This window comes from Campylobacter jejuni, from assembly GCF_049221745.1.
Classification (GTDB): Bacteria; Campylobacterota; Campylobacteria; order Campylobacterales; family Campylobacteraceae; genus Campylobacter_D; species Campylobacter_D jejuni_E.
The window spans coordinates 1-115,343 of the sequence record NZ_JBMJAO010000004.1 but is presented as its reverse complement, the minus strand read 5'-3'; the positions used below and the strand labels follow the sequence as shown (position 1 = coordinate 115,343).

Annotated in this window: 109 protein-coding genes, 6 tRNA genes, 1 other RNA gene, 6 pseudogenes and 1 riboswitch (1 of these 123 running past the window's edge); of the genes and pseudogenes, 94 read left to right on the top strand and 28 right to left on the bottom strand. The window is 30.9% G+C overall.

Annotated features, from left to right (window positions below):
- Positions 1 to 644 carry the 5' portion of a phospho-N-acetylmuramoyl-pentapeptide-transferase gene (gene mraY / locus ACOTU8_RS04855; protein ID WP_422342022.1) on the bottom strand. The gene continues 418 nt to the left of window position 1, outside the view, so 644 of the gene's 1,062 nt are visible here — the first part of the coding sequence; its start codon is at positions 642 to 644; its stop codon lies off the left edge, out of view.
- 79 nt (positions 645 to 723) lie between these two features.
- On the opposite strand from mraY, the gene gpmI reads away from it, so the two are divergent.
- From gpmI to sdhE, 7 genes and pseudogenes are all read left to right on the top strand, one after another.
- On the top strand, positions 724 to 2,202 hold the full coding sequence (gene gpmI / locus ACOTU8_RS04850; protein WP_422342021.1) for a 2,3-bisphosphoglycerate-independent phosphoglycerate mutase: 1,479 nt from the start codon (positions 724 to 726) through the stop codon (positions 2,200 to 2,202).
- Positions 2,186 to 2,283, top strand: a pseudogene (locus ACOTU8_RS04845) (3-ketoacyl-ACP reductase). Before gpmI ends, ACOTU8_RS04845 begins: the two are co-directional and overlap by 17 nt.
- Positions 2,273 to 3,016 (top strand): 3-oxoacyl-ACP reductase FabG, encoded by a 744-nt coding sequence (gene fabG / locus ACOTU8_RS04840; RefSeq protein WP_002870134.1) that lies wholly within the window; start codon positions 2,273 to 2,275, stop codon positions 3,014 to 3,016. The pseudogene ACOTU8_RS04845 and the gene fabG overlap by 11 nt, the downstream one beginning before the upstream one ends.
- 6 nt (positions 3,017 to 3,022) lie before the next feature.
- Positions 3,023 to 3,433: a pyridoxamine 5'-phosphate oxidase family protein gene (locus tag ACOTU8_RS04835; RefSeq protein ID WP_422342020.1), complete on the top strand. Its 411-nt coding sequence runs from the start codon at positions 3,023 to 3,025 to the stop codon at positions 3,431 to 3,433.
- Positions 3,434 to 3,769: 336 nt separating this feature from the next.
- Positions 3,770 to 5,605, top strand: a complete 1,836-nt coding sequence (gene sdhA / locus ACOTU8_RS04830; RefSeq protein WP_422342019.1) for an 8-methylmenaquinol:fumarate reductase flavoprotein subunit — start codon at positions 3,770 to 3,772, stop codon at positions 5,603 to 5,605.
- Entirely contained in the window at positions 5,602 to 6,567 is a 966-nt protein-coding gene (gene sdhB, locus ACOTU8_RS04825) for an 8-methylmenaquinol:fumarate reductase iron-sulfur subunit (protein WP_422342018.1), read from the top strand. The genes sdhA and sdhB overlap by 4 nt, the downstream gene beginning before the upstream one ends.
- 3 nt (positions 6,568 to 6,570) lie before the next feature.
- Positions 6,571 to 7,428, top strand: a complete 858-nt coding sequence (sdhE, locus tag ACOTU8_RS04820) for an 8-methylmenaquinol:fumarate reductase membrane anchor subunit (RefSeq protein WP_422342017.1) — start codon at positions 6,571 to 6,573, stop codon at positions 7,426 to 7,428.
- Positions 7,429 to 7,449: 21 nt separating this feature from the next.
- On the opposite strand, the gene tenA is transcribed toward sdhE, so the two are convergent.
- The gene (gene tenA / locus ACOTU8_RS04815; RefSeq protein WP_422342016.1) at positions 7,450 to 8,118 is read right to left on the bottom strand and encodes a thiaminase II; all 669 of its coding nucleotides are present in this window, start codon (positions 8,116 to 8,118) and stop codon (positions 7,450 to 7,452) included.
- A gap of 109 nt (positions 8,119 to 8,227) precedes the next feature.
- On the opposite strand from tenA, the gene acpP reads away from it, so the two are divergent.
- From acpP to ACOTU8_RS04790, 5 genes are all read left to right on the top strand, one after another.
- Positions 8,228 to 8,461, top strand: a complete 234-nt coding sequence (gene acpP, locus ACOTU8_RS04810) for an acyl carrier protein (RefSeq protein ID WP_002854831.1) — start codon at positions 8,228 to 8,230, stop codon at positions 8,459 to 8,461.
- A 25-nt stretch (positions 8,462 to 8,486) separates the two neighbouring features.
- Positions 8,487 to 9,701, top strand: coding sequence for a beta-ketoacyl-ACP synthase II (fabF, locus tag ACOTU8_RS04805; RefSeq protein WP_422342015.1), 1,215 nt, complete (start codon positions 8,487 to 8,489; stop codon positions 9,699 to 9,701).
- 1 nt (position 9,702) lies between these two features.
- Complete coding sequence (gene accA / locus ACOTU8_RS04800) at positions 9,703 to 10,641, top strand: acetyl-CoA carboxylase carboxyltransferase subunit alpha (RefSeq protein WP_422342014.1); 939 nt, start codon at positions 9,703 to 9,705, stop codon at positions 10,639 to 10,641.
- Positions 10,642 to 10,776: 135 nt separating this feature from the next.
- Positions 10,777 to 12,849 carry a TonB-dependent receptor domain-containing protein gene (locus tag ACOTU8_RS04795; protein ID WP_422342013.1) on the top strand — a complete coding sequence of 691 codons (2,073 nt, stop codon included), beginning with the start codon at positions 10,777 to 10,779 and terminating at the stop codon, positions 12,847 to 12,849.
- 81 nt (positions 12,850 to 12,930) lie between these two features.
- The gene (locus tag ACOTU8_RS04790) at positions 12,931 to 13,527 is read left to right on the top strand and encodes an NUDIX domain-containing protein (RefSeq protein WP_422342012.1); all 597 of its coding nucleotides are present in this window, start codon (positions 12,931 to 12,933) and stop codon (positions 13,525 to 13,527) included.
- Positions 13,528 to 13,558: 31 nt separating this feature from the next.
- Here the strand turns inward: ACOTU8_RS04790 and ACOTU8_RS04785 are convergent, their stop codons facing one another.
- The 4 genes and pseudogenes from ACOTU8_RS04785 to rpmB form a co-directional block, all read right to left on the bottom strand.
- Positions 13,559 to 13,993, bottom strand: a complete 435-nt coding sequence (locus ACOTU8_RS04785) for a CZB domain-containing protein (protein WP_422342024.1) — start codon at positions 13,991 to 13,993, stop codon at positions 13,559 to 13,561.
- A 3-nt stretch (positions 13,994 to 13,996) separates the two neighbouring features.
- Positions 13,997 to 14,245 (bottom strand): annotated as a pseudogene (locus ACOTU8_RS04780) (methyl-accepting chemotaxis protein); the annotation flags it as partial.
- A gap of 420 nt (positions 14,246 to 14,665) precedes the next feature.
- Positions 14,666 to 14,881, bottom strand: coding sequence for a YdcH family protein (locus ACOTU8_RS04775; RefSeq protein ID WP_002855201.1), 216 nt, complete (start codon positions 14,879 to 14,881; stop codon positions 14,666 to 14,668).
- A 185-nt stretch (positions 14,882 to 15,066) separates the two neighbouring features.
- Positions 15,067 to 15,261 (bottom strand): 50S ribosomal protein L28, encoded by a 195-nt coding sequence (gene rpmB / locus ACOTU8_RS04770; RefSeq protein ID WP_002854974.1) that lies wholly within the window; start codon positions 15,259 to 15,261, stop codon positions 15,067 to 15,069.
- Positions 15,262 to 15,400: 139 nt separating this feature from the next.
- Here rpmB and rpe point away from each other — a divergent pair, with 139 nt between their 5' ends.
- From rpe to thiC, 3 genes are all read left to right on the top strand, one after another.
- Positions 15,401 to 16,048: a ribulose-phosphate 3-epimerase gene (gene rpe / locus ACOTU8_RS04765; RefSeq protein ID WP_422342011.1), complete on the top strand. Its 648-nt coding sequence runs from the start codon at positions 15,401 to 15,403 to the stop codon at positions 16,046 to 16,048.
- Positions 16,045 to 16,806 (top strand): 3'-5' exonuclease, encoded by a 762-nt coding sequence (gene dnaQ, locus ACOTU8_RS04760; RefSeq protein WP_422342010.1) that lies wholly within the window; start codon positions 16,045 to 16,047, stop codon positions 16,804 to 16,806. The genes rpe and dnaQ overlap by 4 nt, the downstream gene beginning before the upstream one ends.
- Before the next feature lie 21 nt (positions 16,807 to 16,827).
- A riboswitch (TPP riboswitch) is annotated at positions 16,828 to 16,932 on the top strand.
- 56 nt (positions 16,933 to 16,988) lie between these two features.
- Positions 16,989 to 18,281 (top strand): phosphomethylpyrimidine synthase ThiC, encoded by a 1,293-nt coding sequence (gene thiC, locus ACOTU8_RS04755; protein WP_422342009.1) that lies wholly within the window; start codon positions 16,989 to 16,991, stop codon positions 18,279 to 18,281.
- Here the strand turns inward: thiC and ACOTU8_RS04750 are convergent.
- From ACOTU8_RS04750 to ACOTU8_RS04725, 6 genes are read right to left on the bottom strand one after another with little or no spacing between them, the layout of a single operon-like run.
- On the bottom strand, positions 18,273 to 18,791 hold the full coding sequence (locus ACOTU8_RS04750) for a hypothetical protein (protein ID WP_422342008.1): 519 nt from the start codon (positions 18,789 to 18,791) through the stop codon (positions 18,273 to 18,275). The genes thiC and ACOTU8_RS04750 overlap by 9 nt on opposite strands.
- Positions 18,781 to 19,308 carry a hypothetical protein gene (locus tag ACOTU8_RS04745; protein ID WP_422342007.1) on the bottom strand — a complete coding sequence of 176 codons (528 nt, stop codon included), beginning with the start codon at positions 19,306 to 19,308 and terminating at the stop codon, positions 18,781 to 18,783. Before ACOTU8_RS04745 ends, ACOTU8_RS04750 begins: the two co-directional genes overlap by 11 nt.
- Positions 19,305 to 20,264, bottom strand: coding sequence for a clan AA aspartic protease (locus tag ACOTU8_RS04740; RefSeq protein ID WP_422342006.1), 960 nt, complete (start codon positions 20,262 to 20,264; stop codon positions 19,305 to 19,307). Before ACOTU8_RS04740 ends, ACOTU8_RS04745 begins: the two co-directional genes overlap by 4 nt.
- A gap of 1 nt (position 20,265) precedes the next feature.
- Positions 20,266 to 20,895: a lysophospholipid acyltransferase family protein gene (locus ACOTU8_RS04735; RefSeq protein ID WP_422342005.1), complete on the bottom strand. Its 630-nt coding sequence runs from the start codon at positions 20,893 to 20,895 to the stop codon at positions 20,266 to 20,268.
- Positions 20,879 to 22,180, bottom strand: coding sequence for a tRNA (N6-isopentenyl adenosine(37)-C2)-methylthiotransferase MiaB (gene miaB, locus ACOTU8_RS04730; protein ID WP_422342004.1), 1,302 nt, complete (start codon positions 22,178 to 22,180; stop codon positions 20,879 to 20,881). The genes ACOTU8_RS04735 and miaB overlap by 17 nt, the downstream gene beginning before the upstream one ends.
- A complete protein-coding gene (locus ACOTU8_RS04725) occupies positions 22,177 to 22,419 on the bottom strand; it encodes an HP0268 family nuclease (RefSeq protein WP_002851103.1) in 243 nt (80 codons plus the stop codon). Before ACOTU8_RS04725 ends, miaB begins: the two co-directional genes overlap by 4 nt.
- A 127-nt stretch (positions 22,420 to 22,546) precedes the next feature.
- Here ACOTU8_RS04725 and nusA point away from each other — a divergent pair, with 127 nt between their 5' ends.
- The gene (gene nusA, locus ACOTU8_RS04720) at positions 22,547 to 23,635 is read left to right on the top strand and encodes a transcription termination factor NusA (RefSeq protein ID WP_422342003.1); all 1,089 of its coding nucleotides are present in this window, start codon (positions 22,547 to 22,549) and stop codon (positions 23,633 to 23,635) included.
- 15 nt (positions 23,636 to 23,650) lie between these two features.
- Here nusA and ACOTU8_RS04715 read toward each other — a convergent pair whose 3' ends face one another.
- Positions 23,651 to 24,838 (bottom strand): MFS transporter, encoded by a 1,188-nt coding sequence (locus ACOTU8_RS04715; RefSeq protein ID WP_422342002.1) that lies wholly within the window; start codon positions 24,836 to 24,838, stop codon positions 23,651 to 23,653.
- Positions 24,839 to 24,912: 74 nt separating this feature from the next.
- Between ACOTU8_RS04715 and ACOTU8_RS04710 the strand changes: the two genes are divergently transcribed.
- Genes ACOTU8_RS04710 through recG form a run of 3 tightly spaced genes read left to right on the top strand, consistent with a single transcriptional unit; the run spans position 24,913 to position 28,992 of the window.
- The gene (locus ACOTU8_RS04710) at positions 24,913 to 25,959 is read left to right on the top strand and encodes a dehypoxanthine futalosine cyclase (protein ID WP_422342001.1); all 1,047 of its coding nucleotides are present in this window, start codon (positions 24,913 to 24,915) and stop codon (positions 25,957 to 25,959) included.
- Positions 25,959 to 27,179 (top strand): M16 family metallopeptidase, encoded by a 1,221-nt coding sequence (locus ACOTU8_RS04705; protein ID WP_422342000.1) that lies wholly within the window; start codon positions 25,959 to 25,961, stop codon positions 27,177 to 27,179. Before ACOTU8_RS04710 ends, ACOTU8_RS04705 begins: the two co-directional genes overlap by 1 nt.
- Positions 27,169 to 28,992 (top strand): ATP-dependent DNA helicase RecG, encoded by a 1,824-nt coding sequence (gene recG / locus ACOTU8_RS04700; protein WP_422341999.1) that lies wholly within the window; start codon positions 27,169 to 27,171, stop codon positions 28,990 to 28,992. Before ACOTU8_RS04705 ends, recG begins: the two co-directional genes overlap by 11 nt.
- Here recG and ctb read toward each other — a convergent pair.
- Positions 28,989 to 29,372 carry a truncated hemoglobin Ctb gene (gene ctb / locus ACOTU8_RS04695; RefSeq protein ID WP_422341998.1) on the bottom strand — a complete coding sequence of 128 codons (384 nt, stop codon included), beginning with the start codon at positions 29,370 to 29,372 and terminating at the stop codon, positions 28,989 to 28,991. The two genes, recG and ctb, sit on opposite strands and share 4 nt — an antisense overlap.
- Positions 29,373 to 29,466: 94 nt before the next feature.
- Between ctb and nssR the strand changes: the two genes are divergently transcribed.
- The 30 genes and pseudogenes from nssR (at position 29,467) to mnmH (ending at position 54,073) form a co-directional block, all read left to right on the top strand.
- Entirely contained in the window at positions 29,467 to 30,063 is a 597-nt protein-coding gene (gene nssR, locus ACOTU8_RS04690) for a nitrosative stress-sensitive transcriptional regulator NssR (RefSeq protein ID WP_422341997.1), read from the top strand.
- Between the two features lie 15 nt (positions 30,064 to 30,078).
- Positions 30,079 to 30,780: an amino acid ABC transporter permease gene (locus tag ACOTU8_RS04685; protein WP_422341996.1), complete on the top strand. Its 702-nt coding sequence runs from the start codon at positions 30,079 to 30,081 to the stop codon at positions 30,778 to 30,780.
- Positions 30,773 to 31,429: an amino acid ABC transporter permease gene (locus tag ACOTU8_RS04680; RefSeq protein WP_422341995.1), complete on the top strand. Its 657-nt coding sequence runs from the start codon at positions 30,773 to 30,775 to the stop codon at positions 31,427 to 31,429. The genes ACOTU8_RS04685 and ACOTU8_RS04680 overlap by 8 nt, the downstream gene beginning before the upstream one ends.
- Before the next feature lies 1 nt (position 31,430).
- Positions 31,431 to 32,191: pseudogene (locus ACOTU8_RS04675) on the top strand (amino acid ABC transporter ATP-binding protein).
- Positions 32,192 to 32,282: 91 nt separating this feature from the next.
- Positions 32,283 to 32,358, top strand: a tRNA-Thr gene (locus tag ACOTU8_RS04670).
- Between the two features lie 49 nt (positions 32,359 to 32,407).
- Positions 32,408 to 32,493, top strand: a tRNA-Tyr gene (locus ACOTU8_RS04665).
- 6 nt (positions 32,494 to 32,499) lie between these two features.
- A tRNA-Gly gene (locus tag ACOTU8_RS04660) sits at positions 32,500 to 32,576 on the top strand.
- A 104-nt stretch (positions 32,577 to 32,680) separates the two neighbouring features.
- Positions 32,681 to 32,755 (top strand) — tRNA-Thr (locus ACOTU8_RS04655).
- Between the two features lie 69 nt (positions 32,756 to 32,824).
- Positions 32,825 to 34,024, top strand: a complete 1,200-nt coding sequence (tuf, locus tag ACOTU8_RS04650; RefSeq protein WP_002855271.1) for an elongation factor Tu — start codon at positions 32,825 to 32,827, stop codon at positions 34,022 to 34,024.
- A gap of 52 nt (positions 34,025 to 34,076) precedes the next feature.
- Positions 34,077 to 34,235 (top strand): 50S ribosomal protein L33, encoded by a 159-nt coding sequence (gene rpmG, locus ACOTU8_RS04645; RefSeq protein ID WP_002793551.1) that lies wholly within the window; start codon positions 34,077 to 34,079, stop codon positions 34,233 to 34,235.
- A 12-nt stretch (positions 34,236 to 34,247) separates the two neighbouring features.
- Positions 34,248 to 34,323 (top strand) — tRNA-Trp (locus ACOTU8_RS04640).
- Positions 34,324 to 34,341: 18 nt separating this feature from the next.
- On the top strand, positions 34,342 to 34,521 hold the full coding sequence (secE, locus tag ACOTU8_RS04635) for a preprotein translocase subunit SecE (protein WP_422341994.1): 180 nt from the start codon (positions 34,342 to 34,344) through the stop codon (positions 34,519 to 34,521).
- A 9-nt stretch (positions 34,522 to 34,530) separates the two neighbouring features.
- Positions 34,531 to 35,064: a transcription termination/antitermination protein NusG gene (gene nusG / locus ACOTU8_RS04630; RefSeq protein WP_002851098.1), complete on the top strand. Its 534-nt coding sequence runs from the start codon at positions 34,531 to 34,533 to the stop codon at positions 35,062 to 35,064.
- Positions 35,065 to 35,088: 24 nt separating this feature from the next.
- Positions 35,089 to 35,514: a 50S ribosomal protein L11 gene (rplK, locus tag ACOTU8_RS04625; protein WP_422341993.1), complete on the top strand. Its 426-nt coding sequence runs from the start codon at positions 35,089 to 35,091 to the stop codon at positions 35,512 to 35,514.
- Positions 35,515 to 35,568: 54 nt separating this feature from the next.
- The gene (gene rplA, locus ACOTU8_RS04620; protein WP_186985621.1) at positions 35,569 to 36,270 is read left to right on the top strand and encodes a 50S ribosomal protein L1; all 702 of its coding nucleotides are present in this window, start codon (positions 35,569 to 35,571) and stop codon (positions 36,268 to 36,270) included.
- A gap of 151 nt (positions 36,271 to 36,421) precedes the next feature.
- Complete coding sequence (gene rplJ, locus ACOTU8_RS04615; RefSeq protein WP_422341992.1) at positions 36,422 to 36,901, top strand: 50S ribosomal protein L10; 480 nt, start codon at positions 36,422 to 36,424, stop codon at positions 36,899 to 36,901.
- A gap of 20 nt (positions 36,902 to 36,921) precedes the next feature.
- Complete coding sequence (gene rplL, locus ACOTU8_RS04610) at positions 36,922 to 37,299, top strand: 50S ribosomal protein L7/L12 (protein ID WP_422341991.1); 378 nt, start codon at positions 36,922 to 36,924, stop codon at positions 37,297 to 37,299.
- A 108-nt stretch (positions 37,300 to 37,407) separates the two neighbouring features.
- On the top strand, positions 37,408 to 41,544 hold the full coding sequence (gene rpoB / locus ACOTU8_RS04605; RefSeq protein ID WP_422341990.1) for a DNA-directed RNA polymerase subunit beta: 4,137 nt from the start codon (positions 37,408 to 37,410) through the stop codon (positions 41,542 to 41,544).
- Positions 41,537 to 46,090, top strand: a complete 4,554-nt coding sequence (gene rpoC / locus ACOTU8_RS04600; protein ID WP_422341989.1) for a DNA-directed RNA polymerase subunit beta' — start codon at positions 41,537 to 41,539, stop codon at positions 46,088 to 46,090. The genes rpoB and rpoC overlap by 8 nt, the downstream gene beginning before the upstream one ends.
- A gap of 121 nt (positions 46,091 to 46,211) precedes the next feature.
- Positions 46,212 to 46,598: a 30S ribosomal protein S12 gene (rpsL, locus tag ACOTU8_RS04595; RefSeq protein ID WP_240694338.1), complete on the top strand. Its 387-nt coding sequence runs from the start codon at positions 46,212 to 46,214 to the stop codon at positions 46,596 to 46,598.
- Between the two features lie 69 nt (positions 46,599 to 46,667).
- Positions 46,668 to 47,138 carry a 30S ribosomal protein S7 gene (gene rpsG / locus ACOTU8_RS04590; protein WP_002779471.1) on the top strand — a complete coding sequence of 157 codons (471 nt, stop codon included), beginning with the start codon at positions 46,668 to 46,670 and terminating at the stop codon, positions 47,136 to 47,138.
- A gap of 12 nt (positions 47,139 to 47,150) precedes the next feature.
- Positions 47,151 to 49,226, top strand: a complete 2,076-nt coding sequence (fusA, locus tag ACOTU8_RS04585) for an elongation factor G (protein WP_422341988.1) — start codon at positions 47,151 to 47,153, stop codon at positions 49,224 to 49,226.
- A 28-nt stretch (positions 49,227 to 49,254) separates the two neighbouring features.
- Positions 49,255 to 49,331 (top strand) — tRNA-Arg (locus ACOTU8_RS04580).
- Positions 49,332 to 49,347: 16 nt separating this feature from the next.
- On the top strand, positions 49,348 to 49,494 hold the full coding sequence (locus tag ACOTU8_RS04575; RefSeq protein WP_422341987.1) for a hypothetical protein: 147 nt from the start codon (positions 49,348 to 49,350) through the stop codon (positions 49,492 to 49,494).
- Between the two features lie 7 nt (positions 49,495 to 49,501).
- Positions 49,502 to 50,203: a tRNA1(Val) (adenine(37)-N6)-methyltransferase gene (locus ACOTU8_RS04570; protein WP_422341986.1), complete on the top strand. Its 702-nt coding sequence runs from the start codon at positions 49,502 to 49,504 to the stop codon at positions 50,201 to 50,203.
- Complete coding sequence (locus ACOTU8_RS04565) at positions 50,193 to 50,567, top strand: YkgJ family cysteine cluster protein (protein ID WP_422341985.1); 375 nt, start codon at positions 50,193 to 50,195, stop codon at positions 50,565 to 50,567. Before ACOTU8_RS04570 ends, ACOTU8_RS04565 begins: the two co-directional genes overlap by 11 nt.
- Positions 50,540 to 51,817 (top strand): tetratricopeptide repeat protein, encoded by a 1,278-nt coding sequence (locus ACOTU8_RS04560; RefSeq protein WP_422341984.1) that lies wholly within the window; start codon positions 50,540 to 50,542, stop codon positions 51,815 to 51,817. Before ACOTU8_RS04565 ends, ACOTU8_RS04560 begins: the two co-directional genes overlap by 28 nt.
- Positions 51,814 to 52,590, top strand: a complete 777-nt coding sequence (gene trpC, locus ACOTU8_RS04555; RefSeq protein WP_422341983.1) for an indole-3-glycerol phosphate synthase TrpC — start codon at positions 51,814 to 51,816, stop codon at positions 52,588 to 52,590. Before ACOTU8_RS04560 ends, trpC begins: the two co-directional genes overlap by 4 nt.
- 9 nt (positions 52,591 to 52,599) lie before the next feature.
- On the top strand, positions 52,600 to 53,085 hold the full coding sequence (locus ACOTU8_RS04550) for an HIT family protein (RefSeq protein WP_422341982.1): 486 nt from the start codon (positions 52,600 to 52,602) through the stop codon (positions 53,083 to 53,085).
- Positions 53,075 to 54,073, top strand: coding sequence for a tRNA 2-selenouridine(34) synthase MnmH (gene mnmH / locus ACOTU8_RS04545; protein ID WP_422341981.1), 999 nt, complete (start codon positions 53,075 to 53,077; stop codon positions 54,071 to 54,073). Before ACOTU8_RS04550 ends, mnmH begins: the two co-directional genes overlap by 11 nt.
- Positions 54,074 to 54,311: 238 nt before the next feature.
- Here mnmH and hemH read toward each other — a convergent pair whose 3' ends face one another.
- From hemH to ACOTU8_RS04530, 3 genes are read right to left on the bottom strand one after another with little or no spacing between them, the layout of a single operon-like run.
- Positions 54,312 to 55,229 carry a ferrochelatase gene (gene hemH / locus ACOTU8_RS04540; RefSeq protein WP_422341980.1) on the bottom strand — a complete coding sequence of 306 codons (918 nt, stop codon included), beginning with the start codon at positions 55,227 to 55,229 and terminating at the stop codon, positions 54,312 to 54,314.
- Positions 55,226 to 56,092, bottom strand: coding sequence for a Gfo/Idh/MocA family protein (locus ACOTU8_RS04535; RefSeq protein ID WP_422341979.1), 867 nt, complete (start codon positions 56,090 to 56,092; stop codon positions 55,226 to 55,228). Before ACOTU8_RS04535 ends, hemH begins: the two co-directional genes overlap by 4 nt.
- A 4-nt stretch (positions 56,093 to 56,096) precedes the next feature.
- The gene (locus ACOTU8_RS04530; protein WP_422341978.1) at positions 56,097 to 57,170 is read right to left on the bottom strand and encodes a DegT/DnrJ/EryC1/StrS family aminotransferase; all 1,074 of its coding nucleotides are present in this window, start codon (positions 57,168 to 57,170) and stop codon (positions 56,097 to 56,099) included.
- Between the two features lie 111 nt (positions 57,171 to 57,281).
- Here ACOTU8_RS04530 and alaS point away from each other — a divergent pair, with 111 nt between their 5' ends.
- Genes alaS through pbpA form a run of 3 tightly spaced genes read left to right on the top strand, consistent with a single transcriptional unit; the run spans position 57,282 to position 62,289 of the window.
- Positions 57,282 to 59,810, top strand: a complete 2,529-nt coding sequence (alaS, locus tag ACOTU8_RS04525; RefSeq protein WP_422341977.1) for an alanine--tRNA ligase — start codon at positions 57,282 to 57,284, stop codon at positions 59,808 to 59,810.
- On the top strand, positions 59,810 to 60,361 hold the full coding sequence (gene maf / locus ACOTU8_RS04520) for a septum formation inhibitor Maf (protein WP_422341976.1): 552 nt from the start codon (positions 59,810 to 59,812) through the stop codon (positions 60,359 to 60,361). Before alaS ends, maf begins: the two co-directional genes overlap by 1 nt.
- The gene (gene pbpA, locus ACOTU8_RS04515; RefSeq protein ID WP_422341975.1) at positions 60,358 to 62,289 is read left to right on the top strand and encodes a penicillin-binding protein 1A; all 1,932 of its coding nucleotides are present in this window, start codon (positions 60,358 to 60,360) and stop codon (positions 62,287 to 62,289) included. Before maf ends, pbpA begins: the two co-directional genes overlap by 4 nt.
- A 28-nt stretch (positions 62,290 to 62,317) precedes the next feature.
- On the opposite strand, the gene clpB is transcribed toward pbpA, so the two are convergent.
- Together clpB and ACOTU8_RS04505 are read right to left on the bottom strand one after the other, a co-directional pair.
- Positions 62,318 to 64,891, bottom strand: coding sequence for an ATP-dependent Clp protease ATP-binding subunit (clpB, locus tag ACOTU8_RS04510; RefSeq protein WP_422341974.1), 2,574 nt, complete (start codon positions 64,889 to 64,891; stop codon positions 62,318 to 62,320).
- Between the two features lie 110 nt (positions 64,892 to 65,001).
- Positions 65,002 to 65,292, bottom strand: a complete 291-nt coding sequence (locus ACOTU8_RS04505) for a metal-sensing transcriptional repressor (protein WP_422341973.1) — start codon at positions 65,290 to 65,292, stop codon at positions 65,002 to 65,004.
- Between the two features lie 117 nt (positions 65,293 to 65,409).
- Between ACOTU8_RS04505 and ACOTU8_RS04500 the strand changes: the two genes are divergently transcribed.
- The 11 genes and pseudogenes from ACOTU8_RS04500 to ACOTU8_RS04450 all read left to right on the top strand — a co-directional run bounded on the left by ACOTU8_RS04500 (position 65,410) and on the right by ACOTU8_RS04450 (position 74,729).
- Positions 65,410 to 66,744, top strand: a complete 1,335-nt coding sequence (locus tag ACOTU8_RS04500) for a S41 family peptidase (RefSeq protein ID WP_422341972.1) — start codon at positions 65,410 to 65,412, stop codon at positions 66,742 to 66,744.
- Positions 66,745 to 67,455, top strand: a complete 711-nt coding sequence (gene purC / locus ACOTU8_RS04495; protein ID WP_422341971.1) for a phosphoribosylaminoimidazolesuccinocarboxamide synthase — start codon at positions 66,745 to 66,747, stop codon at positions 67,453 to 67,455. It begins immediately after the preceding gene.
- An 8-nt stretch (positions 67,456 to 67,463) separates the two neighbouring features.
- Positions 67,464 to 67,709: a phosphoribosylformylglycinamidine synthase subunit PurS gene (gene purS, locus ACOTU8_RS04490; RefSeq protein WP_422341970.1), complete on the top strand. Its 246-nt coding sequence runs from the start codon at positions 67,464 to 67,466 to the stop codon at positions 67,707 to 67,709.
- A gap of 1 nt (position 67,710) precedes the next feature.
- Positions 67,711 to 68,383 (top strand): annotated as a pseudogene (gene purQ / locus ACOTU8_RS04485) (phosphoribosylformylglycinamidine synthase I).
- Complete coding sequence (locus ACOTU8_RS04480) at positions 68,355 to 69,551, top strand: hypothetical protein (protein WP_422341969.1); 1,197 nt, start codon at positions 68,355 to 68,357, stop codon at positions 69,549 to 69,551. The pseudogene purQ and the gene ACOTU8_RS04480 overlap by 29 nt, the downstream one beginning before the upstream one ends.
- Complete coding sequence (gene plsC / locus ACOTU8_RS04475; protein ID WP_422341968.1) at positions 69,532 to 70,224, top strand: lysophospholipid acyltransferase family protein; 693 nt, start codon at positions 69,532 to 69,534, stop codon at positions 70,222 to 70,224. The genes ACOTU8_RS04480 and plsC overlap by 20 nt, the downstream gene beginning before the upstream one ends.
- Positions 70,218 to 70,586 (top strand): fluoride efflux transporter CrcB, encoded by a 369-nt coding sequence (gene crcB / locus ACOTU8_RS04470; RefSeq protein ID WP_422341967.1) that lies wholly within the window; start codon positions 70,218 to 70,220, stop codon positions 70,584 to 70,586. Before plsC ends, crcB begins: the two co-directional genes overlap by 7 nt.
- A 72-nt stretch (positions 70,587 to 70,658) precedes the next feature.
- Positions 70,659 to 72,485: a molecular chaperone HtpG gene (htpG, locus tag ACOTU8_RS04465; protein WP_422341966.1), complete on the top strand. Its 1,827-nt coding sequence runs from the start codon at positions 70,659 to 70,661 to the stop codon at positions 72,483 to 72,485.
- Entirely contained in the window at positions 72,482 to 72,799 is a 318-nt protein-coding gene (locus ACOTU8_RS04460; protein ID WP_052803865.1) for a rhodanese-like domain-containing protein, read from the top strand. Before htpG ends, ACOTU8_RS04460 begins: the two co-directional genes overlap by 4 nt.
- Positions 72,799 to 73,233, top strand: coding sequence for a hypothetical protein (locus tag ACOTU8_RS04455; protein WP_002861251.1), 435 nt, complete (start codon positions 72,799 to 72,801; stop codon positions 73,231 to 73,233). Before ACOTU8_RS04460 ends, ACOTU8_RS04455 begins: the two co-directional genes overlap by 1 nt.
- 3 nt (positions 73,234 to 73,236) lie before the next feature.
- A pseudogene (locus ACOTU8_RS04450) lies at positions 73,237 to 74,729 on the top strand (Na/Pi symporter).
- Here ACOTU8_RS04450 and pbpB read toward each other — a convergent pair.
- The 5 genes from pbpB to mltG form a co-directional block, all read right to left on the bottom strand.
- Positions 74,726 to 76,534, bottom strand: a complete 1,809-nt coding sequence (gene pbpB / locus ACOTU8_RS04445) for a peptidoglycan D,D-transpeptidase FtsI family protein (RefSeq protein ID WP_422341965.1) — start codon at positions 76,532 to 76,534, stop codon at positions 74,726 to 74,728. The pseudogene ACOTU8_RS04450 and the gene pbpB sit on opposite strands and share 4 nt — an antisense overlap.
- A 6-nt stretch (positions 76,535 to 76,540) precedes the next feature.
- Entirely contained in the window at positions 76,541 to 76,837 is a 297-nt protein-coding gene (fliE, locus tag ACOTU8_RS04440) for a flagellar hook-basal body complex protein FliE (RefSeq protein WP_002856884.1), read from the bottom strand.
- A gap of 6 nt (positions 76,838 to 76,843) precedes the next feature.
- Positions 76,844 to 77,338 carry a flagellar basal body rod protein FlgC gene (gene flgC, locus ACOTU8_RS04435; protein ID WP_002855235.1) on the bottom strand — a complete coding sequence of 165 codons (495 nt, stop codon included), beginning with the start codon at positions 77,336 to 77,338 and terminating at the stop codon, positions 76,844 to 76,846.
- Positions 77,339 to 77,347: 9 nt separating this feature from the next.
- Positions 77,348 to 77,779 (bottom strand): flagellar basal body rod protein FlgB, encoded by a 432-nt coding sequence (gene flgB, locus ACOTU8_RS04430; protein WP_422341964.1) that lies wholly within the window; start codon positions 77,777 to 77,779, stop codon positions 77,348 to 77,350.
- An 80-nt stretch (positions 77,780 to 77,859) separates the two neighbouring features.
- Positions 77,860 to 78,861 carry an endolytic transglycosylase MltG gene (mltG, locus tag ACOTU8_RS04425; RefSeq protein ID WP_422341963.1) on the bottom strand — a complete coding sequence of 334 codons (1,002 nt, stop codon included), beginning with the start codon at positions 78,859 to 78,861 and terminating at the stop codon, positions 77,860 to 77,862.
- Here mltG and ACOTU8_RS04420 point away from each other — a divergent pair.
- From ACOTU8_RS04420 to ACOTU8_RS04320, 21 genes are all read left to right on the top strand, one after another.
- Entirely contained in the window at positions 78,776 to 81,346 is a 2,571-nt protein-coding gene (locus tag ACOTU8_RS04420) for an AsmA-like C-terminal domain-containing protein (RefSeq protein WP_422341962.1), read from the top strand. The genes mltG and ACOTU8_RS04420 overlap by 86 nt on opposite strands.
- A gap of 116 nt (positions 81,347 to 81,462) precedes the next feature.
- Positions 81,463 to 83,667, top strand: coding sequence for an NADP-dependent isocitrate dehydrogenase (gene icd / locus ACOTU8_RS04415; protein ID WP_422341961.1), 2,205 nt, complete (start codon positions 81,463 to 81,465; stop codon positions 83,665 to 83,667).
- Positions 83,664 to 84,566, top strand: a complete 903-nt coding sequence (gene mdh, locus ACOTU8_RS04410; protein ID WP_422341960.1) for a malate dehydrogenase — start codon at positions 83,664 to 83,666, stop codon at positions 84,564 to 84,566. The genes icd and mdh overlap by 4 nt, the downstream gene beginning before the upstream one ends.
- Positions 84,567 to 85,730, top strand: a complete 1,164-nt coding sequence (sucC, locus tag ACOTU8_RS04405; RefSeq protein WP_422341959.1) for an ADP-forming succinate--CoA ligase subunit beta — start codon at positions 84,567 to 84,569, stop codon at positions 85,728 to 85,730. It begins immediately after the preceding gene.
- A 9-nt stretch (positions 85,731 to 85,739) separates the two neighbouring features.
- Positions 85,740 to 86,609: a succinate--CoA ligase subunit alpha gene (gene sucD / locus ACOTU8_RS04400; protein WP_422341958.1), complete on the top strand. Its 870-nt coding sequence runs from the start codon at positions 85,740 to 85,742 to the stop codon at positions 86,607 to 86,609.
- Between the two features lie 13 nt (positions 86,610 to 86,622).
- On the top strand, positions 86,623 to 86,934 hold the full coding sequence (gene oorD, locus ACOTU8_RS04395; protein ID WP_422341957.1) for a 4Fe-4S dicluster domain-containing protein: 312 nt from the start codon (positions 86,623 to 86,625) through the stop codon (positions 86,932 to 86,934).
- A gap of 9 nt (positions 86,935 to 86,943) precedes the next feature.
- Positions 86,944 to 88,068, top strand: a complete 1,125-nt coding sequence (gene oorA / locus ACOTU8_RS04390) for a 2-oxoglutarate synthase subunit alpha (RefSeq protein WP_422341956.1) — start codon at positions 86,944 to 86,946, stop codon at positions 88,066 to 88,068.
- On the top strand, positions 88,069 to 88,914 hold the full coding sequence (gene oorB / locus ACOTU8_RS04385; RefSeq protein ID WP_422341955.1) for a 2-oxoglutarate ferredoxin oxidoreductase subunit beta: 846 nt from the start codon (positions 88,069 to 88,071) through the stop codon (positions 88,912 to 88,914).
- On the top strand, positions 88,911 to 89,471 hold the full coding sequence (oorC, locus tag ACOTU8_RS04380) for a 2-oxoacid:acceptor oxidoreductase family protein (RefSeq protein WP_422341954.1): 561 nt from the start codon (positions 88,911 to 88,913) through the stop codon (positions 89,469 to 89,471). Before oorB ends, oorC begins: the two co-directional genes overlap by 4 nt.
- 125 nt (positions 89,472 to 89,596) lie before the next feature.
- A complete protein-coding gene (locus ACOTU8_RS04375) occupies positions 89,597 to 89,860 on the top strand; it encodes a DUF2018 family protein (protein ID WP_422341953.1) in 264 nt (87 codons plus the stop codon).
- A 2-nt stretch (positions 89,861 to 89,862) separates the two neighbouring features.
- Complete coding sequence (locus ACOTU8_RS04370) at positions 89,863 to 90,399, top strand: exporting protein (protein ID WP_422341952.1); 537 nt, start codon at positions 89,863 to 89,865, stop codon at positions 90,397 to 90,399.
- A 13-nt stretch (positions 90,400 to 90,412) separates the two neighbouring features.
- Positions 90,413 to 91,306, top strand: a complete 894-nt coding sequence (locus tag ACOTU8_RS04365; protein ID WP_422341951.1) for a hexaprenyl-diphosphate synthase — start codon at positions 90,413 to 90,415, stop codon at positions 91,304 to 91,306.
- On the top strand, positions 91,306 to 92,604 hold the full coding sequence (gene hemA, locus ACOTU8_RS04360; RefSeq protein WP_422341950.1) for a glutamyl-tRNA reductase: 1,299 nt from the start codon (positions 91,306 to 91,308) through the stop codon (positions 92,602 to 92,604). The genes ACOTU8_RS04365 and hemA overlap by 1 nt, the downstream gene beginning before the upstream one ends.
- Complete coding sequence (gene proS / locus ACOTU8_RS04355) at positions 92,588 to 94,297, top strand: proline--tRNA ligase (RefSeq protein ID WP_422341949.1); 1,710 nt, start codon at positions 92,588 to 92,590, stop codon at positions 94,295 to 94,297. Before hemA ends, proS begins: the two co-directional genes overlap by 17 nt.
- Positions 94,294 to 94,683 carry an integral memnbrane protein gene (locus tag ACOTU8_RS04350; protein WP_422341948.1) on the top strand — a complete coding sequence of 130 codons (390 nt, stop codon included), beginning with the start codon at positions 94,294 to 94,296 and terminating at the stop codon, positions 94,681 to 94,683. The genes proS and ACOTU8_RS04350 overlap by 4 nt, the downstream gene beginning before the upstream one ends.
- Positions 94,680 to 95,603: a hydroxymethylbilane synthase gene (gene hemC, locus ACOTU8_RS04345; RefSeq protein WP_422341947.1), complete on the top strand. Its 924-nt coding sequence runs from the start codon at positions 94,680 to 94,682 to the stop codon at positions 95,601 to 95,603. The genes ACOTU8_RS04350 and hemC overlap by 4 nt, the downstream gene beginning before the upstream one ends.
- The gene (gene ubiD, locus ACOTU8_RS04340; RefSeq protein WP_422341946.1) at positions 95,600 to 97,402 is read left to right on the top strand and encodes a menaquinone biosynthesis decarboxylase; all 1,803 of its coding nucleotides are present in this window, start codon (positions 95,600 to 95,602) and stop codon (positions 97,400 to 97,402) included. The genes hemC and ubiD overlap by 4 nt, the downstream gene beginning before the upstream one ends.
- A gap of 156 nt (positions 97,403 to 97,558) precedes the next feature.
- Entirely contained in the window at positions 97,559 to 97,924 is a 366-nt protein-coding gene (flaG, locus tag ACOTU8_RS04335; protein WP_422341945.1) for a FlaG family protein, read from the top strand.
- Between the two features lie 2 nt (positions 97,925 to 97,926).
- Positions 97,927 to 99,948 carry a flagellar filament capping protein FliD gene (gene fliD / locus ACOTU8_RS04330; RefSeq protein ID WP_422341944.1) on the top strand — a complete coding sequence of 674 codons (2,022 nt, stop codon included), beginning with the start codon at positions 97,927 to 97,929 and terminating at the stop codon, positions 99,946 to 99,948.
- A gap of 11 nt (positions 99,949 to 99,959) precedes the next feature.
- Positions 99,960 to 100,346: a flagellar export chaperone FliS gene (gene fliS, locus ACOTU8_RS04325; protein WP_422341943.1), complete on the top strand. Its 387-nt coding sequence runs from the start codon at positions 99,960 to 99,962 to the stop codon at positions 100,344 to 100,346.
- Positions 100,327 to 100,602 (top strand): hypothetical protein, encoded by a 276-nt coding sequence (locus ACOTU8_RS04320; RefSeq protein WP_422341942.1) that lies wholly within the window; start codon positions 100,327 to 100,329, stop codon positions 100,600 to 100,602. The genes fliS and ACOTU8_RS04320 overlap by 20 nt, the downstream gene beginning before the upstream one ends.
- Here ACOTU8_RS04320 and rnpB read toward each other — a convergent pair.
- Positions 100,599 to 100,919, bottom strand: an RNA gene (rnpB, locus tag ACOTU8_RS04315) — RNase P RNA component class A. The two genes, ACOTU8_RS04320 and rnpB, sit on opposite strands and share 4 nt — an antisense overlap.
- Positions 100,920 to 101,032: 113 nt before the next feature.
- Here rnpB and efp point away from each other — a divergent pair.
- The 6 genes from efp to ACOTU8_RS04285 all read left to right on the top strand — a co-directional run bounded on the left by efp (position 101,033) and on the right by ACOTU8_RS04285 (position 106,625).
- Positions 101,033 to 101,602 carry an elongation factor P gene (efp, locus tag ACOTU8_RS04310; protein WP_422341941.1) on the top strand — a complete coding sequence of 190 codons (570 nt, stop codon included), beginning with the start codon at positions 101,033 to 101,035 and terminating at the stop codon, positions 101,600 to 101,602.
- Between the two features lie 159 nt (positions 101,603 to 101,761).
- Positions 101,762 to 102,454: a DUF969 domain-containing protein gene (locus tag ACOTU8_RS04305; protein ID WP_070316880.1), complete on the top strand. Its 693-nt coding sequence runs from the start codon at positions 101,762 to 101,764 to the stop codon at positions 102,452 to 102,454.
- Positions 102,441 to 103,394, top strand: a complete 954-nt coding sequence (locus ACOTU8_RS04300; RefSeq protein WP_422341940.1) for a DUF979 domain-containing protein — start codon at positions 102,441 to 102,443, stop codon at positions 103,392 to 103,394. The genes ACOTU8_RS04305 and ACOTU8_RS04300 overlap by 14 nt, the downstream gene beginning before the upstream one ends.
- A 9-nt stretch (positions 103,395 to 103,403) precedes the next feature.
- Positions 103,404 to 104,408: a DUF2891 domain-containing protein gene (locus tag ACOTU8_RS04295; protein ID WP_422341939.1), complete on the top strand. Its 1,005-nt coding sequence runs from the start codon at positions 103,404 to 103,406 to the stop codon at positions 104,406 to 104,408.
- A gap of 122 nt (positions 104,409 to 104,530) precedes the next feature.
- Entirely contained in the window at positions 104,531 to 105,817 is a 1,287-nt protein-coding gene (locus ACOTU8_RS04290; RefSeq protein ID WP_422341938.1) for an SLC13 family permease, read from the top strand.
- A 10-nt stretch (positions 105,818 to 105,827) separates the two neighbouring features.
- Complete coding sequence (locus ACOTU8_RS04285) at positions 105,828 to 106,625, top strand: amidohydrolase family protein (RefSeq protein WP_422341937.1); 798 nt, start codon at positions 105,828 to 105,830, stop codon at positions 106,623 to 106,625.
- Here ACOTU8_RS04285 and ACOTU8_RS04280 read toward each other — a convergent pair.
- Together ACOTU8_RS04280 and proA are read right to left on the bottom strand one after the other, a co-directional pair.
- Positions 106,622 to 107,707, bottom strand: a complete 1,086-nt coding sequence (locus ACOTU8_RS04280) for an FUSC family protein (RefSeq protein ID WP_422341936.1) — start codon at positions 107,705 to 107,707, stop codon at positions 106,622 to 106,624. The two genes, ACOTU8_RS04285 and ACOTU8_RS04280, sit on opposite strands and share 4 nt — an antisense overlap.
- Positions 107,704 to 108,936 (bottom strand): glutamate-5-semialdehyde dehydrogenase, encoded by a 1,233-nt coding sequence (gene proA, locus ACOTU8_RS04275; RefSeq protein ID WP_422341935.1) that lies wholly within the window; start codon positions 108,934 to 108,936, stop codon positions 107,704 to 107,706. Before proA ends, ACOTU8_RS04280 begins: the two co-directional genes overlap by 4 nt.
- 70 nt (positions 108,937 to 109,006) lie before the next feature.
- On the opposite strand from proA, the gene ACOTU8_RS04270 reads away from it, so the two are divergent.
- Together ACOTU8_RS04270 and ACOTU8_RS04265 are read left to right on the top strand one after the other, a co-directional pair.
- The gene (locus tag ACOTU8_RS04270; protein WP_422341934.1) at positions 109,007 to 109,942 is read left to right on the top strand and encodes an NAD(P)-binding domain-containing protein; all 936 of its coding nucleotides are present in this window, start codon (positions 109,007 to 109,009) and stop codon (positions 109,940 to 109,942) included.
- 211 nt (positions 109,943 to 110,153) lie between these two features.
- A complete protein-coding gene (locus ACOTU8_RS04265) occupies positions 110,154 to 111,482 on the top strand; it encodes an MATE family efflux transporter (protein ID WP_422341933.1) in 1,329 nt (442 codons plus the stop codon).
- Between the two features lie 44 nt (positions 111,483 to 111,526).
- Here ACOTU8_RS04265 and ACOTU8_RS04260 read toward each other — a convergent pair whose 3' ends face one another.
- Entirely contained in the window at positions 111,527 to 112,456 is a 930-nt protein-coding gene (locus tag ACOTU8_RS04260) for a DUF2860 family protein (RefSeq protein ID WP_422341932.1), read from the bottom strand.
- Positions 112,457 to 112,594: 138 nt separating this feature from the next.
- Here ACOTU8_RS04260 and dnaB point away from each other — a divergent pair, with 138 nt between their 5' ends.
- The gene (gene dnaB, locus ACOTU8_RS04255; RefSeq protein WP_422341931.1) at positions 112,595 to 113,971 is read left to right on the top strand and encodes a replicative DNA helicase; all 1,377 of its coding nucleotides are present in this window, start codon (positions 112,595 to 112,597) and stop codon (positions 113,969 to 113,971) included.
- 1,009 nt (positions 113,972 to 114,980) lie between these two features.
- Positions 114,981 to 115,343: pseudogene (locus ACOTU8_RS04250) on the top strand (hypothetical protein); the annotation flags it as partial.

Genomic DNA, 115,343 nt, shown 5'->3' with positions numbered 1-115,343 from the left:
AAATTTCCGCTCAAATATAAGAATATCCCTAAAGTAGATAAAGAAAAAATACTTGGAACTGTAGCTAAGCCATCAAGTCCATCGGTTAAATTTACAGCATTAGAGCTAGAAATTAAAACCAAAATCCAAAAAGCAATGGCAAAAATTTCCATATCAAAAAGAGGGTGTTTGTAAAAAGGTATAAAAAGTTCCGTGCTAAGCTCTGAACTAAAATATAAAGGTAAGATGCAAATAAGTCCAGCGATGATTTGTGCTAAAAGCTTCATTCTTGGACTAAGTCCTGAATGATTATCTTTTTTTAGAACTTTGCCTAGATCATCTATGAGTCCTATCAAACAAAAAAGTATCAAACAAAGTAAAGCATTTATAGCAAAAATATTATCAAATTTGATACAAAATAAACTTGCAATTACTGCAGAACTGATGAAAATAAGCCCACCCATGGTTGGAGTATGACATTTGGTTTTATGAGTTTCTGGGGCGTATTCGTAAATAGGTTGATTAGCATTTTTAGCTTTTGCCCAAGTAATAAATTTAGGCATTAAAAATAAAGACAAACATAAAGCGATAAAAAATGCAAATCCTGCACGCACACTAATATAAGTAAAAAAAGCATAATGACTTAAATCTGAAAGATAATACAAAACCTAGCCTTCTTTTTGGTTTTTAAAAGTTTAATTTTAGTAAAATCTAACCAAAAAAATTCTTATAAAAGAGAGAAAAATGAAGCAAAAATGTGTTTTAATTATCACAGATGGAATAGGATATAATAAAAATAGCAAGTTTAATGCTTTTGAAGCAGCTAGAAAACCAAGTTATGAAAAGCTTTTTAAGGAGGTCCCAAATTCTTTACTAAAAACGAGTGGTTTGGCTGTAGGTTTGCCAGAAGGACAAATGGGAAATAGCGAAGTAGGGCATATGTGTATAGGAAGCGGGCGTATTATTTATCAAAATTTAGTGCGTATTAATAAGGCAATTGAAAACAAGGAGCTTGAAAAAAATGAGAATTTACAAAAACTTTTAGCAAAATGTAAAAGAGTGCATATTATAGGGCTTTATAGCGATGGCGGGGTGCATTCTATGGATACGCATTTTAAAGCCATGCTTGAAATTTGTGCGAAAAATGGCAATGAAGTTTTTGCTCATGCAATCACTGATGGGCGAGATGTAAGTCCAAAAAGTGGCTTAAATTTCATAAAAGATTTAAAAGAATTTTGTGAAAACTTAGGCGTGCATTTTACTACGCTTTGTGGGCGTTTTTATGCTATGGATAGAGATAAGCGTTGGGATAGGGTAAAAGAATATTATGAGTGTTTATTAGGCAAGGCTTATAAGGTGTCAAATTTATTAGAATACCTACAAAGATCTTACGATGAAAACATTACTGATGAGTTTATTAAAGCAGTTCAAATTGAAAATTATCAAGGTATCAAAGAAGAAGATGGTATTATTTTTATCAATTTTAGAAATGATAGAATGAAACAACTTGTTGAAGTATTGAATTCTAAAGATTTTAAAGAGTTTGAACGTGAAAAAGTCTTTGAAAATTTACTTACTATGAGTGTTTATGATGATAAATTTAAATTCCCTGTGCTTTTTGAAAAAGAAAAAATTGAAAATACTTTGGCCCAAGTGATTTCTAAAGCAGGACTGAGTCAGCTTCATACCGCAGAAACCGAAAAATATGCCCATGTAACTTTCTTTTTTAATGGCGGAAAAGAAGAGCTTTTAGAAAATGAAACAAGGGTTTTAATCCCAAGCCCTAAGATAAAAACTTATGATGAAAAACCCCAAATGAGCGCTTTTGAAGTGTGTGATGCAGTGAAAAAAGGCATAGAAAAGGGCGAAGATTTTATAGTGGTAAATTTTGCAAATGGAGATATGGTTGGACATACAGGTGATTTTAATGCTGCTATAAAAGCCGTTGAGGCGGTGGATACTTGTTTGGGTGAAGTTATAGAATGTACAAGAAAACATGATTATGCTTTTATTATTACAAGCGATCATGGAAATTGCGAGGCTATGCAAGATGAAAAGGGAAATTTGCTTACCAATCACACCACTTTTGATGTTTTTGTTTTTGTGCAAGCAAAGGGAGTTTCAAAGATTAAAGCCAATATGGGGCTGAGTAATATAGCTGCAAGCGTGCTTAAAATTTTAGACTTAGAAATTCCAAAAGAAATGAATGAGGCTTTGTTTTAGTTTGTTTGCCTTTTTTATAAGAATTTGTTAAGATTGCAATTTTTAAAATTAAACTTATTAAGGATAGATAATGAAATTTAGTGGAAAAAATGTTTTAATTACCGGAGCAAGTAAGGGAATAGGTGCTTCTATCGCAAAAACTTTGGCAGGTTTTGGGCTTAAAGTTTGGATCAATTATCGTTCAAAACCTGAACTTGCAGATGCTTTAAAAGATGAAATTATTGCAAGTGGCGGTGTTGCTGCTGTGATTAAATTTGATGCAAGCAAAGAAGATGAGTTTGAAAACGGCGTAAAAACTATAGTTGAGAGTGATGGAGAGTTAAGTTATCTTGTAAATAATGCAGGCGTTACAAATGATAAACTTGCTTTAAGAATGAAATTAGAGGACTTTAGTGGCGTTGTAGATACGAATTTAAGCTCAGCTTTTTTAGGTTGTAGAGAAGCTTTAAAAACCATGAGTAAAAAACGCTTTGGTGCTGTTGTAAATATCGCTTCTATTGTCGGAGAAATGGGTAATGCTGGACAAGTAAATTATTCTGCTAGTAAAGGTGGAATGATAGCTATGACTAAATCTTTTGCCAAAGAAGGAGCAAGTAGAAATTTACGCTTTAACTGCGTAACTCCAGGTTTCATAAAAAGCGATATGACTGAAGTTTTAAGCGATGAAATCAAACAAACCTATCAAGATAATATCCCTTTAAAACGCTTTGCAGAGCCTGAAGAAGTGGCTAATTGTGTAGCATTTTTACTTAGTGATTATGCCTCTTATGTGACAGGCGATGTACTTAAGATTAATGGTGGTTTATATATGTAAGGAAAAATGATGGATTTAAAAGAAATAGCACAATTTTTAGATGATAATGCACCGGCATTTTTAGCCACTTTAGGAACTTGTGGAAATCCTAGAGTGCGCCCTATACAAAGTCCATTGCTTGTGGGAGATAAAATTTATTTTTGCACAGCAAATACAAAAGGACTTTTTAAACATATAAAAAATTATAATGGCATTGAATTTTGTTCTTGTGCAAAAGATGGTACTTTTTTAAGACTTAGAGCTAATGCGGTTTTTGAAACAAATTTAGAAGTTAAAAAAATGATGTTTGAAAAATATCCTTATCTTGTAAATCTTTATGAAACTCCGCAAAATCCAAAATTTGAAGTTTTTTATCTTGACCATTTAAGCGCCAGAATGCAATTTATGAATGGAGAATTTAAGCTTTTTAAGGTTTAATGATTTGATAATTTTATTAACTATATATTAATTAAGATAAATATTATCTTAATTAATATTAACTTTTTGTTATTTTTTAAGGTATAATCATTCCGTTTAGTTTGCAAGGAATAGATTATGATATATTGCAAAAATTTTTTAATATTTATTTTATTATATTCATCTATCTTCTTTGATTACTTAGTCTTATGCTTTTTTATATTTGCTAAATTATAAATTTATTTTTAATCCATTTTATATTGAAAGGAGAGTTTATTTTTGGATTTTTGGTATGTGGTTATGTAAGATTGATTTACATTAAAAATTATTATTAATTTTTTAAATAAGGAGAATGATATGGGTGAATTTTCTAGAAGAGATTTTATAAAAACAGCCTGTATTAGTGTAGGAGCTTTAGCTGCAAGTTCAAGTGGAGTTTATGCTTTAGATGATTCATCTAGGATAGATAAAGATCCAAATTTACCTTCTTGTGATGTTTTGGTAATTGGATCAGGTGGAGCAGGTTTGCGTGCTGCGGCCGCAGTGAGAAAAGAAAATCCAAAATTAAGTGTTGTAGTAGCTACAAAGATGATGCCATCGCGTAACGCAACTTGTATGGCAGAGGGTGGAATTAATGGAGTTACTGATTTTTCTAATGGAGATTCCTATAAATTACATGCTTATGATACTATCAAAGGCGGAGCTTACTTGGTAGACCAAGACGCGGCTTTAAAATTTTGTGAATTAGCTGGAAAGGCTATTTTTAATATGGATTTTATAGGAACCTTGTTTTCAAGAAATGAACAAGGTGGAGTAGCTCAGCGTTTAATGGGAGGGGCTTCTAAAAAACGCTGTAACTATTCTGCAGATAAAACAGGTCATATTTTAATGCATTCTTGTTTAGATGATGCTATTAGTAGTGGTGTGAAATTTTTAATAGATCATGAACTTTTGGATATAGGTGTTGTAGATGGAAAATGTGAGGGTGTTGTTTTAAGAGATATACAAAGCGGTGGAATTTATCCTGTATTATGCAAAGCTTTGGTGATTGCTACAGGGGGATATACAAGGATATTTTATAATAGAACTTCAACTCCCTTTATTGCCACAGGAGATGGTGTGGCAGCCGCTCTTAGAGCAGGACTTGGTTTTGAAGATCCTGAGATGATACAATTTCACCCAACAGGAGTTGCAAATGGAGGAACTCTTATTACAGAAGCGGCGCGCGGTGAAGGGGGATATCTTTTAAATAATCGTGGTGAGCGTTTTATGAAAAATTACCATGAAAAAATGGAGCTTGCACCGCGAGATGTGGTTGCGCGTGCTATAGAAACAGAAATTCGCGAAGGTAGAGGTTATGGCGAGGGACTTGGAGCTTATGTTTTGTGCGATGTACGACACTTAGGAAAAGAAAAAATTTTAAAAGATTTACCAAAAATTCGTCACACTGCGATGCTTTTTGAAAATATTGATTTAGTGGATACTCCTGTGTCCATCCGTCCAACGGCGCATTATTCTATGGGTGGAATTGAAGTGGCTAAATTTGAAGATATGAGTACTAAAATTGCTGGAATTTATGTAGGTGGAGAAGCTTCTTGTATTTCTATACATGGAGCTAATAGACTAGGGGGAAATTCTTTAGCCGATGCAGTTGTAACGGGTCATTTAGCAGGCATTGGTGCGACAAATTATGCTAAAGATGCAAGTTTTGGAAAAGGGGCAAAAACTCATGAACTTGCTCAAAAATGGCAGGCTAGATTTAAAGAAATTACAAATAATGGCGGAAATGGTCAAGAAATGTATGAATTGCGAGAAGAGCTAGGAAGTCAAAATTGGGATAATATGGGGATTTTTAGAACTCAAGAAAAACTCGATCTTCTAGCAAAAAATTTAGAAGATATACAAGCAAGATATGAAAAAATTCGTATTCCAAATCCTAATGAAGTGATGAATACTGCTTTTACAGATTATGTAGAGCTTGGTAATTTGATTTTACTTTCTCGCTGTGCTTGTTTAGCAGCTAGAAATAGACTTGAAAGTCGTGGGGCTCATACTAGAGAAGATTATCCAAAGCGAGATGATAAAAATTTCTTAAAACATAGCATTGTAAATTTAGAAAATGATGAATTAAAACTTAGTTATAAAGATGTTGTGGTAACTGAGTTTTCACTTGATGGAAGGAGAGTACAATGAAAATCATCATAGATCGTTTTAATGGCAAGAAAAAATATGAACAAAGTTATGATATTGATGATAAGGATATACAAGGAAAAACTCTACTTTCTCTTTTACTTTTTATCAAAAAAACAAAAGATATTACTTTAAATTTTACGGCCTCTTGTCAATCTGCAATATGTGGGGCTTGTGCAGTGCGTGTGAATGGGCATTCTTATCTTGCTTGTGATACTAAAATGCAAGATTTATTAAAAGAATATGATAATTCTTCAAGTATACGCATTTCTCCACTTGGAAATTTTAGAGTAATTTCTGATTTAATTGTGGATTGGGAGCCTTCTATAGAAAATTTAAGAAAAATTCGTCCTGCTATAGTGGCAAAAAATGAATTTTCAGCGGAAAAGGGCTGCAAACAAAGTCAAGAAGAATTTGATCGTATTAGTAAGCAATGGGATTGTATTTTATGTGGTAGCTGTGCTTCAGAGTGTAATAAATTAGAAGCAGATAGTAGCGATTATATGCAACCTTTTGTTTTTACTCATGCTTGGCACGCAGCGGCAGACTCTCGAGGTAAGGATCCTATGTTGCATGTAAAACCTAGCGTAATGAATGGACTTTGGCTTTGTGTTCATTGTCAAGAGTGTGCTGATCGTTGTCCAAAGGGCATAAGTTCAGTAAATGATATAGCAAATTTAAGAGTGATGGCGATTAAAAAAGGTTTAAATGAAGGCTTAGGGCCTGATCATGCTGAAGCTTTTTATAAAGATTTAGTTGAAGGTTCAGGACGCTTGAATGAAATTTATCTTGCTTTACGTTCTGAGGGTGTTATAGGTTCTATGGGTAAAACAGATATAGCTTTTAAACTTATGCGTGCAGGAAAAATGAATCCTATGCATGTTTTTGGCGAGGATGAAATAGAAGGGCATAAAGATTTGGTTAAAATGATAAAGGCGGCACAAGAAGCTGCTGTTAAGGAGTAAAATATGCAAAAAGAATACGCTTTTTTTCCAGGTTGTGTTTTATCTCAAGCTGCAAAAGAATCTAAAATTTCACTTGAAGCTATTGCACCTATTTTGGGTTGGAAGTTAAATGAAATTAAGGGATGGAGTTGTTGTGGGGCTTCTCAAGCGCAGTGCGTTGATCCTATTGCGACTTTGGTAGCTAATGCAAGAAATATTGCTTTAGCAGAAGAGATGAAAATGTCAATGCTTACAACTTGTAGTACTTGCATGTTAACTTTAACTAAAGCAAAAAATACTCTTGATAAGGGTGCAAAAGAACGCATCAATGCTTTTTTAGCACAATGTGGAATGAAATATCAAGGTTCAACGCCTATTACAAGTTTTTTGTGGGAGCTTTATGAGGATTTGGATAATTTAAAAAGTAAGGTGAAAAAGCCGCTTTCAAATTTAAAAGTAGCTTTATTTTATGGTTGCCATAGTTTAAGACCTGAAGATGCTTTCGGTAAAAAAGAAAGTTCAACCAATCCAAAAAGTTTTGAAAGTGTAGTAGAAGTTTTAGGGGCTAAAATAGTTCCTTTTGAAAAACGCCTTGATTGTTGTGGTTTTCATGCTTCTTATCCTGCAGAAAAATCTGTGAAAAAAATGTCTAGTCAAATTGTTAATAATGCAAGTGAAAATCAAGCTGATTGTGTTGTAACACCTTGTCCACTTTGTCAAATGCAGCTTGATATCTATCAAGAAAGATTTCAAGATTATACTAATTCTAAAGCAAGATTGCCTATTATTCATTTATCACAATTAGTAGGACTTGCTTTAGGACTTTCTAAAGAAATGGTTGGATTAGATTATAATATTATTGATGCAAGTAAAATTGCATAAAAACATGGGCAAAAGCCCATGTTAAAGATTTAATTCCATTCTTAAAGAATGCTCCCAAAAAGCCACTTCTAAGCGTGTTACAGTATGAAAAATTTCGCTGAGTTTTTGGAATTTTTGTGCATTAACACTTGAAGTATAAGAATTAACAAAATCTTCAAATTCTTTAGCTTCATTTTGAAAATTTTCACTTCCATAGGTCAAAATCCATTCCTTGTAAGGATGATCTTTTAAATTTTCATTTTTTAAACGATTTATAATTTCAGCACCTATTTTTGCATAGCCTATAGCGCAAGCACTAAGAGCAACTAACATATCTAAAAAATCTCCATTTTCACTTATACTTAACATATAACGCGAATAGGCTATATTGACTAAACTTTCATCTTTTGTATTGAGTTCATCTGCATTAATGCCAAGAGATAAAATTGCACGGTGAAGTTCCATTTCTCCTTCAACTATATAATTTTGAAATTTCATAGCAAAACGAAGTTCTTTTGCAGTATTTGAGTTAAGCGCTAATCTTGAGTAGCATTTTGCGTAATTAAGCAAATAAATATAATCTTGCTTGAGATAAAAAAGAAAATTTTCTTGCTTTAAGCTTTTATCTTCCAATTTTTTAACAAAATCATGATGTAGATAAGCATCCCAAATTTTTTGATTTTCTTTGATTAAATTAGAGAAAAGCATCATTTTTCCTTTATGTTTTAATATTTTATTTTCAAGTATAATGAAAAACTATAAATATTTTAAGTTTTTTATAGTAAAATACGCTTTATTTTAATTTTTTGAAGGAGAACAAATGGCAACATTTGATGATGTAAAAGCAGTAGTAGTAGAGCAATTAAGTATTGATGCAGATGCAGTTAAAATGGAATCAAAAATTATTGAAGATTTAGGTGCTGATTCTTTAGATGTTGTAGAGCTTATTATGGCTTTAGAAGAAAAATTTGAAGTAGAAATTCCAGATAGTGATGCTGAAAAATTAATTAAAATTGAAGATGTTGTAAATTATATTGACAATCTAAAAAAATAATTTTTTTCTTGCAAGGAGCTTATTCTTGAAAAGAGTTGTAGTTACAGGTATTGGTATGATCAATGCCCTTGGTTTAGATAAAGAAAGTTCATTTAAAGCAATTTGCAATGGAGAAAGCGGAGTAAATAAAATTACTCTTTTTGATGCCACTGACTTTCCTGTTCAAATTGCAGCTGAAGTTAAAAATTTTGATCCATTAGAGGTTGTTGATGGCAAAGAAGTAAAAAAAAATGACCGTTTTATACAACTTGGAATTAAAGCAGCAAGAGAAGCAATGCAGGATGCTGGATTTAGCGAAGAATTAGACAAAGAAGAATTTGGCATTGTTTCGGCTGCTGGTATTGGAGGTTTACCTAACATAGAAAAAAATTCCATTATTTGCTCCGAGCGAGGTCCGCGTAAAATTTCCCCTTTTTTCATACCTTCAGCACTTGTAAATATGCTAGGAGGTTTGATTTCTATAGAGCATGGACTTAAAGGGCCAAATATTTCTTGTGTTACAGCTTGTGCAGCAGGAACTCATGCTATAGGAGAAGCTTATAAAAGTATAGCTTTGGGAAATGCTAAAAAGATGTTAGTCATAGGTGCAGAAGCTGCGATTTGTCCTGTCGGTATAGGTGGTTTTGCTTCAATGAAAGCTTTATCAACCAGAAATGAAGAACCACAACATGCTTCAAGACCATTTGACAAAGAAAGAGATGGTTTTGTCATGGGAGAAGGTGCTGGAGCTTTGGTTTTTGAGGAATATGAAGAGGCTAAAAAACGTGGTGCTACAATTTATGCTGAATTAATTGGATTTGGAGAAAGTGCAGATGCGCATCATATTACTTCACCAACTTTAGATGGGCCTTTAAGAGCTATGAAAAAAGCTTTAAATATGGCAGGGAATCCAAAGGTGGATTATATCAATGCACATGGAACTTCAACTCCTGTAAATGATAAAAATGAAACAGCAGCAATTAAAGAGCTTTTTGGCGATAATATCCCACTTATAAGCTCCACCAAAGGACAAACAGGTCATTGCTTGGGTGCTGCAGGTGCAATTGAAGCAGTTGTTAGCATTATGGCTTTAAGAGATGGAATAGTTCCGCCTACAATAAATCAGTTTATAAAAGATGAAGAATGCGATCTTGATTATGTTCCAAATATATCAAGACAAGTAGATTTAAAAGTGGTAATGAGCAATTCTTTTGGTTTTGGCGGCACAAATGGTTGTGTTATATTTAAAAAAGTAGATTAATATGGCTTCTTATTTAGATTTTGAAAAAAATATTCAGCAAATTGATGAGGATATTATCAATGCTCAGATTAAAGGAGATACTGAAGCTGTATCAATTTTAAAGAAAAATCTTGAAAAAGAAATTTCTAAAACTTATAAAAATTTAAGTGATTTTCAACGTTTGCAATTAGCGCGCCATCCAGATCGCCCTTATGCACTTGATTATATTGAACTTATTTTAAATAACGCTCACGAAATACATGGCGATCGTGCTTTTAGAGATGATCCTGCTATTGTTTGCTTTATGGGTTATTTGGGAGAAAAAAAAATAATTGTAATTGGTGAGCAAAAAGGACGTGGAACAAAAGATAAAATCGCTAGAAATTTTGGGATGCCACATCCTGAAGGATATCGTAAAGCCTTAAGAGTAGCAAGACTTGCAGAGAAATTTCAAATTCCTATTTTATTTTTGATAGATACTCCAGGTGCTTATCCTGGAATAGGTGCTGAAGAAAGAGGGCAAAGTGAAGCTATCGCTAGAAATTTATATGAATTAAGTGATTTGAAAATACCAACCATTGCTATAGTTATCGGAGAAGGCGGTAGTGGCGGGGCGCTAGCTATAGGGGTTGCAGATAGACTTGCAATGATGAAAAATTCTGTTTTTTCAGTAATTTCTCCTGAAGGTTGCGCTGCAATACTTTGGAATGATCCTGCAAAAAGTGAAGCTGCAACCAAGGCTATGAAGGTAACGGCTGATGATTTAAAATCTCAAGGTTTAATTGATGATGTGATAGAAGAACCTACGAATGGTGCACATCGCAATAAAGAAGCTGCAGCAGTAGCTATTGCTGATTATGTAAAAAAATCTCTAAATGAGCTTGAAAAGATTGATGTTCGAGCACTTTCCGCAAATCGTATGCAAAAAATTTTAAAGCTTGGGGCTTATCAAGAAGTTTAAGTTTTTGCTTCACTTTTTAAAATAATTTTTATTATTTATAATTATTATCAAAATTAAGTTGATTAAAAGTATTCTTTTTTTATACTTCAAAAATGATTTTAAATATCAAAATAATTATTTTTTAAAGGAATTAATTTGACTCAAATCAAAAATATAAAATTTAAAAAAAGTTTATTGTGTTTTTTAATCTTATCTGGAGCTTTATTAAAAGCAGAAGAAAAATATCAGCTTAATGATATTGTAGTAAGTGCTAGTGGTTTTGAACAGGATTTAGTTGATGCACCTGCTAGTATTTCTATCATTGCAAAAGAAGATCTTGAAAAAAAGCCAATTAAGGATATAGGGGAAGCTATAGGAGATATTCCAGGTGTAGATGTGACCATGAATAAAACAGGCACTTATGATTTTAGCATACGAGGTTTTGGTAGTTCTTATACTCTAGTTTTAATTGATGGAAAACGTCAAAGTGTTGTAAACGGGTTTTATGATAATGGTTTTGGTGGAAGTGAATCAGGATATCTGCCACCTTTGTCTATGATAGAGCGTATCGAGGTTATACGCGGTCCAGCTTCTACGCTTTATGGTAGTGATGCTGTAGGCGGTGTGATAAATATTATCACTAAGAAAAATCCTGATAAAACTGAAGCAAATATAGAATTTAATACTCTTTTACAACAGCACTCTAATCACTATGGCAATGCTGGGGGATTTAACGCTTATGTAGCAACTCCTTTGATTGAAGATACATTATCAATTTCTGCAAGGTTGAAGTATTATGATAAGGTAGCTTCCGATTTAAAATGGCCTACACCGGTTTGGAATAATAGTCAACAAAGGCCTGATAATTACCAAATTGCTAGTCATAGTCCAGGTGCTTTTACTAGCTTAGGTTTTGGTTCTAGGCTTAATTGGACAGTAGATGATAAAAATAATATATATTTTGATATAGAGCGATATATTAATGAAATTTCAGTGAATTCTACAAGTAGTAGGGCTATTAAAAGTGAAAGACAACTTTTTAAGGATAATATTGTTTTAAATCATGATGGTAACTATGATTTTGGTTCAACTAACTCATATTTACAATATGGTAGTACTAAGGATAAGGAATTACATAGTCAAATTTGGGTAGGAGAAGGTAAGGTTGTTTTACCTTGGAATTTAGGTCAATACGGTAATTTAGTAAATACCTTTGGTGTAAGGATTGATTATGAGATGTTAAAAAATGATCAAGCAAGCGCAGGTAGTCGAATAAGAGGTAAAAATCTTGATCAAACCACGGTTACACTTTATGGGGAAAATGAGTATTTTATAACAGATGATTTGATTTTTACTACAGGTTTGCGTTATATTTATAGCGATTTGTTTGATTCTGAATTTACCCCTAGGGTTTATTTGGTTTATCACTTAAATGATAATATAGTCTTTAAAGGAGGTGTTTCAAAAGGCTATAAAACTCCTGCTGCCAAACAGCTAACAGATGGATATTATAATTATAGCAATAACAATGCTTATTTTGGAAACCCTGACTTAAAACCAGAAGAAAGTATAAATTATGAATTGGGTGTTGATTTTAGGGTATTTGATTTTGCACATTATTCTATTACAGGATTTATTACTGATTTTACAAATCAAATCAGTAGTGAAGATTTAACAGATATGCAAAATGGTATTAATTGTAGCAATGGCACTGTTTGTACTCGTCCTATTAATCTTGGAAAAACACAGACTAAAGGTATAGAATTTGCATTTAATACCAAAACTTACAATGGTTTTAGTCTAAATTCAAGTTATACTTTTATGGATAATCGCTACAAAGATGGTCAAAAAAATTGGTTTGGTGGTGATAGAATAGAAAATTTGCCAAGACATGTAGCAATGTTAAAATTAAACTATGAGCGAGGTAAATTTGGTTCCTATATAAAAACACGAGCAAGACTTGATACTATAGCTAAAGCAAAAGGTGGCGGTAATGGTAGTTTGCCATGGCAAAAATATAAGCCTTTTTATATAGTAGATTTAGGGATAAATTATAAAATTAATAAGCAATCTAGCTTAAGTTTTGTAGTACAAAATCTTTTTGATAAAAATTTCTTTGATCCACAAGTTACTAAATGGGATGGATCTAATCCTGCTGGCTATGCAAATCGTTATCAAGACTATACAGAAGGAAGGAGTTTTTGGCTGAGTTATAAATATGATTTTTAATTTTTTAAGGCTTTAATCACCTTTATATTTTCAAAAAAGCAAAAATAAAGTACAATGTGAAAAATAAATAAAGGTTTTATTATGGCGTTTAAAAATTTAAAAGAACTTTCTTTTGAAAAATCAAATTATATTAAGCCTAAGAGGTTTGCTTATGAAAGTAATGGTAAGTTTTGTACTTGGGATTTTATAGAATCTAAAGATAGTGTTTCAGTGCTTTTGTATCATAAAGAATTAGAAAGTTTTATTTTTGTACGCCAATTTCGCATACCACTTTGGTATCATCAAATGCATGATAAAGATTATGTAAAAGATGATAATATGGGCTATACTATAGAGCTTTGTTCAGGACTTGTAGATAAAAAATTATCTTTAGAGGAAATAGCAAAAGAAGAATGTATAGAAGAACTAGGATATGCTCCTAAAAATTTAGAAAAAATAGGAGATTTCTATACAGGATTTGGTTCAGGTGTAAGCAAGCAAAGCTTTTATTTCGCAGAAGTTAATGAAAAAGATAAAATTTCTTCTGGAGGTGGAGTTGATAATGAAGAGATTGAAGCTGTTTATGTTAAGGTGCAGGATTTTGAAAAAAAATGTAAAAATATGATAAGAGCGCCTTTGCTTGATTTTGCTTATATGTGGTTTTTAAAGGAGAAGTGGGGAAAATTAAAGATTATTTAGGTTAAACCTTAAAAAGGTTCAACCTAGGATTTTAATGATCTGACTCATCAAGCATTTCTTTAAATACATTGAAAAGATCAAGCGATGCATTTTCAGCAACTTTACATTTATTAATTATGCTGTGTTGAGTAATATCTTTGCTAATATCTTCTGTATTTGCCATTATTATGGCACTATTCATATTTTCATGAACTTTTTCATGTGGCTCGTTAATTTTTAAGAAGCTTTTATTTTGCCCAAATCTTTCTTTTCCTGTGCTAGCAAGCCATTTTCCTAGGCGACAAGATGTATGATCAGCTAATTGCTTTCCTGATTTGGAAAAAATTTCTTTATAACCATTTAATTTAAAAGCTATATGATCTAGTTTTGCTAAAGATACGAAAGCTTCTGAAGCGATACCAACTGCATTTGAATTAGTAGAATGCGCTTCATTTACTAAGTGAGTAAATTTTTCGGAAAAACTCATAATATGAGCATTAGAATCTATAGAAATTTTTTCAACTTGCTCACTTTGAATATACATTTCATTTGCATTTTGCTTTAGAAGGTTGATATTCATTTCAACTTCTGTGGTTGCTTTTTGTGTTTTTTCAGCTAGTTTTCTTACCTCATCAGCAACAACAGCAAAACCACGCCCATGTTCACCTGCGCGTGCAGCTTCTATAGCAGCGTTAAGAGCTAAAAGATTGGTTTGATCGGAAACATCTTTAATTAAATTGATTACATTAGTAATTTCATCTACACTTCTATGCAATGTTCCTGCAACATCTCTTGTTTTATTGGCTGATTCTGTAATATCTCCTAAGGAAGCATTGATAGAATTAGCAATATGGTTAAGTTCATCCATTTCAGCAAGAGAAGTTTTAGAATAGCTAGAGATAACTTCTGCTTTATTTACATTTTCTAACATATCGCCTTGAACAATAGTAATATTTTTTAAAATCCCAGTTAATAAAACATTTAAAAGATCTGTTTTAAGTTTAGACTCTAAAGCCGCTTGTTCTAATGATGTAATTTTATTTTTTAATTCTAAATTTTCCGATTGAAATTTTTCAATTTTATGTGTAAGATTTTTATTTTCTTCTTCAAGCTTTTGAAGATCAGAATGGTTTATTTTACTTCCAAACATTGTTTTGCCTTATTTTTTATAATTTGCTAGATATTGGCTAAGTTCATCTTTTACATGAAGCTTTTCTTTTTTTAAAGTTGAAATTTCCATACTGCTAAGAGAAGTTCTACCTTCTTCTGCATCTTTAATCATGTCATCAAGTTCATTATGACGATCAAATAGTTTATCAAAATGAGCATCTTTACCTTTTAGCTCTGACATTAATTCTCTATATTCATGTAGCATAAACTCTCCTTGTATTAGTGAAATTTAAAATTCATTTAATAAGGTATTTTATACTATTAAAAGATATTTTTGGCTTAAAAAAATAATAAAATTAATAATAATTTTTAAATGTGTGTTATATAAGTGATTTATTAAAGTTTATTTTTAAATTGGAAATATTAAAATTGAGGAATAAATCCTCAAAATTATTTAGAATTTTGTTTTTTTAGAGTTCTCAGAGTAGAAGCTGCAATTCTCATTTTTCTCGTGGTGCCATCTTCTAAAGTTACACGAACCGTTCTGAGATTAGGTAAAAAGCGTCTTTTTGTTTTATTGTTAGCATGGCTGACATTATTACCTACCATTGGACCCTTGCCTGTGATTTGACATACTCTTGCCATTTTCTTGTCCTTATGAAAATTTTTAGATGGAGATTTTATCAAAATTAAGCTTAAAATATTCCATAATTTATAGTTTTTTTAATATATAAGTCGATAAAATATTATTTATCACGTTTATATATAGTTTAAGGTTTTGATCATGTATGTAGCTCCAAGTTTATTGTCTGCAAATTTTTTGAAATTAGAAGAAGAAGTTAAAGCTATTGAAGCTGCAGGTGCAGATCTTTTACATATTGATGTAATGGACGGATATTTTGTTCCAAATTTGACTTTCGGACCTTGCGTGATCGAAAAAATTTCAACTATTAGTAAGTTGCCATTAGATGTTCATTTAATGGTTAAAGATGTAAGTAAATTTGTAGATCTTTTTATCCCTTTGAAACCAAAATTCATTTCTTTTCATATGGAAAGTGAAGTTCATCCTATAAGGCTTTGTGAATATATAAGAAGCCAAGGGATCCATCCTGCCATTGTTTTAAATCCACACACTCCTATTGATTCTATTAAACACATGCTAGAATTTGTAGATATGGTGCTTTTAATGAGCGTTAATCCTGGGTTTGGTGGGCAAAAATTTTTACCTTTGATACATGAAAAAATCAAAGAATTACGCCAAATGATTGATAAAAAAAATGCTAAAGTTTTTATAGAGGTTGATGGTGGTGTTAATGGTTTAAATGCTAGCGATTTAGAAGAATCTGGAGCTGATATTTTGGTAGCTGGGAGTTATATTTTTTCTTCCAATGATTATAAAACTGCAATTTCATCTTTAAAGCTTGAATTTTGAGTTTACAGCAAATTGATCAGATTATTTCTATATTAAATAAGCAAAGCAAACCTTATGATTGGGTAATGCAAGAGTTTGCCAAAGTTGAAGAATTAAAAAATTTTGATTTAGATTTGGAAACTTTTGAGCTTTTGGGTTTAGGTTTAACTTTGAATAAAGATAATATTTTTACCCTTAAAACACGTACAACAAAAATTAAAGATGAAATTTTTTGTATAGTAGATATAGAAAGTACAGGCGGAATAAGCAAGGGAGAAATTTTAGAAATTGGAGCAGTAAAAATTCAAAATTCTAAAGAAATTGGACGTTTTCAAAGTTTTGTTAAAGTAAAGGAAATTCCAGAAAATATAACTGAACTTACAGGTATTACTTATAATATGGTAGAAAATGCTCCAAATGCAGCAAAAGTTTTAAGCGATTTTAGGCTTTTTTTAAAAGATAGTATTTTTGTAGCACATAATGTACGTTTTGATTATGCTTTTATTTCAAAAACTTTGGATGAATGTAATTTTGGTATTTTACTTAATCGTCGTATTTGCACCATAGAATTTGCACAATGTTGTATAGAAAGTCCAAAATATAAACTAGAGGTTTTGAAAGAATTTCTGGGCGTGGAAAATACGCATCATAGAGCCTTAGATGATGCTTTAGCAGCTGCTGAAATTTTTAAATATTGCCTTGGAAAACTTCCCTATCATATAAAAACCACAGAAGAGCTTATAAATTTTACAAAAACTGCGCGCATAAAGCAAAAATAAATATTTAAAGAGTATAATTAAGGTATAAATGACGGGAGCTTGTGGTACAGGCTGAGAGTAAGCTAAAAGCTTAGACCGAACCGGATCTGGATAATGCCAGCGTCGGGAAGACTTATAAATTTCAATACTTTAAAAATTTATACTCACCCTTCATTTATCCAAATTTTTTAAAGGATAAATTTATGAAAACTCAAATGAATTATGCTAAAGAAGGTGTTTTTACCAAAGAAATGCAGATTGTTGCACAAAAAGAACAGCTAAGTAAAGATTTTTTGCTTGAAAATATTGCTTGCGGTAAAATTATTATCCCCGCAAATATCAACCATAAAAGTCTTGATCCAAATGGCATAGGTTTTGGACTTCGCACTAAGGTTAATGTAAATTTAGGAGTTTCAAATGACTGCGTTGATTATAGCGAGGAAATGAAAAAAGTAGAGCTTGCTCATAAATTTGATATAGAAGCGATTATGGACTTAAGTAATTATGGAAAAACAAGTCGTTTTAGAGATGAGCTTATTAATATTTCAAAAGCTATGATAGGAACAGTGCCCGTATATGATGCAGTGGGATTTTTAGAAAAAGATTTAAAACAAATTAGTGCTAAAGATTTTTTAGATGTTGTATATCATCATGCCAAAAGTGGTGTTGATTTTATGACAATTCATGCAGGTATTAATTCTCGTGCAGCACATATTTTTAAACAAAGCAAAAGACTTACAAATATAGTTTCAAGAGGAGGCTCTGTGCTTTATGCTTGGATGATGATGAAAGATGCTGAAAATCCTTTTTTTGAGTATTATGATGATTTGCTTGATATTTGTTTAAAATACGATGTAACTTTATCTTTGGGTGATGCTTTACGTCCAGGCTCTACTCATGATGCAAGTGATGGGGCACAAATTTCAGAACTTATAGAATTATCACTCCTTACTCAAAGGGCTTGGGATATTGGGGTTCAAGTAATGATAGAAGGTCCAGGGCACATGGCTATTAATGAAATAGAGGCAAATATGCAATTAGAAAAGCGTTTATGCAAAGGAGCGCCTTTTTATGTCTTAGGGCCTTTGGTAGTAGATATTGGTGCAGGGTATGATCATATTAGCGGTGCTATTGGAGGAGCTGTTGCTGCAGCTAATGGAGCGGATATGCTTTGCTACGTAACACCTGCTGAACATTTAAGACTTCCAAATTTAGAAGATGTTAGAGAGGGTATAGTTGCAACTAAAATTGCAGCTCATGCAGGAGATGTAGCTAAACTTCCAAAAGAAAGAGCAAGAGATGATGCTATGAGTAAAGCAAGACAAGATATAGATTGGGAAAAAATGTTTAAACTTGCTATTGATGGAGAAAAAGCTAAAAAAATATTTAATGAACGTCGTCCTGATGATTTAAATTCATGCTCTATGTGTGGTAAAATGTGTGCAATGAATACTATGAATCAGATTTTAAAAGGTGAAGATGTTAGTTTAGCTTGAATAAACTTTGAGAGTAAGATCTATAGAGATCCCTTGCTCTCCTGCTTTAAGATTAAGTGGGTAATCGAGTTTGATTAAATTATTGTAATTTTTTAAAGCGTCAATAAAATCATAAAGTCTTCTAGGATTGTTCATTGTCGCTTTAATGGCTAAGCGGTTTTTTAGATATTTTTCTTGTTTTTCGGGCTTAGTTTCTTGAATTTTTACATTTTGAAAATATTTTTGTAAAAAAATATCAAAATTTCCTATATTAAAATTTTGCTCAAATTGCTCTAAACTTTTGTTGTTTTCACTTCTTAGAGTTGATATTTTATTTTCGCTAAAGTCAAATTTTGATTTAGCGGCTTTTAAGATAGCAAGTTGTGAATTTTCTCTAAGATTTGCTTGTTTGTAGTTTTTTAATGTCGGTAAAAGTAAAAATAAGATCAAGGCTGTGCAAACGCTTATAAAACTTAACGCACAAATGATAAGCTTTAATAAGTCAATTTCTTCTAGACTTTTATCTTTCATCCGAAGCTCCTGGAATTTGTTTGCTAATACTAACAAAACGATACCACCCATTATCTAAGCGATAATAAGTTGTATAGCTTTGATCAAAGATGCTTTTTAAAGGGGTTTCTAAAAGTAGAGTAAACATTTCTCTTGTAGGAGTGACTCCGATAAGCTTTAAGGAATATTCGTCTTGTTCAACACTTTCAAGAGTAATGTTATCAGTTTTTACAATAATATCAAATAGATTTCTTAAGCTTTCTTTAACAATTTGATTTTGAGTGTTAAAATTTTTCGCTATTTGACTTTGATCAAATAAAATTTCATAAAGCATTTCATTTTGTTTGGTTTGATTTTGAAGCACTATAACTTGTTGTTTTTCATCATCGATGGAGCTATTGATTAATGCAATTTTTATTATATATGTAAAGTATACTAGCAAGATAAATAATATACTAAAACCAAAAAGTCCTAGCCAAATTTTATCAAAGAGCGTGAAAATAGGTTTTTTTCTTGGCTGTATGAAGCTATAAGTCATTTAAGCTCCTTTCGCATCAATTCTATCATAAGATCTAAGATGTTAATTTGTTTTGTTTTTATCTCTAAAAAAGTTTCACTTTCTAAAAAATCAATAGCACTTATGTTAATATCTGATTCGCTATATAATAAAATACCATTGATAAATACCCCAGCATATTTATCATCATTATAGAATTTTTCAATGCTCGTAATAATATAACGGCAAAGTTCCATATCATTACTAAATTGATTTAATTCATCAAGATTAAAATTATCATTATTATCCAAAGTTTCAAGATTATTTTCTTGATCAAGTAGATCAAATTTATTATTTAAGGCTTCATTGAAGTTATCTAAGGTAACTTCAGTATCATCGTTGTTGTTTTCAATTTCTTGATTATCTTCTGATGGAAGTTCAAGCTCTAAACCTAATTCTTGCTCAAATATTTTAAAATCACCGTATAAAATAGTATTGCCTTTAGCAACAATAATTGCCAAAAGATGTCCTTGCTTAAATCCATAAAGCAAAATTTGATCATCAGGTTGTTTTTCTTTTTGCATATTGTAGTAAAGAAGAGCAAAAGGGGAATATAAAAAATCTAAACCCCTATATTCCTCAAAAAGCTCGCTATAATATTCTACATGTTCGGTAGCCGTATAAACAAGGGCATTATTAAACAAAATATGTTGTAAGCTGATTTTTCCTATATTAAAGTGCTCACAATCTTGAATATTTGTACTAGGTATTAATCCTTGTTCTTTGGCGTCTAAAAATAAAGCAGTGTGGTAAAATAAGAAATACTTGCTTAAATTTTTTATGTATTCTAATAAATTTTCACTTTTATCAAAAGTTTTTTCATTGCTACTGATTAGTTTATTTCCTCTATAAATAGAAGCTTTTACAATATTTTTTTTATCTTCTAAAATAATACTAATAAAAAGTTGTGGAAATATTTTTTTAAGTAAAAATAACATTTCATTCCTTAAATTGATCAGCTAAACTAATTTTATCAAATTGTTCCATTAGAAATTCTTTAGCTTTTTCTTTATCTAAAGATAAAATATCCAAAGGTTCACTTAGACTATAAGTAATCTTACTAAAAGGTTTTGGCAAGATCATCTTATCCCAACTTTTAAATTCCCAAAAATGATTTGCTTCATAGTTTAAAATTCTTATCTTTAGTCCTTTTTTTTGAGCTAAAATGATAGAACCATCTGAAATACTATGATAAGGCCCTCGTGGACCATCAGGCGTGATAACTATATCGTCATTTTGTTCTAAAACTTTAAATGCAGCTCTAAGTGCACTGCTAGCACCCCTTGAAGTGCTTCCCCTTACAGTATCAAGACCGAAAAGCTTGATGATTTTTGCAATTTGCTCTCCATCTTTATGGTGAGAGATCATGACATAGGCTTTTTTATTTTTTTGTCTATAATGTCTAAACGCAAAAGGCATGAGTGCTAATTTTCCATGCCAAAAAAGTATCACACCAGCTTTACGGTCAACTTTTTCACCTTTATAGTACTTTTTACAGCTTAAAAAAATAAGCCATTGCAAGATGAAAATTATATATGTTAAGCAATGGATTTTAAACGATTTCCCCATATAAAACCATACGCTTTGCATTAGTGATTTTTACTTCTTTAAATTGCCCTAAAAGTTCTTCGCTACCTTCAACTTGAACTAAAAAATTATTATCTGTTCTTCCAGCAATGTTATTGCCTGCTCTTAATTCTTCAAATAAAACTTTAAACGTTTTATTTTCTTGTTTTTTTACAATTTCATCTAAAATTTCACTATGACGATTTTGTAAGGTGCTAAGTCTTCTTGAAGCTGTTTCTTCATCGATTTGATTAGGCATGGTTGCGGCTTTTGTTAAAGGGCGTTTGGAGTATTTAAAAGAAAAAATTTGTTCAAAACGCACTTTTTCTAAAACATCCATAGTTTCTTCAAAATCTTTTTCACTTTCTCCTGGAAAAGCTACAATAATATCTGTAGAAATGCTAACATTTGGACAAAGTTTTCTAAGTTTTAAAGCTCTATTTAAATACCATTCTTTGGTATAGCCACGCTTCATAGCTTTTAAAATTTCACTTGAACCGCTTTGTAAAGGCATATGCATGGATTTGCAAACTTTTGGATTATTGGCAAAAACTTCTAAAAATTTATCATCCATGTGTAAAGGATGTGGACTTGTAAAGCGAATGCGTTCTAAACCTTCTATAGCGCTAAGTTCTTCTAAAAGATCTGAAAAGTCCATTTTTTTATGTTCGTTTCTAAATCTTTTGCCGTAGTTATTGACATTTTGTCCTAGTAAGAAAATCTCTTTAGCGCCTTTTTCAACGGCTTTTTGAGCTTCTTTGTAGATAATATTAAAAGGTATGGAAATTTCATCTCCCCTAGTATGTGGCACTATACAGTAAGTGCAGTGTTTGTCGCAACCTATGGAGATATTAATATAGGATTTATAAATACTATTTCTAAAATCTGCAAAAGCAAATTCACTTTCATCATAGTCTATGTCCACGCCCATAAATTTTGGAGTTTTTATAGCTTGAGTGATTTTGGAAATATTTCTTGCCCCTAGAACAAAATCCACATAAGGAGCACGTTTGAAAATTTCGTTTCCCAAATGCGATGCAGTACATCCACAAACTCCTATTTTAGCACCTTCTTTTTTAATTTTTTCAAAGCCACCCACTTCTGAGAAAAGTTTATGCACAGGTTTTTCACGTACTGAACAGGTATTAATAAGAATAAGATCTGCTTCTTTGATATCTTCTGTTAATGCATAATTTTCTTTTTGTGTTAATTCTGCGATCATATGCTCAGAATCTCTGACATTCATCGCACAACCTAAAGTTTGGATAAAAAGTTTTTTAGCATTCAAAGAATATGTACCTCATACATAAAATCATTATCATCAAGCCCGTATTTTACGGTTCTATGATAAATGCTTACTCCTTTTTTTTCAAAATGATTTACAAGGGCAATGAGTTGTTTGTGTGTATTATCTTTATCAAAATAAAAAAACTTTTGTCCTTCTTTTTCTATAGCCTCTTCGATTTTTTCTAGGCTAATATTTTTAGGTTTTTCATTAATCAAAGTTCTTGCCAATTTTAATTCCATAGCTAAATCCTTAAGAATTTTCATTTTAATCTATAATTTTAGCAAATTTTACTTTTAATTAAACTTATTAAGGATATAATTTTTATCTACATTATTTAAATTTCCCACAAAAAAGGTTTTATAAAATATGGAAAAGATAGCAGATATTATCGAATCTATTGCTAATGAAAAAAATTTAAACTTAGAGAATGTAAGAGAAAAGGTAGCTACCGCTTTAATCAATACTGCAAAAAGAATTTATGGACAAGAATATGAGTTTTTTGTGGATCCTAAAAATTTAAATCTTTATCAAAAAATTACCATAGTAGCAGATAATGACGAGAGATTGCAAAATAAAAGTGAGAGTTTTATCGCGTTAAGTAAGGCAAAATTAGAAGTTCCAGATGTTGAAATAGGAGATGAATTAACCTATGAATGTTCTTTGGAAAATTTAGGAAGAACTGCGGTAAATACCTTGCATAAAGAGCTTGAATATCATATACAAAAATTATTAGAACAAACTATTTTTGAAAAATATAAAAATAAAGTAGGGCAAATGGTTTTTGGTACAGTTGTTAGAGTGGATAACGAAGAAAATACTTTTATTGAAATAGATGAATTAAGAGCTTTTTTACCTAGAAAAAATCGTATTAAAGGGGAAAAGTTTAAAATAGGGGATGTGGTAAAAGCTGTGATACGCCGTGTTTATACAGATAAGGGTATTAAAATCGAGCTTAGTCGTACGAGTCCTAAATTTTTAGAATGTTTACTTGAAGCTGAGGTTCCAGAAATCAAAGATGGTTATGTTAATATTATAGGATGTGCTAGAATTCCAGGTGAAAGAGCAAAAATTATTCTTCAGGCTAATGGAGCAAATATCGATCCTGTGGGTGCTACAGTAGGTGTTAAAGGTGTAAGAATTAATGCAGTAAGCAAAGAACTTCATAATGAAAATATTGATTGTATAGAATTTACAAATGAGAGTGAAATTTTAATTTCTCGTGCCTTGGCTCCTGCTATTGTAAATTCTGTAAAAATTGAAGATAAAAAAGCTATTGTAAGTTTAAATAGCGAACAAAAAAGCAAAGCCATAGGAAAAAATGGCATTAATATTCGCCTTGCTTCTATGTTAAGTGGTTATGAAATAGAGCTCAATGAATTAAGCTCATCACAGCTAAATAATGCCATCAGCAATGAAGAAGCAATGAAAAATCTTCAAGATTTATTTAAAATTTAAAATATTTGTGAATTTTCACAAATATTTTTTATAAAACCACTTCCAATAAAATGCCGCAAAGATAAAAATCATACCCAATAAACCTGTAATCAGTTCTAAACTCAAACCTATTTCAAATAAAAAGCCCATAAGCATTGAAATAATAGCACTAAAACTAAGATAAATCATATCTGTATAAGCGATCACTCTACCATGATATTCTTTGTCGGCATTTTTTTGTATCATAGTGTAGGTATAAGCCCAAAGCGCTGAGGTAAAAAAACCTGCACCAATTAAACCTAAAAAAGAAATGTAAAAATTAAATTGAGTTAAAGCCCAAAGTATAATACCCAAGCCTTGACCAAGATACATGTAAAATAAATTTTTATCATTAATAAATTTGCTTAAAACCATAGGTCCTATAGCCAGGGAACAAGCACGTACTGCATTTAAAAACCCTATTACTAAAGCAGCGGATAAAACTTCTTTATATTGATGTTGTGCTAAAAGCGTAACCAAGGTTTCATAAGCAGTTAAACCTATAAAAGCGTGAAGCAAGATAAGATGAAAGATTATCTTATTGTTTAAAACATAGAAAAATCCTTCTTTTATCATGGTAAAAAAGCGACTTTGTGTTTTTTGATGAAAATCAGGAATGCTTAATCTTGCTAAAAAAGAAATGCCTATGAGTATAAGCATACAGTCAAATAAAAAAGCAGTTTTAACTCCTAGAAAATAAATAAAAATTCCCGCACTTGCCATACCTGCCGTATAAGAAATCGCCCAAATGACACTGTGCATTTCATTGGCAAGTTTTAGTTCTTGTGGGGTTAAAATTTTAGCTAATAAACTCATTTCAGCTTGGAAATAAATCGAAGCAACACAAAGTCTTATAAAAATTAAAATAAACAAAAGCCAAAGCATACTAAGGCTTGTGACAAAAATAAGACAAAAAATAGAAATTAATTCTATGCTAATCATACTAAGTAAAAGTTTTTTAGGTTTATTTTTTTCTACAATAACACCATTAATAGGTGCGAGCAAAACTCCAGGTAAAAAAGCAAGCATAGCACTTGTAGCTGTTGCCCAAGTAGGAGCATTAAGTTCGACCAAAAGGGTAAAAACTCCCGTTTGAGAAAACCATGCTCCAAAATATACTATAAACTGAACTGAAGCTAATATTCTGATATTTTTGTTATTTTTCAATAGTTCAATGTAATTCATAAGCGAAACTATAGCATAATTTATATTTTAAATGCTATAATTATTTTAATTATGTAAAAAAACAAGGAAAAATTTTGAAAAGACTGGATAAAAAAGAAGCTTTAGATTTATTACATCATGCAAGTTTAACAGAACTTGGAGAAATGGCTTATAAAAGAAAATTAGAACTTCATCCTGAAAAAATTACCACTTTTGTTGTAGATAGAAATATTAATTATACCAATGTTTGTTGCATTGATTGTTCCTTTTGTGCTTTTTATCGCCATCATAAAGAAGATGATGCTTATATTTTAAACTTTGAAGAAATAGGCAAAAAGATAGAGGAGCTTGAAGCTATTGGGGGTACACAAATCCTTTTTCAAGGTGGGGTGCATCCAAAATTAAAAATAGAATGGTATGAAGAATTAGTTTCTTGGATAAAAAAGCATTATCCAAATATCACTGTACATGGTTTTTCTGCAGTTGAAATCGCTTATATTGCAAAAGCATCTAAAATTTCAATCACTGAAGTACTGCAAAGATTGCAAGCTAAAGGTTTATTTTCTATACCAGGAGCGGGTGCTGAGGTGCTAAGCGATAGGGTGCGTGATATCATTGCACCAAATAAATGTGATACAGTTACTTGGTTAGAAGTACATCGCCAAGCTCATAAAATCGGTATGAAAAGTACAGCTACCATGATGTTTGGAACGGTTGAAAATAATGAAGAAATCATTGATCATTTTGAGCATTTAAGAAAATTACAAGATGAAACAGGTGGTTTTAGAGCTTTTATTTTATGGAGTTTTCAAAGTGATAATACTGCTTTAATCCAAAAATATCCAGAGATTATGAAACAAAGTTCTAACAAGTATTTAAGACTTTTAGCTTTAGCAAGACTTTATTTAGATAATTTTAAAAATTTACAAAGTTCTTGGGTAACTCAAGGCTCGCTTATAGGTCAACTTGCTTTAAAATTTGGGGCCAATGATTTAGGCTCAACTATGATGGAAGAAAATGTAGTAAGTGCTGCAGGAGCGAGTTATAGAATGAATCAAAATGAGATGATAAGGCTGATTAGAAGTTTAGGAGAAAATCCAGCTAAACGTAATACCGCTTATGAAATTTTAGAAAGGTTTTGATGCAGTATTTAGAGAATAAGGGTATTAAAATCCCTTTTATTTTTGAAAAAAATTCAGATTTTCCTATTGTTATTCTAAAATTCGTTTTTAGAAATTGTGCTAGAAGTTATGATGAAATAGCAGGCTTGGCTAAGATGTTTTCGCGTATTTTAAATGAAGGCGTAGATGATAAATTTTTTAAAGATTTAGAATTTAGAGCGATAAATTTAGAGGCAAGTAGTGGTTTTGAAAGTTTAGAAATCAATCTTTCTTGTTTAAAGGAAAATTTTGATTTTGCTTTAAAGAGTTTGGAAAAATTGCTTTTAAAACCAAGAATAGAAGAAAGAATTTTGCAAAAATTAAAAATCAATGCCTTGGGCGAACTTGCGAGTAAAAATAGTGATTTTGATTATTTAGCAAAAAATTTACTTAATGCTCAAATTTTTAAATGTAAAGAATTTCAAAGTCCAAATGATGGAGATGAAAAAAGTATAGAAACTTTGTCTTTAAAAGATTTACAAAATTTTTATAAAAATTTTATCCATCTTAGTGATTTGGTTGTGATTTTAGGAGGAGATTTAGAAGAAAAACAAGCCAAGGAAGATCTTTTAAAACTCTTATCAAAACTTCAAATAGGTAAGAAAAATACTCCAAAAAAATATGAGTTAAGCAAAAACATCAAAGATGAAATTTTGATACGCCCAGAAAGTGAACAAGCTTATATTTATTTTGCTACGCCTTTTTTTGCCGATTTTAAAGATAAGGATTTATATCTTGCAAAAATTGCTTTATTTGTTCTGGGGCAAGGAGGATTTGGTTCAAGGATTATGGAAGAAATTCGTGTTAAAAGAGGTCTTGCATACTCAGCATATGCTATGCTTGATATGAATATGTCTTTTTCTAGAGTTTTTGGATATTTGCAAACTAAAAATGAAAGCGCTAAAGAAGCTAAAAAAATCGTAAAAGAGCTTTTTAAAGATTTTATAAAAAATGGCATGACTCAAAACGAACTTGATCAAGCTAAAAATTTTCTCATAGGATCAACTCCTTTGCGTTATGAAAGCTTAAGTAGGCGTTTATCTATGTCTTTTAACGAATTTTATCAAGGTTTAAATTTGGGATATTACAAAGAAGAGTTAAAACTTATGGAAAAGGTTAAACTTGAAACCATAAATGCTTATATTAATAAACATCAAGAGCTTTTAAATATAAGTTTTGCAAGCATACAAAATGAAAATTAAAGAAAGTGATTTTGAATTTTTTAAAAAATTAAAGATTAGAAGTGCTATTGATTTAGCACTTCTTTTACCTAAAAAAATTGAAAATTTAAATCCAAGTAAAAATCCTAAAGAAAATGAAATTTGTACTCAAAAAATCACTATAAAAAGCGTTAGTTCAAGAAAAAATCAACTTTTTGGTTTGGGTTTTTGCGAAGAATGGCAAGAAAATATTTCTTTTGTATTTTTTCATCCTAGAGCTTGGCATTTTGGGATTTGTAAGGTAGGAAAAGAGCTTATTTTTAATGCTAAACTCTCGCGTTTTAATCACACTTGGCAATTTAACAATCCTAAAATTTTAACTTCTTTTGAGGGTTTTAGTCCAAAGTATCAAATTTTAGGCTTAAAAGATACAAAAATTACTACTTTTATGCATAAATATCTTAACTATGAAAATTTAAAAGAAAGTGGCATAGAGGATAAATATATACATTTTCTTTTAAATTTACATGCTTATGATGAAAAAAGTTTTTTTATGTTTGAAAATTTGCAAAATTTTAGCAAAGATTTAAAATATATAGAAATATATAATTTTTTAAAGCGTTTAAAAGCTAAAAAAACACATTTTAAAGCCCATCAAATAAATGTTTTTAACATAGCTAATTGGCTTAAAGAATTACCTTTTTCTCTCACTAAAGATCAGCTTAATGCTCTAAAAGACATAGAAAAAGATTTACACTCAAAAGAAGCCAAAAGGCGTGTGATTATGGGTGATGTGGGGTGTGGTAAAACCTTGATTTTACTTGGTGCGGCTTTGATGGTTTATCCTAAGCAGGCTATTTTAATGGCACCTACTAGTATTTTAGCATATCAGCTTTATGAGGAGGCTAAGAAATTTTTACCTGATTTTATGAATATTTTATTTATTAAAAGGGGTAAAAAAGAAAAAGATTTAGGGCAAAAGATTCAAAAAGCAAATCTTATCATAGGCACTCATGCTTTAATTCATTTAGAAAGTCATAATGCCGTACTTGTAATGATAGATGAACAACATCGTTTTGGATCAGCTCAGCGTGAGAAAATTCATTCTTTAAATAAACAAGAATTTACCCCTCATTTTATACAGTTTTCAGCTACGCCTATTCCAAGAACTTTAAGCATGATACAATCTGAACTTTTAAATTTTAGTTTTATTAAAGAAATGCCTTTTAAAAAAGATATTACAACTTATTGTATACAAAATGAAGACTTTTCTAAGCTTAGCGAGAAGATCAAAGAAGAAATTGCTAAAAATCATCAAATTATCATTATTTATCCCTTAGTGAGTGCTAGTGATAATATTCCTTATCTTTCTTTAGATCAGGCTAAAGAATATTGGCGGAGTCATTATGAAAAAGTTTTTGTAACTCATGGAAAAGATAAACAAAAAGATAAAATTTTAGAACGTTTTAGAGATGAGGGAAATATTTTATTGAGCACTACAGTAGTGGAAGTGGGCATTTCTTTGCCAAGATTGAGCATGATAGTGATTGTAGGAGCAGAGCGTTTAGGACTTGCTACCTTGCATCAACTTCGTGGTCGTGTAGGTCGTGTAGGGCTTAAAAGTACTTGCTACCTTTATACTAAACTCAAAGAAATTCCAAGTCGTTTAAAAGAATTTGCTAGCACTTTAGATGGGTTTAAAATAGCAGAGCTTGATCTTAAAAATCGTTTGAGTGGAGATTTGCTTGATGGCTTCATGCAACATGGAAATGAGTTTAAATTTTTTGATTTTTCTAAGGATGAGAAGATTTTAGAAGAGGTAAAAAAAGATTTGGCAAAAAAATTGCCAAATTAATGTCCGCCGTACTTATAAAGCATATTTTGAAAATGTGAGGCTATCATTTGTGCACGTTGTAAAATGACATTTTTCATTTCTTCATTATAAACTATATTTAAACTTTCTTCAAAAAGTTTTAGCCAAATTTCAAAAAACTCTTGAGGAAAAGGAGGTAGATCTAAGTGTTTTTTTAAGGGTTGTCCATTATAATCACCTTCGCCTAAAAGCATGCCTGCCCAAAAATTTCCTATTTTTGCTTTATGTTCTTTCCACTCTTCATCACTTGTTCCAATAGTATTGTTAAAAATAGGACCTAAATCCTTATCTTTTCTAATTTTTTCATAAAATATTTCCATGAGTTTTGCTATGCTTTCTTGATTAATTGTTTCAAATTTCATATAAGCCTTTCTTAAACGTTAATTTTATGGCGTTAATATAGCAAAAATAAGATAAATTAAATTTAACATAAGTTAAGAATGGAAAATGTATATAATGAAAGATTATTTAGAACTTTTATCTAGTGTAGGAAAATTAAAAAAATTTCAAAAAAATAGTATTTTATTTTATGAGGGTGAAGAGGCTAAAAATTTTTTTATTTTACTTAAGGGAAAAATACGCATTTATAAAAGTACAACAAGTGATAAAGAGATTACTTTGCATTATTTTAATCCTCCAAATTTTATAGCAGAAATGCCTGCTTTTAAAAAATTAAATTATCCTGCTAATGCTATTTTTGAAGAAGATGGAGAAATTTTGGAAATTGATTTTATTAATTTCCAAAATTTATGCAGTGAAAATAAAGAATTCAATTTTTTGCTTATCAGTTCACTTTTTGATAAAATTAAAATTTTAGAAAAGAAATTATCTCAAAATGCATTAGATTTAAGGACGAGATTGTTAAAGTATCTTTTGGAAAATGAAAAGAAATTAGATACAATTTCGCAAAAACAAATTGCAATTGATTTAAATGTTAGAGCACAATCTTTATCTCGAGTATTAAAAGAACTTAAAATTTCAGAACTTATTGATACAAAAAAAGGTAGAATTGAAATTTTAAATAAAGATATGATCATGAAAGAACTTTGGTAAAATTTAAGGTAGAGAATGGATTTTGATTTTATATTAGCTCAAGCTCCTGCTTTTTTAACGGCTGCTCGGCTTACAATAAAACTAAGCTTTTTTGGAATTATTTTTTCTTTGATAATAGGTTTATTTTGTATTTTAATGAGTTATTTTAAAATAAAAATTTTAGAAAATATTTGCAAGCTTTATATAGAGTTTTCAAGGAATACTCCTTTATTAATTCAACTTTTTTTCTTATATTATGCTTTACCTAAATTTAATATACATTTAGAGCAAATTCCACCGCTTAATTTGATTTGTTTAAGCGTAGAAGAAACTTTAAGACCTTCTTTTGCTTGTGCTATAGTAGGACTTAGTTTTTTAGGAGGTTCTTATATGGCTGAAAGTTTAAGGGCGGGATTTGAAGCCATAAGAAAACAGCAGTTTGAAGCGGGTCTTTCTTTGGGTTTTTCAAAATTTGGAAATTTGCGTTATGTGATTTTGCCGCAAGCTTTGGCTATTTCTATGCCAAGTATTAGTGCTAATATTATATTTTTAATCAAAGAAACTTCAGTCGTTAGTATTATTGCTTTGCCAGATTTGGTGAATTTAATGAAGAGTTTAAATTCTTTAACTTATAAGACAGATGAGCTATTGTTTTTGTTATTTATGGGATATTTGTGCATTATTTTGCCTTTGTCTTTTATTTTGCTAAAGTTTGAAAAAAGGTTGCTTCATGCTTGAACTTTTAAATACCGATACGCTTTTAAGACTCTGGCAAGGGCTTTTTATCACTTTTGAAATTTCATTTATCAGTATTATTATTACTTCGATAGGTGGGTTGTTTTTGGGAATTTTAATGAGTTTTAAAAATAACTATATCTATGCTTTTTGTCGTTTAGGTTTGGAATTTGTGCGTGTTATGCCACTTTTGGTATGGCTTTTTGTGGTGTATTTTGGGTTTCCTAGATGGTTTGGGTGGGATTTGAGTTCTATAAGTGCAGCTATTATTGTTTTTAGCATTTGGGGTTGTTTTGAGATGATGGATTTGGTGCGTGTTTCCTTGCAGAGTATTCCAAAGCATCAGTATGAAAGTGCATCATCTTTAGGTTTAAATACGGTGCAAAGTTTTGTTTATGTTATTATTCCACAAGCTATGCGTCGTTTAACTCCTATGAGCATGAATTTAGTTACTCGTATAATTAAAAGTACAACTTTTGCTTATTTAATCGGTGCGGTAGAGCTTGTAAAAGTAGGACAACAAATTATAGAATTTCATAATAGAAATGATTTTGCACCTTTTATTATTTATGGTTTGATTTTTTTTATCTTTTTTATACTTTGTTATCCTATCACTTTATATTCAAGAAAATTAGAGAAAAAATGGAGTTAAAATGAGTCTACTAAAAATAGAAAATTTACAAAAGTATTATGGTTCACACCATGCTTTAAAAGATATTAATTTAGAAGTTAAAGCCAAAGAAGTTATGGTGATTTTAGGTCCTAGCGGATGTGGAAAATCTACACTTTTGCGTTGTATTAATGGGCTTGAAGAGATTGCAAGTGGTAATATTTATATTGATAATGAGAAAATAGATAAAGATTTTAAAGAATGGCCAAGAATGCGTCAAAAAGTTGGCATGGTTTTTCAATCTTATGAACTTTTTGAGCATTTAAGTGTTGAAGAAAATATACTTTTAGGACCCATGAAAGTGCAAAAAAGAAAAAAAGATGAGGTCTTAAAAGAGGCTAAAATTTGGCTTGAAAAGGTGGGGCTTTTGCATAAAATTCATGCTTATCCAAGAGAGCTTAGCGGAGGACAAAAACAAAGAATTGCTATAGTAAGAAGTTTGTGTATGAATCCTGAGTTAATGCTTTTTGATGAAGTTACAGCAGCACTGGATCCTGAGATTGTTAGAGAAGTTTTAGAAGTGATGTTAAATCTTGCAAAAGAGGGTATGACTATGCTTATTGTTACTCATGAAATGGGTTTTGCAAAGGCTGTAGCAGATAAAATTATTTTTATGGATGAAGGAAAAATTATCGAAAAAAATGATCCTAAAAGTTTTTTTGAAAATCCAAAAAGCGAAAGAGCAAAGAAATTTTTAAATTTGTTTGATTATCATAAATAGATAAAAATAATATTGGTTTATGATAATAAATTTTACAAAACTAAAATTTTATAGAAAAACTAAAAAAGTCTTGACAAAAATTTTTTTTTGAGTTATAATCTTACTTTTATTTTTGCTGGTTTAGCTCAGTTGGTAGAGCAGCTGCCTTGTAAGCAGCAGGTCGGGGGTTCAAGTCCCTTAACCAGCTCCATTTATTTTAGCAGTGTTTGACCAGAATATTGAAAAAGCAATATTTTTATGGTGAGTTACTCAAGTGGCCAACGAGGGCAGACTGTAAATCTGCTGGCTTTCGCCTTCCGTGGTTCGAATCCACGACTCACCACCATGCTTTGCGGGAGTAGCTCAGTTGGCTAGAGCATCAGCCTTCCAAGCTGAGGGTCGCGGGTTCGAGTCCCGTTTCCCGCTCCAATAATTTAAAAGAACTGGGAGCTGTATTTTAAAACCTTTAACTTACAGTATATATCCCATTTAAGAGTTTTTGTTGTCTATTATTGTGTATAATTTTTCTGAGCGCTCGTATGGCTCAGAGGTAGAGCACTCCCTTGGTAAGGGAGAGGTCGCGGGTTCAATTCCCGCTATGAGCTCCATGAATTGAAAAAATTATATAGATATAAGACTTGCTTTGCTCAATTTATTTTTTATACGGAGGAAAAAAAATGGCTAAAGAAAAATTTTCACGTAATAAGCCACACGTAAATATTGGTACTATTGGTCACGTTGACCATGGTAAAACTACTTTAACAGCTGCTATTTCTGCTGTTCTTTCTAGAAGAGGTTTAGCAGAGCTTAAAGATTATGATAATATCGATAATGCTCCAGAAGAAAAAGAGCGTGGTATTACTATTGCTACTTCTCATATTGAATATGAAACAGATAATCGTCACTATGCACACGTTGACTGCCCAGGTCACGCAGATTATGTTAAAAACATGATTACAGGTGCTGCACAAATGGATGGAGCGATCTTGGTTGTTTCTGCTGCAGATGGTCCTATGCCACAAACTAGAGAGCACATTCTTCTTTCTCGTCAAGTAGGCGTTCCATATATTGTTGTTTTTATGAATAAAGCAGATATGGTTGATGATGCTGAACTTTTAGAGTTAGTTGAAATGGAAATTAGAGAATTATTAAGCTCTTATGATTTTCCAGGTGATGATACACCTATTATTTCTGGTTCTGCTTTAAAGGCTCTTGAAGAAGCTAAAGCTGGACAAGATGGTGAATGGTCAGCAAAAATTATGGATCTTATGGCTGCAGTTGATAGTTATATCCCAACTCCAACTCGTGATACTGAAAAAGACTTCTTGATGCCAATTGAAGACGTTTTCTCAATTTCAGGTCGTGGTACTGTTGTTACAGGTAGAATTGAAAAAGGCGTTGTAAAAGTAGGTGATACTATTGAAATTGTTGGTATCAAAGATACTCAAACAACAACTGTAACAGGTGTTGAAATGTTTAGAAAAGAAATGGATCAAGGTGAAGCTGGGGATAATGTAGGCGTTCTTCTTCGTGGAACTAAAAAAGAAGAAGTTATTCGTGGTATGGTTCTTGCTAAACCAAAATCAATTACTCCGCATACAGACTTTGAAGCTGAAGTTTATATCTTGAATAAAGATGAAGGTGGTAGACATACTCCATTCTTTAATAATTATAGACCACAGTTTTATGTAAGAACAACTGATGTAACAGGTTCAATTAAATTAGCTGATGGTGTTGAAATGGTTATGCCTGGAGAAAATGTAAGAATTACTGTAAGTTTAATCGCTCCAGTAGCACTTGAAGAAGGCACTCGTTTTGCTATTCGTGAAGGTGGTAAAACTGTCGGTTCAGGTGTTGTTTCTAAAATTATTAAATAATTTAATAAAGCCAAGTTAAAAGCTTGGCTTTAATTTTTTAAGGAAAATTGAAATGAGAATTAAAGTTGGTTTAAAGTGTGAAGAATGTGGTGATATTAATTATAGCACCTATAAAAATAGTAAAAATACTACTGAAAAATTAGAATTAAAAAAATATTGCCCAAGATTAAAAAAACATACACTTCACAAAGAAGTTAAGCTAAAAAGTTAAGCTTGCGCCCTTAGGGCAATAGCTCCAACGGTAGAGCGCCGGATTCCAAATCCGATGGTTGGGGGTTCGAATCCCTCTTGCCCTGCCATAATTAAGGTTTAAATAAATGGAAAAATTAATAACTTATTTTAAATTATCAAAAGCCGAATTAAGGAAAGTAATTTTTCCTTTAAAAGAACAGGTAAGAAATGCCTATATTACAGTTTTTGCGGTTGTTGCGGTGATTTCTTTGTTTTTGGCGTTAGTGGATTGGCTTATGTCCTCTGTTGTTTCTGCGATCGTATAAGGAGAGTAAATGAGTACTCATAAATGGTATGCAATTCAAACTTATGCTGGTAGTGAAATGGCAGTTAAAAGAGCCATTGAAAATTTAGTAAAAGATAACGGAATTGAAGAACAACTTAAAGAAATTGTTGTTCCAACTGAAGATGTTATTGAATTTAAAAATGGAAAGGAGAAGATTAGCGAAAGAAGTTTGTATTCAGGATATGTTTTTGCACTTCTTGATTTAAATACAGAGCTTTGGCATCGCATTCAATCTCTTCCAAAGGTTGGTCGTTTTATTGGAGAATCCAAAAAGCCAACCCCTTTAACAGAAAAAGATATTAATTTGATTTTGGAAAAAGTTCACAATCGTGCAGCGCCTAAACCAAAGATTTCTTTTGAAGAAGGGGAAAATGTGAGGATCACAGAAGGGCCATTTGCAAACTTTACTGCAATTGTAGAAGAGTATGACATGGTTCGTGGTTTATTAAAATTAAATGTTTCTATTTTTGGACGCTCAACTCCAGTGGAGATCTTATATTCTCAAGTTGAGAAAATAATTTAATTTATACAAGTAAGGAGATTTGTTATGGCTAAAAAAGTCGTAGGCGAAATTAAATTGCAAATTGCTGCCACAAAAGCAAACCCATCACCACCTGTTGGTCCTGCTTTAGGTCAGCAAGGTGTTAATATTATGGAGTTTTGTAAGGCTTTTAATGAAAGAACAAAAGATATGGCAGGTTTTAATATCCCTGTTGTTATCACTGTTTATGCAGATAAAAGTTTTACTTTTATTACAAAACAGCCGCCAGCTACGGATTTGATCAAAAAAGCAGCTGGAATTTCTAAAGGTACGGATAATCCACTTAAAAATAAGGTGGGCAAGTTAACTCGTGCTCAAGTTTTAGAAATAGTGGATAAGAAAATTGCAGATTTAAATACTAAAGATAGAGATCAAGCTGCTAAAATTATTGCAGGTTCAGCTCGTTCTATGGGTGTTGAAATCGTAGGTTAATCCTTTCACCGCCAAGGTAAAAGGCGGTAGCACTTTAAAATGCGGAGAAAATAAATGGCTAAGATAGCAAAAAGATTAAAAGAATTATCACAAAAAATTGATTCAAATAAAGAGTATACTTTAAGCGATGCAATTGATACAATAAAGACTTTAAAGTCTGCTAAATTTGATGAGACTGTAGAAATTGCTTTAAAACTTAATGTTGATCCAAGACATGCAGATCAAATGGTAAGAGGATCTGTTGTTTTACCTGCTGGAACAGGTAAAAAAGTTCGCGTTGCTGTAATTGCAAAAGACGCAAAAGCTGATGAAGCGAAAAATGCTGGTGCAGATATTGTGGGTAGTGATGATTTAGTAGAAGAAATTCAAAAAGGTAATATGAATTTTGATGTTTTGATTGCTACTCCAAATTTAATGGGACTTGTTGGTAAAGTTGGTAGAATTTTAGGGCCAAAAGGTTTAATGCCAAATCCTAAAACTGGAACAGTGACTATGGATGTTGCTCAAGCAGTTAATAATGCAAAAAGTGGTCAAGTAAATTTCCGTGTTGATAAGCAAGGAAATATCCATGCAGGTCTTGGTAAAGTAAGCTTTTCCAAAGAACAATTATGGGACAATGTTAGCACTTTTGTAAAGGCAATTAACAAACACAAACCCGCCGCAGCTAAAGGTAGATATATTAAAAATGCGGCTTTATCTTTGACAATGAGCCCTTCTGTAAAGCTTGAAACACAAGAATTGCTTGATATGAAATAAGAGTTGCCTTTTTGCAACTCTTTTGTTTTAAAATAAACATTTGAAAAAATTTTTGATTTTTTGAGATGTTTATTTTAGATTGAAGATAGTCGAGGCGTAAGCTTAATTGGATTTCCACTCTACTTGAAATCTCAATCGGAAAGGAGAAAATGTGACTAGAAGCGAAAAAGTTGAGATTATTGCTAAACTTGAAGAAGGTTTTAAAGCTAGCGAAGCTATTGTAGTTTGTAATTACAGAGGTCTTAGCACAAAAAAACTAGAAGAGCTTAGAAATAATGCAAGAGAAAACAATGTAAAAGTTCAAATTGTTAAAAATACTTTGGCTAACATTGCTCTTAACAATTCCGGTAAAGCAGGTCTAGTTCTTAAAGATACAAATATTTATCTTTGGGGCGAAGATCAGCTAAGTGTTTCAAAAGTAGCTGCAAAATTTGAAGAAAATAACGATAAATTTGAAATCAAAACAGCTCATATTGAAGGCGAAGTTGCAGATGTTGCTAAGGTTAAAGCTCTTGCTAAAATGCCTTCACGCAATGAGTTGCTTGCTATGCTTTTGCAAGTTTGGAATGCGCCAATTACCAATTTCACAATAGGTTTAAATGCGCTTAAAAATAAAAAAGAATCTGAATAAATTAAATAAAAGGATAAAAAATGGCAATTTCTAAAGAAGATGTATTAGAATATATTTCAAATTTAAGTGTTCTTGAGTTATCAGAACTTGTAAAAGAATTTGAAGAAAAATTTGGTGTGTCTGCTGCTCCTGTAATGGTAGCTGGTGGTGCTGCAGCTGGTGGTGCTGCAGCAGCTGCTGAAGAAAAAACTGAATTTGATATCGTTTTAACTGATGGCGGTGCTAAAAAGATTGAAGTTATTAAAATCGTTCGTGCTCTTACAGGCCTTGGTCTTAAAGAAGCAAAAGATGCAGTTGAGCAAACTCCTTCAACTCTAAAAGAGGGTGTGGCTAAATCTGAAGCTGAGGAAGCTAAAAAACAACTTGAAGAAGCTGGTGCTAAAGTAGAACTTAAGTAATTTTAAGCTTTAAAGTTAGAAGAAGATTTGCCAAGGCAAGTCTTCTTTTTTTATTTTTACCTAATTTTTAGGTCTTCTTTTTTAAATTTACAAAATTTACCATGAGGTATGTGCGATATGTTAGATAATAAATTAGGAAATCGTTTAAGAGTAGACTTCTCAAACATTTCAAAACAAATAGAAATCCCAAATCTTCTACAATTACAAAAAAAGAGTTTTGATTATTTTTTAAATCTTGATAATGGTGAAAGTGGTATAGAAAAAGTTTTTAAATCAATTTTTCCTATTCATGATCCGCAAAATAGATTGAGTCTTGAATATGTTAGTAGTGAAATAGGCAAGCCAAAATATACCATTCGTGAATGCATGGAAAGAGGTTTGACTTATTCTGTAAATTTAAAAATGAAAATCCGTCTTACTCTGCATGAAAAAGATGAAAAAACAGGGGAAAAAGTTGGCGTAAAAGATATTAAAGAACAAGAAATTTATATTCGCGAAATCCCTTTAATGACAGATCGTGTATCTTTTATCATTAATGGGGTTGAGAGGGTGGTTGTAAATCAATTACATAGAAGTCCTGGTGTTATTTTTAAAGAAGAAGAAAGTTCAACGGTTGCAAATAAGCTTGTTTATACAGCACAAATTATTCCTGATCGTGGTTCGTGGCTTTATTTTGAATACGATGCCAAAGATGTTTTGTATGTAAGAATCAATAAGCGTAGAAAAGTTCCTGTAACTATGCTTTTTAGGGCTTTAGGGTATAAAAAACAAGATATTATTAAGTTGTTTTATCCTATTCAGACTATACATGTGAAAAAAGATAAATTTTTAACAGAATTTAATCCAAATGATTTTATGGATAGAATAGAATATGATATTAAAGATGAAAAAGGAAAAATCGTTCATCAAGCTGGAAAAAGACTTGCAAAGAAAAAAGCAGAACAGCTTATTAAAGACGGCTTAAAATGGATAGAATATCCTGTAGAAATTTTACTTAATCGTTATTTGGCAAATCCTATTATTGATAAAGAAAGTGGAGAGGTTTTATTTGATTCTTTAACTTTATTAGATGAGAGTAAGCTTGCTAAGATTAAAGAGCAAAAAAGTTTTGATATAGCAAATGACTTGGCTAATGGTGTTGATGCAGCGATTATTAACTCCTTTGCTCAAGATGGAGAAACTCTAAAACTTCTTAAACAAAGTGAAAATATAGATGATGAAAATGATTTAGCTGCGATTAGAATTTACAAAGTTATGCGTCCAGGTGAACCTGTGGTAAAAGATGCAGCGAAGGCTTTTGTAAATGATTTATTTTTCAATCCTGAAAGATACGATCTTACCAAGGTGGGACGTATGAAAATGAACCATAAGTTAGGTCTTGAAGTACCTGAGTATGTTACTGTTTTGACTAATGAAGATATTATTAAAACTGCAAAATATTTAATTAAAGTAAAAAATGGCAAAGGACACATTGATGATAGAGATCATTTAGGAAATCGTCGTATTCGTTCTATAGGTGAGCTTTTAGCCAATGAACTTCATTTAGGTCTTGCAAAAATGCAAAAGGCGATCAGAGATAAATTTACTTCTTTAAATGCGGATCTTGATAAAGTAATGCCTTATGATTTAATCAATCCTAAAATGATTACTACAACTATCATTGAATTTTTTACAGGAGGTCAGCTTTCGCAATTTATGGATCAAACCAATCCTTTAAGCGAGGTTACTCATAAGCGTCGTTTATCAGCGCTTGGTGAAGGTGGACTTGTAAAAGAAAGAGCAGGTTTTGAAGTGCGTGATGTTCACGCGACACATTATGGTAGAATTTGCCCAGTTGAAACACCTGAAGGTCAAAACATTGGTTTGATTAATACTCTTTCTACTTATGCAAAAGTAAATGAACTTGGCTTTGTTGAAGCACCATATAGAAAAGTTGTAAATGGTAAAGTGACTAATGAAGTCGTTTATCTTACAGCGACACAAGAAGAAGGCTTGTTTATTGCGCCAGCTTCAACTAAGATTGATGCTAAAGGCAATATAGTAGAAGAATTTGTTGAGGCTAGACAAGACGGTGAAACTATACTTGCAAGACGCGAAGAAGTGCAATTAATTGATCTTTGTTCAGGCATGGTTGTTGGGGTTGCAGCTTCTTTGATTCCGTTTTTAGAGCACGATGATGCAAACAGAGCACTAATGGGTTCAAACATGCAACGTCAAGCTGTGCCACTTCTTACTGCTTCAGCTCCGATAGTAGGAACAGGTATGGAACAAATTGTTGCACGTGATGCTTGGGAAGCTGTTAAAGCAAAGCGTGGCGGCGTGGTTGAGAAAGTGGATAATAAAAGCATTTTCATTTTAGGTGAAGATGATAAAGGTCCATTTATTGACCATTACACTATGGAGAAAAATTTAAGAACCAATCAAAATACAAATTATATTCAACATCCTATTGTTAAAAAAGGTGATATAGTAAAAGCAGGACAAATTATCGCAGATGGTCCTTCTATGGATCAAGGCGAACTTGCTATAGGTAAAAATGCTTTAATCGCTTTTATGCCTTGGAATGGTTATAACTATGAGGATGCTATAGTTGTAAGTGAGAGAATTATTCGTGAAGATACCTTTACAAGCGTGCACATTTATGAAAAAGAAATTGAAGCAAGGGAATTAAAAGACGGTATAGAAGAAATTACCAAAGATATTCCAAATGTAAAAGAAGAGGATGTTGCACATCTTGATGAGAGCGGTATTGCAAAAATTGGTACCCATATTAAACCAGGTATGATTTTAGTGGGTAAGGTTTCTCCAAAAGGTGAAGTCAAGCCAACTCCTGAAGAAAGGCTTTTGAGAGCGATTTTTGGAGAAAAAGCAGGACATGTCGTGAATAAATCCCTTTATGCAACTGCTTCTTTAGAGGGTGTTGTTGTGGATGTTAAAATTTTCACTAAAAAAGGCTATGAGAAAGATGAACGTGCAATAAAATCTTATGATAAAGAAAAAATGGCTTTAGAAAAAGAACATCATGATAGACTTTTGATGATGGATAGAGAAGAAATGCTTCGTGTTTGTGCTCTTCTTTCCAAAGCCCCTTTAAATAGTGATCAAAAAATTGGAGATAAAAATTATAAAAAAGGACAAACCGCAGATATTAGTGAACTTGAAAAAATCAATCGCTTTGCTTTAACAACTTTGATTAAAGCTTATTCTAAAGAGATTCAAAAAGAATACGATGATTTAAAAAATCATTTCCAGAATGAGAAGAAAAAATTAAAAGCAGAGCATGATGAAAAGCTTGAAATTTTAGAAAAAGATGATATTTTACCAAGTGGGGTAATTAAGCTTGTTAAAGTTTATATCGCTACAAAAAGAAAGCTTAAAGTCGGTGATAAAATGGCAGGGCGCCATGGAAATAAAGGTATAGTTTCAACTATAGTTCCTGAAGTAGATATGCCTTATTTGCCAAATGGTAAAAGCGTGGATATTGCGCTTAATCCACTTGGCGTTCCAAGTCGTATGAATATAGGCCAAATTTTAGAAAGCCATTTGGGTTTAATTGGACTTAGACTCGGAGATCAGATTCAAGAAATTTTTGATAGAAAGCAAAAAGATTTTCTTAAAGAATTAAGAGCAAAAATGCTTGAAATTTGCTCTATTCCAAGACTTGCAAGCGAAAAAGAATTTATTAAAAGTTTAAGTGATGAAGAGCTTTTAAACTATGCTAGAGACTGGAGTAAAGGAGTTAAATTTGCCACTCCTGTTTTTGAAGGTGTAAATATAGAAGAATTTAGCAAGCTTTTTGAAATGGCCAAGATAGATATGGACGGCAAAACAGAACTTTATGATGGACGCACAGGTGAAAAAATTGCAGAGCGTGTTCATGTAGGATGTATGTATATGCTAAAACTTCACCACTTAGTTGATGAGAAAGTTCACGCAAGAAGTACAGGACCTTATAGTTTGGTTACTCAACAACCTGTGGGTGGTAAAGCACTCTTTGGAGGTCAAAGATTTGGAGAAATGGAAGTTTGGGCACTTGAAGCTTATGGGGCGGCTCACACTTTAAGAGAAATGCTTACCATAAAATCAGATGATGTAGAAGGTAGATTTAGTGCTTATAAGGCATTAACAAAAGGTGAAAATGTTCCAGCAACAGGAATTCCTGAAACATTTTTTGTATTAACCAATGAGCTTAAATCTCTTGCTTTAGATGTTGAGATTTTTGATAAGGATGAAGATAATGAGTAAATTTAAAGTAATAGAAATTAAAGAAGATGCAAGACCTAGGGATTTTGAAGCGTTTCAACTAAGACTTGCAAGTCCTGAAAAAATCAAATCATGGTCTTATGGAGAAGTAAAAAAACCAGAAACTATCAATTATAGAACCTTAAAGCCTGAAAGAGATGGGCTTTTTTGTGCAAAGATTTTTGGACCTATAAGAGATTATGAATGTCTTTGTGGTAAGTATAAAAAAATGCGTTTTAAAGGCGTTAAGTGTGAAAAATGTGGTGTTGAAGTAGCAAATTCAAAAGTGCGTCGTTCTAGAATGGGACATATAGAGCTTGTAACTCCTGTGGCTCATATTTGGTATGTTAATTCTCTTCCAAGTCGTATAGGAACGCTTTTGGGTGTTAAGATGAAAGATCTTGAGCGTGTGCTTTATTATGAAGCTTATATCGTTGAAAATCCAGGCGATGCTTTCTATGATAATGAAAGCACTAAAAAAGTAGAATATTGTGATGTTTTAAACGAAGAGCAATATCAAAATTTAATGCAACGCTATGAAAATAGTGGCTTTAAAGCAAGAATGGGTGGAGAAGTTGTTCGTGATTTACTTGCAAATTTAGATCTCGTAGCACTTTTAAATCAGCTTAAAGAAGAAATGGCGGCTACAAATTCAGAGGCTAAGAAAAAAACCATCATTAAACGCTTAAAAGTTGTAGAAAATTTCTTAAATTCAAATTTAAACGCCAATACCAATAGTGATGAAGCCGTACCAAATCGTCCTGAATGGATGATGATTACAAATCTTCCAGTTTTACCGCCAGATTTGCGTCCTTTAGTGGCTTTAGATGGTGGGAAATTTGCAGTTTCTGATGTGAATGACTTATATCGTCGTGTTATCAATAGAAATACACGTCTTAAAAAACTTATGGAACTTGATGCGCCTGAAATCATTATCAGAAATGAAAAAAGAATGCTTCAAGAGGCTGTTGATGCGCTTTTTGACAACGGTCGTCGTGCTAATGCTGTAAAGGGAGCAAATAAACGCCCATTGAAATCTTTAAGTGAAATTATTAAAGGGAAACAAGGACGTTTTAGACAAAATCTACTAGGTAAGAGGGTGGATTTCTCAGGTCGTAGTGTTATTGTTGTGGGTCCAAAACTTAAAATGGATCAATGTGGTTTGCCTAAAAAAATGGCTTTAGAGCTTTTCAAACCACATCTTTTAGCTAAACTTGAAGAAAAAGGTTATGCAACCACAGTAAAACAAGCTAAAAAAATGATAGAAAATAAAACCAATGAAGTTTGGGAGTGTTTAGAAGAGGTAGTAAAAGGGCATCCTGTTATGCTAAACCGTGCACCTACTTTGCATAAACTTTCTATTCAAGCTTTTCATCCTGTTTTAGTGGAAGGTAAGGCTATACAACTTCATCCTTTAGTTTGTGCAGCATTTAACGCGGACTTTGATGGGGATCAAATGGCAGTGCATGTACCGCTTTCTCAAGAGGCTATTGCAGAATGTAAAGTACTTATGCTTTCATCAATGAATATTCTTTTGCCAGCAAGTGGTAAGTCTGTAACTGTTCCATCGCAAGATATGGTTTTAGGAATTTATTATCTTTCATTGGAAAAAGCAGGTGCTAAAGGTTCGCATAAAATTTGCATAGGCATTGATGAAGTGATGATGGCACTTGAAAGCAAGTGTTTAGATATCCATGCGAGCATACAGACTATGGTAGATGGTAGAAAGATTACCACTACAGCAGGAAGATTAATTATTAAGTCTATTTTACCTGATTTTGTACCTGAAAATAGTTGGAATAAAGTCTTAAAGAAAAAAGACATTGCTGCGCTTGTGGATTATGTTTATAAACAAGGTGGTTTAGAGATTACAGCAAGTTTCTTGGATAGACTTAAAAATTTAGGTTTTGAGTATGCAACTAAAGCAGGTATTTCAATTTCGATTGCAGATATTATTGTTCCTAATGACAAGCAAAAAGTTATCGATGAAGCAAAAAAACAAGTAAGAGAAATTCAAAATTCTTATAATCTCGGTTTGATTACTTCAGGGGAAAGATACAATAAAATCATTGATATTTGGAAAAGTACAAATAATGTACTTTCAAAAGAGATGATGAAACTTGTAGAAAAAGATAAAGAAGGTTTTAACTCTATTTATATGATGGCAGATTCTGGTGCTAGGGGTAGTGCGGCTCAAATTTCTCAGCTTGCTGCGATGAGAGGACTTATGACTAAACCTGATGGTTCTATTATCGAAACGCCTATTATTTCAAATTTCCGTGAAGGACTAAATGTTCTTGAATACTTTATTTCAACTCACGGTGCTAGAAAAGGTCTTGCAGATACCGCTCTTAAAACAGCAAACGCGGGTTATTTGACAAGAAAACTTATTGATGTTGCACAAAATGTAAAAATCACTATTGAGGATTGTGGAACGCATGAGGGTGTTGAAATCAATGAAATTACCGCAGATAGTTCTATTATAGAAACTTTAGAAGAAAGAATTTTAGGCAGGGTTTTAGCTGAGGATGTGATTGATCCTATTACAAATTCTGTGCTTTTTGCAGAAGGCACTTTAATGGATGAGGAAAAAGCAAAAATTCTTGGTGAAAGTGGTATAAAAAGTGTCAATATCCGCACTCCTATTACCTGCAAAGCTAAAAAAGGAATTTGTGCAAAATGTTATGGTATTAATCTTGGCGAAGGTAAATTAGTAAAACCAGGTGAAGCAGTAGGAATTATTTCTGCTCAATCTATCGGCGAACCAGGAACACAGCTAACTCTAAGAACTTTCCACAGCGGGGGAACTGCAAGTACGGATTTGCAAGATAGACAAGTAAGCGTACAAAAAGAAGGCTTTATAAGATTTTATAATCTTAAAACTTATAAAAACAAAGAAGGTAAAAATATCGTAGCAAATCGTAGAAATGCGGCGATTTTACTTGTGGAGCCAAAAATCAAAACTCCATTTAAAGGTGTGATTAATATAGAAAATATTCATGAAGATGTGATTGTTTCTATTAAAGATAAAAAGCAAGAAGTAAAATACATACTAAGAAAATACGATCTTGCTAAGCCAAATGAATTAGCGGGTGTAAGTGGTAGTATAGATGGAAAGCTTTATTTGCCATATCAAAGCGGTATGCAAGTAGAAGAAAATGAAAGTATCGTAGAAGTGATTAAAGAGGGTTGGAATGTACCAAATCGTATTCCTTTTGCAAGTGAAATTTTAGTAGAAGATGGTGAGCCTGTAGTTCAAAATATCAAAGCAGGCGAAAAAGGAACGCTTAAATTTTATATCCTTAAAGGCGATGGTTTAGATAGAGTAAAAAATGTTAAAAAAGGCGATATTGTTAAAGAAAAAGGATTCTTTGTGGTGATTGCTGATGAAAATGGTAGAGAAGCAAAAAGACACTATATCCCAAGAGAATCTAAGATAGAATTTAACGATAGTGAAAAAATCGATGATGCAAATGCTATCATTGCAAGTGCTCCTAAAAAAGAAAGAAAAGTGATTGCAGAATGGGATGCTTATAATAATACTATCATTGCAGAAATTGATGGTGTTGTAAGCTTTGAAGATATTGAAGCAGGTTATAGTGCTGATGAGCAAATTGATGAAGCTACAGGTAAGCGTTCTTTAGTAATTAATGAGTATTTGCCAAGTGGAGTTAGACCAACTTTGGTAATTGCAGGAAAAGGTGATAAGGCTGTGCGTTATCAGCTTGAACCAAAAACTGTTATTTTTGTTCATGATGGTGATAAAATCGCCCAAGCAGATATTTTAGCAAAAACTCCAAAAGCTGCAGCTAAATCAAAAGATATTACAGGGGGTCTTCCAAGAGTTTCTGAGCTTTTTGAAGCAAGAAAGCCAAAAAATGCCGCTGTTATTGCAGAAATTGATGGTGTAGTTCGTTTTGATAAACCTTTGCGTTCTAAAGAAAGAATTATTATCCAAGCAGAAGATGGTACAAGTGCAGAATATTTAATCGACAAATCAAAACATATTCAAGTAAGAGATGGAGAGTTTATTCATGCGGGTGAAAAACTTACAGATGGTGTCGTTTCAAGTCATGATGTGCTTAAAATTTTAGGTGAAAAAGCCTTGCATTATTATTTGATTTCTGAAATCCAACAAGTTTATCGCGGACAAGGTGTTGTGATTTCTGATAAACATATAGAAGTTATCGTTTCTCAAATGCTAAGACAAGTAAAAGTTGTAGATAGTGGACATACGAAATTTATCGAGGGTGATTTGGTTTCAAGACGTAAATTCCGTGAAGAAAATGAAAGAATTATTAGAATGGGTGGAGAACCTGCTATTGCTGAGCCTGTGCTTTTAGGTGTAACAAGAGCAGCGATTGGAAGCGATAGTGTGATTTCTGCGGCTTCATTCCAAGAAACTACTAAAGTTTTAACCGAAGCAAGTATAGCAGGTAAATTTGACTACTTAGAAGATTTAAAAGAAAATGTTATTCTAGGTAGAATGATACCTGTTGGAACAGGGCTTTATGGTGAACAAAATTTAAAACTTAAAGAACAAGAATAACTTTTTATTAATAGCCCTTTTTTAGGGCTATATTTCCTCATTTAAATATTTTTTAACTAAAATATAAGCAAAAATTAGATATCATCCAAAGTTTATTACATTTTTAAAGAAAGGAATTATTGTGCCTACCATAAATCAATTGGTTAGAAAAGAGCGCAAAAAAGTTTTAGAAAAATCTAAATCTCCAGCGCTTAAAAATTGTCCACAAAGAAGGGGAGTTTGTACTAGGGTTTATACTACAACACCTAAAAAGCCAAACTCAGCGTTAAGAAAAGTTGCCAAAGTAAGACTTACTAGTGGCTTTGAAGTGATCAGCTATATTGGCGGTGAAGGTCATAACTTACAGGAACACAGCATTGTTTTAGTGCGTGGTGGTAGGGTAAAAGACTTACCAGGGGTTAAATATCACATCGTTCGTGGTGCTCTTGATACAGCAGGTGTTGCAAAAAGAACAGTTTCTCGTTCTAAATACGGTGCTAAACGCCCTAAAGCAGGCGCTACAAAATAATCATTCATACAGACAAATCCGTTAGATTTGATTTTGTTTGAGTAAAATTTAAAATTTGAAGGAAAAATAATGAGAAGAAGAAAAGCTCCGGTAAGAGAAGTCTTGCCTGATCCGATTTATGGTAATAAAGTAATCACAAAATTTATTAATTCTTTAATGTATGATGGTAAAAAAAGCACAGCTACAACAATTATGTATGGTGCTTTGGAGGCTATTGATAAAAAAGGTGGCGAGAAAAAAGGTATTGATATTTTTAATGATGCGATTGAAAATATTAAGCCTTTATTAGAAGTGAAATCTCGTCGTGTAGGTGGTGCAACCTATCAAGTTCCAGTAGAAGTTCGCCCTGCTAGACAACAAGCTTTGGCGATTCGTTGGATTATTTCTTTTGCAAGAAAAAGAAGTGAAAGAACTATGATTGATAAACTTGCGGCTGAGCTTTTAGATGCTGCTAATAGCAAAGGTGCTTCATTTAAGAAGAAAGAAGATACTTATAAAATGGCTGAAGCAAATAAAGCATTTGCTCACTATCGTTGGTAAGAAGGAGTGTGTATGTCAAGAAGTACTCCTTTAAAAAAAGTTAGAAATATAGGTATTGCTGCTCACATCGATGCGGGTAAAACAACTACATCTGAAAGAATTCTTTTTTTTACAGGCATGAGTCATAAAATCGGTGAAGTTCATGATGGTGCTGCAACTATGGACTGGATGGAACAAGAGAAAGAGCGTGGGATTACTATCACTTCTGCGGCTACAACTTGTTTTTGGAAAGACCATCAAATCAATCTTATTGACACTCCAGGCCACGTGGATTTTACAATCGAAGTTGAAAGATCTATGCGTGTTCTTGATGGTGCTGTTGCGGTATTTTGTTCAGTGGGTGGGGTGCAACCTCAAAGTGAAACAGTTTGGAGACAAGCCAATAAATACGGTGTTCCAAGAATAGTATTTGTAAACAAAATGGACAGAATCGGTGCAAATTTTTACAATGTAGAAGAACAAATTCGCAACCGTTTAAAAGCTAATCCAGTTCCACTTCAAATTCCAATTGGCGCTGAAGATAATTTTAAAGGCGTAATCGATCTTGTAACTATGAAAGCTTTAGTTTGGGAAGATGATACTAAGCCAACTGATTATGTAGAAAAAGAAATTCCAGCTGAACTTAAAGAAAAGGCAGAAGAATATCGTACAAAAATGATAGAAGCAGTTTCTGAAACTTCAGATGAGTTGATGGAAAAATATTTAGGCGGAGAAGAATTAAGCCTTGAAGAGATTAAAACAGGGATTAAAGCAGGATGTTTAAGTCTTTCTATCGTTCCTATGCTTTGCGGTACAGCGTTTAAAAATAAAGGGATTCAACCTTTACTTGATGCTGTTGTGGCTTATTTACCAGCTCCTGATGAAGTGGCAAATATCAAGGGTGAATATGAAGATGGCACAGAAGTTTCTGTAAAATCAACTGATGATGGTGAGTTTGCAGGACTTGCATTTAAAATCATGACAGATCCATTTGTAGGACAACTTACTTTCGTACGTGTTTATCGCGGTTGTTTAGAGAGCGGTTCTTATGCTTATAACTCAACTAAAGATAAAAAAGAAAGAATTGGTCGTTTGTTAAAAATGCACTCTAACAAAAGAGAAGAGATTAAAGTGCTTTACGCAGGCGAAATTGGTGCCGTTGTAGGACTTAAAGATACTTTAACAGGGGATACTCTTGCAAGTGAAAAAGATAAGGTAATCCTTGAAAGAATGGATTTCCCAGATCCAGTTATTTCTGTTGCAGTTGAGCCAAAAACTAAAGCTGATCAAGAAAAAATGTCTATTGCTTTAAATAAATTAGCACAAGAAGATCCAAGTTTTAGAGTTTCTACAGATGAAGAAAGTGGTCAAACTATCATTTCAGGTATGGGTGAGTTGCACCTTGAAATTATCGTTGATAGAATGCTTCGTGAATTTAAAGTTGAAGCTGAAGTAGGTCAACCACAAGTTGCTTATCGTGAAACTATTAGAAAAACTGTTGAACAAGAATACAAATACGCTAAACAATCAGGTGGTCGTGGTCAGTATGGACATGTATTCTTACGTCTTGAACCGCTTGAGCCAGGTAGTGGATATGAATTTGTTAATGATATCAAAGGTGGGGTAATTCCAAAAGAATATATTCCTGCAGTTGATAAAGGTGTTCAAGAAGCATTACAAAATGGTGTTTTGGCAGGTTATCCTGTAGAGGATGTTAAAGTAACTGTTTATGATGGAAGTTATCACGAAGTGGATTCATCTGAGATGGCATTTAAACTTGCTGCTTCTATGGGCTTTAAAGAAGGTGCTAGAAAAGCAGGTGCTGTAATCTTAGAGCCTATGATGAAAGTTGAAGTAGAAACTCCTGAAGATTACATGGGTGATGTTATTGGTGATCTTAATAAACGCCGTGGTCAAGTAAATAGCATGGATGAGCGTGGAGGAAATAAAATTATCACAGCATTTTGTCCTTTGGCTGAAATGTTTGGTTATTCAACTGATCTTAGAAGTCAAACTCAAGGTCGTGCGACTTATTCTATGGAATTTGATCACTATGATGAAGTTCCTAAAAATGTTGCAGATGAAATCATCAAAAAAAGAAACGGTTAAATTTTTAGCGGGATTTTTCCCGCTTTCTGTCCTCGTAGCTCAGCAGGATAGAGCGCAAAATTCCTAATTTTGAGGCCGTGAGTTCGAATCTCGCCGTGGACACCATGTTATGAATGTTATTATGATAAAAATTATTTTTTTTGTAGCTTTTGTAATTTCTTTTTTAATAGCAAAAAATTCTATAGGTTTTAAAGAAGATAATATAACAAAAGAACAAAATATATTTAAAGAACAACCCCTAAAACGTATTAAAATTCCAACTCATTAAAAAGATTATGTCAGATTTGATTATTTTAGCACAATTATCCCAAGGATATCGTTATAATAGTGATTCTTTAATTTTGGCTGACTTTGTTTTAAAACAAGGTGTCAAAGGTAATATTCTTGATGTGGGTGCAGGTTGCGGTATTATAGGTATTTTACTTAAAAAAAATGTTATAAATTTAAATTTATCTTTGATTGATATTCAAAAAGAAAATATAGAATTGATTGAAAAAAATTTAAAAACCAATCAAATACAAGCTAACATTTTTTATGGTGATTTTAGTCAATTTGAAAGTACTCAAAAATTTGATTTTATAGTTTGTAATCCTCCATTTTATAGACAAGGAGCTTATAAAAGCAAAGATAAACATAAAAATATGAGTAAATTTCAAGAATTTTTACCTTTAAATAGCTTTTTAGTTAAAATAAATTCTATACTAAAATCAAATGGCACTTTGTATTTTTGCTATGAGGCTTTAGCTTTAGATGAGATTTGTTCTATTTTAAAAGATATGAAAATGAAAATAATAAAACTTTGTTTTGTTCATACGCATCAAAATAAGAAAGCAAGACTTATTTTAATACAGGTGAAAAAAGGTGCAAAATCACCTTGTGAGATTTTACCTCCTTTTTTTGTATATGAAAATGAATTTTTAAGCAGACAAATGCAAGAAATTCACTTAAGATTTAGGTTAAAAAGTTATGATATTTGATAAGAATTTTTCTTATGCTTTTGATGAAAATGCTTGCGAGAAATGTGGTGGAAAGTGTTGTATTGGAGAAAGTGGTAATATTTTTGTGAGCAAGGAAGAATTAGAAGCATTAAGAAGGTATTTAAATTTAGAAAGTAAAGAATTTACCGAAAAATACTTGAAAAAAGTGGGTTTTAAAATGAGCTTTAAAGAAGTTGAATTTGAAGATGGTTTCGCTTGTATTTTTTTTGATACTCAAAAAAGAAATTGTAGTATCTATGATTTTCGCCCAAAACAATGTAGAACTTTTCCATTTTGGGAATATTTTAAAACACATCAAAAGGAACTAAAAAAAGAATGTATAGGAATTTGTTATTTGTCTTAGTGGCTTTTTCTTTAGCAGCTTGTGGAAGTTCAAAAATCAATGTTGTTTATCCTGATTATACAAAATATAAAAGCAATGATTTTGATTTAAGGGTTATGAAGGCTTATAATTATGAGTATTATAAACAATACAAAGAAGCCAGAGATGAATTTTTAAATCTTTATCAAGACTATAATAATACTAATTTTTTAGAAAATGCATTTTTACTTACTTTAGCAAACAATCTTGACAGGCAAGCGGAGTTAAATAATCTAGTAAAGCCTTATTTAAATCAAAATGACAATCTTAAGCGACTTAGTGCTCTTTATGCTTTAAATTCAAATGATATCAACAATGCTCAAAAACTTATGAAAGAGCTTTTAACAAAAAAAGATAGCGATCCTAGAAATTTAGAGCTTTATGGTGATATTTTGGTTAAAAAAAATGATTTAAAAAATGCCACAAAGTACTATAGATCTGCTTATAATCAAGTACAAAATGAAGAAATTTTATTTAAACTCATAGGAATTTATGCGATTTTAAATGATACTTTAAATATTAAAAATGTTTTAGAATTTTCAAGAAAAACCAATGGTTGTACTCTTAAAACTTGCGCCTTGCTTGCTAGAATTTATTTTGATGAAAAAAATATCGAAGCCTTAAAAAGTGTATATAAAGAGCTTTATCAGCTTACAAAGAATAAAAGCTTTGCATTAGCTTTAATTGATCTTTTAAATTCTCAAGGTAAAACAGAAGAAGCTTTAAAAATTTCTTTGCAGTATGATTTAGATGATGATATTAAACTCGCTTTGTATCAGAATTTAAAACGCTTTGATGATGCTAAGAAAATAAGTTTAACGCTTTATAATAAAACAAAAAATAAAGAATATCTTCTGCGATCGGCAGTTTTTGAATTTGAAGCTGCAAATGAAGCTAAAAAAATCACTCCAAAAGTAATTGGTTCTGTGAAAGAAAAATTCGAACAAGCTATCAATAAAGATAGCAATGCTTTGTATTTAAACTACTATGGATATTTGCTTATAGATTATGATTTGGACGTTAAAAAAGGTATAGAGCTTGTGAAACTTGCCTTAGAAAAAGATCCACAGAATTTGTATTATTTAGATTCTTTAGCCTGGGGGTATTATAAACTAGGCGATTGTAAGCAAGCATGGGAAATTTTAAAACAAACATTAGATGATAAAGAATTTACAAATTCTGATGAGAGCAAAGCTCATATAAAAGCGATAAAGGCATGTATAAAACCATGATATTGGATAAAATTTTTAAAAAAACAAAAGAAGATCTAAAAGAACGCAAATTAAAACTTCCTTATGATATGCTAGGACGTTCTTTAGCTTCAAACCCTTTCTTTCCAAAAGATGTGATTAAGGCTTTAAAAAGAGTAGAAAAAGAAGTTAAAATCATAGCAGAAGTAAAAAAAGCAAGTCCTAGTAAAGGAGTTATTAGAGAAGACTTTGATCCTTTGAGTATTGCTTTAAATTATGAAAAAAACAAAGCAGTAGCGATTTCTGTTTTAACTGAACCACACTTTTTTAAAGGTTCTTTAGAATACTTAAGTCTTATACGCCGTTATACGCAAATTCCTTTGCTTAGAAAAGATTTTATTTTTGACGAGTATCAAATTTTAGAAGCTTTGGTTTATGGGGCGGATTTTGTATTGTTAATCGCTAAAATGCTAAGCATGAAAGAGCTTAAAAAACTGCTTGAGTTTACAAGACATTTAGGTCTTGAGGCTTTGGTTGAAATCCATGATAAAGAGGATTTGAGTAAAGCTATTTTTGCTGGAGCGGATATCATTGGTATTAATCACCGCAATTTAGAGGATTTTACTATGGATATAAGTTTGTGCGAAAAACTTATTCCACAAATCCCAAATTCAAAAATCATCATCGCAGAAAGTGGTTTAGAAAATAAAGAATTTTTAGAGCATTTACAAAATTTAGGCGTTGATGCTTTTTTAATCGGCGAATATTTTATGCGTGAGGAAGATGAAGGGAAGGCTTTAAAAGCTTTGCTTTAAGGAGGGAAAATGCAGTATTTGTATGCACCATGGCGAAGTGAGTATTTTGAAAAAGAAAAAAGCGTTTGTCCATTTTGTGATTGTGTTAACAAGAGTAAAAGCGATGAAGAATTAGGTGTGATTTTTAGAGCAAAGCATTGTTTTGGAGTGATGAACCGCTATCCTTATTCTGCGGGGCATTTTATGGTGATTCCTTATGTACATGAAGAGCATATAGAAAATTTAAGCGATGAAATTTGGCAAGAAATGAGCCATTTTGTGCGTTTGGGGGTAAAAATTTTAAAAGAGCAAATTCATGCAAATGGGGTGAATATCGGTATGAATTTAAGCAAAGATGCAGGAGCTGGCATAGCACCTCATTGTCATTATCATTTAGTGCCACGTTGGGCAGGGGATACAAATTTTATTACAACCATAGGAGAAACTAGGGTTTGTGGCACTAATATTGAGCAAGTTTATCAAAAACTTATTTTGGCTTTTAAAAATGCTCAGTGAAGTTGAATTTACAGAGTTTCAAAAAGAAAATTTCTCTCTTTTAATCGATGCAAGAAGCCCTAGAGAATTTTTGCATTCTCACTTGATAGGAGCTTTAAATTTTTATGCACTCAATGATGAAGAATATCAAGAAATAGGGACAATTTATAAGAAAAATCAAGCTTTAGCCAAGGCTAGAGGTGCGAGTTATATTTGTCAAAATACCGCTAAGCATATATTAGAAATCACCCAAAATTTTCGCATAGGAGAAAAGGTGGGGATTTATTGTTCTCGTGGGGGTTTGCGTTCAAAATCTATCGCAGTGATTTTAAGTGAGATTGGTTTTAGGGTGGTGCGTTTAAAAGGTGGCTTTAAAGCTTATAGAAGTTTTTTAACGCGTTATTTTGAAAATGAAATAAATTTTGATTTTTTTACTCTTTGCGGCAATACAGGCTGTGGAAAAACAGAGCTTTTAGAACAACTCCCACAAGCTATAAATTTAGAAAAAATGGCAAATCATTTAGGCTCGTCTTTTGGTGATATTTTAGGAAAACAACCTACGCAAAAAGCTTTTGAAGCGAAACTTTTTCACAATATGCAAAATTTAGAAAAATTTGCTTTCATAGAAAGTGAAAGTCGCAAAATAGGGGATATTATCTTACCTTTGAAATTTTATGAAAAAGTACAAAAGGCTTTTAAAATTCATTGTTTTTGTTCTTTAGAAAATCGTGTTAAAAGAATACAAAGAATTTATCAGGAAAAAATGACTCCTTTAAAATTTCAACAATGTGTGCAAAAAATCAGTCCTTATATCAGCTTAAATTTGCGCCAAGATTTGCTAAAAAGTTATAAAAAAAGGGAATGGCAAAGGCTTATTATTATGTTATTAGAGTATTATGATAAAACTTATAAAAAACCAGCTAAAATTGATTTTGAGTTAAATACTGATGATATTTTAAAAGCTAAAGAAGAAATTTTGGAGTATTTTAAAGCAAAATTAATCTTTTAATACATTAATTTTTATTTTTAACTGCTAAAATTTTTACTTGAAGACTAAGTATTTTAAGAGTTTTAAAATTTAATCAAAATAAATATTAAAAAAATAAAAATATATTATAAAATTACTATCAAATGCTAAGTTTCTAAATATAATTTCTTAATGATTTATAACAGAGAAAATATTAGCAATAATTAATGCTATATTAGTTTTCATCTTAAAGCCAAGTTTAATTTCAAATATTTAGTTTTTAATTTCTTTTAAAGATTGATAAATAATTTAAAATAAACTCAATAAATTCATCACTATCATTTGGACAAGAAATTAAATCATAATCACATTTTGCTAAATGTTTATACTCTATGCCTAGTTCAAAAATTGTTTCAGAACAATCTATACAAAAAGAAATAGGATAAATCAAAGCTTTATCGTTTAAATTTGCCAAAACATCGCTTGTATTTGGTTCAAGCCATTTTACAGGGCCTAATTTTGATTGATAAGCTAAAATAAATTCATCAAAATGATCTTTTAATTTTTCTTTTAAAATTTCTACATGAACATTTACATGTTTTTCGTATAAATCACCCTTATTAATAATGCTTTGTGGTAAAGAATGCGCTGAAAAAATCAAAATTTTGGCATCAAATTTACCTTTTTTAGCTAAAATGTGCGAAACTATCATCTTATTATAAAGCTCATTTTTATAAAAAATATCTATAGTTTTTACTTTTGCTTGAATTTTTTGCTTTGAAATTTTATTTTGCAGAACTTCTAAAGATGAAGTTACCGTGGTGCAAGAATGGTGTGGATAAAGTGGAAAAAGAATGATTTCATCATTTTTACTTAAAGTGTATTTTTGTAAAACTTCTTTAGCAAAAGGAGGCACATAAAGATTTACAAAATCAAATTTAAATTCATCTTGTTTTAAATTAAGCTTGTCACACAGGCTTTGAGTAAGTTCGTTTAAAGGGGATTTTCCGCCCATTTTTTTATAGTTTTCTTGCATGGCTTTAACACGAGCCTTTGTTATGATCCATGCTACAAATTTTCTTAAAAATTGATTTTTAATTCCTAAAATATAAGGGTCATTAAACATATTTTTTAAAAAAACTTCACAATCTTGTAAATTTGTAGCTCCACCCATATTTAAAAATAAAACTAATTTCACGTAAACCTTTCTAAAATTTCTTGAACTTTGTAAGCGTCGCTTGTGCTGGCTAAATGATCGGGTTGATTATCGATAAGTTTTAGCAAAGCTTCGTGTTCTGAAAAAAGCGGGCTTTGTTGAGTAAGTTCTATAAAATTTCCATCTTTTAATAAAGAAAAGTCATTTAAATTGGCTTCATAAAAATGATTTTTGGTGATAAGATGAATTTTTCTTAGTTTTTGTGTGCTATTCCAGCTTTGATGTATGCTAGCAATGCATTTTTCAAGCTCACATAGAATAATGCTTTCGCTTTCTCTTGTTTGATCTTGAGTATATTTTTTAAGTAGATTCGTTTTTATTATTTCTTGTTTGCTTAAAAAGTAAAGCAAATCAAGATCATGTACAGCCAAATCTTGCAAAATCCCTACATCACTGATTCTTTGCGGGTAGGGTGAAAATCTTTGAATGTTAATGCTGATAATTTCTTCATTTTCAAGCTCTTTTTTTAGGGCTAAAACCGCGGGATTAAATCTTTCGCAAAATCCCACTCTTACTTTTACGCTGTATTCTTTAGCTAAGTTTGAAATTTCGTCTATTTCTTTTAAATTTAGAGCTAAAGGCTTTTCGATTAAAACGCATTTGCATTGTTTAAAAACTTTTTTTGCTATTGCTAAATGTGAATTTGTAGGTGTTGCTATGATGATGATATCGCTATTTTGGTTTAAAAATTTTTCTAAATTATCGTAAAAAATATCGTAAAAAGTATTTAAATTTGGGTTTTTATAAAGATCAAAAAGTGCATTGATTTTAAAATGGGAATTTTTACGAAGTTCATTTAAGTGGTTTTGCCCCATTTTTCCAAGGCCTATGATACCTATTTTCATGGAATTAATCTTTAAAAATACAAATAACTTGTTCTTGTTCTTTTTCGCTTAAAAAAGGTGAAAAAGGCAAAGATAAGATGTGCTTGCTAGCAAATTCTGAATTTTTAAGTTCTAAATTTGAAAACTCACTAAAGCAAGGTTGTTTATGCAAAGGGGTTGGATAGTGTATAGCATAAGGTATATTAGCTTTTTCAAATTTTTGCAATACACTGGCTCTATCTTTAACTAAAACACTGTATTGTGCATAAGCACTAAAAGCATTTGGATCAATTTGCGGAATTTGGCAGTTTTTTAAATTTGCATTATAAATTTGTGCTAATTTTTGTCTTTTGTCTAATTCTTTTTCTAGATATTTTAACTTGACATTTAAAATTGCTGCTTGCAGAGTATCAAGGCGTCCATTTATACCTATAAATTCGTGCTTATAACGTTGAGTTTGTCCGTGGTTAAGTAAAATTCTTATTTTTTTAGCAATTTCATCGTCATGACAAAAAATAGCCCCGCCATCTCCATAAGCTCCTAAAGGTTTAGAAGGGAAAAAGCTTGTGCAAGAAATTTTAGCTATAGAGCAGGATTTTTCTCCCTTAAAGCTTGCACCAAAACTTTGTGCACCATCTTCGATCAAAGTGATATTTTTATCTTTTAAAATTTTTTCTAAAGCCCTTAAATCACTCATTTGTCCAAACATGCTTACTGCTATAATGACTTTAGTTTTTGGAGTTATTGCTTTTTTTACTGCTTCAAAATCAAGGTTGTAATTTGATAAATTAATATCTACAAAAATAGGTTTTGCGCCTATTAAAGCTATAACTTCAGCTGTTGCTATAAAAGTAAAACTAGGTACTATAACTTCATCATCTTTGCCAATATCTAAAGCTCTTAAAGCAAGGTATAAGGCACTAGTTCCGCTTGAGCAACCTATAGCATGTTTAATACCTACAAAATGAGCCAAATTTTGTTCAAATTCATTAAGTTTTGCACCACCTATAAAAGAAGAATTTGACAAAACACTTTTAATTTCAGCATCGATTTCATCTTTATAAGCAAAATATTGGGCTTGTAGATTGATAAAATTCATAAAAAACCTTGAAAATAAAATTAAATAAAATGTTTATTGTATTTTAGTTTTACTTAATTTAAAGTAATTTTGGTATGATATGCTTTTATAAAAATTTCTTTAGGAAAATTTATGGATATTAGAAAAGCTTATTTGGATTTTTTTGCATCAAAAGGACATGAGATAACCCCGTCAAGTCCTTTAGTTCCTGATGATACGACTTTACTTTTTACTAATGCAGGTATGGTGCCTTTTAAAAGTATATTTATAGGAGAAGTTCCGCGTCCAAACCCTCCACGCAAAACAAGTTGTCAAACTTGCATAAGAGCAGGTGGAAAGCATAATGACTTAGATAATGTAGGTTATACTGCACGTCACCATACTTTTTTTGAAATGCTTGGGAATTTTAGCTTTGGAGATTATTTTAAAGAACAAGCTATTTCTTATGCTTGGGAATTTGTAACCCAAGTTTTAAAATTACCTAAAGATAGACTTTATGTAACTGTGCATGAAAATGATGATGAGGCTTTTAATTTGTGGCAAAAACACATTCAAAAAGAAAGAATTTATAAATTTGGCGATAAAGACAATTTTTGGCAAATGGGAGATACTGGTCCTTGCGGTCCTTGTAGTGAAATTTTTTATGATCAAGGAGAGGAATATTTTAACTCAAGCGAAGATTATATGGGTGGAGATGGAGATAGATTTTTAGAAATCTGGAATCTTGTTTTTATGCAATATGAAAGAAGCGCTGATGGAGTGCTCAGTCCTTTACCAAAACCAAGCATTGATACAGGAATGGGACTTGAAAGAGTAATGGCGATTAAAGAAGGTAAATTTAGCAATTTTGATAGCTCGCTTTTTATGCCAATTATTAATGAAATTGCAAAACTTTGTGGCAAAACCTATGTTTATGAAAGTGGAGCTAGTTTTAGAGTCATAGCTGATCATATAAGATCGAGTGTATTTTTACTTGCGCAAGGAGTGAGTTTTGATAAGGAAGGAAGGGGCTATGTTTTGCGTCGTATTTTGCGTCGTGCCTTAAGACATGGATATTTACTAGGATTTAAACAAGCTTTTATGTATAAATTAGTTGATGTGGTTTGCGATTTAATGGGTGGATATTATACTTATCTTAATGAAAAGAGGGATTTTATAAAAGAACAAATTTATCTTGAAGAAGAAAGATTTTTAAGCACTATAGAAAATGGGATTGAAATTTTTAATGAGGAACTTAAAAATACTAAAGAAATTTTTAGCGGAGAAGTAGCCTTTAAGCTTTATGATACTTATGGTTTTCCACTTGATTTAACGGCTGATATGCTAAGGGAAAAAAACCTTAAAGTTGATGAAGAAAAATTTGAACTTTTGATGAATGAGCAAAAAGCACGTGCTAAAGCTTCTTGGAAAGGAAGTGGAGATAAAACTGCAAGCGGAGATTTTAAAAACTTGCTTGAAAAATTTGGAGAAAATCATTTCGTAGGTTATGAAAAGGCAGAATGCGAAAGTAAAATTTTAGCCCTTTTAGATGAGGATTTTAAAGAAGTTTCTACTCTTAAAGATACGGGTTGGGTGATGCTTGAAAATACGCCTTTTTATGCAACAAGTGGGGGGCAAAGTGCTGATAGTGGGTTTATAGCTAAGCGTGAAGTTTTAGATACGCAAAAGTTTTTTAATCTTAATCTTAGCTTTATAAAAGCAGGCGAAGAACTAAAAATTGGTGATATAGTTCATGCAAGAATCGATACAGAAAAAAGAGAGCAAATCGCACGTCACCACTCAGCTACTCATCTTTTACACCATGCTTTAAGAGAAATTTTAGGTTCTCATGTAAGCCAAGCAGGATCTTTAGTTGAAAGCAATAAACTAAGATTTGATTTTACTCATCATAAAGCTTTAAGCAAAGAAGAGCTAGAAAGCATTGAAAAAAGAGTCAATGAGATGATTATAAACTCAAGTGAAGCTATCTTAGAAAATATGCCTTTAGAAGAAGCTAAAAAAAGCGGTGCTATAGCATTGTTTAATGAAAAATACCAAGGCAATGTGCGTGTTTTAACTCTAGGTGAAAGCAAGGAGCTTTGCGGAGGAACTCATGTTAAAAATACTGCTCAAATAGGAAGTTTTTACATAGTTAAAGAAAGTGGTGTGAGTGCTGGAGTTAGACGTATTGAAGCTGTGGTTTCTAAAGCGGCTTTAGAATTTGTAAAAAATCAGCTTGAAGAGCTTTCTAGAATAAAAGATGAGCTTAAAAATAATGATATTTTAAGCGGGGTTAAAAAACTTAAAAATGAAATTTTAAGTTTAAAAAATGAGCTTAAAAACTCAAGTAAAATAGAGCTTGATTCTAAAAATATCCAAGGTGTTGAAATTTGCGTAAAACGCGTAGATAATGGCGATATTAAAGCTATGATTGATGGTTTTAAAAACAAATTTGCTAAAGCGGTGATTTTACTTATCCAAGTAAAAGATGAAAAAATCACTTTAGCAGCTGGTGTTAAAGATGCGCCTTTAAAAGCAGGAACTTTAGTTAAAGAAGCGGCACAAATTTTAGGTGGAAATGGTGGTGGAAGAGATGATTTTGCCACTGCAGGTGGAAAAGATTTAAGTAAAATTGATGAGGCTTTAAAACAAAGCTTAAAAACCATAGAAAAAGCACTTTAATGTTAATTCTTGCTTCAAGTTCCATTTCAAGAGCTAATTTGCTTAAAAAAGAAAAGATTGATTTTAAGCAAATTAGTTTTAATTATGATGAAAATTTAGATAAAAATATTTCACCTTTTTTATATGTTCAAAAAATAGTCCTTGAAAAAGAAAGGCAGTTTTTAAATACTTTGGCTAAGGATTTTCAAAATCGAAGTTTGCTTTTTGCAGACAGTATAGTTTGTATAGATGAAAAAATTCTTACCAAAGCAAAAGATAAAGAAGAAGCCTATGAAATGCTTGCCTTACAAAATGGAAAGTATGCAAGTATTTTATCAGCTTTTTTGCTTGTAAAACCTGAAAAAAGAGTTTTTTCTCTTTCAAAAACCACACTTTATTTTAAAAATTTTGATGAAAATGCTTTAAAAAATTATGTAGAAAATGATCTTTATAAAGGTAAGGCGGGTTGCATTATGTGTGAGGGTTTTCATCAAAATTTCATCACCCAACAAGTAGGGAATCTAAGCACTGCTTTAGGGCTTGATATCCAAACTTTAAAGGCTTATTTATGAAAATATTAAAATATATTTTTTCATTTTTTACTCTTTTGTTTATAGCTGGATTTATTTATGTGGCTTATCTTTTCGCAAGTGCTGATACTGAGGGTTATACTTTTAAAGAATACAAACCTCCTCTTACAACACAAATTTATGATAGAAATGGCAAGCTCGTGGCTAATATTTTTGAACAGCATCGTTTTTACGCTCCTTATGAAGAGCTTCCTCCACGCCTTATAGAAGCTTTGGTTGCTATAGAAGATACAAGTTTTTTTGAGCATGATGGAGTAAATATCGATGCGATTTTTAGAGCTGCTATAAAAATTATAAAAAGTGGTGGAAAAACTATGGAAGGAGCTTCAACTCTTACTCAACAATTTATTAAAAACACAGAATTAACTCCTGAAAGAACAATCACACGTAAAATTCGTGAAGCTTTGCTTGCTTATAAAATGGAAACCATTTTAACTAAAGAACAAATTTTAGAAAGATATTTAAATTTTATATTTTTTGGACATGGATATTATGGGGTAAAAACTGCAGCTTTGGGGTATTTTCATAAAAATTTAAACGAACTAAGTCTTAAAGAGATTGCTATGCTAGTGGGTATGCCAAAAGCACCTAGCAGTTATGATCCTACAAAGCATTTAGATCTTTCCATTTCAAGAGCAAATAATGTTATTTCAAGAATGTATAATCTAGGTTGGATTTCAAAAGCAGATTACGACACGGCTATAAAAGAAATTCCGCAAGTTTATGATGATACGCTTACTCAAAATGCTGCTCCCTATGTCGTAGATGAAGTGATTAAACAATTAAGTCCTAGCATTAAAGACTTAAAAACAGGTGGATATAAAATCATTTTAAATATAGACTTAGATGTTCAAAATATGGCACAAAATGCTTTAAAATTTGGTTATGATGAGATAGTAAAACGCGATAAAGATGCAAATTTAAGCACTTTAAACGGAGCTATGGTCGTGGTAAATCATCAAAGTGGTGATGTTTTAGCTTTGGTAGGTGGGGTTGATTATGAAAAAAGTAATTACAACCGTGCTACTCAAAGTATGCGTCAACCTGGAAGCTCTTTTAAACCTTTTGTATATCAAGTAGCGATTAATTTAGGATATTCACCCATGAGTGAAATTGCTGATATTTCTAGAATTTTTGAGGGTGGAGCAGGCAATAATGAAGATTGGAAGCCTAAAAATGAAGGGGGTAAATTTTTAGGTTTGATTACTTTAAAAGAAGCTTTAATAAGGTCAAGAAATTTAGCTACTATTAATCTCGCACTTGATATGGGGCTTGATGTTCTTTACTCTAAGTTAATGGAATTTGGATTTAAAGATATTCCGCTTAATTTATCAATTGTATTAGGAAGTTTTGGTATTTCACCTTTGGAGTATTCAAAATTTTATACTATGTTTGGAAATTATGGCACAATTAAAGAACCTCAAATTATCAGGCAAATTCAAGATAAAACTGGCAAAATAATTATGGAATTTAATTCAAATGAGCGTAAAGTAAGCGATGAAGCGCAAAGTTTTTTGGTTTTAGATATGATGAGAAATGCTGTTGAAAAAGGCACAGGGCGTAATGCAAGAGTAAAAGATATAGAAATAGCAGGAAAAACAGGAACAACGAATAAAAGTGTTGATGCTTGGTTTTGTGGACTTACACCTGAAATAGAAGCAATCATTTGGTATGGAAATGATAATAATAAACCTATGCGTTATACAGAAGGCGGGGCTAGAACAGCTGCTCCTGTGTTTAGAGAATTTTTAACTCAATATATAGAAAAATTTCCTGATACAACTAGAAAATTTAGCATTCCTAATGGAGTTTATCGTGGAAATTATAAAGGAGAAAGTGCTTATTATACCACCAAATCACCATTGCCAAAAGCAAATATGAAATTTAATGAAAGTGAGATTATATTTTGAAAGTAGAAAGATCTACTTTCAAATTTTATTAAGCTTTTTTGATGATTATTTCATCATCTTTTGCATCAATGATAATGCTATCATTTTCATGAAGTTCATCAGCAAGTATCATGTCGCTTAATTTATCTTCTATAAGATCATAAATAGCTCTTCTTAAAGGTCTAGCACCAAAATCAGGATCAAAACCATCTTTAGCGATTAAAAGTGCAGCATTTTCGCTAAGACTTGCTTTTATCCCCTTGTTTTCTAAGCTCATTTGTAAATCTTTAAATAAAAGCTTGACTATTTCATAAGCTTCATCTTTTCCAAGTGGATTAAAGGTGATAATATCATCTAAGCGGTTTAAAAACTCAGGTTTAAAGAAATTTTTTAACTCATTTTTTACCGCATCTTCTTGTTCTTTTCCACTTAAATTCATAATAGCACTTGAGGCGATATTAGAAGTTAAAATGATAATGGTATTTTTAAAATCCACTGTTACACCTTTGCTATCAGTTGCTCTACCATCGTCTAAAATCCCCAAGAGTACATTAAATACATCTTTATGTGCTTTTTCAACTTCATCAAACAAAAGCACGCTATAAGGTTTTCTTCGTACAGCTTCGGTAAGCTCTCCACCTTCTTCATGTCCTATATATCCTGGAGGTGCACCTAAGAGTCTTGAAACACTATGTTTTTCCATAAATTCACTCATATCAAAGCGAATCATTGCTTTTTCATCATCAAATAAAAATTTCGCCAAAGCTTTAGCTGATTGTGTTTTTCCTACTCCTGTTGGTCCTAAAAATAAAAAGCTTCCTATAGGTTTATTGTCCGCATTAAGTCCTGCTTTGTTGCGTTTAATGGCTCTAGCTAAAGCACTTAAGGCCTTATCTTGTCCTATGACACTTTCTTTTAAATGTTTTTCCACTTCTAAGAATTTTTGTTTTTCAGAAGTTAACATTTTTTGCACGCTAATACCCGTCCATTTGCTTAAAATTCCAGCAACCAAATCTTCATCCACTTGATTTTTAAGTAAAACTCCATTTTCACTCATTTTTTTCCATTTATCTTCTAAAATTTCTACTTCTTTTTCAAGACTTGGAATTTTTCCATACTCTAACTCAGCTGCTTTTTGAAATTCACCTCTAGTTTTAGCTAAAGAAGCTTCATTTTTAAGCAGATCAATTTCTTTTTTCTTAGTACTTATACCATCAAAAACACTTTTTTCATTTTCAAACTGTGAATTTAGGGCATTTTGTCTTTCTTTTAAATTGGCTAGTTCTTTTGCGATTTCATCGAGTCTTTTTTGATTTTTCTCATCATTTTCCATTTTTAAAGCTTCATTTTCAACTTCTAAAGTTTCTATATCTTTGCGTACTTTTCTTAAAGAACTTGGTTCACTTTCAATTTGCATTTTCAGTTCAGCTGCAGCTTCATCGATTAAATCAATGGCCTTATCAGGTAGAAAACGATCTGCTATATAACGCTTTGAAAGTTTAGCTGCGGCTACTAAAGCACTATCATTTATAGTTACATTATGATGAATTTCAAGCTTTTCTTTTATACCCCTTAACATAGCCAAAGCTTCATTAACACTTGGCTCACCTACATTTACAGGTTGAAAACGACGTTGTAAGGCTGCATCTTTTTCAAAATATTTACGATATTCTTTTAAAGTGGTTGCCCCTATGGTATGAAGTTCTCCTCTTGCAAGAGCAGGTTTTAAAATGTTTGCTGCATCCATGCTTCCTTCACTAGCACCTGCACCTACTATGATATGAATTTCATCGATAAAAAGAATGATATTTTCACTTTTTATCACTTCATTAACCACAGCTTTTAATCTATCTTCAAATTCTCCTCTGTATTTTGCACCTGCAATTAAAGCACTCATATCAAGAGCGATGACTTTTTTATTTTGTAAAGATTTTGGAACATCTTTTTTGATAATTCTTTGTGCTAAAGCTTCTACTATAGCTGTTTTTCCTACACCTGGTTCACCTAAAAGTATAGGGTTGTTCTTGGTTTTACGTATTAAAATTTGCATTAAACGTTCGATTTCTTCTTCTCTACCTATAACAGGATCAAGCTTACCCTCACTTGCTTTTAAGGTTAAATCTATGCCAAATTTATTTAAGCTATCTAAGGTTTCATCGCTTGTTTTGCTATCGATTTTGCGTCCCGCTCTTAGACTTTCAAGCTCTTTTTGAAATTCTTTTAAATCTAAAAATTGCGCCAAGATTTCTTTAATAGGACTTTTTTGACTTTCACTTATAAGCCAAGTATCCACACTTAAATAACTATCCCCATTAGCACTCATTAATCCTTTGGCATTTTCTAATGAATTTATAAGCTCATTAGAAAAGCGTATATTTTCACGACTTACATTTGAACTTGTTGCAAGTTTTGAAATTCTGCTTTTAATTTCAAGTTCTAAGGCTTCTTTAGAAATATTTAATTTATTTAAAATTTGATTTAAAATGCTTGCACTATCTACACTTAAAGACCATAAAAGGTGCAAAGGTACAACTTCAGTATTTTTAGAATGTATAGCTAAAGATGCTGCACTTTCAAGGTTTGAAAGCATATTATCAGTTAAAAAATCTTGTATATTTGCCATGTTTTATCCTTTATTTAGTTTATATACTTGACATTATATAACTTTAGTCATATAATGTCAAGTTAATTGAGTAAAATTTTTTAAATAATAGGACAAATACTAATTTTAGATTATTTCATAAACATATCTATAGCTTTGTTTAACTCTTCTATGCTTTGAGTATCATTTTCTTCTACAGCGTGTACCATACAATGAGCTAAATGTTCTTTTAAAACTACTTTTGCAGTATTGTTAACTTCAGCTTTTACGGCAGCAAGCTGGATTAAAATTTCACTACAGTCTTTGTCATTTTCAACCATTCTTTTAATAGCACTTAAATGCCCTATGGTCCTACTTAGACGATTGCAAACTGCTTTAAGATGTTTTTGAGAATGTGTATGAGTATGTTTTTCTTGGCACATTGTATTAACTTTCTTTTTGGAATTTTTAGTCTATTTTAACATATTTTTAAGAATTTAAATTTATTTACGAAGTTTTAAGCAATTTTTATTAAAATTTACTCTTTAAACTAAAAGTCAATGATGGAGCTTATTTTGAAAACAAAACGATTTTTTGCGGGTCTTGCAGGCTTTGCCACTACTTTTATTTTATGTCTATTTTTAACAAGTCATTTGCAAGCTAAAGTTGATCAAAAAGAAGAGCAGGTTCAAAAACGCCTAGAAGCTTTAGATAAGCTTACAAAAACTCTTGCTATAGTAGAGCAATACTATGTGGATGATCAAAATATCAGCGATTTAGTGGATAAATCTTTATCAGGGCTTTTGAGCAATCTTGATGCGCATTCTTCTTTTTTAAATGAAAAAGATTTTAATGATATGAAAATTCAAACTAATGGTGAATTTGGCGGCCTTGGTATAACCGTAGGTATGAAAGATGGCGCTTTAACAGTTGTTTCTCCTATAGAAGGAACACCAGCAGATAAAGCAGGGATAAAATCAGGAGATATTATTTTAAAAATCAACGATGAGGCTACTTTAGGAATTAATCTTAATGATGCTGTGGATAAAATGCGCGGTAAGCCAAAAACTCAAATTACTTTAACCATCTTTAGAAAAGGCGCAACAAAACCTTTTGATGTTACATTAACAAGAGAAATTATTAAGATAGAAAGTGTTTATGCAAAAATGATAGAAAATGAAAACATTCTTTATCTTAGAGTTACAAATTTTGATAAAAACGTTGTAGATATGGCAAGTAAAGAACTTAAAAAATATCCTAATGTTAAAGGAGTTATTTTAGATCTTAGAAATAATCCTGGTGGACTTTTAAATCAAGCTATAGGGCTTGTAAATTTATTTATAGATAAGGGTGTTATTGTTTCTCAAAAAGGACGCATCGCAAGTGAAAATCAAGAATATAAAGCCGATCCTAAAAACAAAATTTCTAATGCTTCTTTAGTTGTGCTTGTAAATGGCGGAAGTGCTAGTGCAAGTGAAATCGTAAGTGGAGCTTTGCAAGATCTTAAACGCGGTGTTATTGTGGGTGAAAATACTTTTGGAAAAGGAAGTGTTCAACAAATCATACCTATTAATAAAACTGAAGCTTTAAGGCTTACTATTGCAAGATATTATCTTCCAAGTGGGCGTACTATTCAAGCAGTGGGTGTAAAACCTGATATTGAAGTTTTTCCAGGTAAAGTAAATACCCAAGAAGATGGTTTTTCTATAAAAGAAAGTGACTTAAAACAACATTTAGAAAGTGAGCTTGAAAAAATAGATAAAAATAAAAAAGAAGATAAACAAGAAAATAAAAACAATAAAAATCTAATTAGTCAAAAACAAATCAATGATGACGCACAGTTAAAATCAGCTATTGATACTATTAAAATTTTAAATATTAAACAAGGGCAATAAATGATAAAAAAAGAAATGTTTTACGAGGGAAAGGGTAAAAAGCTTTTTAAAACTGATGATGAAAATTTATTAATTAGTGAATTTAAAGATGATTTAACTGCTTTTAATGCAGAAAAAAGAGGCAATGAAAGTGGAAAAGGTGCATTAAACTGTAAAATTAGTACTGAAATTTTTCACCTGCTTGAAAAAAATGGAATTAAAACTCATTTAGTAACAGCTATAAGTGATGTAGAGCAAGTAGTTAAAAAGTGTAAAATTATTCCTATAGAAGTTATAGTGCGCAATGTTGCAACAGGTTCTCTCACAAAAAGATTAGGTATTAAAGATGGTACTGTGCTACCTTTTACTTTGGTGGAATTTTGTCTTAAAGATGATGCTTTAGGCGATCCTTTTATCAATGATGAGCATTGTTTGATTTTAAATTTAGTGCAAAATGAAGCTCAAATTAGTGAAATTAAAAATATGGCTAGAAAGATTAACTCTATTTTAACTCCATTTTTTGATGATAAAAATTTAAGATTGATTGATTTTAAAATTGAATTTGGCTCAACTAAAGATGGTCAGCTTGTTTTAGCTGATGAAATAAGTCCTGATAGTTGCAGATTTTGGGATAAATTTAGCAATGAAAAATTAGATAAAGATAGATTTCGTCAAGATTTAGGCAATGTAAAAATGGCTTATGAAGAAGTTTTAAAAAGAATATTAAGTTAAGGAAAGATATGGAAGTTATTGTAAATATTTCTTTAAAAAATGGAGTTTTAGATCCACAGGGCAAAGCAGTGGAAAAAGCTTTGTATTCTTTAAATTTTAATAGTGTTAAAGAAGTAAAAATAGCAAAACAAATCAAAATTTCTCTTAATGAGAAAGATGAAAAATTAGCCAAAGAGCAAGTAAAAAAAATGTGTGAAGAGCTGTTGGTAAATAGTGTCATTGAAGATTATGAGCTTATGATCGAGAAAGAGTAAAATGAAAGTTGCTATTATTAGATTTCTGGGGACAAATTGTGAATTTGATACAGCTTATGCCTTTGAAAAACTTGGAGTAAAAACACAGATTGTTTGGCATGAAGAAAAAGAATTTGATGCAGATTTAGTTGTTTTGCCAGGCGGATTTTCTTATGGAGATTATCTAAGATGTGCAGCTATTGCAAAACTTGCTCCTGCTATGCAAGGTGTTTTTAATCATGTAAAAAAAGGAGGATACGTTTTAGGTATTTGTAATGGTTTTCAAATTTTACTTGAAAGCGGTCTTTTAAAAGGTGCAATGAAATATAATAACAATCTTAGCTTTATCTCAAAAAACCAAAATTTAAGAGTAGTTTCTAATAATAATGTCTTTTTAAAAAATTTCAAAAAAGATGAAATTATTAATTTACCAATTGCTCATGGAGAGGGAAATTACTATGCTGATGAAAATACTTTAAAAGAATTACAAGATAAAGATCTTATTATTTTAAAATATGAGCCAAATCCAAATGGTTCTGTGTTTGATATTGCAGGAATTTGTGATGAAAACAAAAAAATCTTTGGACTCATGCCACATCCTGAGCGTGCTTGTGAAAAAATTCTAGGTAATGATGTAGGTTTGAAAATGCTTAAAGGCTTTTTATTTTGAAAATTTTATTAACTTTAATTTTTAGCGTTGTTGTATTGTTTGGTAGGGGTGAAATTCCTGTATTTAGTGGCCAAGATGAAAATATGCAAAAAGAATTAAAAAAATTACCCCAAGAAGAACAAAAAATTTATCAAAATATTCCGCCAAGCGATGAAAACAATGACTTTGAAAGCAATGTAGACGATCCTTTTGTAGCTAAAGGGAGTTTGGTTCTTACAAATGATGAATATCCAAGTAGGGTATATGTTGGAGAAGTTTTTCCTATTACGATCTATGCTCGCACTACGGAAAATACAAAATTTGATTTTAACATAAGCATAGAAAAAACTAACTTATCTTTTTTAAATCCAGATGCAAAATGGGAATTTATCAACAATGAATATAAAACAACTTTATGGTTTGAAGCTAGAAATTCAAATGCTAGTTTGAGTAAAATTTGTATCAAACTTCTTAGAAATAATGAAGCTTTTCAAGAGGCTGATATCAATCTTAATCCTATCAAATTTGAAAATACTTTATCCAATAAAGATTTTTCACACCTTGTGGCAAGTTCTTTGGAAATTAAAAAGGTTAAAGCGAGTTATTTTGATGATGCTAATATCATTATGATGGTAGAACTAAACGCAACCAATACGAATCTTAAAAGCTTTTTTATAGAAGGAATTCAAAAGCAAGGTATTGAAAATTTAAAAGGGGATTTTAATGCTTCTAGTGCTTTTTATTATGCTATTTTGCCATTAAGTAAAACAAATTTTGAATTTTCGTATTTCAATAAGGACAGTAAAAAGCTTGAAAATATAAATTTAAAACTAAAAATTAGTGACGATGAGATCAGCACTCAGAGTGATTTAAATCCAGTAAATAAAGACTTAAATATTTATAAACAATATACCTTGTGGTTTTTAGCAGTTTTATTTGGAGTTTTATTTGTATGGAGAAAAAATTACATTATTTTGGCTTTGGCAATTATTTGTTTTGCGCTTAGTTTTCTTGTAGATACCAATACTCAAAATGCAATTATCAAGGCTGGTTCTAGGGCTAAAATTTTACCTACAGAGCCTTCAACTTATTTTTATATGGCAAATGCAGATGAAAAAGTAGAAGTTTTAGGCAAAAGACAAAATTATATTAAAGTGCTATTTTCTGATGGAAAAATAGGTTGGGTTAATAAAGATGATTTACAAAAAAATTAAAGCTCTTTATTTTTGGATTTTTTTTGTTTTAAGTGTTGCTTTGGTGGTTTTTTGTTTTTGCTTTACAAAATCTCAAAACACACTTTGGAAAATCCGCAAAATTTGGGCTAAATTTCAAAGATATACCATCTCTTATAAACAAGAAATCATTGGCGCTTTTAATCCGCAAGCCCAAATGATCCTATTAAATCATCAAAGTGCTTTAGATATCATCGCTTTAGAAGAATTATACCCTAAAAATTTATGCTGGATTGCTAAGAAAGAATTAGGAGAAATTCCTCTTTTTAAAATTGCTATAAAAAAACCAAAACTTCTTTGTATAGATAGAAAAAATCCGCGTGATTTGGTACGCATTTTAAAAGAAGCCAAGGAAAGACTTAAGGAAGATAGGGTTTTGGCTATTTTTCCAGAAGGAACTAGATCTAAAAATGAAAAAATGCTTAAATTTCAAAGTGGAGCAAAAATTTTAAGTGAAAAATTAAATCTTAAAATTCAACCTATTTTAATTGTGGATTCTGCAAAGATTTTAGATACTAAAAGTTTTAGTGCAAAAGGTGGAATACTTAAAATTATTTGCATGGATTTAGTTGATACAAATGATGAAAAATGGCTTGAAAACACTAGAAAAAAAATGCAAGAATTACTCGATCAAGAAAGAGCCAAACTTTGTTAAACACCCTTTTAGCTGTTGGTTTTGGGGGATTTATAGGGACAATATTAAGAATGCTTTCTATAAATTTAGTGAATAAATTTTTTCCTTATTCTATCAGTTTTGGAACACTTTTTGTTAATGTTTTAGGTTCTTTTGCTATAGGACTTTTATTTTCTTATGCACAAAATAAGGGCTTATCTTCTTTACTTAAAAGTTTTGTAAGCACAGGAGTCTTAGGAGCTTTTACAACTTTTTCTACTTTTTCTTATCAAAATTTACTTCTTTTGCAAAGTGGAAATTATCTTTATTTAGCATTAAATATTCTCTTAAATGTCTTTCTTTGCTTATTTACCGCATGGCTTGGTTTTATAATTTTCAAATAAATCTTTAAATTTACTTTAGAATTTGTATTTTTTGCTAAAATACCACTTTAAAAAATTACAAAGGAGATTAAAATGCAATTTCAAACTGAAGTAAATCAGCTTTTACAGCTTATGATACATTCTTTATATTCTAATAAAGAAATTTTTTTAAGAGAACTTATTTCAAACGCAAGTGATGCTTTAGACAAACTTAATTTTTTAAGCGTAAGTGATGATAAATATAAAAGTTTAAAGTTTGAACCTAAAATTGAAATCAAAATTGATAAAGATAAAAAAACTTTAACCATTAGTGATAATGGCATAGGTATGGATAAAGATGATCTTATTAACAACCTTGGAACCATAGCAAAAAGTGGCACTAAAAGCTTTTTAGAAAATTTAAGCGGTGATGCTAAAAAAGATTCTCAACTCATAGGACAATTTGGAGTGGGTTTTTATTCTGCTTTTATGGTGGCTAATAAAATCGAAGTTTTAAGTAAAAAAGCTTTAGATGATAAAGCTTATCTTTGGAGTTCTGATGCAAATGGTTATGAGATTAATGACGCAAGCAAAGAAGAACAAGGTACAAGCATTACTTTATACTTAAAAGATGATGAGTTTGCTAATGCTTATAAAATCGAAAGCATTGTAGAAAAATATTCTAATCATATTCAATTTCCAATTTTCATGGAAAAAGAAGAATTTACTCCTGCTAAAGAAGGTGAAGAAGAAGGAAAAACTGAACTTAAAATCTCTCAAATCAATAAAGCCAATGCTTTATGGAGAATGCAAAAATCAAGCCTTAAAGTGGAAGATTATGAAAGATTTTATGAGCAAAATTTTCATGATTCAAATAAACCTTTACTTTATCTTCACACTAAAAGTGAAGGAAAATTAGAATACAATTCTTTATTTTTCATACCACAAAATGCACCTTTTGATTTATTCCGTGTGGATTATCAAAGCGGCTTAAAACTTTATGTAAAACGCGTATTTATCAGCGATGACGATAAAGAACTTTTACCAACTTATTTGCGTTTTGTGCGAGGGATTATCGATGTAGAAGATTTACCACTTAATGTGAGCCGTGAAATTTTACAAGAAAATCAAATTTTAAAAGGTGTCAAAGAAGCTAGCGTTAAAAAGATTTTAAGTGAACTTGAAAAACTCAAAAACAATGATAAAGAAAAATACTTATCTTTCTTTAAAACCTTTGGAAAAGTATTAAAAGAAGGACTTTATGGCTTTGGCGGGGAAAAAGACAGTCTTTTAAAACTCATGCTTTATAAAAGCACCAAAGGTGAAAATTTACGTTCTTTAGAAGAGTATAAAAACGACCTTCAAGGCGAGCAAAAGGAAATTTTTTATATAGCAGGAAATAATGAAAGTTTATTAAGAACCTCTCCTTTGCTTGAAGAGTATAAACAAAAAAATATAGAAGTTTTACTCATGGATGATGAGATTGATTCTTTAGTAACCCCTATACTAGAATTTGAAGGTTTGAAATTTGTAGCCATCAATCAAGTAGAAGATAAAAATGAACTAAGCGATGAAGAAAAAAATACCTTTGCTCCACTTGTAGCTAATTTTAAAGAACTTCTAAAAGATCAAGTTGAAGATGTAAGACTAACCAGTCGTTTAAAAGATAGTCCAAGTTGCATAGTTTATGATAAAAATAAACCTGATTTTGCTATGCAACAACTCTTAAAACAAATGGGTCAAGAACAAAATTTCAAACCTATTTTAGAAATCAATCCAAAACACGCTATTTTTACAGGTCTTAAAAACAACGAAAGCTTTAGCGTAGATATAGCAATCCTAGTTTTAAATATGGCAAAACTAAGTGAAGGTATGGGAGTGGATAATCCTGCTGAATTTAACGCAAGTCTTACAAAAATCATCAACAAGGCTTTTTCATGATAGAAAATATCCCTGCAAGTCTTTGGACAAAGCAAGATTTAAACGCATATCAAATTTTTGATGTGCGTACTCCTTTAGAATGGGAAGAAGGTATTTTATCTAATGCGCAATGTGTGGCTTTATATGATAATCAAGGGCTTTTAAATGCTAAATTTTTAGATGAATTTCAAAGCAAAAGAGACGAAAGTAAAAAACTTGCTTTTATTTGTCGTAGTGGCCATAGAAGTATGGTTGCAGCCGAATTTATAGCCGAAAAATTGGGACTTGAAAGCATCAATTTAGATGGCGGAATGCTAGCCCTTAAGGGTTGTTAATGCTAGGAATTTATTTACTCATAGCAGCTTTGTCTTTTTTAGCTCTTTATTTTGCTGTTAAAAAGCTTACTTTAAATATAGATGAGCAAACTCTTTTAGAGCCTATTAAAATGGATATTTATCCGAAATTTTGTGATTTAATCGATGAAAAAATCAGAGAATTTAAAGAAAATGTCCAAAATGCTAATTTAGCATTAAAAATTTCTGATCAAAAGGATGAATTTTTAGAAAAACTTGGGGATTTAAGCAGAGAGCTGACTTTCATACAAACCATGAATTTGAGTAATAAAAACGATAGTATCTGGCAAAATGAACTCTTTTCTTTTTTAAAAGAATTAGAAAATTTATTGCTTGAGTATCTAGAAAAAGGTGAAGAAGAAGCTGAAAATTTGAGAGAATTTCTGATGAATGAATTTGAAAAACTAAAAGGTTAGGTATTGCAAGAGGGAAGAAATTCTTTAAAATATTTTAAATTTATTTCATGGAGTATTTTTACTTTAGTTCTAATTTTTATTTTAATTCGTTATGACTTTTAGCAGGAGTGGCAATACTTCTTATTTGGAATGACTAATTTAGGTATAGGTTTTAAAGCTTTTAGCGGTGGTTTGCTTGAAAAAATTTTAGCAAAGTTAACAAAAAGTATACTTTTTGGTACTTTAAGTACTTTAATTATGCAATCTTCAACTTTAGTTTCTATTATTACGATTTCTTTTTGGGTGTGGATTATATTAAAAGTGGTTTTGAAAATTTTTAAACATATAATTGATCTTTCTTGTTTTGATTTTGCTGGTTTTAAAGGAGTTTTTGTTTTTTAGGATTAGGTGTTTTGCTTACAGGAGTTATACAATCAAGCACAGCTACAATGGCTATTATTGTTACTCTTTACTTGCTGGACAAATCAGTTTGGAAAATTCCTTAGTAGTAACTTTAGGTGCTAGTGTTGGAGGAGTTGTAACGGCTGTTTTAGCTTCTTTAAGTACTAATATTGAAGGAAAGAAATTAGCGTTTGCAAATTGTATTTTTAATTTTGGTATAGCTTTTTAATAGTGCTTATTTTTCCTTATTTTTGCATTTTATTAATTTTTTATCCATTGCATTAAACATAGAAGATATAGCTTTGAAAGTAGCATTATTTCACACTTTGTTTAATTTAATTGGTGTTGTGTTTTTTCATTCTTTACCCATCAATTGTTCTTTTTTAAATAAGATAGTAAAAGCTCCTAAAGATAAGAATAAAGACAAGCCTTTATATCTTGATAGTAGTTTGGTTAAGTTTAGTGACACAGCCATCGAAGCTTTAAGGAAAGAAAACGAGCATCTTTATAACAATACCTATTCAATTGTTGCTCATGCTATAGGTTTTAGTCGTAAAGATATACAAAGTGATAAAAGTTTTAAAGAAATTTTAGAAAATAAAAAGTGGTTTAGTAAAAATGTGGATTTGGACTATTTGTATCAAACTAGGATAAAGGTTCTTTTTGAAGCTATTATTGATTTTTCAACTAAAGCACAAGTTTATATTAACGATGAAACAAAGAATCATAAAATTTTTATCTTTAAGATGGCAGCTAAAAATTAGCTGAAACAACTAAAATTTAAAAATTATCCAAGCAAATATTAAGAAATATTCTAGTTCTTCTAATGAGTTTTTGGCTTTAAAGTACAATAAAATTAGATCGAATTTAGGAGAGCTTAGAGTGGTTGAAGATCTGAAAAACTTTATTTGATTATTAAAAATCTTCAAAAAGGAAAAGAAATTTTAAAAGAAATTGATACTTTAACTTTAAGCAATGTTGAATATCTTATTTCAGTAAGAAAAATCACAACAGCTGAAGGAATTTCAATACTTAATGATATAACTTTTGCTGCTAAGGCTGAAGAACTTATAGGTGCTGTTGAGGTGATATTTTCTAAAGATATATCAAACTAGTTGTTTGTGCTAGTTTGGTTATTGTCTTGTATAGGCGTTAGAAATTCTTCATTGATTAAAATATCAACAATATCTTTAAACATAGGCAAAGCACTTTGTGCAGCATAATAACTATAAGGTTTAGTAGGATGTCTTACGAGAACTCCTATGGTATAGGCGTGATTTAAATCATTTGCAAAACCAAAAAAGGAAGCATTGTAGCGATTTGAGGTATAACCTTGTCTTTCGGCTATTCTTGCTGTTCCTGTTTTACCTCCTGCAATAATACCTTGTGTAATTGCTTTTTTTCCTGTTCCTTTTTCTATAACATTTATAAGAACATTTTGCATCGTTTTAGCGGCTTCGCTAGAAAGAATTTTTTCTTTTTTTACACCATCATCAAGATTTGTAAAGCGTCCATTTTGATAGAATTTTTCAGCTAAACGAGGAGTGATATAAAACCCATCATTGTTGAAAACATTATAGGCTGCAAGAAGTTGTATAAAGGTTGTTTTAAGTCCATAGCCGTAGCTTAAGACCGATTTTTCTATATCTCTTAAGCGTTTTGGGTTTGGAATTTCTCCTTTTTGTTCATAAGGTAGATCAATACCACTTTTTTCGCCAAATTTAAATATTTTAAGTCCGGATGTGATTTCTATATTGCTCAGTCTTTTAGCAATTTGTATCATACCTATGTTTGAAGAATATCTTATGACTTCCTCCATAGTCATTTTATCCATTTTGTGATCATCTTGAATGGTAAAACGTCCCAGCTTATATGAACCGCCGTAAGTATTAATCACTTCATTCATTTTTATTTTACCAAGTCTTAAGGCTGTTGTAAAGATAAAAGGTTTGATAACAGAACCTGCTTCGTAGCCGTATTCTATAGCGCTTGCATTAAGAACTGATAGATCTTTTCCACGATTTTGCGGGTCATAGCGCCTTGAGCTTGCTAAAGCTAAAATTCTTCCTGTTTTGCTTTCCATTACCCCAACGATGATTTCATTGGCTTTTAAATCCTCATTTCTTTGATCTATAGCTTTCTCTATACTTTTTTGCAGTTTTAAAGAAAGATTTAAATATAAATCACAACCATTGATCTTTTTTTGCTGTAGTGAATTTAGATTTAAAATAATATTTCCACCTATATCTTTAAGTCCTTGGATTTTTTCATTTTGAACAGGACTTAGACATTCATCGTAGTATTTTTCTAAACCTTTAACTCCTATATTTTTTAAAATTCCACTTTCTGGATCTAATATCATTTTGGTATAACCGATAATAGGAGTAAAAGAATCTTTTGACATGTAAATTCTATCTTCTTCATGTTCGATGATATTTAATCCTCTTGTCTCAACTCTTCCAGAGTTATTTGTAAAAGCTTTGAAAAAACCTTGTATATAAAGTTTTTTAGCAAGGTCTTTAAGATAGCTTGCTTGCTTGGAATCTAAGTTTTGCAAAAGAACAAAATTATAAGAGCGTTTTTTTTGATTTTGCATTCTTTTTTTAATATCTGCTACTTGATCTTTACTTATCCCACTATAAATTTGAAAAAGCTTTAAAAATAGATCAAATTTATCTTTGTTAATACTTCTAAGATCAATTTCAGCGCGATAAATTTGTTTAGAACTTGTGATAGTAAAATTATCTTTAGTTATAATCGATCCTCTTAGAGCAAGAGCGTATTGATCTTTTTCAGTGTTAGGTATATGACGTTTTGATGTAAGAAAAAAAGTAGAGCTGATAAAAATAATCATAAACAAAAGTGCCATACAGTAGGCAAAGGCAACTTTTGAAACCCTATTTTTTTTATATTTTTGCATTAGGGTTTAAATTTGAGTTCTTGTGATTTCTTTATAAGCACTGATCGCTTTATTTCTTACTTCTAGCATAAATTTCATGCTGCTTTCAGCTTTAGTGATAGCTATAGCTGCTTGATGTAAATCTTTTACTTGTCCTGTGGCAATGTCTGTCATTGCGGCTTCTCCACTTTCTTGTGCTTTATTTAAATCATCGATTTCATTTTTAAGCATCTTAGCAAATTCATCGCCAATTCCTGTGGAATTTTGACTTTTGTTGGTATTTGAAATATTATTATTTAATCTTAAATCATTAATATTGTTCATTTTTTATTATCCTCTTAATAAATCAATCGCACTTTGAGCTATAGTTTTTGCACTTGTAAAAGCACTTACATTTGCTTGATAAGCTCTTGTAGCTTCAATCAAATCAGCCATTTCAATAACCGGATTTACATTTGGATACGCTACATAACCTTCAGCATTTGCATCAGGATGGCTTGGATCGTACTTCATACGAAAATCCTTGTCATCTCTGACCACTTTATCCACTACAACACTTTGAATAGCAGGTTTAGCTTCTTCTGGCGAACTTGGATCATTTAAGGGATTTTCATATTTTAAAAAATTATTATCTTTGTTAATTTGCTCATTTAAAAGCTTATCAAAATCTGTTGCTTTAAAGATCACTTCGCGTCTTCTATAGGGCCCACCTTCAGCTGTTCTTGTAGTGTTTGCATTAGCTATATTAGAGCTAATAACATTCATTCTAAAACGTTGAGCGCTTAAACCATAACCACTAATATCAAAATCACTTAAGTATGCCATAATTTACCTTTAACTTAATTTAGAGCTTGCATCAAGTATAGAACTAAAGATATTGCTTTGTCTTCTTAAAACTCCATCAAGAGCTGTTATCATAACTGTATTTTTACTCATTTCTGTAGTTTCTACGTCTAGATCAACAGTATTTGCATCATTTCTTGCTAAATGACCATCTCTTAAGTAAATAGTAGATTTATTAGGATCAGGGAATTTCCAAGGTTTTTGATGCCCTTCTTCGGTTATAGCTAATTGCAATTCTTTATTATCATTTTTTTTAAAAATTTCATTTGCACGATTTACCAAAGCTGTTTCAAATTCAATATCTCTTGCTTTATAAAAAGGAGTATCAACATTTGCAAGATTGGCATTGATGAGTTGATTTCTTAGATTTCTACCCGCTAAAGCACCAGTGACTAGTTCTTTTGATTTAAATGGGTTAATCATTTTTTATCCTTTTTATAATTTTTAATATTAACAAGCAAATACTGTTCCAATTTAACTATTTTATATAAAAATATCAAAAATTATTTTCCTTTTTGTAAATTTATGGCTTTATTGTGATCATCTATATTTGTGCTAAAAATATGAACTCCAGTATTTTTATCACGCACAAAATATAAATAATCTGTCTTTAAAGGAAAAATAGCTGCACGAATAGCAGCTAAAGAAACATTGCAAACCGCTTCTTTGGGTAATCCTGTAAATTTATAGGTATTATAAGAGCTATTATCTTGTCTTATTCTTTGTGGAGTAACTTTTACATGGGAGTAAATTCCATAATTTAAAGTTCCATCCATTTGAAGCTTCATACCTTTTTTAAGTCGATTGTAAATTACGCTTGCAATTTTAGGCATTTCATTTTCATTAGCAGCTTCTTTTTGTATTACAGAAGCGATGATGATATATTGGTGCCATTTTTTTGGATTATAATCACCAAAAATTTTCTCAGAAGTTTTTTTATTGGAAATTTCAGCATGGTTTAAAAGCATTTGAATGAGTAGATTTTCTGTAGTGCCTTTTGGGATTTTATAAGTTTCTGGTAAAAAAACTCCTTCATCATAAGAAGCTTGAGCTTGAAATTCTTTTAAAAGTATATCTTTATCAAGTCCAAGTTGTTTGGCTGCTTGTTCTAAAAAGATTACACTTGTTTCTCCTGGGATAAGAGTAATGGTTTGAAGCGCTGCTTTAGCAATGGTGAGTTTATGTAGAAATTCAGCCCTATTTAAATCTTTTGTACCTATGTTGATCCAGCCTGATTGAGGGTGTCCTAAAAAAAATAAAATATATTTATCAATACTACTCATCTGATATTGATTTTGCTTTAAATATGTTATAATTTGAGAAATTGAACCTTGGGGAATAAATACCACAGAATTGCTTTTTAAAGGTTGAGATAAATAATAAAAAATCCCCAAAATAAATATCAAAAAGAAGTTGCATATGAAAAAGAAAATTTTATATATTGTTGTATTTTTTGTTGTGCTTATATTAGCTTTGTTTATAGTGCTTAAAAATGGGATTGTCATCTCTAGTATCCAATTTGATTTTTTAAAATTAGAACAATTATATATTAAATTAGATAAAAAATTAATTGTACGAGCAAAAAATATCACTATAAATGAGACTCAAAATTCCGAAATTTCATCACAAACTCACTCTTCTGATAATGCTTCAACAGAGATTTTAAAAATAACAAAAAATTTAAAATATCTATATACTTTTGTTGAAGAGATTGATATACAAAATTTAAATATAAAAGATAATTATGTGCGTATTTTATTTAAAGATAATGAATTTTTTATAGATAATGATTTATTGTTTTTAAAATTAACATTACAGCGTCAAAATAAAGAACTTATAGCTGATATTAAAAAACTTTTATTAAAAGATTATGATTTAAATATTGATGGAAATTTAACTATCAATACTAAAAGCGAGTTTTATCATTTTCAAGGCAAGGTAAGTGGAGAATTACTTGACTTTAACGCAAGTATTTCTTACAAAGATAAAAATTTAGCTTATAAGATAGAAGATTTAAACATTAGAAATATTACAGAAATTTTTAAAAGAGTTAATAAAAGAATAGAACTTCCGCAGAGTTTAAATCTTTGGGTAGCATATAGGGCTAAGGGAGAATTTTATCATTTAGATTATTTGCAGGGCTTTATAGATTTTGCTAAAGATAATTATTATTTAGACAATATTAGCGCATCAGGTTATGTTAATAATGTCAAAGTTCGTTTGGATGATAAAATGAATGCTATTGAAATTCCAAAACTCGATTTAAATTTAAACAAACAAAAACTCGATTTTGTCTTTAATAAAGCTTTATATAATGGTGCCGATTTAAGTTCTAGTAAGGCTTATTTATATGATTTGTTTGATGAAAAAAAAGCTGGGATTTATTTGCGTATTAAGTCTGATAATCTAAAATTTGATGAAAAACTTGCTAAAGCTTTAGAGGATTATCATTTTTCATTACCTTTTTATCAAAAAAGCGGAAAAATTAAAAGTGATTTGGAGCTTAAAATTGATTTTCATGATAAGGGTGAAATTTCTTATAGTGGTATTTTAGCTTTAGAGAATGCTAGTATTTCTTTGGCTGATTTTAATATTACAAAAGCATTTATAAAATTAAATCAAAATGATTTAAATATAGAAAATGCTAGTGTGAAAAATGGCTTTTTAGAGGCTGATTTTAATGCTAAATTTGATTTACAAAAACAACAAGGAAATTTCAATACTCAGATTTCAAGGCTTTATTTTGATAATGGGGAGCTTTTAGATTTAAAAAATCAAAATGTAGAAGTAAAATTAGATTATTCGCAAAATGTTAACATTAGCATTCCTCAGTGGAATTTAATTTTAAATTTTAAAGATGGACTTGAGGCTAATCTTAATAATCCTAAGATTTTATTTTCATTTTCTCCATTACTTAAAAAGTTTGGGTTTATTGATGCTAAAAATGTTTATTATAAAACTTTAAATTTTGAAGATTTCAATGCAAGCGTTAATGATGTCTATTTTAAAAATAATTTACTTATCAACAGTCAAACTCCTTATGAAAATGATAGCTTTGATATTGTAAAAAATAAGGGCATTATAGAAATTCATACTCAAAGTGATATAGCAAGTGCTAAAATAAGCTCTAATAACAAAGAAATTCATTTAAAAAATTTAAGTTATATTTATAAAAAAGATTCCAACTCTTCAAATTCAACATTTGATATTTCTGCTAATACTCAAAATATTAGCTTTGGTGGGGCAAATGTAGCTTTAATTTTAGCAGATTCTAATAAAACTTTGGCTTTTGATAGAGTAGAGGCTGATTTAAAAGGCAATGCTTTAGATCTTAAAGGTTCTAGAGGAAATGCAAAATTTGATCTTTATTATTCTTCTAATGATTTAAATTTAAATGTTAGCAATATTGATGATAATTATTTAAATGAGTTTTTACAAAAAAAAGCTGTTCAAGATGGGGTATTTAATTTAAATATAAAGGGGAGTGGATTGGAGTATTTTGATGGACAAATTGATTTTAAAAATACCTATGTGAAGGATTTAAAAGGTATAAATCAGCTTATTTCCTTTATCGATACCGTACCAAGTTTATTGATGTTTAAATCTCCAACTTTTAATCAAAAAGGTTTGAGCTTGCATGATGGAAAAATTATTTTTAATAGAAAAAAAGATCTTTTAAGTGTTTCAGCTATTAATTTAAATGGTGATAGTGTAGATATATATGGTTTAGGAACAGCAAATTTAAGATTAAATACAATGGATTTTAATTTAGAGCTTAAAACTTTAAAATCAGCTTCAGAAGCTATAACCAAGGTTCCAATTTTAAATTATGTAATTTTAGGTAAAAATCAAGAAATTAGCACAAACTTAAAAATAGATGGAAGTATAGATGACCCTAAATTTCATACCGAAATTTTAACAGATACTCTAAAAACCCCTTTTAATCTTATTAAAAATATCATACAACTTCCTGCTAATTTGCTTAATTAAAAATATTTAAAGTTTGTTTGAAAACTAAAACAAACTTTAAACTTGCCCTTGCATTTTTTTTTATTTGTAATATACTTAAAAATGAAAATAAAAATAAGTATTTTAAAGGACTAAAAATGCAAATTACTTATACCTTAACAGATGAGTCACCAGCTCTTGCGACTTATTCGTTTTTGCCTATAGTGAAAGCTTTTTTAAGTAGGGCATATATAGGAGTAAAAACCTCGGATATTTCTTTATCTGGAAGGATTTTAGCTACTTTTAGTGAGTATTTAAAAGAGGAGCAAAGATGTGAAGATGCATTAGAGTTTTTAGGTGAACTTGTAAGAAATTCAGATGCAAACCTTATTAAAACTCCAAATATTTCAGCTTCTATTCCTCAGCTTAAGGCGGCGATTAAAGAATTGCAAGATAAGGGTTACATGTTACCAAATTACCCAGATGAGCCAAAAAATGATGAAGAATTGCAAATTAAAACAAAATATCAAAAAGTTTTAGGTTCAGCGGTTAATCCTGTGTTAAGACAAGGAAATTCAGATCGTCGTTCAACAAAAGCGGTAAAAGACTATGCAAAAAACAACCCTTATCGTGTGGTTGAGTTTAATCCAAACTCAAAAACTCATGTTTCTTACATGAAAGAGGGGGATTTTTTCTTCAATGAAAAAGCGGTTTTAATCGATCAAGATTGTGTGGCTAATATAGAATTTGCAGGCATTGATGGTAAAAGTGAAATTTTAAAAGAGGATTTAAAGCTTGAAAAAAATGAAATTTTAGACGCTACTTTTATGGATGTAGAGAAGCTTCAGGAATTTTATGCAAAAGAAATTAAAGCAAGCAAAGATGATGATGTGCTTTTTTCTTTGCATTTAAAAGCTACAATGATGAAAGTAAGTGATCCTATACTTTTTGGTTATGCGGTAAAAGTATTTTTTAAAGAATTATTTATCGAATTTCAAGATGAATTTGAAAAATTAGGTATTAATCCAAATAATGGCTTAAGCGAGCTTTTAAGTAAGATTGAAAATTCAAGCAAAAAAGATGCAATTTTAAAAAAATACAATGAAATTTTAGCTAAATCTGCAGGTATTTCTATGGTAAATTCAGATAAAGGCATTACAAATCTCCATGTTCCAAGTGATGTTATCGTTGATGCTTCTATGCCCGCAATGCTTAAAAATGGCGCAAGATTGTGGGATAAGGAAGGTAAAGAAAAGGACACAAACGCCGTAATTCCTGATCAAACTTACGCAACTATTTATGAGGCGGTTATTGAAGATTTGCATAAAAATGGCACTTTAAATCCTTCAAAACTTGGCAGTGTATCTAATGTAGGTTTAATGGCTAAAAAAGCTCAAGAATATGGATCGCATGATAAAACCTTTGTGGCTAAGGAAGAGGGGGCTTTTAAAATAGTTTCTAACGGTAAAGTTTTATTAGAGCATAAGGTTAGAAAAGGTGATATTTATAGAGTCAATCAGGCTAAATTTGATGCGGTGTTAAATTGGATTGATTTGGGTATAGAAAGAGCAGATCTAACTGGAGCTGAAGCTATTTTTTGGCTAGATAGTAAAAGAGCTAGTAATAAAATCATGATAACTTTGGTGCAAAATCGTTTAAAAGAAAAGGGTAAAAATATAGCCATTTTAGCTCCAAAAGAAGCTTGTTTAAGAAGCTTGGAGTTAATCCGAGAGGGTAAAGATGTTATTTCTATTACAGGAAATGTTTTAAGGGATTATTTAACCGATCTTTTTCCTATTTTAGAGCTTGGAACAAGTGCAAAAATGCTTTCTGTTGTACCTATGTTAAGGGGTGGAGCTATGTTTGAAACAGGAGCAGGGGGTTCAGCACCTAAACAAGTAGAACAATTAGTTGAAGAAAATCATCTGCGTTGGGATAGTTTGGGTGAATTTTTGGCTTTGCAAGCAAGTTTGGAATTTTATGCTAATAAATGTAGCAATCATAAAGCTAAAGTTTTAGCAGAATGTCTTGATGAGGCTATAGGCGAATGGCTTGAAAATAATAAAACTCCATCAAGAAGAGTTAAAGAAGATGATAATAGAACAAGTCATTTTTATTTAGCAATGTATTTTGCAAATCATTTAGCAAGACAAGCCAGTGATATGGAGCTTCAAAGCTTTTTTAAAGATATTGCTTTAGAACTTTCCTCTAATGAAGAAAAAATCAGAGCCGAATTTAACGATGCACAAGGTGTTAAAGTGGATTTAGGTGGGTATTATAAATTTGATGATGAAAAAGTCAATAAAATCATGCGTCCAAGTGCAACTTTTAATGCTATTTTAGAAAAAATAGGGCAAAAATGAAAATTACTGTTATAGGAGCCGGTAATGTAGGCTCAAGCGTAGTTTATGCTTTGATTTTAAGAGAAATAGCAAATGAAATTGTTTTAGTAGATATCAATGAGGATTTACTTTATGCAAAAGAGCTAGAACTTACTCAAAGTATAGCCACTTTAAATTTAAATATAGATTTACTTTGCACTAAAAATTATGCTCATACTAAAAATTCAGATATAGTGCTTTTTAGTGCAGGTTTTGCTAGAAAAGATGGGCAAAGTAGAGAAGAATTACTTCAGTTAAATACAAGTATTATGCTTGATTGTGCTAAAAAAATTAAAGATTTTACAGAAGATCCGCTTTTTATTATTTTAACTAATCCTGTGGATTTTCTACTTAATACTCTTTATGAAAGTAGGATTTTTTCATCAAAGAAAATTGTAGCCATGGCGGGAGTTTTGGACAATGCAAGATTTAAGTATGAGCTTGCCAAAAAACTTAATGTCAAAATGTCAAGTGTGGATACAAGACTTATTGGTTTTCATAATGATGATATGGTTTTGGTAAAATCTTATGCAAGTGTTAAAAATAAAAATATAAGCGAATTTTTAAATGAAGAAGAATTTGATGATTTGGAAAATGAAGTTAAAACAGGTGGAGCTAAAGTAATCAAACATCTTAAAACTTCAGCTTATTTAGCTCCCGCTAGTGCTTGTATAAGAATGCTTGAGTCTATAAGAAGTGGAGAGTTTTTGCCTATGAGTGTGATTTTACATGGAGAATTTGGAGTGCAAAACAAAGCCTTGGGAGTTATGGCAAGATTAGGACTTGAAGGTGTGATTGAAATCATGAAAATGGATCTTAGTTCACAAGAAAAAGACAAATTAGAAAAATCTTTAATCAAATATCAATATAAAGGAGAATAAATGAACATACATGAGTATCAAGCAAAAGAAATTTTTGCAGATAATGGTATCCCTACCTTAAAGGGAAAAGTTGCATTTAGCGTAGATGAGGCTGTGGCAAATGCCAAGGAATTAGGTGGTAGTGTTTGGGCGGTTAAAGCTCAAATTCATGCAGGAGGCCGTGGTCTTGGTGGTGGTGTTAAAATCGCTAAAAATTTAGATGAGGTAAAAGATTATGCAAGTAAAATTTTAGGAATGAATTTAGTAACTCATCAAACAGGACCTGAAGGCAAGCTCGTGCAAAAACTTTATATAGAAAGTGGCGCTAATATAGTAAAAGAATATTATTTAGCTATTTTATTTAATAGAATGGCAGAGCAAATTACCATTATCGCTTCAAGTGAAGGAGGGATGGATATAGAAAAAGTAGCCAAAGAAAGTCCTGAAAAAATTGCAAAAGTAGACATTGATCCACAAATTGGGTTTAAAATGTTCCATGGACTTGAAGTAGCGAGAGTTTTAGGACTTGATAAAGATGAAGGCAAAAAACTCATTTCTATGATAGCTAAACTTTACAAGCTTTACATGGATAAAGATATGAATATGCTTGAAATCAATCCTTTAATTAAAACTGCAGAAGGAGATTTTTATGCCCTTGATGCAAAATGCAGTTTTGATGATAGTGCGCTTTATCGTCATCCTGAAATTGCTGAACTTAGAGATATTACTGAAGAAAATCCCGCTGAAAGAGAAGCGGCTGAATTTGGCTTAAGTTATGTGAAATTAGATGGAGATGTAGCTTGCATGGTAAATGGCGCGGGTCTAGCCATGGCAACTATGGATATTATTAATTATAGCGGTGCAAAACCTGCAAATTTCTTAGATGTAGGTGGGGGAGCTTCTCCTGAAACTGTTGCAAAGGCTTTTGAAATCATTTTAAGAGATAAAAATGTAAAAGTTATATTTATTAATATTTTTGGTGGTATTGTTCGTTGTGATAGGATAGCAAATGGAATTTTAGAAGCTACTAAGAATGTTGAGGTAAATATTCCAATTGTAGTGCGTCTTGATGGCACTAATGCAGCGGAGGCAAAGGCGATTTTAGATAATTCAAATCTTAAAAATATCAAAGCAGTAACCAATCTTAAAAACGGCGCAGAGCTTGTAAAAAGTTTAGTAGGATAAGGATAGAAAATGAGTATATTGGTCAATAAAAATACAAAAGTAATAGTTCAAGGTTTTACGGGTAAAGAAGCAACTTTTCACGCCGAGCAATGCATGGCTTATGGTACAAATATAGTTGGAGGTGTCACTCCTCATAAAGGTGGACAAACTCATTTAGGTAAACCAGTTTTTGATACGGTTGCGGATGCAGTTAAAGCAACAAAGGCTGATGTAAGCTTGATCTTTGTGCCTGCTTTTGCTGTGGGTGATAGCGTGATTGAAGCAGCTGATGCGGGTATTAAGCTTGCAGTTGTAATCACAGAGCATACACCTGTAAAGGATATGATGTTTGCTAAGCAATATGCTAATAAAAAGGGTATGAAAATCATTGGACCAAATTGTCCGGGTATTATCACTTCTGAAGAATGTAAGTTAGGTATTATACCAGGTTTTATTTTTAAAAAAGGTTGTGTGGGGCTTATTTCAAAAAGTGGAACTTTAACTTATGAAGCTGCTAATCAGGTAGTTCAAGGTGGTTATGGAATTTCTACTGCAGTAGGAATTGGTGGTGATCCTATCATAGGTCTTGCTTATAAAGAACTTTTAAGCGAATTCCAAAAAGATGATGAAACTAAGGCTATTGTAATGATAGGTGAAATTGGTGGTAGTTTGGAAGTGGAAGCGGCTAAATTTATTAAAGAGAATATTAGCAAACCTGTGATAGCATTCATTGCAGGTGCAACTGCTCCAAAAGGCAAAAGAATGGGGCATGCAGGTGCCATAGTAGGAAGTGCTGATGAAAGTGCTGTAGCTAAAAAGGAAGCTTTAAAAAGCTATGGAATTCATGTGGTGGATTCTCCGGCTTTAATTGGTGAAGAAATTCAAAAAATATTAGGTTAATAAAGGAAAAAACATGAGTATAGTAGCTCCAAAAGATACCCCTGTTTGGGTAGATGAGCATAGATGTAAAGCATGTAATATTTGTGTTAGCTATTGCCCTGCTGGGGTTTTAGCTATGCGTGATGATGTACATGCGGTTTTAGGACAAATGATAGAGGTGGTATACCCTGAATCCTGTATAGGCTGTGCTGAATGCGAAACACATTGCCCTGATTTTGCTATTATGGTGGCAAAAAGAGATGAATTTAAATTCGCCAAACTTACTACTGAATCTAAAGATAGAGCTGTGGCTGTAAAAAATAACAAATATAAAAAATTAGTATAGGAAAAAACAATGAGAGAAGTTATAGCAACAGGTAATGTTTTAATTGCTAAAGCAGCAATTGATTGTGGATGTAAATTTTTTGGAGGTTATCCTATTACCCCTAGTAGTGAGATAGCTCATGAATTAAGTCATATACTTCCTGCAAATGATGGAACTTTTATACAAATGGAAGATGAAATTTCAGGTATTAGTGTAGCTATTGGTGCAGCAATGAGTGGAGTAAAATCCATGACCGCAAGTAGTGGTCCTGGAATTTCTTTAAAAGCAGAACAAATAGGGTTAGCGTTTATAGCTGAAATTCCACTTGTGATTGTCAATGTTATGAGAGGTGGTCCTTCAACAGGTCTTCCAACTCGTGTGGCTCAAGGTGATTTGTTTCAAGCTAAAGCACCTACTCATGGAGATTTTGCGAGTATTGCTATTGCTCCTGCAAGTCTTGAAGAAGCTTATACAGAAACTATTAGAGCGTTTAATTTAGCTGAAAAATACATGACTCCAGTATTTTTACTTATGGATGAAACTGTAGGGCACATGAATGGTAAAGCGGTTTTACCTGATTTAAAAGATATTAAAGTGTATAACCGTAAAAAATTTGAAGGTGATAAAAAAGATTATAAGCCTTATGCAGCAGGAGAAAATGAGCCTGCAACTTTAAATCCTTTCTTTACAGGCTATCGTTATCATGTTACAGGACTTCATCATGGAGATATAGGTTTTCCAACTGAAGATGGAGCCATAGTGAAGAAAAATATGGAAAGACTCATAGGTAAAATTAAAAACAATCAAGAAGATATTTGTGCTTATGAAGAGTATATGCTTGATGATGCTGAATTTTTAATCATTGCTTATGGAAGTGTAAGTCGTTCAGTAAAAGAAGCTATACAAAGATTAAGAGAACAAGGGATTAAAGTGGGGCTTTTCCGTCCAATTACTCTTTATCCAGTGGCTGAGAAAAAAATCGCTGAAGTTGTAAGCAAATTTAAAAAAGTAATGGTAAGCGAGCTTAATATGGGACAATATCTTGAAGAGATTGAAAGAGTAACTTCGCGTCGCGATTTTATTAGCTTGCACCGTGCAAATGGTCGTCCTATCACTCCAAGTGAAATTATTGCTAAGGTAAAGGAGAATATATAAATGGCTTTTAATTATGATGAATATCTAAGAGTGGATAAAATGCCTACTCAGTGGTGCTGGGGATGTGGTGATGGTGTTGTTTTAAAATGTATTATCCGTGCGATAGAAAAACTTGGTTGGAATATGGATGATGTTTGTCTTGTTTCGGGTATAGGTTGTAGTGGCAGAATGAGTTCTTATGTAAATTGCAATACAGTTCATACAACTCATGGTAGAGCTATAGCTTATGCAACAGGTATTAAATTAGCTAATCCTAGTAAACATGTTATTGTGGTAAGTGGAGATGGGGATACTTTAGCAATTGGTGGAAATCATACCATACATGGTTGTCGTAGAAATATTGATTTAACACATATTGTGATCAATAACTTTATCTATGGACTTACGAATTCTCAAACAAGTCCAACTACTCCAAAAGGTTTTTATACAGTAACAGCTCAATTTGGAAATATTGATCCAAATTTTGATGCATGTGAGCTTACTAAAGCTGCGGGAGCTTCTTTTGTAGCAAGAGGTAATGTGATTGAAGCTAATAAACTTGAAAATCTAATCTATAAAGCTTTCGCACATAAAGGTTATAGTTTTGTAGATGTTTTTTCAAATTGCCATATTAATTTGGGTAGAAAAAATAAAATGGGTGAAGCTGTAGCTATGCTTGATTGGATTAGAAGTCGTGTTGTGGATAAATCTAAATTTGAAAGTATGGATTTTGAAGAAAGAAAAGATAAATTCCCAACGGGAATTTTGCATGAAGATAATTCTCAGCCAGAATATTGCCATGCTTATGAAGAAGTGCGTCGTGCGGCTAAGGAAAAAAGAATGGTGGATTTAGGAGCTTTAAGATGAAATATCAATTAAGATTTGGTGGTGAAGGTGGGCAAGGTGTTATTACCGCAGGAGAAATTTTAGCAGAAGCAGCCATTAAAGAAGGTCGTCAAGCTTTTAAGGCTTCAACTTATACTTCACAAGTGCGTGGCGGTCCTACTAAAGTTGATATTATCATTGATGATAAAGAAATTTTATTTCCTTATGCTGTAGAAGGGGAAGTAGACTTTATGCTTTCAACTGCAGATAAGGGTTATAAAGGTTTTCGAGATGGTGTAAAAGAAGAGGGTATCATAGTTGTAGAGCCAAATTTAGTGCATCCTGAAAGTGAGGATTATAAAAAATGGAAAATTTTTGAAATTCCTATTATTACTATAGCTAAAGATGAGGTAGGGAATGTTGCTACTCAGTCAGTTGTTGCATTAGCTATTGCTGCTTATATGAGTAAATGTATCGATTTAGATGTTTTAAAAGAAACCATGCTTCATATGGTTCCTGTAAAAACAAAAGATTCAAATGCTAAGGCTTTTGATTTAGGTGTAAAATACGCTAGTCAAGCAAAGCGACATTTACAATAAATTCCGCATGATGCGGAATTTAACTTCATATTCCAAATAAAATTTAAATTTTTGATTATTTTGATTTAGCTACTTTTAACGATTAAAATTTTATAATCAAAAACTTATATTTTCAAGGAAAATTAATGGATTTTTTTGATGAAATGTTTAATAAAACTCCAAAAGAAAAATTTATAGAAATTATACAAAATGGAAATTTAGGAGCCTTAGAAAAAGTTTTTGAGGAATTTTTTGCTGATCATATTGCCATGGTAGAGCTTTTAGAAAAACAAGGTTTAACAGAAATAGATGTAAAAAATTTCATATTAGAAAATGGTGATTTTATAGAAGAAAGACAAAATGATATTTATATAGAATTGGGTGCAAAAATTTTAGGGCATGAAGGCTAAAATTGTTTAAAATAAGCCTCTATTTAATTTGTATTTTTTTTGTTTTTAGCAATGTTTTAGCATCTGAACCAACTTTTGATTATACTTATAAATTTATACTTAAAAAAGATGAGAGAGCTAGTGTGCAGATTAAAGAAATAGATTATGAAGATAAGGTGCAAAATTTTGATTTTTATTGGACTTTGTTTGATAATACTAATATCATCGTACATTCGAAATTTCGCAAATATCCGCGTCAATTTGTGATGAGTTTAAGAAGAAATTTAGATTGGGTAACTCAAACTTTAATACCTGATTATACTAATCCACATATTGATAGAGCAAGACTTATTTTAGAATTTAGCGGTTATAATAAAGGCTTAGCAACTTTTACAGTTTATATAGAAGATAAGAAATCTCGTTTAATGGTGGAATTTTTGGATCCAAGAAAAAAAGCTTTGCAAAATCCACCACAAAATAACCAAGTTGTTCCTATGATTAATTTTAACGAACCTCAGGTAAAACCATTAACAAGCAAAGAAAATAATAATAGCAATTAACAAGGAAAAGATAGTGCAAAAAATAGATGAATTAATAAAACAGTTTTTACAAGAACTTGGTTATAAACCTATTTTAAATATGCTTTTAAATGTAAAATCAGGAAAGAAATTACGTTCAAAATTATTATTAGCTATTGCAGAAGAAAGTGAAATTGCTTTTAAAATTTGTGCAGCTATAGAATTGATACATCTTGCTAGTTTGTTACATGATGATATTATCGATGAGAGTGAATTAAGGCGTGGAGCAAGATCTGTTAATGCTGAATTTGGTACAAAAAATGCCCTTATGTTGGGTGATATTTTGTATTCAAAAGCCTTTTATGAATTAAGCAAAATGGATGCTAGATTTGCAAGTATTATTTCAGATGCTGTTGTAAAGCTTGCTATAGGCGAGCTTATGGATGTTGATTTAGGAGAGAAATTTAATATCGATAAAGAAGCTTATTTGAAAATGATCTATAATAAAACAGCTGTTTTGATTGAGGCAAGTGCAAGATGTGGGGCTATTTTAGCTGGATTGCATGAAAAAGATTTTGCAGAATATGGCAAAAATTTAGGGCTTGCTTTTCAAATGATTGATGATATTTTAGATATTAAGAGTGATGAAAAAATTCTTGGAAAACCTGCTATGAATGATTTTAAAGAGGGTAAAACTACCTTACCTTATATTTATCTTTATGAAAATTTACAAGAACAAGATAGGATATATTTGCAGTCTTTATTTAAAAAAGATTTAAATGAAAACGAAAAAGAATGGCTAAAAACTAAATTTGAAGAACAAAAAGCTTTAGAAAAAGCTATTTTAGAAGCTAAAACTTATGCAAAAAAGGCTAGCAAAGTGATTGAAAAATATGATAATAACAAGCTTAATGATATTATTAAAGCTATGATAGATAGGGAATTTTAATGTATTATTGTATATCTTTTACTCATAAAAATACAGATATTGCCTTAAGGGAAAAGTTAAGCTTTTCCAATGAAGCTAAAAAAAGTGAGTTTTTAAAAATCATTAGTACTCATGAAAATATTGAAGAATGTTTGGTTATAAGTACCTGTAATCGTGTTGAAATTATTGCTTTTGTAAAAATAGCTTGTGCTGAGTTTATTGTTAAATCCTTAGCTTTACTTTGTGATGTTGATAAAGATATTTTACTTGAAAAAGCTGATATTTTTGAAGATAGCGGGGCTATTCATCATCTTTTTTCTGTAGCAAGTTCTTTGGATAGTTTGGTGGTAGGGGAAACTCAGATAGCAGGACAATTAAAAGATGCCTTTATTTTTGCTTTAAAAAATAATTTTTGCGGAGTGCATCTTTCAAGAGCAGTGCATAGTGCTTTTAAATGTGCTGCTAAGGTACGCAATGAAACTCAAATTTCTAAAAATCCTATTTCTGTAGCTAGTGTTGCTGTGGCAAAAGCAAAAGAGCTTGCAGATTTAACGCAAAAAAAGGCTGTTGTTATTGGAGCTGGAGAAATGGGGGAACTTGCGGCAAAACATTTAATAGCTGCAGGTGCTAAAGTGATTATTTTAAATCGTGATTTGCAAAAGGCTAAAGATTTATGTGAGAGACTTGGTGTTTTAAGTGAATATGATAGTTTGGAAAATTTAAAAAAATATTTAAATCAGTATGAGTTTTTTTTCTCGGCTACCAATGCGCCAAATGCTATTATTACAAATTCTTTGATTGAAGAATTTCCTTATAAAAGGTATTTTTTTGATATTGCAGTTCCAAGAGATATAGATATAAATGAAAATGAAAACATATCTGTTTTTGCTGTAGATGATCTTGAAGTTGTAGTGCAAAAAAATTTAGCTTTAAGAGAACAAGAAGCTCGTATGGCTTATGGGATAATAGGTCGTGAAACAAGTGAGTTTTTTAGATATTTAAATGATTTAGCATTGATGCCTATTATTAAAGCTATACGCTTGCAAGCTAAAGAACATGCAGATAAACAACTTGAAATTGCGTTAAAAAAAGGATATTTGAAAAAATCTGATAAAGAAGAGGCTAGAAAGTTGATTCATCAAGTTTTTAAGGCTTTTTTACACACGCCTACTGTGAATTTGAAACATTTACAAGGTAAAATGCAAAGCGATACAGTGATTAATGCCATGCGTTATGTTTTTGATTTACAAAATAATCTTGAAGGTTTAAATCAATATAAATGCGAATTTAACATGGAGAATGATGATGAGATTTACTAAATTTTATGCACCAAGTTTAAAAGAAGCACCAAAAGATGCGAGTTTGCCTAGTCATATTTTTTTAACGCGTGCGGGTTTTGTAGAACAAATTGGTAGTGGACTTTATAATTTTTTACCTTTAGGAAAAAGGGTTTTAGATAAGATTAAAAATATAGTTAAAGAAGAAATGGATAAGGCAGGAGCACAAGAAGTAAATCTTAGTTTTGTTACTCCTGCAAGTTTATGGCAAGAAAGTGGGCGTTATAGTGTTTTTGGAAAAGAGCTTTTGCGTTTTAAAGACAGAAAGGAAAATGAATTTGTTTTAGGTCCAACGCATGAAGAAGCTATGCTTTCTTTGGTAAAAAACAAAATTACAAGCTATAAACAACTTCCTTTACATTTATATCAAATCGGGCTTAAATTTCGTGATGAGGCAAGACCAAGATTTGGGCTTTTAAGATGTCGTGAATTTTTAATGAAGGATGGATATAGTTTTCACGCCAATGAAGAGGATTTAACACGTGAATTTGAGCTCATGTATCAAACTTATTCTCAAATTTTGCAAAGAATGGGCTTAAATTTTAGAGCAGTAGAAGCTGATAGTGGGGCTATTGGCGGAAGTGGTTCTAAAGAATTTATGGTTTTGGCAAAAAACGGGGAAGATGATATTTTAATTTGTGAAAATTGTGATTATGCAGCTAATGTTGAAGCTGCAATTAGAGCTAAAAAAACTTGTCAGGATGAGCGTCCTGAGGCAAATTATGCAAGTAAATTTCACACTCCAAATATCAAAACTATAGAGTCTTTAGCACAATTTTTTAAAATCAATGCTTTTTATACGATTAAAGCAGTAATAAAAAAAGCTATTTATGAAAATGAAAGTAAATTAGTTGTGTTTTTTATAAGAGGGAGTGATGATTTACAAGAGATTAAGGCTCAAAATGCTTGCAATGCCCTTGAATTAGTTGATGCAAGCGAAGAAGAATTAGAAAAAGCAGGTTTGATTACTGGATTTATAGGATTTATAGGATTAAAAGATATAGATTTTTATGTAGATTTTGAGCTTGAAAATGAAAAACAAATGATTATGGGTGCAAATGAAAAAGATTATCATCTAATCGGCATTGATGTTGTTAATTTAAATAAAGATCGTTTTAAAGATTTGATTGAAGTTAAGGAAGGGGATTGCTGTGCAAAATGTGGAGCAAGATTAAAGCAAAGCAAGGGTATAGAAGTAGGGCATATTTTTAAACTTGGACAAAAGTATTCTAAAACAATGAATGCCAATTTCTTGGATGAAAATGGCAAAAGCCAAGCTTTTTATATGGGATGTTATGGTATAGGTATTTCACGTTTGTTGGCTGTGGCTATTGAAGCAAATCATGATGAAAAAGGATGTATTTGGAATAAAACTTTAGCTCCTTTTGTGCTTGAAATTATTGTTTCAAATGTTAAAGAACAAAAAGCCTTAGAATTTGCCAATAGGCTTTATGAAGATTTAATTAAACTTGGAGTAGAAGTATTGCTTGATGATAGAAATGAGCGTTTTGGAGTTAAAATGAATGATTTTGAACTCATAGGTTTTCCTTATGCACTAGTTATCGGTAAGGGATTGAAAGATAATGAAGTAGAGTTTATCCAAAGAGAAGGTTTGGCAAAGGAACTTATAAAAACTGATGAACTTATGGAAATTCTTAAAAAGAAAGTGTTATGAATTATAAATTAAGTTTAAGTCCTTTATTTGTACTTGAAATTATTGCAAGTGTGCTTTTTATTATTTTTTTTGGTTTTGGAAATTTTTTATTTTTTATACTTTTGAGTATAATTTTTGGTGTAGTTTTATTGGGTGTTTTTTGGAAAAATATGCTTGAATTTCAAATGAGTGGCTTAAAGGATATGTTAACACAATTTTCTTTTGTTATCGCAGGATTTTTATTTATTTTCCCAGGGATTATTACAAGTGCTTTTGGAATTTTTGTATTTTTCTTTGGTATTGCTTTGAAAATAATGACTAAATCAAAATATCAATACACTAAACAAGAGTATCAAAATTCTAATGAAGAAATCATTGATGTTGAAATTATAGAGGATAGAAAATGAAGCTTATTATCGCAACAAGAAAAAGTCAATTAGCTCTTTGGCAAAGTGAGCATGTGGCTCAAATTTTAAAAAACACGCATCAAATTGAAGTACTTTTAGAAGGTTTTAAAACAAAAGGTGATGTTTTACTAGATTCTCCTTTGGCAAAAATTGGTGGTAAAGGACTTTTTACAAAAGAACTTGAAGAAAGTATGTTAAGAAAAGAAGCACATTTAGCTGTGCATAGTTTAAAAGATGTACCTAGTTTTTTTCCTCAAGGTTTAGTTTTGGCAGCGGTAAGTAAAAGAGAAAAAAGCAATGATGCAATGTTAAGTCAAAATTATAAAGATTTTCTTTCTTTGCCAAAAGGTGCAAAAGTCGGTACTACAAGTCTTAGACGCAAGATGCAACTTTTATTGTTAAGGCCTGATTTAAAGATTATTTCTTTGCGCGGTAATGTCAATTCTCGTATAGAGAAATTAAAAAATAATGAATTTGATGCGATCATTTTAGCTATGGCAGGAATTAAACGTTTAAACTTAGATAAGCAAGTGAATTTTGTTTATGAATTTGGCAAGGATGAACTAATCCCTGCAGCCTCTCAAGGAGCTTTAGGTATAGAAAGCGTAAATGATGAAAAAATTTTAGAACTTTTAAAATGTTTAAATGATGAAAATGCTTTGATTGAAACAAGTATAGAACGAGAATTTATCGCTACTTTAGAAGGGGGTTGTCAAGTGCCTATAGGTATCAATGCAGAACTTTTAGGGGATGAAATTTGCGTGCGTGCAGTACTTGGACTTCCTGATGGAAGTGAAATTTTAAAAGATAAAAGAATGATTAAAAAAGATGATTTTAAAGGCTTTGGTGAAAAATTAGCCAGAGAATTTATGGCTAAAGGAGCTAGAGAGCTTTTAAAAAAAGCTGAAAGTATGATATGAAAGAATTTATTCAAATTTTAAAAGAAAATGATTTATTAAAAATTATTGAAGAGCCTATAGATGTAGATCTTGAAATCGCTCATTTAGCTTATATAGAAGCTAAAAAAGGAGAAAAAGGCAAGGCTTTGCTCTTTAAAAATCCTATAGATAAAAAATTAAACAAACAATATAAATTTCCTGTTTTAATGAATACTTTTTGCAATAAAAAGGCTTTAAATTTAGCTTTTGGACGTGATTATGAAGAAGTGGCTAGCGAAATTTCAAAACTGACTAAGTTTCATGTTCCTACTAGTTTTAAAGCAAAAATAGATTTTTTTACAAATTTGTTAAGCCTTAAAAATATTCCTCCTAAAAGGCTAAAAAAAAATAAAGCTTTATTTGATTATGAAATTTTAGATTCACTCGAAGAGCTTCCTGTGCTTAAAACTTGGAAAGAAGATGCAGATAAATTTATCACTATGGGGCAAGTTTATACGCAAAATTTAGATAAAACTCAAAATAATCTTGGCATGTATCGTTTGCAAGTAAGTAATAAAAATGAACTTTTAATGCATTGGCAAATTCATAAAGATGGAGCAAATTTTTATCACGAATACAAAAATGCTGGTTTTAAAAGAATGCCTGTAAGTGTGGCTATAGGTGGAGATCCACTTTACATTTGGTGTGCTCAAGCACCTTTGCCAAAAGGGATTTTTGAGCTTTTGCTTTATGGTTTTATAAAAAAGACTCCTGCAAAACTTACCCCTTGTGAAAATAGTATTTTTGTACCTTATAATAGCGATATAGTAATTGAAGGCTATGTAGATTTAGAAGAGTTTAAAATCGAAGGTCCTTTTGGAGATCATACAGGTTTTTATACACCTGCTGAACTTTTTCCTGTAATGAAAGTGGAAAAAATTTATGCTAAAAAAGACGCGATCTATCAAGCAACAGTTGTAGGAAAACCTCCTTTAGAAGATAAAATCATGGGACTTGCTACCGAAAGACTTTTTTTACCTCTGCTTCAAACTTCAGTTCCTGATCTAATCGATTATAATATGCCTGAAAATGGCGTTTTTCACAATCTTATTTTAGCAAAAATCGATGTAAAATATCCTGCTCATGCACAACAAATCATGCACGCATTTTGGGGAGTAGGACAAATGAGTTTTGTAAAACATGCAATTTTTGTGGATAAAAACGCACCTTCTTTGAAGGATTATGATGCTTTAATCCCGTATATTTTAAATCGTTTTGATACGGAAAAAATTTTAATTTCAGAAGGAATTTGTGATCAATTAGATCATGCTTCGCCTAATTCTTGTTTTGGGGGTAAAGCAGGACTTGATGCTTGTGAAGAAACGCAAGTAGAAGGGCTTGAAATTTTAGAAGATGAAAAATTACTAGAACTTTTTAAAACTAGGATAGAGCTTTTAAATTTAAAGCAATTCTATAAAGAAAGCAAAAGTCCTATAGTCTGTGTTTTATTAGATAAAAAGGAAAAAATTGAGCAAAGCTTTGACAAACTTTTAGAATTTAAAAAATATTTTAGAATTTTAGTATTTTTAGATACTGAAAATAAGCTTGAAAATCCTTATATGCTTGTATGGCGTGTGGTAAATAACATAGATGCTAAAAGAGATATTTTTATTAAAGAAAAAAGACTTGGAGTAGATGCAAGTGCTAAGGGTGAAGCTGAGGGTTATTTAAGAACTTGGCCTAAGCAAACAGATTGCACTAAAAGCGTGATAGAAGATTTAATCTTGCGTAATATTTTAGAAAATAATCCAGATCTTTTTAATAAATTTGAAATTTTTTAAGATAGTTGAGATTTTTTTAAAATTTTGGCACAGTTTTTGCTTATTGTTTTTTTATATTGAAAAATAAATTTTTTCTTTACTAGGTGTTCATAAATTTATAAATTTGTCGATATAAGCTTGTAACTAGCAATAAGAAATTTTAAAAAGGATTTTAAAATGGAGATATCGAAGGCAAATGGGCAAATGGATACAGCTTTGACAAACATTAGCCAAAGAACAAGTGAGACACAGGCTAGTTCAAACATTCAAACCGATAGAAGTCAAAGCCAAGGAGGCGATGATGGACAACAACAAAGTGTGAATGAAAAGTTAGCTGATATTACAAAAAAGTTAAATGAGCAAATGGATTCTTTAGATACTAATGTTCGTTTTGGTTATAGCGATAAAATTAATTCCATGTATATTAGCGTGACTGAAAAAAGTACTGGAAGGGAAATTCGTCAAATTCCTAGTGAAGAGGCTATGAGACTAGCTGAGTATTTTAGGGATGTGATAGGAATGATATTTGATAAGGAGAGTTAAAAATGGCATTTGGTAGTTTATCTAGTTTAGGATTTGGTTCTGGAGTTTTAACTCAAGATACTTTAGATAAGTTAAAAGAAGCAGAGCAAAAAGCTCGCATTGATCCTTATACTAAAAAAATCGAAGAAAATACAACTAAACAAAAAGATTTAACTGAAATAAAAACAAAATTGCTTACGTTTCAAACCGCAGTTTCTTCTTTAGCAGATGCAACAGCTTTTGCAAAAAGAAAAGTAAGTGCTAGTGTTACCACTAATCCTCCAGCAAGCCTAACAGCTAGTAGTGGGGTATCTTTACAAAGCATGAAAATAAATGTTAAGCAACTTGCTCAAAAAGATGTTTATCAAAGCAAAGGTTTAGCAAATGATGGTGGGTATGTTGATCCTGATTTAGGGGATAAACAAGCTTCTTTTACGCTTATTCAAAATGGAAAACAATATACTGTTACCTATGATAAAAACACAACCTACAGAGATTTAGCTGATAAAATTAATGAAGCTACAGGTGGCGAGATCGTTGCAAAGATTGTAAATACAGGTGAAAAAGATGCTCCTTATCGTTTAACTTTAACCAGCAAGGAAACCGGAGAAGATAATGCTATCGGGTTTTTTGATGGATATAAAGATGATAAAGGAAGATATGTAGTTGATAAAAATGCTTCAAAGCTTTTTTCAAATCTTGGTTGGGAATTAGATAAACCTTTATCAGATACTGCAGGAAGAGAAGGAAGTGTCGATGGTGATTATATTCTTACTCTTGATTCAGAAACTTTTAAGGGTTATGGGATAAAAGATAATGAAGAAAGTCCTTTACATATACAAAAAGCTCAAAATGCTGAATTTACCCTTGATGGGGTTAAGATGATACGCCAAAGTAATACTGTGACAGATCTTGGTGTTGGACTTACTTTAACCTTGAATAAAACTGGAGAAATTGATTTTGATGTTCAGCAAGATAATGAAGCTGTAACTAAGGCTATGCAAGAATTAGTAGATGCTTATAATGACTTAGTAACCAATCTTAATGCTGCTACTGATTATAATTCTGAAACAGGAACTAAAGGAACTTTACAAGGTGTAACTGAAGTAAATTCTATACGTTCTAGTATACTTTCTGCTTTGTTTGATTCTCAATCAGTTAGTGGAACTGTAATTGATGATAATGGCAACAAAGTTAATGCTACAGTTATGCTTTCTATGCAAGATTTTGGTTTAACTTTGAATGATGCTGGGACTTTAAGTTTTGATTCTTCTAAATTTGAAAGCAAGGTAAAAGAAAATCCTGATTTTGCGGAAAGTTTTTTTGCAGGTATCACTCAATATCAAGATATTTCTCATACTGGAGACTTGATTAGAAAAGATAGTTTAAAAGATTATTTAACTCCTAAAGAAGAATCTGGTGATAGTGTTGAAACAAGAAGCGAAGATGACAAATATAAAGGGATCGAATTTAAACCAGGTGAATTTAAGATAGTTTATAATGGTCAAACCTATGATATATCAAAGACTACAAGTGGTGAAAATTTTGTACTTACTGGGTCAACTGAAGAAGAAATGCTTAAAAATTTGGCTACTCATATCAATAGTCTTGGTATAGATGGTTTAAAGGTTAAAGTTGAAGAATATAATAAAAACGGAGAAGAAGGTTTTAAACTTAAATTTAGTGGCGATGGAAGTTCTGATTTTTCGATTAAAGGAGATGCTAACAAATTACAATTATTTGGTTTAAGCGAAACCACTATAGCTGCAAAACCTATAGAAGGTAAAGGTATCTTTGCTCAACTTAAATCAACACTTCAAGGGATGACAGGAACAAATGGTTCATTAACTAAATATGATGAGAGTTTAACTAATGATACTAAATCTTTAAATGAATCAAAAAAATCAGCTCAAGATATGATCGATGCAAGATATGATACAATGGCAAATCAATGGTTGCAATACGAGAGCATCTTAAATAAACTCAATCAGCAATTAACAACTGTGACTAATATGATCAATGCAGCAAATAATTCTAATAATTAAGGATAAAAAAGATGCAAAATAATTTAGCTTATAATGCCTATTCTCAAAATCAAGCGGGGATAGAATCTCCGCAAAAACTTATTGAAATGCTTTATGAGGGAATTTTGCGTTTTTGTGCAAGAGCTAAAGTGGCGATAAGAAATGAAGATATAGAGCAAAGAGTGTATTTTGTAAAAAGAACAACAGCTATTTTTATAGAGCTTATCAATACTTTAGATTATGAAAAAGGTGGAGATGTGGCGCATTATTTAAGTGGGCTTTATACAAGAGAAATTCAACTTTTGTCTTTGGCAAATTTAGAAAATAACGAAGAAAGAATTAATGAAGTTATAAATGTAACCAAAGGTTTACTAGAGGCTTGGAGAGAAGTGCATAATAATGAAACAATGGCTCAATGATTTTAAACTCGCGTTAATTCAAGAAGATGTTAACAAACTTAAAAATTTACTTGATGAACTTGATATGAAAGCTTTTGTTAAAAATTTAGCCAAAAAATCGCCTTCAGAAGATTTTTTAAAAGAAAATGCAAATGATGTATTTTATCAAGTTCAAGCTCTTTTGCAAGAAGCTGTTACACTAATCGAACAAAAGAAAAAAACAAAGGCTGTTGAAATTCAAAAATTTCAAAAAGCGTTGACATATTTTAAATCTTAAAAAGCATAGCGATAAGCCGAGTTCTGTCTTGAATGCTCATTTATCTAGTTTTGTTTTTGCAAACAAAATCAAGCGAAGGGTTAAAACAAAGACGCTAACCATCCCTTCTTGCTGCACATTGGGTTTACATAGCCGAAATTGTTGCCAAAATCGCTGGTGGGCTTTTACCCCGCCGTTTCACCTTTTCCACTTGTGTGGTAGTTTTCTTTCTGTTGCACTATCCCTTAGGTTGCCCTAGCCATCTGTTAGATGGAATGTTTGTCTTTAGCAGCTCGGACTTTCCTCTTCTAAAAAGAAGCGAGCATTTACTATGCTTTAAATTTAAATTTTAGCGTAATTTCACTTATTTTTTTATCAAATAAAATAATTTTATTGTGATATCAATTAAAATTTGATAAAATTACCTTTTATTTTTTAGCAAAGGAAATTTATGGCGTCTTATTCAATGGGTGATTTAAAAAAAGGACTTAAAATAGAAATTGATGGAATTCCTTTTAAAATAGTTGAGTATCAGCATGTAAAACCAGGTAAAGGTCCTGCTTTTGTGCGTATTAAAATCAAATCTTTTATTGATGGTAAAGTACTTGAAAAAACTTTTCATGCAGGCGATAAATGCGAAGCTCCAAATCTAGAAGATAAAACCATGCAGTATCTTTATGATGATGGTGAAAATTGTCAATTTATGGATACTCAAACTTATGAACAAGTAGCAATTAGTGATGAAGATGTGGGTGAGGCAAAAAAATGGATGCTTGATGGTATGATGGTAGATGTACTTTTTCATAATGGCAAGGCTATCGGTGTAGAAGTTCCACAAGTTGTTGAACTCAAAATCATCGAAACAGCTCCAAATTTCAAAGGTGATACTCAAGGATCAAATAAAAAACCAGCTACATTAGAAACAGGTGCGGTAGTGCAAATTCCTTTTCATGTGTTAGAAGGTGAAGTTATACGCGTTGATACTGTGCGCGGTGAGTATATAGAAAGAGCGAACAAATAATACAAAAAAAGCTTTTGGACTATTCCAAGGCTTTTTTAAATTTATATAAAATTTATTTTGTTACTTAATTTCTCATTCCATTCTTAAAAATGTTTTTTTAAACTTTTCTTCAATTTAAAATTTCTATAATATTTCTAATTTATATTGTGGAGATGGTTAATGGAATGGTTACTTCTTGCTTCTATACCTTTGATTGTTTTAGGTTTTGCTTTAAAGATTAACCCTTTTTTAGTAGTAACTTCAGTTGGAATTTATGCTGGACTTGTTTCAGGTTTTGATTTTGTTAAGGTTGTTAGTGATATAGGAAAATCTTTTGTAGATAATCGCTATGTTGCTATAATTTGGCTTATTTTACCTTTGCTCGCTGTTTTGGAACGCAAAGGCTTAAGAGAGCAGGCTAAAAATTTAATATCCAAAATAAAAGTTGCCAGTACGGGACGAATTTTAATGTGTTATTTTATTTTTAGACAAGTTACTGCAGCTTTAGGGCTTTTATCTTTAGGTGGACATGCACAGATGATAAGACCTTTAATAGCTCCTATGGCAGAAGCTGCAGCTAAGCTTAAATTTAAAAACTTAACACATAAAGATAGTCAAAAAATCAAAGCTTTTTCTGCGGGAACGGATAATGTTGCTGTATTTTTTGGAGAGGATATTTTTATAGCCGTGCATTCTATTTTATTTATTAAAGCTTTTTATGAGAGCAATGGTATTATTGTTGAGCCATTACATTTATCAGTTTGGGCTATACCAACTGGAATTTTGGCTTTAATTATCCATTGCTCTAGACTTTATTTATTTGATAAAAGATTAGAAAAAACTTATAAAGGGTTGAGTGATGATAAGTCTTGATTTGCTTTATTATATTGTAGGAATTTTATTTTTAGTTTTTGGAATTTTAAGTTTTTCTAATCAAGCTAAAGATATAAAATCAAGAATAAGTGGCGGGATATTTTGGATAAGTTATAGTTTTACTTTTTTACTAGCAGGAATTTTACCTCATTTTGTGATGGGTTGTATAGTGATTTTACTAGCACTTATAGCAGGGTTTAATTTATTAAAACCAGCAAAGATTGAAGTTAGCAAAGAAGAAAAAGAATACGAGATAAAACATGCAAATATTTATAAAAATAAACTTTTTATTCCTGCTTTAATGGTTCCTTTGATTACACTTATTGGGACTTTTTTATTTCCTTATTTGAGTTTTTTTGAAAATAAAAATGCTACATTGATGGCTTTGATTATAGGTATAATTATTTCTTCAGTAGTTGCTTGTTTTATGTTTAAGACTTCTCCTAAAAGAGCTGTTAAAGATGCAGCACATACTATGGATCATATTAGTTGGGCGGCGCTTTTACCGCAAATTTTGGCTACACTTGGAGTAGTTTTTGTTTCTACAGGAATGGGCGATCAAGTATCTAAACTTTTATCTAGTTATATTAGTTTAGATAATGCTTTTATTGCGGTCGCTGTGTATTGTATCGCTATGGCGCTTTTTACTATAGTAATGGGTAATGCTTTTGCAGCTTTTCCTGTGATTACTGCTGCTATTGCTTTGCCGATTTTAATCATACAAATGCATGCAAATCCTGCTATTATAGGAGCGATTGGAATGCTTAGTGGATTTTGCGGAACTTTAATGACGCCTATGGCTGCAAATTTTAATATAGTTCCTGCAGCGCTTTTAAATTTGGATGATAAAAATGGCGTAATTAAAGCTCAGTTTATGTCAGGACTTGTTTTGCTTGTAGCTAATATCTTTTTAATGTATTTTTTAGCTTTTAGATTTTAAGGAGAAAAAATGGAAAAATTTATAAAACAATTTAGCTTTATTGCACTAGAAAATATTTTTAGAGAATTACCAAATAAAATTACACATTCTTTTAATGATATCAATGATATTAAACCGCCAAAACTTATGTATCCTATATTTTATGGTTCTTATGATTGGCATTCTAGCGTGCATTCTCACTGGCTTTTGGTGAAAATTTTAAAAGATTTTTCTCATTTTGCTCCAAAGGATGAAATCATCAAAGCTCTAGATTCTCAATTTAGCAAAGAAAAAGCAGAAGGAGAACTTAAGTATCTTCAAAACCCTGTACACAAAGGTTTTGAAAGACCTTATGGTTGGGGATGGTTTTTAAAACTGGCTTTGGAAATAAATTTACTTGCTAAAGAAAGTGACAAAGCTGAAATTTGGGCTAAAAATTTAGAAGGCATAGCTGGTTTTTTTGTTAAAGAATTTAAGGAGTTTTTGCCTAAGATGGATTATCCTATACGAGTTGGAACTCATTTTAATAGCTCTTTTGCTTTGTATTTTGCTTTAGAATATGCAAGATTTAAAAAAGATCAAGAATTGGAGTATTGCATCATCCAAAGTGCTAAAAAGTGGTTTTTAAATGATAAAAATATGCAAGCTTTAGAACCTTGTGGAGATGAGTTTTTATCTCCTATTTTGATGGAAGCGGTGCTTTTAAGCGCTGTTTTACCTAAAAATGATTTTGTAAAATTTTTTAAAGCATATTTGCCAAATTTAGAAATAAAAGAGCCTGCAACTTTATTTACCCCTGTGAGTGTGAGTGATAGGAGCGATGGCAAAATAGCACATTTAGATGGGCTAAATTTAAGTCGTGCTTGGTGTTTTAAAATACTTTCAAATTTTTGCGATGAAAATTTAAAAATTCTTTTAAGAAACAATGCTACAGAGCATTTTAATAAAGCCATAGCTCATATAGAAGATGATTATCTTGGGTCGCATTGGCTAGGAAGCTTTGCTTTGCTTGCTATGGATGTGGATATTTTATAAAAAATTTATAAGATGAGTAATTTTGTTACTAAATAGATATTTTTTAAATTTAAATTTTGTTTTTATGCTTTGAAAAATATATTTTTTGATATTATAAACCCTATATATTTTAAAGGAAGATAATGGTTTTTTTAATCATCTCTAGTATTATAGTGGCTATTATTTTGGGCTATATTACTAGACATAATGTTGGAATTTTTGCTATGATTTTTGCTTATATTATAGGAGCTTTTTTTATGGATTTGGCTCCTAAAAAAATCATAGCTTTTTGGCCTATTTCTATATTTTTTGTTATTTTTGCTGTTTCATTGTTTTATAATTTTGCAACCATAAATGGAACTCTTGAAAAATTAGCTGGACATTTGATGTATCGTTTTGCTAATCATCCTTATTTGCTTCCTTTTGTTATTTTTGTGGTTAGTGCTATTATAGCTGCTTTAGGAGCAGGTTTTTATACAGTTTTAGCTTTTATGGCACCACTTACTTTTTTACTTTGCGATAAAATCGGTTTAAGTAAAATTGCTGGAGCTATGGCTATAAACTATGGTGCTTTGGGAGGAGCAAATTTTATGACTTCTCAAAGTGGGATTATTTTTCGAGGATTGATGGAAAATTCAAGTATTGAAGCAAATGAAGCTTTTGTAAATTCTAGTATTATTTTTGCTTTTACTATAATTTTGCCTATTGTGGTATTATCTTTTTTTGTGTTTAATGCTTTTAAAAATAATATAAAAATCAGTGTTATTTCAAAACCTGATTCATTTGATTATAAACAAAAAACTACTTTAATTCTCATGTTTATGATGATTGTTGTTGTTTTAATCTTTCCTGTGCTAAATATTATTTTTCCACATAATGAGACAATTAGTTATTTTAATAAAAAAATAGATATAGCTATGATAGCTATGATTTTTGTTGCCATTGCTTTATTTTTAAAATTAGCCGATGAGAAACAAGTTGTTGCTTTAATTCCTTGGGGAACTTTAATAATGATTTGTGGAGTAGGGATGTTAATTAGCATAGCGGTTGAAGCAGGGGCTATAAAATTATTTTCAGATCTTGTAGAAAATGAGATTAATGTGATTTTTATTCCACTGATAATGTGTGCTATTGCAGCTTTTATGTCGCTTTTTTCAAGCACTTTAGGTGTAGTTACTCCAGCGCTTTTTCCTATAGTTCCAAGTATAGCTGCAAGCAGTGGATTAAGTGAGGCATTGCTTTTTTCTTGTATTGTTGTAGGGGCTCAAGCTTCTGCTATTTCTCCTTTTTCTTCTGGAGGAAGTTTAATTTTAGGATCTTGTCCTGATAAATATAAGGAAAAATTATTTAAAGATTTACTTATAAAAGCTGTGCCTATAGGATTTATGGCGGCGATTTTAGCTACTATTATAATGAGTTTTATTTTATAAGGATAATTTAATGAAGATTGATACTCACGCACATATATTTTTAAAAAAATTAAATGTGGTTGCAAATGCAAGATATAAGCCCGATTATGACGCTAGTTTTAAAGATTATAAAGCAAATTTAGATCATTATGATTTTGATAAAGGGGTTTTAGTTCAACCAAGTTTTTTAGGAGTTGATAATGAATTTTTGCTTCAGAGTATCGAAAAAGATGAAAATATAAAAGCTATAGTTGTGGTTGATGAAGGTATTAAATTTGATGAGCTTAAAAAACTCAAAGAGAGAAAAGCTTGTGGGGTTAGACTAAATTTAATTGGCAAAGAATTGCCAGATTTTAAAAGTGTAATTTGGACTCAATTTTTTGAAAATTTAAGCAAACTTAAAATGCAAATAGAAATTCAAAGAGATTTAGATAATAATCTTGTCAATATTGTTGAAAATTTAATTCCTTATGGTTGTAATATTGTTATCGATCATTTAGCAAGAGCTAATGCAGACTTAACAAATTTAGAAGAACTATTTTGCTTAAAAAATTCTAGAATATTTTTTAAAATTAGCGGTTTTTATAGGGCAAAAATAGACTATGCTAATAATGAACAAGCTGTAAAATTTGCAAAGAAAATGTATGAAATTTTAAAAGAACATTTTCCGCTTAGTAATTTTATTTTCGGAAGCGATTGGCCACATACAAATTTTGAAAGCAAAGTCAATTTTTTGTCTGCTTTAGAGGCTTTTAATGAAATTGTTGTTTCTAAAAAAGAGCAAGAACAAATTTTAGGGGATAACGCTTGTGCTTTGTTTGACTTTTAAGCTTTTTGTTTTATCCTAAAGATGTATTTTGCAATGCGTTCAAAATGCACTCTTAGATAAGGTTTGTAAATTACAAAACCACCTAAAAGTCCTAAAATGCTTCCTATTACGACATCAATTAAACGTGCAAGTAATAATGTATTTGCATTTTCGCTCATAAAATTAGCTGCTTCTGAAAGATAAGTAGCATAAGGAGTAAAAAAAATCATAGCTAAAGCATAGTTCCGATTGACTAAAAATTGTCCTATAAAAAATAAGGACATCATGAGTAGAACAAATTCAATATTGTAAAATTGTTTAGATAAAAGCCACCATGCAAAACATACTCCTAAGCCCGTTCCTATGATACGTTGAATTTGTTTAATCCATATAGAGTTTAAAGTTACACCTTGCATAATAGCTGTGCAAGAAATGGCTATCCAATAACTTCTTTCAAGTTCTAAAAAGGTGCCTAAAAATATAGAAAAAGCTACAAAAAAACCCATGATCAAAGAATCCACAAAAACTGCATCAAAACCTATGTATTCTCTAGGTGGAATTTCGCCAGGCAAAGCATTTTTAAATCCATAAATCACAACGATAGAATATAACAAAGCCATTAAATTAGCTACCATTGCTCCAAGAAAAACAAGACCCACTAAAAAGATAAAATCCTTAGCTTCAAAAGGAGAATAAGCTCCTAAAACACAAGAAAATACAAAGAAAAAATATCCAGGTGCACTAATGTTATAATATCTAATTAAAACAGAACTTCCCATAGCTACAAGTCCTATTGGGATAAATGTAAAAATTGAAGGTAAAAAATGAGTTAAAATTCCTAAGAAAAAACTAGAAACTATACCAAAAGAACAACACATCACAACAGCCATTCTATGATATAAAGGAGTGTTTGGAACATATAAAAAAGATAAAGCTCCTATCATGGCAATAAGCCCATAATTTAATTTTCCAAAAAATACACTAAGCCCTAAAACTATACCCACGCCTAAAGCCGCAAAAAAAGGCATTTGCCAAACTTGCTCGCTTGAATTTAGTTTAGCAACTTCTTTAAAGTGTTGCTTTAGCATTTCTATTTTATTCACTCTCGTATTTGCCCTTCTCCATTAATTATATATTTATAAGTGCAAATATCTTCAACCCCCATAGGACCTCTTGCATGCAATTTGCTGGTTGAAATTCCAACTTCTCCACCAAAGCCAAATTCTCCTCCATCGCTAAAACGCGTCGAAGCATTAGCATAAATGCAAGATGAGTTTATAAGGCGTTGGAATTTGGTTATATTTGAAGCATCATTTGAGATAATGCTTTCAGAATGTAAGGAGCTGTGTTTGTTGATATGTTCTATAGCTTCATCGCAATCTTTTACTAATTTTATGCTTATAGCAAAATCAAGCCATTCTGTATCAAAGGTGCTTTCATCTGCTTTAAAAATTTCTAAATTTGAGTTGTTAAAATAAGCCAAAGCATTTTCATGAGCATGAATTTTTACCTTAAATTTTTCAAATTCAGGGATTAAAAGACTTATAAAATTTTTAGCAATTTTTTCATGTATTAAAAGCGTTTCTAGAGCATTACAAACACTTACTCTTTGACACTTTGCATTAAGGATTATTTTTAAAGCCATATTTAAATCAGCACTTTCATCTATAAAAGCATGGCATAAACCTTTATCTTGTTTGATAAGAGGAATTTTTGTATTGTTAGCAATTTTTTGTATCATACTTGAACTTCCACGAGGTATGATTACATCAATTAAATCATCAAAGGCTAGAATTTGCATGATTTCATCTCTTTGGCTAAACATAGCAAAACAATCTTGTAGATCAAATTCCTTAAGTGCTTTGTAGATAAGATCGAAAATGATTGCATTTGTAAATTTTGCTTCACTTCCACCTTTAAATACGCAAGCATTAGAGCTTTTTATCATCAAAGCTATAATTTCAGCACTAAGAGAGGGTCTTGCTTCGTAAATTACACAAATTAATCCCAAAGGGATGCTTACTTTTTGTATATTTAAACCCGCGTAATTTTTCCAGCCTTTAGAAATTTTACCTATAGGATCTTCTATATAAGCGATCTTTTCTAAACTTTTACAAAGAGTTAAAATACGTTTTTCATCTAAGAAAAGTCTATCTTGCATCGCTCCACCTTTTGTAAAATTTACCATATCTTTTTCATTTGCTTCTAAAATAACTTTGAAATTTTCTCTTAAAATTTGAGCTAATTTTAAAATAGTTTTTTCTTTATCTTTAGGTGTTAAGTTAAGTAGTTTTTGAGAATTTTTCTTAATATTTTCAAGCAAATTTCGCATTTTTAATCCTTTATTTACAAAAAACTTGATAAATTATACAAAAAAAATTAGAATTGAAAGGTAAATATCAATGAAAAAAATAGATTTAATTATAGTAGGTGCAGGCCCAACAGGCATAGGTTGTGCAGTTGAAGCTAAGCTTAAAAATAAAGAAGTTTTGATACTGGAAAAATCAAATAATATTTGTCAAACCTTAATGCAGTTTTATAAAGATGGTAAAAGAGTAGATAAAGCCTATAAAGGATGCGAAGGAACTAATCATGGGCATGTTCCTTTTGAAGATGGCACTAAAGAAAGCACTATAGAAACTTTTAAAAATATTTTAAAAGAGTATGATATAGAAGTTGAGTTTGGCTCTGAAGTTGAGAGTGTTAAAAATGAAAATGAAGTTTTTTTAGTAAGTACAAGTAAAGGTAATTATGAGTGTAGAAATATTATCGTTGCTATAGGTAGAATGGGCAAACCTAATAAACCTGATTATAAGCTTCCTATGACTTTAACAAAAATCATTAATTTTAATGCTAATTCAGTTTTGGGAAATGAAAAAATTCTTGTTGTAGGTGGGGGAAATTCAGCAGCAGAATATGCTGTAGATTTATCTAACTCAAATCAAGTTAGCCTTTGTTATCGCAAAAAAGAATTTACAAGATTAAATGATATTAATCTTAAAGATATTAATGAAGCTGGAAATTCGGGCAAAGTGGAGTTAAAACTAGGAATTGATATTAGCGAAGTAGAAGACGATAATGGTAAGGCTAGGGTAAATTTTACTGATGGCACGAATCAAACTTATGATAGAATTATTTATGCCATTGGAGGTTCTACTCCGCTTGATTTTTTGCAAAAATGTGGAATCAAAGTTGATGAAAAAGGTGTACCTTTAATGGATGAAAATAAACAAAGCAACGTTAAAGGTATTTTTGTAGCAGGAGATATTGCTACTAAAAACGGAGCGAGTATAGTTACAGGACTTAATGATGCTGTAAAAATTCTTTCCGTACTTTAAAATTTAGCCTTTGGGCTAAATTTGACTTATTAACAAGTAAATTTTATAATTGTTTTTTTTACTTTAATTTAAAAATCTATGAAAATGCAAAATAAAATCAATATAAAAGAAATGATTAGAATTTATCGTTTAAATTTCTATATTTTAGGTCTCCAAGCACTCTATTAGCGTCTTTAAAAATATTTTATTTTAATATTTTTAAAGGATTTATATGTCAAATATTTTTAGCACTTTAAGCCCTTTTAGGCTTTTTATTAAATACGCTGTGCCAAATGTTATAAGCATGGCTTTTATTTCTTTTTATTATGTAGTTGATGGAATTTTTGTTGGAAAATACCTAGGAAGCCATGCTTTAGCAGCCTTGGCTTTAATTATTCCTTTTGTTATGATGTCTTTTGCTTTAGCGGACATGATCGTTATAGGCTCAGCAGTTCAAATTTCTATGCATTTAGGTTTAGGTAAGAAAAATTTAGCCAAAAAAATATTTAGTTCAAGTATATTGATTATTTTTCTAATCTCATGTTTTATTGGAATTTTAGAATATTTTTTAAGCCCTATTTTAATCAGCTATTTAAATGTTAATGATGAGATTAAAATTATGGCTAAAGAATGTATGCTTATTTTTGCTTTATTTGCACCCTTTACTATGCTTTCTTTTGCTTTGGATAATTATTTAAGAATTTGTGGAAAAGCTACTTATAGTATGGTAATGAATGTAATTATAGCATTGAGTAATATAGTGTTTGATTATATTTTTATAGTTGAATTGGGTTGGGGATTATTTTCAGCAGCTCTTGCAACTTGTTTAGGACTTGTTTTAGGTGGTATTTTTGGAATTTTTCCTTTTTTATTTGAAAATTTAGAGCTTAAATTTTCAAGTTTATATATGAATTTAAGAATTTTTAAAAATATTCTTTATAATGGTAGCAGTGAATTTTTTGGTAATATTTCAGGTTCTTTATATAGTGTTTTTGCAAATTTTGTTTTACTAAAAATTTCTAATACTCAAGCTGTGGCAGCTTTTTCTATTATTTTATACATTGATAGTTTTATTATCATGCTTATTATTGCTATAGGTGATGCGATGCAACCTGTACTTAGTTATAACTATGCTAAAAAGGATTTTTTAAGAATAAAAGCCATTATGAAAGTAGCATTTTTTGCAGGAGGAATTTTATCTTTATTTTCTATGATAGTTATATTTATATTTGGAGAAAATTTAATAGCACTTTTTGCAAAAGAGAATGATCAAGAGTTTAAAAATTTTGCTTATACAGCTTTGATGCTTTTTACTTTTAATTATCTTTTTGCATGGTTTAATGTTTTAAGTGGTTCTTTTTTGACAGCTTTTAACAAAGCAAGTTTTTCTTTGATTTTAAGTTTAAGTCAAAATTTATTTATGCCTTTATGTTTTCTTTTGATTTTATCTTATTTTATAGGTTTAAATGGGGTATGGCTAAGTCCATTTTTTGCTGAATTTTGTGTTTTGATTTTAACTTGGATTTTTTTAAAAAAGATTTTTAAAGATCTATCTTCATAAAATGATAGATCTTTTTAATTTTATCAAAGGAGTTTTTTATACTTTTAAAATTTATATCCTATTCCGGTTAAGACAACTTGATAGGTTTCATCATAAAAGCCTATATCACTATTTCTTTTTTCTATACCATAATTTGCAAAACCATAAAGTCCATTATATCCTAAAAATTGATTTTTAATAAGTTTTAGATTAAGTTTAACTATATTGCCATCTTGTTTTTTATGAAAAATAGGATCTGTTCCTACTGCTTCATATTTACTAAGATTTAAATTTGGGGTAAAAATATAATTATTAGCAAAAGCTAAATTCGCTCCTACGCTAAAACCATATCTTGAATAGCTTTGAGCTTTTCCATCTGCATCATTATAATCATAGTTTAATCCTAAATTTAATAAATTATAGTTGTAATTTAGTTCAAGCTCATGATAATATCCTTCTCTTTTTAAAGAGCTATACCCAACAGCATCTTTATCGTATTTATTTTTACCAAATAAGTATGAAGTGGTAAATTTTCCAAAGTTGCTTTCATAGAGTTGAGAGATTTTAAAACCATATCTATTAACATCAGTTTCTTCTCTATTGCCTAAAAAATAAGGATCTGCATAAGCTTTTTCTCTTAAAGAAGAAATTAAAGAAAAAGAAGTACTAAAATGATCTAAATAAGCCATTTCATAGCCTAATGATATGCCACTAATATCCCTTCCATTATAGTTTTTAACAAAAACTCTATCATTATTTATAAGGTTACCATAGTAAAGTTCTATACCAACAAAAGGAATGAAAGAAGAATCTGAATTATCAGCATTATAATTACTTAGATGATCACTATCTGCCAAGGTTGAAAGGTTGCTTTTAATATCTCTTGCACCTATGCCTACGCTTAAATTTCCACTAAAACCTTCTTGAAATTCTACAGCCATAGCTGAATGGGCTAAAATGGATGCTAAAATACATGAAAATAAATGTTTTTTCAAATGTTCTCCTATAAATTAAAGTTGTATTTACATTGTAACTAATATTACTTTAAATATTTATAAAAATTATTAGGTTTTATATTTTAAGTTTTTTTGGATAGAATTTTTAAACCATTTTTATATTTATAAGGAATTTGAGTGCAACAAGAGTATTATGATTTGGATTTAGAACGAGCTGTTTTAAGTAGTTGTATCATGAGTGAAGAAGCTTATGCTAGCATAGCAGGTGATATTGGTCCAAAAGATTTTAGTCTTAAGGCACATCAAGATATTTTTAAAGCGATTATGGCTTGTTCTAGTCAAGGAGTTCCTATTTCTGTTAGTTTTTTAAGAAAATATGAAAAAATAGATGAGCAAATTTTAACAGAAATTCTTGCTACTCCTTCTATGGTAGATTTGCCTGCTTATGTAAATGAACTTCGTGAAAAATCCATCAAAAGACAACTTTTGAATTTTGCACATATTTTACCTACTCGCATTAATGAAAATCGTGCTGTGAGTGAAATTGCAGATGAAATTGGTAAAGAGATTTTTAATATTACAAATTGTGTTAATTCAAAGGATATTAAAGATATTAAAGTTGTATTGTCAGAACTTTTTGAGGAATTTAAAAAACAAAAAACCTTAGAAAATAAAAATATTGTAGGGCTTGATACAGGTTTTGAAGGTTTAAATAAAATGACAAAAGGTTTTAAAGGAGGCGAACTCATCATAATTGCTGCACGTCCAGGTATGGGAAAAACTACTTTATGTTTAAATTTCATTGATAAGGTTTTAAGACAAAATAAAGGAGTGGCTTTGTTTTCCCTTGAAATGCCTGCAACTCAAATCATGCAAAGAATGCTTTCCTCAAAAACCTCTATTCCTTTACAAAAAATTTTAACTGCAGATTTAAACGATGATGAATGGGAACGTTTAGGGGATGCTTGCAATGATTATAGCCAAAAGAAATTATATATCTATGACAGTGGTTATGCTACTATTGCTGATGTAAGGGCTATTTTAAGGCGTTTGAAATCTCAAGATGAGACTATAGGACTTTGTGTAATTGACTATATTGGACTTATGATGAGTAATTCAAATTTTAATGATAGGCATTTGCAAGTTAGTGAAATTTCAAGAGGACTTAAGCTTTTAGCTAGAGAGCTTGATATGCCTATTATCGCACTTTCACAACTTAATCGTAGTTTAGAACAAAGAGCAAATAAACGTCCATTGATGAGCGATTTACGAGAAAGTGGAGCTATAGAGCAAGATGCAGATGCTATTTTATTTGTATATCGTGATGAGGTTTATAGAGAACAAGAAGAAAAAGAAAGGGAGAATAAAGCTAAAGCTGAAGGTAAAGCTTATCAAAGAATTTTTATACCAAATGCTATGCAAGAAAATGCTGAAATTATTGTCGGAAAAAATAGAAACGGACCTGTTGGAACTATAGAAGTGATATTTTTAAAAGAAAAATCATGTTTTGTAGATAAGCCTATGGGTTATGAAACTACTGAATTTGTAGATTGATTTTTAATTAAAATTAATTCACTTATCATTAAAACATTTTAAACTTTATTATATTTTTTATCAATAAATTTAATCTCATTAACTTAAAACATACTTTAAAATAAACTTTAAATTGAAAGTTTATAGTTATATAATAATTATTATTTAATAATATTTTAAGTATATTTGCTTTATTATTCCACGATTTTATTTTTATATTTTATATTACTCTAAAATATAATTTATAAATATTAATATACAGGGAGGAAATTTCATTGAACAAAAATCTTTCATTAGGCAAAGTATGCTATGGGGGGGGGATTGAAAAAAATCAATCTTCTTCAAAAAACTAGTTCTTTCTTTAGTTACAATTTCTTTCTTAGCGAGTTGTGCTAATGCTACATTAAATTCTGAAATAAAAACTTATGATGAAGTAAATAAAAATCTTAAGGCTAGATCAGCAAGTGTTTATAGTTCTCAATCTAGTAATACTACTATAAATGAATCTTTAAGTTCTACTCATACTATAAGTGGAAGTAATAATACTCTTATTGTAGAAAGTAGTGGAACTATACAAGTTTCAGGTAATAACAATAAAGCCGTTGATTTTACACAAGGCTCTTCAACTTCTACTTTTTTAAACCAAGGAACTCTTCAAGGTGGAAGCAATACAGCTAGTGTTAATTTAGGAACCAATAATCAAAATGGTGCTACTATAGAAACTTTTACTAATGAAGGCATTATAGGTAATGGTTCTTCTAAATTTGCAATCACAGTTTGGGGAAAATCTGATAATAAATCTACAATCAATAATTTTAGCAATAGTGGAACCATACATTCAAATGCTGGTGAAAGTATTTATCTTGGCAATACTGAGATTAAAACTTTTAGCAATAGCGGAACTATTAAAAGTAATAGTGGCCATGGGGTAAATATAGCCAGTGGGACAAGTATAGAAACTTTTAGCAATAGTGGGACTATAAGTGCTAATGGTGTCAATAGTAATCGTGGAATAAATATAGCAAAAGAAGTGAATATAGACACTTTTATTAATGACAGCAATGGTGTTATTCAAAGTAATAGCAGATGGGGAACGGTGCATGTGCAAAATAGCATAAAAACTTTCACAAACGCTGGAACTATAACAAACACTGGAAATTTACAGCCTGGTACTTATATAAATGTTTCAGCTGGCGTATATTTACAAGAAGGTTTAATAGAAACTTTTACTAATAGCGGTTTAATTTCTGGTATTATGGGTTTAAATTTAATTAAATCTACTATAAACACTCTTATTAATACTGGAATCATAGAATCAACTAGTTCTAATAGTCTTGCTGCAGGTATTAGTATCGCAACTCTTAGTGGTAGTCCTTCTACCATCAATAATTTC

Bases quoted from the DNA above. Each gene is read 5' to 3' on its own strand.
- pbpB (WP_422341965.1), bottom strand. From the start codon at position 76,534: ATGCAAAAATATAAAAAAAATAGGGTTTCAAAAGTTGCCTTTGCCTAC.
- ACOTU8_RS04290 (WP_422341938.1), top strand. From the start codon at position 104,531: ATGGTTTTTTTAATCATCTCTAGTATTATAGTGGCTATTATTTTGGGC.
- ACOTU8_RS04535 (WP_422341979.1), bottom strand. From the start codon at position 56,092: ATGAAAATAGGTATCATAGGCCTTGGAAAAATGGGGCAAAACCACTTA.
- trpC (WP_422341983.1), top strand. From the start codon at position 51,814: ATGATATTGGATAAAATTTTTAAAAAAACAAAAGAAGATCTAAAAGAA.
- thiC (WP_422342009.1), top strand. From the start codon at position 16,989: ATGAAAACTCAAATGAATTATGCTAAAGAAGGTGTTTTTACCAAAGAA.
- pbpA (WP_422341975.1), top strand. From the start codon at position 60,358: ATGAAAATATTAAAATATATTTTTTCATTTTTTACTCTTTTGTTTATA.
- ACOTU8_RS04420 (WP_422341962.1), top strand. From the start codon at position 78,776: ATGAAAAAGAAAATTTTATATATTGTTGTATTTTTTGTTGTGCTTATA.
- ubiD (WP_422341946.1), top strand. From the start codon at position 95,600: ATGAAAGAATTTATTCAAATTTTAAAAGAAAATGATTTATTAAAAATT.
- ACOTU8_RS04530 (WP_422341978.1), bottom strand. From the start codon at position 57,170: ATGAATTTTATCAATCTACAAGCCCAATATTTTGCTTATAAAGATGAA.
- ACOTU8_RS04680 (WP_422341995.1), top strand. From the start codon at position 30,773: ATGCTTGAACTTTTAAATACCGATACGCTTTTAAGACTCTGGCAAGGG.
- ACOTU8_RS04685 (WP_422341996.1), top strand. From the start codon at position 30,079: ATGGATTTTGATTTTATATTAGCTCAAGCTCCTGCTTTTTTAACGGCT.
- fliS (WP_422341943.1), top strand. From the start codon at position 99,960: ATGCAAAATAATTTAGCTTATAATGCCTATTCTCAAAATCAAGCGGGG.
- sucD (WP_422341958.1), top strand. From the start codon at position 85,740: ATGAGTATATTGGTCAATAAAAATACAAAAGTAATAGTTCAAGGTTTT.
- sdhE (WP_422342017.1), top strand. From the start codon at position 6,571: ATGCAAAAAGAATACGCTTTTTTTCCAGGTTGTGTTTTATCTCAAGCT.
- ACOTU8_RS04705 (WP_422342000.1), top strand. From the start codon at position 25,959: ATGCAGTATTTAGAGAATAAGGGTATTAAAATCCCTTTTATTTTTGAA.
- flaG (WP_422341945.1), top strand. From the start codon at position 97,559: ATGGAGATATCGAAGGCAAATGGGCAAATGGATACAGCTTTGACAAAC.
- ACOTU8_RS04750 (WP_422342008.1), bottom strand. From the start codon at position 18,791: ATGAAAGATAAAAGTCTAGAAGAAATTGACTTATTAAAGCTTATCATT.
- fliD (WP_422341944.1), top strand. From the start codon at position 97,927: ATGGCATTTGGTAGTTTATCTAGTTTAGGATTTGGTTCTGGAGTTTTA.
- rpoC (WP_422341989.1), top strand. From the start codon at position 41,537: ATGAGTAAATTTAAAGTAATAGAAATTAAAGAAGATGCAAGACCTAGG.
- recG (WP_422341999.1), top strand. From the start codon at position 27,169: ATGAAAATTAAAGAAAGTGATTTTGAATTTTTTAAAAAATTAAAGATT.
- maf (WP_422341976.1), top strand. From the start codon at position 59,810: ATGTTAATTCTTGCTTCAAGTTCCATTTCAAGAGCTAATTTGCTTAAA.
- sdhA (WP_422342019.1), top strand. From the start codon at position 3,770: ATGGGTGAATTTTCTAGAAGAGATTTTATAAAAACAGCCTGTATTAGT.
- ACOTU8_RS04460 (WP_052803865.1), top strand. From the start codon at position 72,482: ATGATAGAAAATATCCCTGCAAGTCTTTGGACAAAGCAAGATTTAAAC.
- tuf (WP_002855271.1), top strand. From the start codon at position 32,825: ATGGCTAAAGAAAAATTTTCACGTAATAAGCCACACGTAAATATTGGT.
- ACOTU8_RS04320 (WP_422341942.1), top strand. From the start codon at position 100,327: ATGAAACAATGGCTCAATGATTTTAAACTCGCGTTAATTCAAGAAGAT.
- secE (WP_422341994.1), top strand. From the start codon at position 34,342: ATGGAAAAATTAATAACTTATTTTAAATTATCAAAAGCCGAATTAAGG.
- ACOTU8_RS04505 (WP_422341973.1), bottom strand. From the start codon at position 65,292: ATGTGCCAAGAAAAACATACTCATACACATTCTCAAAAACATCTTAAA.
- ACOTU8_RS04725 (WP_002851103.1), bottom strand. From the start codon at position 22,419: ATGGAATTAAAATTGGCAAGAACTTTGATTAATGAAAAACCTAAAAAT.
- ACOTU8_RS04775 (WP_002855201.1), bottom strand. From the start codon at position 14,881: ATGCTACATGAATATAGAGAATTAATGTCAGAGCTAAAAGGTAAAGAT.
- ACOTU8_RS04375 (WP_422341953.1), top strand. From the start codon at position 89,597: ATGGATTTTTTTGATGAAATGTTTAATAAAACTCCAAAAGAAAAATTT.
- ctb (WP_422341998.1), bottom strand. From the start codon at position 29,372: ATGAAATTTGAAACAATTAATCAAGAAAGCATAGCAAAACTCATGGAA.
- nusG (WP_002851098.1), top strand. From the start codon at position 34,531: ATGAGTACTCATAAATGGTATGCAATTCAAACTTATGCTGGTAGTGAA.
- mltG (WP_422341963.1), bottom strand. From the start codon at position 78,861: ATGACAATCCCATTTTTAAGCACTATAAACAAAGCTAATATAAGCACA.
- htpG (WP_422341966.1), top strand. From the start codon at position 70,659: ATGCAATTTCAAACTGAAGTAAATCAGCTTTTACAGCTTATGATACAT.
- gpmI (WP_422342021.1), top strand. From the start codon at position 724: ATGAAGCAAAAATGTGTTTTAATTATCACAGATGGAATAGGATATAAT.
- rpsG (WP_002779471.1), top strand. From the start codon at position 46,668: ATGAGAAGAAGAAAAGCTCCGGTAAGAGAAGTCTTGCCTGATCCGATT.
- sucC (WP_422341959.1), top strand. From the start codon at position 84,567: ATGAACATACATGAGTATCAAGCAAAAGAAATTTTTGCAGATAATGGT.
- efp (WP_422341941.1), top strand. From the start codon at position 101,033: ATGGCGTCTTATTCAATGGGTGATTTAAAAAAAGGACTTAAAATAGAA.
- ACOTU8_RS04745 (WP_422342007.1), bottom strand. From the start codon at position 19,308: ATGACTTATAGCTTCATACAGCCAAGAAAAAAACCTATTTTCACGCTC.
- alaS (WP_422341977.1), top strand. From the start codon at position 57,282: ATGGATATTAGAAAAGCTTATTTGGATTTTTTTGCATCAAAAGGACAT.
- flgB (WP_422341964.1), bottom strand. From the start codon at position 77,779: ATGATTAACCCATTTAAATCAAAAGAACTAGTCACTGGTGCTTTAGCG.
- ACOTU8_RS04305 (WP_070316880.1), top strand. From the start codon at position 101,762: ATGGAATGGTTACTTCTTGCTTCTATACCTTTGATTGTTTTAGGTTTT.
- hemA (WP_422341950.1), top strand. From the start codon at position 91,306: ATGTATTATTGTATATCTTTTACTCATAAAAATACAGATATTGCCTTA.
- ACOTU8_RS04575 (WP_422341987.1), top strand. From the start codon at position 49,348: ATGATAAAAATTATTTTTTTTGTAGCTTTTGTAATTTCTTTTTTAATA.
- rplL (WP_422341991.1), top strand. From the start codon at position 36,922: ATGGCAATTTCTAAAGAAGATGTATTAGAATATATTTCAAATTTAAGT.
- ACOTU8_RS04740 (WP_422342006.1), bottom strand. From the start codon at position 20,264: ATGTTATTTTTACTTAAAAAAATATTTCCACAACTTTTTATTAGTATT.
- accA (WP_422342014.1), top strand. From the start codon at position 9,703: ATGGCTTCTTATTTAGATTTTGAAAAAAATATTCAGCAAATTGATGAG.
- rpmG (WP_002793551.1), top strand. From the start codon at position 34,077: ATGAGAATTAAAGTTGGTTTAAAGTGTGAAGAATGTGGTGATATTAAT.
- proS (WP_422341949.1), top strand. From the start codon at position 92,588: ATGATGAGATTTACTAAATTTTATGCACCAAGTTTAAAAGAAGCACCA.
- mnmH (WP_422341981.1), top strand. From the start codon at position 53,075: ATGCTCAGTGAAGTTGAATTTACAGAGTTTCAAAAAGAAAATTTCTCT.
- nusA (WP_422342003.1), top strand. From the start codon at position 22,547: ATGGAAAAGATAGCAGATATTATCGAATCTATTGCTAATGAAAAAAAT.
- clpB (WP_422341974.1), bottom strand. From the start codon at position 64,891: ATGGCAAATATACAAGATTTTTTAACTGATAATATGCTTTCAAACCTT.
- ACOTU8_RS04560 (WP_422341984.1), top strand. From the start codon at position 50,540: ATGTATAGGAATTTGTTATTTGTCTTAGTGGCTTTTTCTTTAGCAGCT.
- purS (WP_422341970.1), top strand. From the start codon at position 67,464: ATGGAAGTTATTGTAAATATTTCTTTAAAAAATGGAGTTTTAGATCCA.
- ACOTU8_RS04550 (WP_422341982.1), top strand. From the start codon at position 52,600: ATGCAGTATTTGTATGCACCATGGCGAAGTGAGTATTTTGAAAAAGAA.
- sdhB (WP_422342018.1), top strand. From the start codon at position 5,602: ATGAAAATCATCATAGATCGTTTTAATGGCAAGAAAAAATATGAACAA.
- ACOTU8_RS04295 (WP_422341939.1), top strand. From the start codon at position 103,404: ATGGAAAAATTTATAAAACAATTTAGCTTTATTGCACTAGAAAATATT.
- purC (WP_422341971.1), top strand. From the start codon at position 66,745: ATGATAAAAAAAGAAATGTTTTACGAGGGAAAGGGTAAAAAGCTTTTT.
- acpP (WP_002854831.1), top strand. From the start codon at position 8,228: ATGGCAACATTTGATGATGTAAAAGCAGTAGTAGTAGAGCAATTAAGT.
- rpmB (WP_002854974.1), bottom strand. From the start codon at position 15,261: ATGGCAAGAGTATGTCAAATCACAGGCAAGGGTCCAATGGTAGGTAAT.
- rplK (WP_422341993.1), top strand. From the start codon at position 35,089: ATGGCTAAAAAAGTCGTAGGCGAAATTAAATTGCAAATTGCTGCCACA.
- oorB (WP_422341955.1), top strand. From the start codon at position 88,069: ATGGCTTTTAATTATGATGAATATCTAAGAGTGGATAAAATGCCTACT.
- ACOTU8_RS04300 (WP_422341940.1), top strand. From the start codon at position 102,441: ATGATAAGTCTTGATTTGCTTTATTATATTGTAGGAATTTTATTTTTA.
- ACOTU8_RS04790 (WP_422342012.1), top strand. From the start codon at position 12,931: ATGGCGTTTAAAAATTTAAAAGAACTTTCTTTTGAAAAATCAAATTAT.
- fusA (WP_422341988.1), top strand. From the start codon at position 47,151: ATGTCAAGAAGTACTCCTTTAAAAAAAGTTAGAAATATAGGTATTGCT.
- ACOTU8_RS04455 (WP_002861251.1), top strand. From the start codon at position 72,799: ATGCTAGGAATTTATTTACTCATAGCAGCTTTGTCTTTTTTAGCTCTT.
- ACOTU8_RS04265 (WP_422341933.1), top strand. From the start codon at position 110,154: ATGTCAAATATTTTTAGCACTTTAAGCCCTTTTAGGCTTTTTATTAAA.
- proA (WP_422341935.1), bottom strand. From the start codon at position 108,936: ATGCGAAATTTGCTTGAAAATATTAAGAAAAATTCTCAAAAACTACTT.
- mdh (WP_422341960.1), top strand. From the start codon at position 83,664: ATGAAAATTACTGTTATAGGAGCCGGTAATGTAGGCTCAAGCGTAGTT.
- oorC (WP_422341954.1), top strand. From the start codon at position 88,911: ATGAAATATCAATTAAGATTTGGTGGTGAAGGTGGGCAAGGTGTTATT.
- plsC (WP_422341968.1), top strand. From the start codon at position 69,532: ATGATTTACAAAAAAATTAAAGCTCTTTATTTTTGGATTTTTTTTGTT.
- nssR (WP_422341997.1), top strand. From the start codon at position 29,467: ATGAAAGATTATTTAGAACTTTTATCTAGTGTAGGAAAATTAAAAAAA.
- tenA (WP_422342016.1), bottom strand. From the start codon at position 8,118: ATGATGCTTTTCTCTAATTTAATCAAAGAAAATCAAAAAATTTGGGAT.
- ACOTU8_RS04785 (WP_422342024.1), bottom strand. From the start codon at position 13,993: ATGAGTTTTTCCGAAAAATTTACTCACTTAGTAAATGAAGCGCATTCT.
- icd (WP_422341961.1), top strand. From the start codon at position 81,463: ATGCAAATTACTTATACCTTAACAGATGAGTCACCAGCTCTTGCGACT.
- rplA (WP_186985621.1), top strand. From the start codon at position 35,569: ATGGCTAAGATAGCAAAAAGATTAAAAGAATTATCACAAAAAATTGAT.
- ACOTU8_RS04570 (WP_422341986.1), top strand. From the start codon at position 49,502: ATGTCAGATTTGATTATTTTAGCACAATTATCCCAAGGATATCGTTAT.
- rpe (WP_422342011.1), top strand. From the start codon at position 15,401: ATGTATGTAGCTCCAAGTTTATTGTCTGCAAATTTTTTGAAATTAGAA.
- ACOTU8_RS04285 (WP_422341937.1), top strand. From the start codon at position 105,828: ATGAAGATTGATACTCACGCACATATATTTTTAAAAAAATTAAATGTG.
- hemC (WP_422341947.1), top strand. From the start codon at position 94,680: ATGAAGCTTATTATCGCAACAAGAAAAAGTCAATTAGCTCTTTGGCAA.
- fliE (WP_002856884.1), bottom strand. From the start codon at position 76,837: ATGAACAATATTAATGATTTAAGATTAAATAATAATATTTCAAATACC.
- rpoB (WP_422341990.1), top strand. From the start codon at position 37,408: ATGTGCGATATGTTAGATAATAAATTAGGAAATCGTTTAAGAGTAGAC.
- fabG (WP_002870134.1), top strand. From the start codon at position 2,273: ATGAAATTTAGTGGAAAAAATGTTTTAATTACCGGAGCAAGTAAGGGA.
- ACOTU8_RS04500 (WP_422341972.1), top strand. From the start codon at position 65,410: ATGATGGAGCTTATTTTGAAAACAAAACGATTTTTTGCGGGTCTTGCA.
- ACOTU8_RS04715 (WP_422342002.1), bottom strand. From the start codon at position 24,838: ATGAATTACATTGAACTATTGAAAAATAACAAAAATATCAGAATATTA.
- oorD (WP_422341957.1), top strand. From the start codon at position 86,623: ATGAGTATAGTAGCTCCAAAAGATACCCCTGTTTGGGTAGATGAGCAT.
- ACOTU8_RS04565 (WP_422341985.1), top strand. From the start codon at position 50,193: ATGATATTTGATAAGAATTTTTCTTATGCTTTTGATGAAAATGCTTGC.
- ACOTU8_RS04270 (WP_422341934.1), top strand. From the start codon at position 109,007: ATGAAAAAAATAGATTTAATTATAGTAGGTGCAGGCCCAACAGGCATA.
- ACOTU8_RS04835 (WP_422342020.1), top strand. From the start codon at position 3,023: ATGATGGATTTAAAAGAAATAGCACAATTTTTAGATGATAATGCACCG.
- ACOTU8_RS04350 (WP_422341948.1), top strand. From the start codon at position 94,294: ATGAATTATAAATTAAGTTTAAGTCCTTTATTTGTACTTGAAATTATT.
- oorA (WP_422341956.1), top strand. From the start codon at position 86,944: ATGAGAGAAGTTATAGCAACAGGTAATGTTTTAATTGCTAAAGCAGCA.
- flgC (WP_002855235.1), bottom strand. From the start codon at position 77,338: ATGGCATACTTAAGTGATTTTGATATTAGTGGTTATGGTTTAAGCGCT.
- ACOTU8_RS04735 (WP_422342005.1), bottom strand. From the start codon at position 20,895: ATGGGGAAATCGTTTAAAATCCATTGCTTAACATATATAATTTTCATC.